This is a genomic window from Streptomyces tagetis (assembly GCF_018069565.1).
GTDB lineage: Bacteria > Actinomycetota > Actinomycetes > Streptomycetales > Streptomycetaceae > Streptomyces > Streptomyces tagetis.
On the sequence record NZ_JAGPNL010000008.1, the window covers coordinates 1 to 113,893 of the forward strand.

Annotated in this window: 97 protein-coding genes, 1 pseudogene and 1 riboswitch (1 of these 99 cut by a window edge); of the genes and pseudogenes, 25 read left to right on the top strand and 73 right to left on the bottom strand. The window is 74.4% G+C overall.

Features of this window, described 5'->3' with window-relative positions:
- The first annotated feature begins 424 nt into the window (after positions 1–424).
- Entirely contained in the window at positions 425–874 is a 450-nt protein-coding gene (locus J5Y05_RS24360; RefSeq protein WP_210875222.1) for a PTS sugar transporter subunit IIA, read from the top strand.
- A gap of 91 nt (positions 875–965) precedes the next feature.
- Positions 966–2,636: a phosphoenolpyruvate--protein phosphotransferase gene (ptsP, locus tag J5Y05_RS24365; protein WP_210875223.1), complete on the top strand. Its 1,671-nt coding sequence runs from the start codon at positions 966–968 to the stop codon at positions 2,634–2,636.
- A 71-nt stretch (positions 2,637–2,707) separates the two neighbouring features.
- On the opposite strand, the gene J5Y05_RS24370 is transcribed toward ptsP, so the two are convergent.
- The 8 genes from J5Y05_RS24370 to J5Y05_RS24405 all read right to left on the bottom strand — a co-directional run bounded on the left by J5Y05_RS24370 (position 2,708) and on the right by J5Y05_RS24405 (position 11,766).
- A complete protein-coding gene (locus J5Y05_RS24370; RefSeq protein ID WP_210875224.1) occupies positions 2,708–3,598 on the bottom strand; it encodes a DUF8829 domain-containing protein in 891 nt (296 codons plus the stop codon).
- 118 nt (positions 3,599–3,716) lie between these two features.
- On the bottom strand, positions 3,717–5,684 hold the full coding sequence (locus J5Y05_RS24375) for an acetoacetate--CoA ligase (RefSeq protein WP_210875225.1): 1,968 nt from the start codon (positions 5,682–5,684) through the stop codon (positions 3,717–3,719).
- 148 nt (positions 5,685–5,832) lie between these two features.
- Positions 5,833–6,369: an NUDIX domain-containing protein gene (locus tag J5Y05_RS24380; RefSeq protein ID WP_210875226.1), complete on the bottom strand. Its 537-nt coding sequence runs from the start codon at positions 6,367–6,369 to the stop codon at positions 5,833–5,835.
- Positions 6,370–6,424: 55 nt separating this feature from the next.
- Positions 6,425–7,237, bottom strand: a complete 813-nt coding sequence (locus tag J5Y05_RS24385; protein ID WP_210875227.1) for a M15 family metallopeptidase — start codon at positions 7,235–7,237, stop codon at positions 6,425–6,427.
- Between the two features lie 71 nt (positions 7,238–7,308).
- Entirely contained in the window at positions 7,309–7,914 is a 606-nt protein-coding gene (locus J5Y05_RS24390; protein WP_210875228.1) for a GTP-binding protein, read from the bottom strand.
- Positions 7,915–7,927: 13 nt separating this feature from the next.
- Positions 7,928–8,323, bottom strand: coding sequence for a DUF742 domain-containing protein (locus J5Y05_RS24395; RefSeq protein ID WP_210875229.1), 396 nt, complete (start codon positions 8,321–8,323; stop codon positions 7,928–7,930).
- Between the two features lie 9 nt (positions 8,324–8,332).
- On the bottom strand, positions 8,333–8,767 hold the full coding sequence (locus J5Y05_RS24400) for a roadblock/LC7 domain-containing protein (RefSeq protein ID WP_210875230.1): 435 nt from the start codon (positions 8,765–8,767) through the stop codon (positions 8,333–8,335).
- The gene (locus tag J5Y05_RS24405; RefSeq protein ID WP_210875231.1) at positions 8,764–11,766 is read right to left on the bottom strand and encodes a nitrate- and nitrite sensing domain-containing protein; all 3,003 of its coding nucleotides are present in this window, start codon (positions 11,764–11,766) and stop codon (positions 8,764–8,766) included. The genes J5Y05_RS24400 and J5Y05_RS24405 overlap by 4 nt, the downstream gene beginning before the upstream one ends.
- A gap of 420 nt (positions 11,767–12,186) precedes the next feature.
- On the opposite strand from J5Y05_RS24405, the gene J5Y05_RS24410 reads away from it, so the two are divergent.
- Positions 12,187–12,786 carry a hypothetical protein gene (locus J5Y05_RS24410; protein WP_372450522.1) on the top strand — a complete coding sequence of 200 codons (600 nt, stop codon included), beginning with the start codon at positions 12,187–12,189 and terminating at the stop codon, positions 12,784–12,786.
- Positions 12,787–12,831: 45 nt separating this feature from the next.
- Here the strand turns inward: J5Y05_RS24410 and J5Y05_RS24415 are convergent, their stop codons facing one another.
- The 3 genes from J5Y05_RS24415 to J5Y05_RS24425 form a co-directional block, all read right to left on the bottom strand.
- Positions 12,832–17,475 carry a hypothetical protein gene (locus J5Y05_RS24415; RefSeq protein ID WP_210875233.1) on the bottom strand — a complete coding sequence of 1,548 codons (4,644 nt, stop codon included), beginning with the start codon at positions 17,473–17,475 and terminating at the stop codon, positions 12,832–12,834.
- Positions 17,476–17,541: 66 nt separating this feature from the next.
- Positions 17,542–18,423, bottom strand: coding sequence for a hypothetical protein (locus J5Y05_RS24420; protein ID WP_210875234.1), 882 nt, complete (start codon positions 18,421–18,423; stop codon positions 17,542–17,544).
- Positions 18,424–18,469: 46 nt separating this feature from the next.
- The gene (locus J5Y05_RS24425) at positions 18,470–19,996 is read right to left on the bottom strand and encodes a hypothetical protein (RefSeq protein WP_210875235.1); all 1,527 of its coding nucleotides are present in this window, start codon (positions 19,994–19,996) and stop codon (positions 18,470–18,472) included.
- A 311-nt stretch (positions 19,997–20,307) separates the two neighbouring features.
- On the opposite strand from J5Y05_RS24425, the gene J5Y05_RS24430 reads away from it, so the two are divergent.
- From J5Y05_RS24430 to J5Y05_RS24440, 3 genes are read left to right on the top strand one after another with little or no spacing between them, the layout of a single operon-like run.
- Entirely contained in the window at positions 20,308–21,066 is a 759-nt protein-coding gene (locus tag J5Y05_RS24430) for a LamB/YcsF family protein (protein WP_210875236.1), read from the top strand.
- Positions 21,063–21,689 carry a 5-oxoprolinase subunit B family protein gene (locus tag J5Y05_RS24435; RefSeq protein ID WP_210875237.1) on the top strand — a complete coding sequence of 209 codons (627 nt, stop codon included), beginning with the start codon at positions 21,063–21,065 and terminating at the stop codon, positions 21,687–21,689. Before J5Y05_RS24430 ends, J5Y05_RS24435 begins: the two co-directional genes overlap by 4 nt.
- A complete protein-coding gene (locus J5Y05_RS24440; RefSeq protein WP_210875238.1) occupies positions 21,686–22,573 on the top strand; it encodes a 5-oxoprolinase subunit C family protein in 888 nt (295 codons plus the stop codon). Before J5Y05_RS24435 ends, J5Y05_RS24440 begins: the two co-directional genes overlap by 4 nt.
- Before the next feature lie 239 nt (positions 22,574–22,812).
- Here the strand turns inward: J5Y05_RS24440 and J5Y05_RS24445 are convergent, their stop codons facing one another.
- The 5 genes from J5Y05_RS24445 to J5Y05_RS24465 form a co-directional block, all read right to left on the bottom strand.
- Entirely contained in the window at positions 22,813–23,721 is a 909-nt protein-coding gene (locus J5Y05_RS24445; protein WP_210875239.1) for an SGNH/GDSL hydrolase family protein, read from the bottom strand.
- Positions 23,718–24,875, bottom strand: a complete 1,158-nt coding sequence (locus J5Y05_RS24450; RefSeq protein ID WP_210875240.1) for a glycosyltransferase — start codon at positions 24,873–24,875, stop codon at positions 23,718–23,720. Before J5Y05_RS24450 ends, J5Y05_RS24445 begins: the two co-directional genes overlap by 4 nt.
- Positions 24,872–26,008: a glycosyltransferase family 4 protein gene (locus tag J5Y05_RS24455; RefSeq protein ID WP_210875241.1), complete on the bottom strand. Its 1,137-nt coding sequence runs from the start codon at positions 26,006–26,008 to the stop codon at positions 24,872–24,874. The genes J5Y05_RS24450 and J5Y05_RS24455 overlap by 4 nt, the downstream gene beginning before the upstream one ends.
- Before the next feature lie 245 nt (positions 26,009–26,253).
- Positions 26,254–27,672 (bottom strand): HEAT repeat domain-containing protein, encoded by a 1,419-nt coding sequence (locus J5Y05_RS24460; protein ID WP_210875242.1) that lies wholly within the window; start codon positions 27,670–27,672, stop codon positions 26,254–26,256.
- A 358-nt stretch (positions 27,673–28,030) separates the two neighbouring features.
- The gene (locus J5Y05_RS24465) at positions 28,031–28,423 is read right to left on the bottom strand and encodes an ankyrin repeat domain-containing protein (RefSeq protein ID WP_210875243.1); all 393 of its coding nucleotides are present in this window, start codon (positions 28,421–28,423) and stop codon (positions 28,031–28,033) included.
- A 312-nt stretch (positions 28,424–28,735) separates the two neighbouring features.
- On the opposite strand from J5Y05_RS24465, the gene J5Y05_RS24470 reads away from it, so the two are divergent.
- Complete coding sequence (locus J5Y05_RS24470; protein WP_030420911.1) at positions 28,736–28,930, top strand: hypothetical protein; 195 nt, start codon at positions 28,736–28,738, stop codon at positions 28,928–28,930.
- A gap of 50 nt (positions 28,931–28,980) precedes the next feature.
- On the top strand, positions 28,981–30,873 hold the full coding sequence (locus tag J5Y05_RS24475; RefSeq protein ID WP_307854076.1) for a hypothetical protein: 1,893 nt from the start codon (positions 28,981–28,983) through the stop codon (positions 30,871–30,873).
- Positions 30,874–31,045: 172 nt separating this feature from the next.
- On the opposite strand, the gene J5Y05_RS24480 is transcribed toward J5Y05_RS24475, so the two are convergent.
- Complete coding sequence (locus J5Y05_RS24480; protein ID WP_210875244.1) at positions 31,046–32,545, bottom strand: SCO1417 family PLP biosynthesis transcription factor; 1,500 nt, start codon at positions 32,543–32,545, stop codon at positions 31,046–31,048.
- Between the two features lie 101 nt (positions 32,546–32,646).
- On the opposite strand from J5Y05_RS24480, the gene yczE reads away from it, so the two are divergent.
- From yczE to J5Y05_RS24500, 4 genes are all read left to right on the top strand, one after another.
- Complete coding sequence (gene yczE / locus J5Y05_RS24485) at positions 32,647–33,300, top strand: membrane protein YczE (protein WP_210875245.1); 654 nt, start codon at positions 32,647–32,649, stop codon at positions 33,298–33,300.
- Complete coding sequence (locus J5Y05_RS24490) at positions 33,297–34,064, top strand: glycerophosphodiester phosphodiesterase family protein (protein WP_210875246.1); 768 nt, start codon at positions 33,297–33,299, stop codon at positions 34,062–34,064. Before yczE ends, J5Y05_RS24490 begins: the two co-directional genes overlap by 4 nt.
- 51 nt (positions 34,065–34,115) lie before the next feature.
- Positions 34,116–35,462 (top strand): MFS transporter, encoded by a 1,347-nt coding sequence (locus tag J5Y05_RS24495; protein ID WP_210875247.1) that lies wholly within the window; start codon positions 34,116–34,118, stop codon positions 35,460–35,462.
- A gap of 278 nt (positions 35,463–35,740) precedes the next feature.
- Positions 35,741–36,115: an RNA polymerase-binding protein RbpA gene (locus J5Y05_RS24500; RefSeq protein ID WP_125496038.1), complete on the top strand. Its 375-nt coding sequence runs from the start codon at positions 35,741–35,743 to the stop codon at positions 36,113–36,115.
- An 88-nt stretch (positions 36,116–36,203) separates the two neighbouring features.
- Here J5Y05_RS24500 and fxsA read toward each other — a convergent pair whose 3' ends face one another.
- From fxsA to J5Y05_RS24520, 4 genes and pseudogenes are all read right to left on the bottom strand, one after another.
- Positions 36,204–36,776: an FxsA family membrane protein gene (gene fxsA / locus J5Y05_RS24505; RefSeq protein ID WP_210875248.1), complete on the bottom strand. Its 573-nt coding sequence runs from the start codon at positions 36,774–36,776 to the stop codon at positions 36,204–36,206.
- A gap of 310 nt (positions 36,777–37,086) precedes the next feature.
- Positions 37,087–37,881, bottom strand: a pseudogene (locus J5Y05_RS24510) (polyprenol monophosphomannose synthase); the annotation flags it as partial.
- A 525-nt stretch (positions 37,882–38,406) separates the two neighbouring features.
- On the bottom strand, positions 38,407–40,011 hold the full coding sequence (locus tag J5Y05_RS24515) for an amidohydrolase (protein ID WP_210875249.1): 1,605 nt from the start codon (positions 40,009–40,011) through the stop codon (positions 38,407–38,409).
- 42 nt (positions 40,012–40,053) lie between these two features.
- Positions 40,054–40,494 (bottom strand): Lrp/AsnC family transcriptional regulator, encoded by a 441-nt coding sequence (locus tag J5Y05_RS24520; RefSeq protein ID WP_210875250.1) that lies wholly within the window; start codon positions 40,492–40,494, stop codon positions 40,054–40,056.
- 288 nt (positions 40,495–40,782) lie between these two features.
- Here J5Y05_RS24520 and J5Y05_RS24525 point away from each other — a divergent pair, with 288 nt between their 5' ends.
- Together J5Y05_RS24525 and J5Y05_RS24530 are read left to right on the top strand one after the other, a co-directional pair.
- Positions 40,783–41,217, top strand: coding sequence for a hypothetical protein (locus J5Y05_RS24525; protein WP_210875251.1), 435 nt, complete (start codon positions 40,783–40,785; stop codon positions 41,215–41,217).
- A 256-nt stretch (positions 41,218–41,473) separates the two neighbouring features.
- Positions 41,474–41,725, top strand: a complete 252-nt coding sequence (locus J5Y05_RS24530) for a hypothetical protein (RefSeq protein WP_210875252.1) — start codon at positions 41,474–41,476, stop codon at positions 41,723–41,725.
- Here the strand turns inward: J5Y05_RS24530 and J5Y05_RS24535 are convergent.
- The gene (locus J5Y05_RS24535; RefSeq protein WP_210875253.1) at positions 41,688–42,860 is read right to left on the bottom strand and encodes an acyl-CoA dehydrogenase family protein; all 1,173 of its coding nucleotides are present in this window, start codon (positions 42,858–42,860) and stop codon (positions 41,688–41,690) included. The genes J5Y05_RS24530 and J5Y05_RS24535 overlap by 38 nt on opposite strands.
- A 375-nt stretch (positions 42,861–43,235) precedes the next feature.
- Here J5Y05_RS24535 and J5Y05_RS24540 point away from each other — a divergent pair, with 375 nt between their 5' ends.
- Positions 43,236–44,513 (top strand): glycoside hydrolase family 18 protein, encoded by a 1,278-nt coding sequence (locus J5Y05_RS24540; RefSeq protein ID WP_210875254.1) that lies wholly within the window; start codon positions 43,236–43,238, stop codon positions 44,511–44,513.
- A gap of 57 nt (positions 44,514–44,570) precedes the next feature.
- On the opposite strand, the gene J5Y05_RS24545 is transcribed toward J5Y05_RS24540, so the two are convergent.
- The 3 genes from J5Y05_RS24545 to J5Y05_RS24555 all read right to left on the bottom strand — a co-directional run bounded on the left by J5Y05_RS24545 (position 44,571) and on the right by J5Y05_RS24555 (position 46,983).
- A complete protein-coding gene (locus J5Y05_RS24545; RefSeq protein ID WP_210875255.1) occupies positions 44,571–45,230 on the bottom strand; it encodes a TetR/AcrR family transcriptional regulator in 660 nt (219 codons plus the stop codon).
- 82 nt (positions 45,231–45,312) lie between these two features.
- On the bottom strand, positions 45,313–45,456 hold the full coding sequence (locus tag J5Y05_RS24550; RefSeq protein WP_107091339.1) for an SCO1431 family membrane protein: 144 nt from the start codon (positions 45,454–45,456) through the stop codon (positions 45,313–45,315).
- A gap of 156 nt (positions 45,457–45,612) precedes the next feature.
- Positions 45,613–46,983: a C39 family peptidase gene (locus tag J5Y05_RS24555; protein ID WP_210875256.1), complete on the bottom strand. Its 1,371-nt coding sequence runs from the start codon at positions 46,981–46,983 to the stop codon at positions 45,613–45,615.
- 371 nt (positions 46,984–47,354) lie between these two features.
- Between J5Y05_RS24555 and J5Y05_RS24560 the strand changes: the two genes are divergently transcribed.
- Both J5Y05_RS24560 and J5Y05_RS24565 read left to right on the top strand, forming a co-directional pair.
- A complete protein-coding gene (locus J5Y05_RS24560; protein WP_210875529.1) occupies positions 47,355–47,975 on the top strand; it encodes a uridine kinase family protein in 621 nt (206 codons plus the stop codon).
- A 423-nt stretch (positions 47,976–48,398) separates the two neighbouring features.
- Positions 48,399–50,255, top strand: a complete 1,857-nt coding sequence (locus tag J5Y05_RS24565) for an AAA family ATPase (protein ID WP_210875257.1) — start codon at positions 48,399–48,401, stop codon at positions 50,253–50,255.
- A gap of 31 nt (positions 50,256–50,286) precedes the next feature.
- On the opposite strand, the gene J5Y05_RS24570 is transcribed toward J5Y05_RS24565, so the two are convergent.
- The 9 genes from J5Y05_RS24570 to J5Y05_RS24610 form a co-directional block, all read right to left on the bottom strand.
- Positions 50,287–51,381: a hemolysin family protein gene (locus tag J5Y05_RS24570; RefSeq protein WP_210875258.1), complete on the bottom strand. Its 1,095-nt coding sequence runs from the start codon at positions 51,379–51,381 to the stop codon at positions 50,287–50,289.
- Positions 51,378–52,715, bottom strand: a complete 1,338-nt coding sequence (locus tag J5Y05_RS24575) for a hemolysin family protein (RefSeq protein ID WP_210875259.1) — start codon at positions 52,713–52,715, stop codon at positions 51,378–51,380. Before J5Y05_RS24575 ends, J5Y05_RS24570 begins: the two co-directional genes overlap by 4 nt.
- A gap of 277 nt (positions 52,716–52,992) precedes the next feature.
- Positions 52,993–53,463: a PH domain-containing protein gene (locus J5Y05_RS24580; RefSeq protein ID WP_210875260.1), complete on the bottom strand. Its 471-nt coding sequence runs from the start codon at positions 53,461–53,463 to the stop codon at positions 52,993–52,995.
- A gap of 23 nt (positions 53,464–53,486) precedes the next feature.
- Positions 53,487–54,344 (bottom strand): ATP phosphoribosyltransferase, encoded by an 858-nt coding sequence (gene hisG, locus J5Y05_RS24585; protein ID WP_210875261.1) that lies wholly within the window; start codon positions 54,342–54,344, stop codon positions 53,487–53,489.
- A 53-nt stretch (positions 54,345–54,397) separates the two neighbouring features.
- The gene (locus tag J5Y05_RS24590; RefSeq protein ID WP_030420890.1) at positions 54,398–54,670 is read right to left on the bottom strand and encodes a phosphoribosyl-ATP diphosphatase; all 273 of its coding nucleotides are present in this window, start codon (positions 54,668–54,670) and stop codon (positions 54,398–54,400) included.
- Positions 54,671–54,683: 13 nt separating this feature from the next.
- Complete coding sequence (gene ribH, locus J5Y05_RS24595) at positions 54,684–55,190, bottom strand: 6,7-dimethyl-8-ribityllumazine synthase (RefSeq protein ID WP_210875262.1); 507 nt, start codon at positions 55,188–55,190, stop codon at positions 54,684–54,686.
- Between the two features lie 135 nt (positions 55,191–55,325).
- Positions 55,326–56,615 (bottom strand): bifunctional 3,4-dihydroxy-2-butanone-4-phosphate synthase/GTP cyclohydrolase II, encoded by a 1,290-nt coding sequence (locus J5Y05_RS24600; protein ID WP_210875263.1) that lies wholly within the window; start codon positions 56,613–56,615, stop codon positions 55,326–55,328.
- Positions 56,612–57,256, bottom strand: coding sequence for a nicotinamide mononucleotide transporter family protein (locus J5Y05_RS24605; RefSeq protein ID WP_210875264.1), 645 nt, complete (start codon positions 57,254–57,256; stop codon positions 56,612–56,614). The genes J5Y05_RS24600 and J5Y05_RS24605 overlap by 4 nt, the downstream gene beginning before the upstream one ends.
- Entirely contained in the window at positions 57,253–57,855 is a 603-nt protein-coding gene (locus tag J5Y05_RS24610; RefSeq protein WP_210875265.1) for a riboflavin synthase, read from the bottom strand. Before J5Y05_RS24610 ends, J5Y05_RS24605 begins: the two co-directional genes overlap by 4 nt.
- Before the next feature lie 146 nt (positions 57,856–58,001).
- A riboswitch (FMN riboswitch) is annotated at positions 58,002–58,132 on the bottom strand.
- Between the two features lie 489 nt (positions 58,133–58,621).
- Between J5Y05_RS24610 and J5Y05_RS24615 the strand changes: the two genes are divergently transcribed.
- Entirely contained in the window at positions 58,622–59,380 is a 759-nt protein-coding gene (locus J5Y05_RS24615; protein ID WP_210875266.1) for an SDR family oxidoreductase, read from the top strand.
- A 186-nt stretch (positions 59,381–59,566) separates the two neighbouring features.
- Here J5Y05_RS24615 and J5Y05_RS24620 read toward each other — a convergent pair whose 3' ends face one another.
- Positions 59,567–61,114 (bottom strand): ROK family transcriptional regulator, encoded by a 1,548-nt coding sequence (locus tag J5Y05_RS24620; protein WP_210875267.1) that lies wholly within the window; start codon positions 61,112–61,114, stop codon positions 59,567–59,569.
- A 148-nt stretch (positions 61,115–61,262) separates the two neighbouring features.
- On the opposite strand from J5Y05_RS24620, the gene J5Y05_RS24625 reads away from it, so the two are divergent.
- Together J5Y05_RS24625 and J5Y05_RS24630 are read left to right on the top strand one after the other, a co-directional pair.
- Entirely contained in the window at positions 61,263–62,486 is a 1,224-nt protein-coding gene (locus J5Y05_RS24625; RefSeq protein ID WP_210875268.1) for an MFS transporter, read from the top strand.
- Between the two features lie 61 nt (positions 62,487–62,547).
- The gene (locus J5Y05_RS24630) at positions 62,548–63,006 is read left to right on the top strand and encodes a DNA-processing protein DprA (protein WP_210875269.1); all 459 of its coding nucleotides are present in this window, start codon (positions 62,548–62,550) and stop codon (positions 63,004–63,006) included.
- A 98-nt stretch (positions 63,007–63,104) separates the two neighbouring features.
- On the opposite strand, the gene J5Y05_RS24635 is transcribed toward J5Y05_RS24630, so the two are convergent.
- Together J5Y05_RS24635 and J5Y05_RS24640 are read right to left on the bottom strand one after the other, a co-directional pair.
- Positions 63,105–63,758 carry an HAD family hydrolase gene (locus tag J5Y05_RS24635; protein WP_210875270.1) on the bottom strand — a complete coding sequence of 218 codons (654 nt, stop codon included), beginning with the start codon at positions 63,756–63,758 and terminating at the stop codon, positions 63,105–63,107.
- A 57-nt stretch (positions 63,759–63,815) separates the two neighbouring features.
- Positions 63,816–64,328, bottom strand: a complete 513-nt coding sequence (locus J5Y05_RS24640; protein ID WP_210875271.1) for an acyl-CoA thioesterase — start codon at positions 64,326–64,328, stop codon at positions 63,816–63,818.
- Positions 64,329–64,583: 255 nt separating this feature from the next.
- Here J5Y05_RS24640 and J5Y05_RS24645 point away from each other — a divergent pair, with 255 nt between their 5' ends.
- A complete protein-coding gene (locus J5Y05_RS24645) occupies positions 64,584–66,029 on the top strand; it encodes a uracil-xanthine permease family protein (RefSeq protein ID WP_210875272.1) in 1,446 nt (481 codons plus the stop codon).
- Here the strand turns inward: J5Y05_RS24645 and J5Y05_RS24650 are convergent.
- A complete protein-coding gene (locus J5Y05_RS24650) occupies positions 66,011–67,144 on the bottom strand; it encodes a glycoside hydrolase family 6 protein (protein ID WP_210875530.1) in 1,134 nt (377 codons plus the stop codon). The two genes, J5Y05_RS24645 and J5Y05_RS24650, sit on opposite strands and share 19 nt — an antisense overlap.
- 172 nt (positions 67,145–67,316) lie before the next feature.
- Here J5Y05_RS24650 and J5Y05_RS24655 point away from each other — a divergent pair, with 172 nt between their 5' ends.
- Complete coding sequence (locus J5Y05_RS24655; protein WP_210875273.1) at positions 67,317–68,036, top strand: DUF5995 family protein; 720 nt, start codon at positions 67,317–67,319, stop codon at positions 68,034–68,036.
- Positions 68,037–68,114: 78 nt separating this feature from the next.
- Here J5Y05_RS24655 and J5Y05_RS24660 read toward each other — a convergent pair whose 3' ends face one another.
- From J5Y05_RS24660 to fmt, 8 genes are all read right to left on the bottom strand, one after another.
- A complete protein-coding gene (locus tag J5Y05_RS24660; protein ID WP_210875274.1) occupies positions 68,115–69,812 on the bottom strand; it encodes a flavin monoamine oxidase family protein in 1,698 nt (565 codons plus the stop codon).
- 146 nt (positions 69,813–69,958) lie between these two features.
- Positions 69,959–70,747, bottom strand: coding sequence for a carbon-nitrogen hydrolase family protein (locus J5Y05_RS24665; RefSeq protein ID WP_210875275.1), 789 nt, complete (start codon positions 70,745–70,747; stop codon positions 69,959–69,961).
- 255 nt (positions 70,748–71,002) lie between these two features.
- The gene (locus tag J5Y05_RS24670) at positions 71,003–71,455 is read right to left on the bottom strand and encodes an Lrp/AsnC family transcriptional regulator (RefSeq protein ID WP_210875276.1); all 453 of its coding nucleotides are present in this window, start codon (positions 71,453–71,455) and stop codon (positions 71,003–71,005) included.
- A 102-nt stretch (positions 71,456–71,557) separates the two neighbouring features.
- Positions 71,558–73,000, bottom strand: a complete 1,443-nt coding sequence (locus J5Y05_RS24675) for a GuaB1 family IMP dehydrogenase-related protein (RefSeq protein WP_210875531.1) — start codon at positions 72,998–73,000, stop codon at positions 71,558–71,560.
- Between the two features lie 261 nt (positions 73,001–73,261).
- A complete protein-coding gene (locus tag J5Y05_RS24680) occupies positions 73,262–74,305 on the bottom strand; it encodes a sugar-binding transcriptional regulator (RefSeq protein ID WP_051821395.1) in 1,044 nt (347 codons plus the stop codon).
- A gap of 78 nt (positions 74,306–74,383) precedes the next feature.
- Positions 74,384–75,070 carry a ribulose-phosphate 3-epimerase gene (gene rpe, locus J5Y05_RS24685; protein ID WP_210875277.1) on the bottom strand — a complete coding sequence of 229 codons (687 nt, stop codon included), beginning with the start codon at positions 75,068–75,070 and terminating at the stop codon, positions 74,384–74,386.
- 124 nt (positions 75,071–75,194) lie between these two features.
- Positions 75,195–76,613 (bottom strand): RsmB/NOP family class I SAM-dependent RNA methyltransferase, encoded by a 1,419-nt coding sequence (locus J5Y05_RS24690; protein ID WP_210875278.1) that lies wholly within the window; start codon positions 76,611–76,613, stop codon positions 75,195–75,197.
- A gap of 73 nt (positions 76,614–76,686) precedes the next feature.
- Entirely contained in the window at positions 76,687–77,619 is a 933-nt protein-coding gene (fmt, locus tag J5Y05_RS24695; protein ID WP_210875279.1) for a methionyl-tRNA formyltransferase, read from the bottom strand.
- 923 nt (positions 77,620–78,542) lie between these two features.
- Here fmt and J5Y05_RS24700 point away from each other — a divergent pair.
- Complete coding sequence (locus tag J5Y05_RS24700) at positions 78,543–79,085, top strand: hypothetical protein (RefSeq protein WP_210875280.1); 543 nt, start codon at positions 78,543–78,545, stop codon at positions 79,083–79,085.
- Positions 79,086–79,953: 868 nt separating this feature from the next.
- On the opposite strand, the gene J5Y05_RS24705 is transcribed toward J5Y05_RS24700, so the two are convergent.
- The 14 genes from J5Y05_RS24705 to pyrR form a co-directional block, all read right to left on the bottom strand.
- Positions 79,954–82,104: a primosomal protein N' gene (locus J5Y05_RS24705; protein WP_210875281.1), complete on the bottom strand. Its 2,151-nt coding sequence runs from the start codon at positions 82,102–82,104 to the stop codon at positions 79,954–79,956.
- Between the two features lie 211 nt (positions 82,105–82,315).
- Positions 82,316–83,536, bottom strand: coding sequence for a methionine adenosyltransferase (gene metK / locus J5Y05_RS24710; RefSeq protein WP_210875282.1), 1,221 nt, complete (start codon positions 83,534–83,536; stop codon positions 82,316–82,318).
- A 242-nt stretch (positions 83,537–83,778) separates the two neighbouring features.
- Positions 83,779–84,981 (bottom strand): bifunctional phosphopantothenoylcysteine decarboxylase/phosphopantothenate--cysteine ligase CoaBC, encoded by a 1,203-nt coding sequence (gene coaBC / locus J5Y05_RS24715; RefSeq protein WP_210875283.1) that lies wholly within the window; start codon positions 84,979–84,981, stop codon positions 83,779–83,781.
- 115 nt (positions 84,982–85,096) lie between these two features.
- Positions 85,097–85,369 (bottom strand): DNA-directed RNA polymerase subunit omega, encoded by a 273-nt coding sequence (gene rpoZ, locus J5Y05_RS24720; RefSeq protein WP_003988945.1) that lies wholly within the window; start codon positions 85,367–85,369, stop codon positions 85,097–85,099.
- 67 nt (positions 85,370–85,436) lie between these two features.
- A complete protein-coding gene (gene gmk, locus J5Y05_RS24725) occupies positions 85,437–86,030 on the bottom strand; it encodes a guanylate kinase (RefSeq protein ID WP_210875284.1) in 594 nt (197 codons plus the stop codon).
- Positions 86,031–86,066: 36 nt separating this feature from the next.
- Positions 86,067–86,390, bottom strand: coding sequence for an integration host factor (locus J5Y05_RS24730; RefSeq protein ID WP_030420865.1), 324 nt, complete (start codon positions 86,388–86,390; stop codon positions 86,067–86,069).
- A gap of 259 nt (positions 86,391–86,649) precedes the next feature.
- Positions 86,650–87,489 carry an orotidine-5'-phosphate decarboxylase gene (gene pyrF, locus J5Y05_RS24735; RefSeq protein ID WP_210875285.1) on the bottom strand — a complete coding sequence of 280 codons (840 nt, stop codon included), beginning with the start codon at positions 87,487–87,489 and terminating at the stop codon, positions 86,650–86,652.
- Positions 87,486–88,592, bottom strand: a complete 1,107-nt coding sequence (locus J5Y05_RS24740; protein ID WP_210875286.1) for a quinone-dependent dihydroorotate dehydrogenase — start codon at positions 88,590–88,592, stop codon at positions 87,486–87,488. The genes pyrF and J5Y05_RS24740 overlap by 4 nt, the downstream gene beginning before the upstream one ends.
- 139 nt (positions 88,593–88,731) lie before the next feature.
- Positions 88,732–92,040 (bottom strand): carbamoyl-phosphate synthase large subunit, encoded by a 3,309-nt coding sequence (gene carB / locus J5Y05_RS24745; RefSeq protein WP_210875287.1) that lies wholly within the window; start codon positions 92,038–92,040, stop codon positions 88,732–88,734.
- Complete coding sequence (gene carA / locus J5Y05_RS24750; protein WP_210875288.1) at positions 92,033–93,175, bottom strand: glutamine-hydrolyzing carbamoyl-phosphate synthase small subunit; 1,143 nt, start codon at positions 93,173–93,175, stop codon at positions 92,033–92,035. Before carA ends, carB begins: the two co-directional genes overlap by 8 nt.
- The gene (locus J5Y05_RS24755) at positions 93,172–93,738 is read right to left on the bottom strand and encodes a PH-like domain-containing protein (RefSeq protein WP_210875289.1); all 567 of its coding nucleotides are present in this window, start codon (positions 93,736–93,738) and stop codon (positions 93,172–93,174) included. The genes carA and J5Y05_RS24755 overlap by 4 nt, the downstream gene beginning before the upstream one ends.
- The gene (locus J5Y05_RS24760; RefSeq protein WP_210875290.1) at positions 93,735–95,021 is read right to left on the bottom strand and encodes a dihydroorotase; all 1,287 of its coding nucleotides are present in this window, start codon (positions 95,019–95,021) and stop codon (positions 93,735–93,737) included. The genes J5Y05_RS24755 and J5Y05_RS24760 overlap by 4 nt, the downstream gene beginning before the upstream one ends.
- A gap of 3 nt (positions 95,022–95,024) precedes the next feature.
- Complete coding sequence (locus tag J5Y05_RS24765) at positions 95,025–96,005, bottom strand: aspartate carbamoyltransferase catalytic subunit (RefSeq protein WP_210875291.1); 981 nt, start codon at positions 96,003–96,005, stop codon at positions 95,025–95,027.
- Positions 96,006–96,149: 144 nt separating this feature from the next.
- Positions 96,150–96,758, bottom strand: a complete 609-nt coding sequence (gene pyrR, locus J5Y05_RS24770; protein ID WP_210875292.1) for a bifunctional pyr operon transcriptional regulator/uracil phosphoribosyltransferase PyrR — start codon at positions 96,756–96,758, stop codon at positions 96,150–96,152.
- A 296-nt stretch (positions 96,759–97,054) separates the two neighbouring features.
- Here pyrR and bldD point away from each other — a divergent pair, with 296 nt between their 5' ends.
- Positions 97,055–97,558, top strand: coding sequence for a transcriptional regulator BldD (gene bldD, locus J5Y05_RS24775; protein WP_210875293.1), 504 nt, complete (start codon positions 97,055–97,057; stop codon positions 97,556–97,558).
- Between the two features lie 138 nt (positions 97,559–97,696).
- Here bldD and nusB read toward each other — a convergent pair whose 3' ends face one another.
- The 12 genes from nusB to J5Y05_RS24835 all read right to left on the bottom strand — a co-directional run bounded on the left by nusB (position 97,697) and on the right by J5Y05_RS24835 (position 110,968).
- Positions 97,697–98,131, bottom strand: coding sequence for a transcription antitermination factor NusB (gene nusB / locus J5Y05_RS24780; RefSeq protein WP_210875294.1), 435 nt, complete (start codon positions 98,129–98,131; stop codon positions 97,697–97,699).
- Positions 98,132–98,133: 2 nt separating this feature from the next.
- Positions 98,134–98,700, bottom strand: a complete 567-nt coding sequence (gene efp / locus J5Y05_RS24785; RefSeq protein ID WP_210875295.1) for an elongation factor P — start codon at positions 98,698–98,700, stop codon at positions 98,134–98,136.
- Positions 98,701–98,758: 58 nt separating this feature from the next.
- Positions 98,759–99,865 carry an aminopeptidase P family protein gene (locus J5Y05_RS24790; protein ID WP_210875296.1) on the bottom strand — a complete coding sequence of 369 codons (1,107 nt, stop codon included), beginning with the start codon at positions 99,863–99,865 and terminating at the stop codon, positions 98,759–98,761.
- A gap of 141 nt (positions 99,866–100,006) precedes the next feature.
- A complete protein-coding gene (locus J5Y05_RS24795; RefSeq protein WP_210875297.1) occupies positions 100,007–101,032 on the bottom strand; it encodes a Pro-rich N-terminal domain-containing protein in 1,026 nt (341 codons plus the stop codon).
- A gap of 162 nt (positions 101,033–101,194) precedes the next feature.
- Positions 101,195–102,844, bottom strand: a complete 1,650-nt coding sequence (aroB, locus tag J5Y05_RS24800) for a 3-dehydroquinate synthase (protein ID WP_210875298.1) — start codon at positions 102,842–102,844, stop codon at positions 101,195–101,197.
- Complete coding sequence (gene aroC, locus J5Y05_RS24805) at positions 102,841–104,025, bottom strand: chorismate synthase (protein ID WP_210875299.1); 1,185 nt, start codon at positions 104,023–104,025, stop codon at positions 102,841–102,843. The genes aroB and aroC overlap by 4 nt, the downstream gene beginning before the upstream one ends.
- 163 nt (positions 104,026–104,188) lie before the next feature.
- On the bottom strand, positions 104,189–105,094 hold the full coding sequence (locus tag J5Y05_RS24810; protein WP_210875300.1) for a shikimate dehydrogenase: 906 nt from the start codon (positions 105,092–105,094) through the stop codon (positions 104,189–104,191).
- Positions 105,075–106,847, bottom strand: coding sequence for an endolytic transglycosylase MltG (mltG, locus tag J5Y05_RS24815; protein ID WP_210875301.1), 1,773 nt, complete (start codon positions 106,845–106,847; stop codon positions 105,075–105,077). The genes J5Y05_RS24810 and mltG overlap by 20 nt, the downstream gene beginning before the upstream one ends.
- Positions 106,848–106,970: 123 nt before the next feature.
- The gene (gene ruvX / locus J5Y05_RS24820) at positions 106,971–107,435 is read right to left on the bottom strand and encodes a Holliday junction resolvase RuvX (protein WP_210875302.1); all 465 of its coding nucleotides are present in this window, start codon (positions 107,433–107,435) and stop codon (positions 106,971–106,973) included.
- Between the two features lie 56 nt (positions 107,436–107,491).
- Positions 107,492–110,164: an alanine--tRNA ligase gene (gene alaS / locus J5Y05_RS24825; protein ID WP_210875303.1), complete on the bottom strand. Its 2,673-nt coding sequence runs from the start codon at positions 110,162–110,164 to the stop codon at positions 107,492–107,494.
- A complete protein-coding gene (locus J5Y05_RS24830) occupies positions 110,164–110,517 on the bottom strand; it encodes a hypothetical protein (protein WP_210875304.1) in 354 nt (117 codons plus the stop codon). The genes alaS and J5Y05_RS24830 overlap by 1 nt, the downstream gene beginning before the upstream one ends.
- Before the next feature lie 7 nt (positions 110,518–110,524).
- The gene (locus J5Y05_RS24835) at positions 110,525–110,968 is read right to left on the bottom strand and encodes a DUF948 domain-containing protein (RefSeq protein WP_210875305.1); all 444 of its coding nucleotides are present in this window, start codon (positions 110,966–110,968) and stop codon (positions 110,525–110,527) included.
- A 152-nt stretch (positions 110,969–111,120) separates the two neighbouring features.
- On the opposite strand from J5Y05_RS24835, the gene J5Y05_RS24840 reads away from it, so the two are divergent.
- Positions 111,121–113,331 (top strand): ATP-binding protein, encoded by a 2,211-nt coding sequence (locus tag J5Y05_RS24840; RefSeq protein WP_210875306.1) that lies wholly within the window; start codon positions 111,121–111,123, stop codon positions 113,329–113,331.
- Positions 113,332–113,374: 43 nt separating this feature from the next.
- Here J5Y05_RS24840 and rpsD read toward each other — a convergent pair whose 3' ends face one another.
- Positions 113,375–113,893: the 3' portion of a 30S ribosomal protein S4 gene (gene rpsD, locus J5Y05_RS24845; protein ID WP_210875307.1), read on the bottom strand. 96 nt of this gene lie beyond the right edge of the window; only the last 519 of its 615 coding nucleotides appear in the window; the start codon falls outside the window, past its right edge — the gene reads right to left on this strand; it ends in the stop codon at positions 113,375–113,377.

Here is a 113,893-nt window from a genome sequence, read left to right on the forward strand (position 1 = left end):
TTGACTTTTGGCACGCTGTTGAGTTCTCAAGGAACGGACGCTTCCTTTGTACTCACCCGAGACACTGTCTCCGGCTTTCCTCCGGGCGCTTTCCCTTCGGTCTTGCGTTTCCGACTCTATCAGGGTTTCCCGGTCTCTCTGACCACCCTCCTGCGGGCATGCGGGAGCGGATCCAGAGATAGGATCTGATGAGTTGGGTGCCCGCCGGGGCCGCGACGCCTTGGCATCGCTCAACCTCAAGCAGGAGTAACGACTGTACACGGGGCCGTGGAACGGGTGCAAATCCATGGGGAGTGTGGTCTAGACCTCTATTGGGACTACTCGTGCGGAACCGGTACTTCCTATGACATACGCTGCTCCACAGTGCGCCGTCCGGGACAGGCAGCGACGGCCCCTATATATCTCCACCCCTGGGAGGCTTCCCATGACCACCGTGTCGTCCCCGCTGGCCGGACGCGCCATCGGACTGGCCGCCGTGCCCGATCCGGTCTTCTCCGGGGCCATGGTCGGCCCGGGTACCGCCATCGATCCCGTGAGAGAGCCGTCCGAGGCCGTCTCCCCCGTGGACGGCGTCATCGTCTCCCTGCACCCGCACGCCTTCGTCGTCGTCGACGAGAGCGGCCACGGGGTGCTCACCCACCTCGGCATCGACACCGTGCAGCTCAACGGCCAGGGCTTCGAGCTGCTGGTGAACAAGGGCGACACCGTCACCCGCGGCCAGGCCGTGGTGCGCTGGAACCCCGCCGACGTCGAGGCCGCGGGCAAGTCCCCGGTCTGCCCCGTCGTGGCCCTGGAGGCGTCGGCCGAGGCCCTCTCCGAACTGCGCGAGGACGGCGACGTCAAGGCCGGCGAGACCCTCTTCCTCTGGCAGTGACGTCCGGTACGTGACGTCGGCGCCGTCGGACGACGGCGGGCAGGACAACCACCGCGGCGGCGGGAACCGCCGCACGATCGGGACGGGTGAGATGGAGACAACGCTGCGAGGCGTCGGTGTGAGTCACGGTGTGGCCATCGGCGAGGTACGGCACATGGGGACGGCGGTGCTGGAACCGCCCGCCAAGCAGATCCCGGCCGAGGAGGCGGAGCGTGAGCAGGGGCGTGCCCGCAAGGCCGTGGAGGCCGTGGCCGCGGACCTGACGGCGCGCGGCAACCTGGCCGGCGGCGAGGCCCAGGCGGTGCTCGAGGCGCAGGCCATGATGGCGCAGGACCCCGAGCTGATGTCCGACGTGGACCGGCGCATCGCCGTCGGCAGCACCGCCGAGCGCGCGGTGTACGACGCCTTCGCCGCCTACCGGGCGCTGCTCGCGGGCGCCGGCGAGTACCTGGCCGGGCGGGTGGCCGACCTGGACGACGTGCGCAACCGCATCGTCGCCCGGCTGCTCGGGGTGCCGATGCCGGGCGTGCCCGACAGCGACGAGCCGTACGTGCTGATCGCGCGGGACCTGGCGCCGGCCGACACGGCGCTGCTGGACCCGACGCTGGTGCTCGGTTTCGTCACCGAGGAGGGCGGGCCGACCAGCCACAGCGCGATCCTGGCGCGGGCCCTGGGCGTGCCGGCCGTGGTGGCGCTGCCGGGGGCCGGCGAACTGCCGGAGGGCACCGTGATCGCGGTGGACGGCAGCACCGGGGAGATCTTCGTGAACCCGAGCGCGGAGAAGAAGGCCGCGATGGAGGCGGACGCCGCCGAGCGCAAGGCGGCGCTGGCCGCCTCGACCGGCCCCGGCGCGACCTCCGACGGTCACAAGGTGCCGCTGCTGGCGAACATCGGCGGCCCCGCCGACGTGCCCGCCGCCGTGGCGGCCGGAGCGGAGGGCGTCGGTCTCTTCCGTACCGAGTTCCTCTTCCTGGACGACAGCGAGAAGGCGCCGTCGAAGGAGAAGCAGGTCGCCGCCTACCGGCAGGTGCTGGAGGCGTTCCCCGAGGGCCGGGTCGTCGTACGGGTGCTGGACGCGGGCGCCGACAAGCCGCTCGCCTTCCTCACCCCGGCCGACGAGCCGAACCCGGCGCTGGGCGTGCGCGGGCTGCGCTCGCTGCTGGACCACCCCGAGGTGCTGCGGACCCAGCTCGCGGCGCTGGCGGAGGCCGCCGCGGGACTGCCGGTCTACCTGGAGGTCATGGCGCCGATGGTCGCGGACCGCGCCGACGCCAAGGCGTTCGCCGAGGCGTGCCGCGAGGCCGGGCTGCACGCGAAGTTCGGTGCCATGGTGGAGATCCCGTCGGCCGCGCTGCGGGCGCGGTCGATCCTCCAGGAGGTCGAGTTCCTGTCCCTGGGCACGAACGACCTCGCGCAGTACACCTTCGCCGCCGACCGTCAGGTGGGCGCGGTCTCCCGGCTCCAGGACCCGTGGCAGCCGGCGCTGCTCGACCTGGTCGCGCTGTCCGCCGAGGCGGCGAAGGCCGAGGGCAAGAGCTGTGGTGTCTGCGGTGAGGCCGCGTCCGACCCGCTGCTGGCGTGTGTGCTGACCGGTCTGGGGGTCACCTCCCTGTCGATGGGCGCGGCGTCGCTCCCCTATGTACGGGCGACGCTGGCGAAGTTCACGCTGGCGCAGTGTGAGCGGGCGGCGGCTGCGGCCCGCGCCGCGGACAGTGCCGAGGAGGCGCGCGAGGCGGCGCAGGCGGTGCTGTCCGGCGAGTAGCCGGCCGGGGCCGACGCGGTCGGTCCGGTGAGGGGCGCTCCACCCGTGCTCGGGTGGGGCGCCCCTTCGTGTCAGTGGTGGTGTCCCGGCCCCGGTCCGTCGTCTCCGAGGCCGGGCGGGGTGCCGTAGTCGACGTCCGGTTCGGGTGGGATGAGGTCGCCGGAGTCGCCGTCGGTGCAGTAGGCGTCGAAGACCTCGGCGGCGGTGAGGGGTTCGAATCCGTATCCGCGCAGGCGCCAGCCGTAGACCTGGTCGCGGCGGCCGGGGGTCCAGGCGCGCAGGACCAGTCCGCCGGGGCTGTGGGTGGCGAGGCCCAGCGCGAGGACACTGGTGAACTCCAGGGCCTCGGCCTCGTCGGGCGGCTCGGGTCCGTCGGGGCCGTGGTCGGCGTTGAGGACGGAGACGAGGGACTCCCCGGGTCCCCAGACGCTGCACACCAGGTGCCGGTTGCCCGGAGGGGCGGTGTCGAGGACGCGTTGGACGAGGTCCGAGGCGCGGCGGAAGGCTGCCAGGCCGAGGTCTTCGCCGCAGGTGGCGCAGGCGCCGAGGCGGGCCAGCAGGCCGGAGGTGTACTCGCGGGTGGCCTGGCGGACGGCCTCGTCGATGAGGGCCGGGACGAGGTCGGCGAGGGGCCCTCCGTCGTAGGGGACGGTGGGTCCGGTGACGGCGAGTTCGGCGGTGTAGCGGCTGCGGCTGGCGCCGGCCTCGGGGTCGAGGCCGGCGCGGGCGCAGAAGTCGGCGTACTCCTCGGGGTCGAAGAGGGCGACGGCGGTGTGGCTGCCCTGGCCGTCGCGGGCCCGGAGCAGGGCCTCCACCTGGTGGAGGTAGGCGGTGTGGTCGTCGAAGGCGAAGCTGCGGTAGCGCCGCATGGCGTGGAAGTCGTGCTCGTCGGCGAGCAGTCCGATGGTGCCGGCGATTTCGCGGCGCAGGACGCGGCGCAGGGTCTGGTCGGTGAGCGTCATGTGTCCCCCGTACACGGTGATCAATGCTCACTCACCGTAACCGGGGGCACTGACAACGGGGCCGGGTCGGGGGCGGGCCTGCCGTCGGGCGGGGACGGCCGGCCCGCTCCGTGGCTGGTCAGGCGCGGGCGCGGCCGAGGTTCTCGTAGAAGCGGAGCAGGTCGACGTGGTCGATGGAGCCGGGGTTGACGGCCTTGTCGAGCGGGGTGCCCTGGAGGAGGCGTTTGACGGGGACCTCGATGCGCTTGCCGGTGAGGGTGTGCGGGATGCCGGGGACTTCGATGATCTCGTCGGGGACGTGGCGGGGGGAGCACTCCTCGCGGATGGTCCGCTTGACGCGGTCGAGGAGGGCCTGGTCGAGGACGGCGCCGGGGGCGAGGTGGACGAAGAGGGGCATCCAGTACCCGCCGTCGGGCTCTTCGACGCCGATGACGAGGGATTCCTTGATCTCGGGGAGGCGTTCGACGGCTTCGTAGATGTCGGCGGAGCCCATGCGGACGCCCTGCCGGTTGAGGGTGGAGTCGGAGCGGCCGTGGATGATCACCGAGCCGCGGGAGGTGAGGGTGATCCAGTCGCCGTGCCGCCAGACGCCGGGGTAGGTGGAGAAGTAGCTGTCGTGGTAGCGGCTGCCGTCGGGGTCGTTCCAGAAGCGGATCGGCATCGAGGGCATGGGGTTGGTGACGACCAGCTCGCCGACCTCGTCGGTCAGCGGCTCGCCGGCGGGGTCCCAGGACTGGAGGTCGGTGCCGAGGCCGGGCGCCTGGAGTTCGCCGATGTGGACCGGGAGGGTGGGGACGGCGCCGGCGAAGCAGGAGCAGACGTCGGTGCCGCCGCTGACGGAGGCGATCCACAGGTCGGGGCGGACCTCGTCGTGCAGCCAGCGGAAGCCGTCGGGGGGCAGCGGTGAGCCGGTGGTGGCGACGCAGCGGACGCGGGAGAGGTCGTGGTCGCGGCCGGGGTGGAGGCCGGCCTTGCGGCAGGCCATGACGTAGGCGGCGGAGGTGCCGTAGAGGGTGGCGCCGGTGCGTTCGGCGATGCGCCACTGGGCGCCGGTGTCCGGGAAGCCGGGGCTGCCGTCGTAGAGGACGATCGTGGTGCCGGTGAGGAGGCCGGAGACGAGGAAGTTCCACATCATCCAGCCGGTCGAGGTGTACCAGAAGAAGCGGTCCTCGGGGCCGAGGTCGCAGTGGAGGCCGAGCTGCTTGAGGTGCTCGACGAGGATGCCGCCCTGGGACTGGACGATGGCCTTGGGCAGGCCGGTGGTGCCGGAGGAGTACAGGACCCACAGGGGGTGGTCGAAGGGGACCTGCTCGAAGACGGGCTCGGTGTCCTTCGCGGTGAGGCTCTCCCAGGTGAGGGCGCCCGCGGGGGCGTCGGTGCCGAGGAGCGGGATGTGGACGACGGCGCGCAGCGTGGGCAGTTCGCGGCGGAGTTCGGCGACGGTCTCGCGGCGGTCGTGTTCCTTGCCGCCGTAGCGGTAGCCGTCGACGGTGAACAGGACGACGGGTTCGACCTGCTGGAAGCGGTCGAGGACGCTGCGGGCGCCGAAGTCGGGGGCGCAGGAGGTCCAGACGGCGCCGACGGCGGCGGTGGCGAGGAGGGCGACCACGGCCTCGGGGATGTTGGGCAGGTAGCCGCTGACGCGGTCGCCGGGGCGGACGCCGAGGGCGCGCAGTTCGGCGGCGAGGGAGCCCACCTGGCGGCGCAGTCCGGCCCAGGTGACGGGGCGCGGGTCGTGACTCTCGTCGACGTGCAGGAGGGCCGGTTCGCCGGGGCGGGTGGCGGCGGCGCGCAGGGCGTGCTCGGCGTAGTTGAGGGTGGCGCCGGGGAACCACTGGGCGCCGGGCATGGAGCGGTCGCCCAGCACGCGCGTGTACGGGGTGGTGAACCGTACGTCGAACCACTCGGTGACGGCTTTCCAGAAGGTGTCGAGTTCCTCGACGGACCAGCGGTGCAGCGCGGCGTATCCGCCGTCGGCGGGGGCGCCGTGGTGTGCGGCGGCCCAGCTCTGGAACCTGGTGACCTGCGCCTTGGCGACGCTCTCCTGATCTGGCTGCCAGAGCGGCTGCGGGTTCACGGTCGACATGGGGCGGCTCCCGGACTGTGCGCGTCGTGTGCGTCCCGCGCGCACGCGCTGGGGTGTGCGCGTGACGCGGCTGACAGGGACGATGCCATGTGATCGACATCCGCACCAGGGGCCGCCCCGCGGGTGCGCGGCGGCGCCGGGCGGGCGGTCAGATGTAGCGGCCCTCGAACCAGGCGCGGACGGCGAGGGTGTGCAGGGGGAAGGCGAGTTCCTCCGGGCGGCGCAGCAGGTCGCGGGCGCCGGTCTCGTCGGTGACGGTGAAGGGCGGCAGGTCGTCGGCGGGGCGCTCGGGGAGGAGTCCGAAGAGCAGGAGGTGTCCGTCGGGGGAGCTCATGGCGTCGGCGAGGCGCACCTCACGGCTCGCCGTCTCGATGCCGGTCTCCTCCTTGAGCTCGCGGACGACGGCGTGTCGCCAGTCCTCGCGGTCGTCGACGAAGCCGCCGGGCAGGGCGACGCCGCCGTACGCGGGCTCCACGGTCCGGGTGATGACGACCAGGCCGGTGCCCTGGGTGTCGTACACGGGCTGGAGGGCGATGGCGACGGGCAGCGGGTTGCGGTAGGCGACGGTGCCGCAGGCCGGGCAGGCGCGGGGCCAGCCGGTGACGTCGTCTCCGTACGGCGTTCCGCAGCACGAGCAGTGGGAGCCGGGCGCGGAGGGGGGAACAGGCGCTTGGGTTTCGGACACGCGGCGGACTGTAGCGGATGCGGTGGGCCCGGGAGGGTGGTTTCGGCGGGGTCGTTCAGGGCCGGCCGGGGGCCAGGGAGCGGCGGGTGACGGGGAAGTCGAAGTAGGTGTCCGGGTGGGGCTCGGCGCGCAGGGTGTAGTGCCACCACTCCTCCGGGAGGTTGCCGAAGCCGGCGCGCTCCAGGGTGTCTTCGAGGAGCAGCCGGTGGGCCCGCCGGCTGCCGCCGACGCGCGGGTCGAGGGTGTGGGCGAGGGGGTCGAAACAGTCGAAGCCGGTGCCCATGTCGACGGAGTTGTCGGGGAAGCGTTCGCCCGCGGGCGCGTGGCAGGGCACGAGGGGCTGTCCGGGGCGGTACGGCGGGGTCGGGCGGGCCGGGAGCCGGACGAGGGTGAGGTCGACGGTGGAGCCGCGGCTGTGGCCGGACCTCTCGGCGATGTAGCCGTCGGCGAAGAGGCGGTCCTTGTCGACGTCGGGGTAGAACTCTGCCTTCATCCGCTGGTCGTCGGGGTCGGCGGCCCAGCGGACGAAGTGGTCGACGGCGCGCTGCGGCCGGTAGCAGTCGTACACCTTGAGGGAGTAGCCCCGGCGCAGCAGGCGTGTCTGGGCGCGGTGGAGGGCCTCGGCGGCGGGGCGGGTGAGGAGGCAGACGGGGCTGAGGTAGCCGTCGATCCGTTCGCCGGTGAAGGTGTGCGCGGTGGCGTAGCGCATCTCCTGGAGGATCGTCGGGTCGATGTCCCGCAGGGCGACGAAGTCCGCGGGTGCCCGGGGGCCGGGGGTGGCCCCGGCCGGGGCCGGGAGGGCGGCCGGGGCGAGCAGGGCGGCGAGGGCGGTGGCCAGGGCGCGGACGGGGGCGGACAGGCGTGTCATGTCCCCTGCGTCTACCAGGTGGGCGGGGTGCGGGAAAGGGGCCGCGCCGGGGCGGCCCGGGGCGGTGCCGGTCAGGGGGCCGCGGCGCGGCGGCGTTCGGCGGCCTGCGTCATGGCGTGCTGGACGACGCCGACGAGGACGTCCTTGACGGACTCCCGGTCGCGGGCGTCGCACATCACGAGCGGCACGTCGGCATCGAGGTCGAGCGCCTTGCGCACGGTCTCCTCCGGGTAGCGGGCGGCTCCCTCGAAGCAGTTGACGCCGATGACGAACGGGATCGAGCGCCGTTCGAAGTAGTCGACGGCGGCGAAGCAGTCCTCCAGGCGGCGGGTGTCGGCGAGGACGACCGCGCCGAGCGCGCCTTCGGAGAGTTCGTCCCACATGAACCAGAACCGCTCCTGGCCGGGCGTGCCGAAGAGGTACAGCACCAGGTCCTCGCGGAGCGTGATCCGGCCGAAGTCCATGGCCACGGTGGTGGTGTGCTTCTCCTCCACCCCGCTGACGTCGTCGACGGGCCGGCCGGCCTCGGTGAGCAGTTCCTCGGTGCGCAGCGGCCGGATCTCGCTGACCGCGCCGACGAGCGTCGTCTTGCCCACGCCGAAGCCGCCCGCCACCAGGATCTTGAGGGTGACGGGCTCGACCGGGGGCTTGCCGCGCTGGGAACGCCCGAAGATCATCGATCTGTTCTCCTCACAGTGCGCGCAGGCCGTTGATCACGTCGCGCAGGATGTTCTCGTCGGGCAGTTCGGCCGGGGGGACGGGCCGGTTCACGTGGACGAGCCCGGCGTCCACGAGGTCGCCGACCAGGACCCGCACGACCCCGACCGGCAGGTCGAGGTCGGCGGCGAGTTCGGCGACCGACTGCGGGGCGTCCTGGCACAGGCCGACGATGTCGACGTGTTCCGGGGCGAGGGAGACGTCCGCCTCCGGATCGTCCGCGTGGGGTTCGGCGACGACCACCGCGATCAGGTCGAGGCGGTGCTGTGCCGCGCTGGTGGTGCGGCCGCGCGTCATGGCGTACGGACGGACGACGGGGCCGGCCTCGTCGTCGAACCAGTGATGTCTTCCCTGACCGTCTGCGCTCATGTCATCCCACTACCCGCCGACGGGCGGTTCGGAGCGCGGGGCGGTGCCCAGGTGCACGCCGACACGCTTGACGAGGAGGGTCATCTCGTACGCGACCTGGCCGACGTCGGAGTCGGCGTCCGAGAGGACGGCGAGGCAGCTTCCGTCGCCCGCGGCGGTGACGAACAGGAAGGCGTCGTCGAGTTCGACGACGGTCTGCCGGACGCTGCCCGCCTCGAAGTGGCGGCCGACGCCCTTGGCGAGGCTGTGGAAGCCGGAGGCGACGGCGGCGAGGTGCTCGCTGTCCTCGCGGGTCAGGTCCTCGGAGGCGCCGGTGGCGAGGCCGTCGCCGGAGAGGATGACGGCCTTGCGGATGCTGGCGACACGGCTCACGAGGTCGTCGAGGAGCCAGTTGAGCTCCCGGGACGTGCTCGTGGTGTGGCCGGTCGTCTTCGGTGCGGTCATCGACCGTCCCCCTTCATTCCTTGCGGTCCCCGCCGCGCCGGTGGTTCCTGTGGTCCTTGCGGCGCCCTGGGTGCTGGTGGTGGCTGTGATGTCGGTGCGGGCTCGTCCGTGGGTGCCGGTGCGGGCGGCTGCGGTGCTCCGGCGCGGTCGTGGGCGTCCCCGGCGGCGGCGTTCTCCCGGCGTCCGCGCTGCCAGCCGCGCTGCAACGAGGCCATGCGGCTGCGCACTTCGTCGGCGTCCCGGTCGGCGGGGCCGGTCGGCGGGTCGGCGGGCCGGCCGGCGCTGCGCTTGAGCTGGGGGGCGAGGCTGGCCTGCCGGACGCGGCGGGGCAGCGGGCCGGTGACGTCGGCGGCGGGGTCCTCGGGCGGGGTGCCGTGGTCCGGGGGGCCGTCGACGGGGGTGCCGTGGCCGGGGGTGCCGTCGTGCGGGGTGTCCGGTGTGCCGTCGTGCGGGGTGCCGTCGCCTGGGCGGGTGGACCGGCGGCGGGACGGGAGGGACGGCAGCGTGTCGGGGTCCGGGCGCCGGGCGGCGTCTGTCCGGCGGCGGGACGGCAACGGGGACGGCCCGCCCGGCTGGTCCGGCGTGTCGCCCGCTCCCCCGGGTCCGGCGGAGGCGGCCTCGGGCGTGTCGCCCGCACGGGTGCCTGCGGCCCGCGTGTCGTCCCCGGCGGAGCGGTCCGGTACGGGCCGTCCGTGCGAGCTGACGAGCTTCGGTGTACGGCGGCGCGGCAGCGGTACGGGGCCGCCGGGCGTGTCCTCGGCCGGGCCGCCGTCCCCACCGTCACCGGCGCGCTCCGGACGGCCCCGGCCGGCGCGGCGCGGCAGGTCGTCGTGTGCGGCGACGAGGGAGCGGCGCGGGCCGAACAGGCCGCCGCGGTCGCCGTCGCCGCGGTCCAGGGCGCGGTCCGGCCGGTCGAGGGCGTCCAGGTCGTCGAGGGCGTCCAGGTCGACAGGGGCCTCCAGTTCGACCGGCCCGGCCGGCGGTCCCGAGAGCCCGGACCGGGGTGCGGGGACCTGGGCGAGGGCGGCGCGGCGGCTGTCCTCGCGCTGCGTCTCCGCGGCGCGCTGGGGCCGGTCGAGGCGGAAGCCGACGCCGTTGGTGTCGGGGACGTCGTCGGTGAGCAGTACGTCGGGGATGAAGACCACGGCGGTGATGCCGCCGTAGGGGGACGGCTGGAGGGAGACGCGGACGTTCTGCCGCTGGGCGAGCCGGCTGACGACGAAGAGGCCGAGCCGGTCGGTGTCGGACAGTTCGAACTCGGGCGTCTCGGCGAGCCGGAGGTTGGCGTCGAGCAGCGCGTCGGCCGCCATGCCGAGGCCCCGGTCGTGGATCTCCAGGGTGAAGCCGTTGGCGACCCGCTCGCCCACGACCTGCACGGCGGTGTGCGGCGGGGAGAACACGGTGGCGTTCTCCAGGAGTTCGGCCACGAGGTGGGTGAGGTCGGCGACGGCCGGGCCGGTGACGGCGATGCGCGGCAGCCTGCGTACCTCGATGCGTTCGTAGTCCTCGACCTCGGCGACGGCCGCGCGGACCACGTCCATGAGCTGGACGGGCTTGCGCCACTGCCGGGAGGGGGCGGCGCCGGAGAGGATGACCAGGCCCTCGGCGTGGCGGCGCATGCGGGTGGTGAGGTGGTCCAGGCGGAAGAGGTCGGCGAGTTCGTCGGTGTCCTCGGTCCGGCGCTCCATGGTGTCGAGCAGGGTGAGCTGCTTGTGGAGGAGGACCTGGCTGCGGCGGGCGAGGTTGACGAAGACCTCGGAGACTCCGGCGCGCAGCCGGGCCTGCTTGACGGCGGCCTCGACTGCGGCGCGCTGGAGGGTGTTGAGGGCCTGGCCGACCTCGCCGATCTCGTTCTTGTCGTACTCCAGGCGCGGCACCTCGGTCTCGACGTCGACCTGTTCGCCCGCGGAGAGGCGGCGCATGACGCTGGGCAGGCGGACGCCGGACGCCTCGTGCGCCTCCAGGCGCAGTTGCTTGAGGTCGCGGATGAGGGCGCGGCCGACGCGGACGGAGAGGAAGACGGAGAAGAGCACGGCGATCAGGCCGAGGGCGCCGGCGACGACCGCCTTGGCGATGACGGACATGGCGACCGGGCGGACGCGGTCCTGGTAGCGCTCGGCGGCCTGGTCGTCGAGGCGGCCGAGTTCGTCGAGGACGCTGCCTGCGGCCCTGTCCCAGCTCTGGGCGGTGATGCCGCGCGGCGTGTCGGCGCCGGAGGAGACGGCGGCCTCCTCGGCCATCCGCAGGGGGGCGGAGGAGGCGTTCTTCCAGAAGCGTTCGTAGCGGGCGCGGTCGGCGGCGGGCAGTTGCGGCAGGTTGGTCTCGTAGAGCACGCCGCGCTGGGCGACCAGGTCGGAGACGTCGCGGGTCTCGCCGCGGGTGAGGTGACCGGTGATCAGGGCGGAGCCGAGGAGGGCGTCCTCGCGGGAGAGCAGCTCGCGGGCGCGGGAGACGTTGACGAGGGCGCGGTACTGCTTGTCCAGGCCGACGTCGTCGACGACGCGCAGGTTGGAGAGCAGGACGTGGCACGGGTCCACGAGGCGGTTGTAGAGGGCGAGGGCCTGGGCCCGGCTGACGGTGCCCTCGTCGACGCTGCGGCGCAGCGAGCCGACGCCGTCGAAGGCGTCGAGGACCGCGGTCAGCCGGTCGGTCTCCGTGCGGCCGAGCGCGTCGCGGACCGTGTCGTCGGCGGCGTTGCGGCGGATCTCGGCGATGGCCTCGTCGGTGGCGGTGCGGCTGCGCTGGAGGGCGGCCAGTCCGTCGGAGGCGCGGGGGTCGGCGAGGTGGACGAGGGTCTGGCGGCGTTCCTGCTGGAGGACGCGGACGGTGTCCTCGACCGGGTAGCCGACCTTCTCGACGAGGGTGGAGACGCTGAACAGGCGGCCCGCCTCGCGGCCGGTGAGGACGGTGGCGAAGGCCCAGATCGCGGTGAGGGACACCAGCGGCACGAGAAGCAGCGCCACGATCTTCCGGCGGATCGACTTCCCGCGAAAGCGCATGGCCTCCCCCAGCTCGTCCCCCGTCCGGCCGGGGGTCACACGTCCGTCAACAAACGGCGCGAGCCTACTACTGACACGCGCGTAACTCGAAGGCCCTTCCGGAGTCCGAACTTCCGCGCCACTGCCGGGAGATGGATGTTTTTCCGGGCATAAAGGGAGATCATCACCCGGGAGAGGGTGTTCCGGGACGGTTCCGGGCGGGCCGGATGTGCCGTGCGGGGCGACGGGGTTGGCCGGAATATTTCGACTCTTCGGCTCCTGCGGGAATCAAGCGGACGTCTCGTTCGTCCTTCTCTATGGGACGTGGAGGCGGAATCGGCCACAGGAGCCGCGTCACGCCTCCGGGCGGCGTAAAGCAAGGCAAGCCGGGCAGCCACTGGGGAGCCGGGTCTTCGGACCTGGGCGTGCGGTCTGCAGGCGGTGGGGAGTGACATGTCGATGGGCACGGCGGAGCGGCGCGAGGCGCCCGGGGGCGCGGGGAAACGGGGGGTGACGGGTCGTTCCGGGTCCGGGGCCCCGGATCGCGCCGTTCCGGCGGGCGGGGGCGGGGACGGGGACGACGGGTGGCCGCGGCAGCGCGAGCACCCGGTCCGGCGCGAGCCCCCGGAGCAGCGGGAGCGTCCGCCGGCGTACCGGCCGCTGTGGACGGAGGAGCCCGCCCGGCGGCGCCGGCTGCCCGATCCGGTGCGGACGGCGGCGGTGCGCGCGGTGCTCGTGGTCGCGGTGACGCTGATCCAGGCGATGGTGGCCTTCCTGTGCACGATGGCCGGTTCGTGGCTGGCCTTCCCGATGGTGCTGAGCAGCGTGGCGAGCACGGTGGCGGCCACCTGGGGCGTGCTGGACGTGTGGGTGACCCGCCAGGTGTGGAACCAGCGGCACGGCGTGGTCTCGGTGCCGAGCAGCACCGCGCGGGCCATGCGCCGCGAGCGGCGCCGGGCGCGGCGGACGGCACGGGCCGCCGAGCGCGCCCAGGAGCGGATACGCCGGCGCGGCGGCACGGGCCGGCTGTCACATCCCTGACAGACCGGGTGGGTGCCGCCGCGCGGAGCGGTGGGTGCGTCCGCGTCAGCCGGCGGCCGGGGCGGGCCGTTTGAAGGTGCGGGTCGCCGTGATCTCGCTGTGCACGGCCTCCGCCTCCCCGTCCGCGGCCTGCTGGGGCAGTCCGGGCCGCAGGTGCTCCTCCACGCTGATGTACTTCAGTCCCGCCCGCAGGTCGGCGTCGTTGCGCAGCCGGATGACGAGGGGGAACTCGGCGAGCGCGGTGGTGTCGAAGAGGCCGGTGGTGTAGAGCAGTTGCACGCCGAGTGCGTCCGACACGGCCCGCTGGAGTTCCAGCAGGTAGGTGGCGTTGGCGCGGCCGATGGGGTTGTCGAGGAAGAGGGTGCCGGCGTGCCGGTGCCGGTCGTGTCCCCGGTCGTTGCTGCGCAGCGCGGCCATCGTGCAGTAGAGGGCGATGGCCGCGGTGAGGAGCTGGCCGCCGGAGAAGACGTCGCCCATCTGCCCGACGGGCACGCGCTCGGCGCGCAGGACGGCGTCCGGCTTGAGGATCTCCACGGCGATGCCCTTGGGCCGCAGGGCCGCGGCGACCCCGCGCAGCAGCAGTGACATGCCGTCGCGGCGCAGGTCGGAGTTCTTCTTCACGGCGGCGCTGGTGGCCTCGTCGACGACCTCGCCGAGCCGTTCGGTGAGGGTGGCCTGGTCCGGTTCCTCGAAGCGGATGCGCAGGAACTCCTGCCCGGACCACTCGCCGAGCCCTTCGGGGAGCCGGGAGAGCCGCTGGGCGGAGCGCAGGGTGGCGAGGGCGGACTCGACGAGTCCGCGCAGCCGGTCGACGATCGAGTCGCGGTTGCGCTCCAGTTGGGCCAGTTCGTCGGTGAGGACGCGCAGCCGGGGCGCGAAGGCGTCCGCCCACTTGTGGGCGTGCTCGGGCAGCGCGCCGGCCGGCAGTTCGCGGATCTGCTGCCGGGCGGGGGTACGGACCTGTTCGTACCGCGTGGAGTTGGCGTGCCGGACGAGGATGTCGCTCGCCTCGCGCACCGCGGCCTCGGCGGCGGAGAGGTCGGCGGCGCAGCCGCGCAGCGACCGGCGGGTCTCGGCGGCGGACTGCCGGGCCTCCTCCGGGCTTCCCGGGTAGGGCTCGGGCTCCTCCTGCTCCTTCTCCGCCGGTTGTTCGCGCAGCAGGTCGCGGAGGGTCGCGGCGATCTCGTCGAAGCCTCCGGCCGCGTCCTCGGCGGCGCGGTGGTCGTCGAGCAGGACGGCGTGCGCCTCGCGGGCCCGCGCCAGGGCCTCGGTGCGGGAGGCGAGTTCGGTGGTGGCGGTGCGCAGCAGGGTCTGGGCGTGCCCGGCGTCGCGCGGGACGAGGTCCTCGGGGAGTTCGGTGTGGGCGCCGCCGTCCTCGGGCGCGTGCCGTTCGGCCTCGCCGCGCAGCCGGCCGAGCTGCTCGCTGGCGGTGGACATACGGGTCTCCAGGAGCTGCACCAGCTCCTCGGCGCGGGCGGCGGCGGCCTGCCGGGAGGGGCCGTCGGAGCCGTCGGGCGACTCCAGGAGCTGTCCGGCCCGGGTGCGGACCTTGTTGCTGAGCCGGTCCAGTTCGGCGCGGGCGGCGCTCTCGTCGCTCTCGGCGCGGGCCTGTTCGGCGCGCAGGTCGGCGCCGACACCGACCTTCTCGTACACCTGGGACGCGGCCCGGTACGCCTCCCGCAGGGCGGGCAGGGACGCCTTCGGGGCGTCGGTGCCGTCCTCGGGCACGTCGTCGGGGGCGCCGGCGATCTCGGAGCGCTCGGCGCGCAGGGCGCGGGCGGTGCGGCGGGCGTCGTCGGCGGCGCGCTGGGCCGCCCGGCGGTCCTCGTCGGCGGCGCGGGCCCGCTCCAGGCACTCCTGGGCGCGGGCCTCCGCCTCGGCGCCGTCCTCGGCGAGTTCGCGCAGGGCGCTCTGCCAGCCGGCCCGTTCGCGCAGCCGGAAGGCGAGGCCGGCGAGGGCGTCGGCGGCCCGCCGGGCCTTCTGCGCGGCGTCCTGCCGCTCGTCGCGGACCGCCACGGCTTCGGCGGCGTTCTCCTCGGCCTCCGCCCGCAGGGTGCGCGCCTCGGCCAGCTCGGCCTCCGTCTCCTCGGCGAAGGCCCGCGCGTCCTCGGCCCGCCGGGCGAGTTCGGCGAGGTGTCCGGCGGGGCAGCCGGTGCGCCAGGAGGCGAGCCGGGCGGCGAGTTCGCGGTCCTTGGCGAGGCGGGCGGCGAGCCGGCGGATCTCCTCGTCCCGTTCCGTCGCCCGCGCGCGCAGCGCCTGCCGCTCCTCGTCGGCGGCGAACTCGTCGTGCATGGCGGGGTTGGGCGGTACGAGGAAGACCTCGTCGTCGTCGGGGCCGGCGGCGGGGGCGGGCGCGAGCAGGGCGGCGGCGGTGCCGACGGCGACGGTGGAGCGGGGCAGCAGGGCGGCGTCGCCGAGGGCCTCGCGCGCGCGGGTGTGCGAGTCGGGGTCGGTGATGATCACGCCGTCGACGAGTTCGGGCCGGGCGGCCAGGACGCGGGCGTGGTCGGCGGGGTCGACGGCCTGGGCGAGGTAGCGCCAGCCGGGCAGGGCGGGGATGCCGTGCTCGCCGAGGAACTCGACGGTGGCCAGCACGTCGGGGCCGGGCGGGAGCAGTCCGCCGTCGCCGAGGGCGCCGAGGATGCGGGAGTCGTCGGCGGCGGCGGTGCGCAGGTCGAACAGGTGCCGTTCGGCGGAGGTGACCGTGTCGTCGAGCAGGTCGCGCAGGTCGTCGGCGAAGCGGTCGAGTTCCTCGGCGGTGAGGCCGCCCGTGCCGGGCCGGGGGGCGTCGGCGGGGGCGCCGGCCGTGCCCTGCCGGGGCTGGGGGATGCCGGCGCGGGCGTCGCCGGCGAGGCCGAGCAGGTCGGCGAGGCGTGCCTCGGCGGCGAGGGCCTCGGCGGTGCGGCGTTCGGCGTCGTGGGCGCGTTCGGCGGCCGTGGCGGCGTCCGCGGCGCGGGCGGCGGTCAGCTCGGCGCGGGACTCGGCGGCGGCGGCCTCGCGGGCGTGTTCGCCGGCCCGGCGGGCAGCCTCACGGGCGGTCTCCCAGGCGGTGACGGTGGTCTTCTCGGCGTCGCTGGCGGCGAGGGCGGCACGGGCCGGGTCGGCGTCGGGGGCGCCGCCGTCGATCCAGCCGGCGCGGACCGCCTCGGCGGTCTCCCGCTCCACCTCGGCCAGCCGCTGCCGCAGGTGGCCGGCGTCGCTGCGGGCGCGCTGCGCCTCGGTGGCGGCGGTGGTGGAGTCGCGGTGGGCGGCGTCGCCGGCCTCCTGGAGGGCGGCGGAGCGCTCCTCCTCCTCGTTGGCGTGGTCCTCGGCGCGGCCGGCCGCGGCGTGCAGGGCGCGGACGAGGTCGACGGCGGCCCGGGAGCGGGCGGCGAGGGCGGGGGCCGCGTCGCGTTCGGCCTCCTGGATGGCGGCGGAGACCCGGGTGACGCGGTCGGCGGCGGCGCGGTGGCGCAGGACGGCCTCGGCGGCCTGCCAGGCGGAGTGCAGGGTACGGGCCTCGGCGAGTTCGCGTTTCTGCGCGGCGGCGGCCTTCTCGGCGGCGGTCAGGGCCAGCGAGGCGTGCCGGTAGGCGAGTTCGGCGGCGATGAGGCCGCTGCGGTCACGGGCGGTCTCGGCGTGGGTGACGGCGTAGGCGGCGGCGGTGACGCGCTGGGCGAGGTCGCCGGCGCGCAGGCGTTCGCGGGCGCCGCGGGCGAGGAGCCGGCGGGCCAGGGTCCGGGTGCGGCGTTCGGCGGCGGTGTGGACCTCGCGGGCGCGGGCGCGGGCGTCGGCGGCGTCCACGATGCGTCCGAGGAGGTCGACGGAGCCGGCGGTGAAGTCGCGTTCGGCGATGAGCTCGGCCCGCCGGCCCAGTTTGTTGCCGAAGCCGCCGACCAGGTCGGCGAGTCCGTCGGTGTCGCGGGTGTCGGTGACGGCGCGCAGCAGCAGGTCGGTGAAGTCGGAGTCCTTCTTGACGGCGAAGAGGCCGGCCGCCTCGCCCTCGTCGGCGTTCATCTCGCGCTGGTAGCGGAAGAGCTCGGGGTCGAGGCCCAGTTCGCCGAGGTGCTCGATCCAGCGGTCGTGGATCTCCTCCCAGTGGATCTCCAGGTGCGGGTAGACCTTCCCCGCCTCGGTGAGCGCGTCCCGGAAGCCCTTCATGGTGCGGCGCCTGCCCTTCGCCCCGGAGGCGCCCTCGGCGGGCGGGCGCATCGCGGTGGCCTCGGCGACGGGGAGGTTGTCCAGGGTGAGTCCGGGGCCGGGGCGGAAGGAGTACCAGGCTTCGGCGAACTTCCGCGGGTCGTTGGAGACCTGGCGTCCGCGCCATTCGCTGACCTTGCCGACGACGACGCATTCGCCGGTCTGGACGTGCTGCCACTCCAGCGCCACGTGGCCGCAGTCGTCGGCGAGCAGGAACTTGCGCAGCACGCCGGAGCTGGCGCCGCCGAGGGTGTTGCGGTGGCCCGGCAGCATCACGGAGAAGATCAGCTTGAGGAGGACGGACTTGCCGCCGCCGTTCTCCAGGAAGAGCACCCCGGCGGGGGCGGGCCGGCGGGGCGGGCCGGCGGGCTCCTCCTCGAAGAACTCCGCCTGGGTGGGGGCGGGGTCGGGCACGAGGTCGCCGACACCGCGCAGGTCGAGCACGGTGTCGGCGTAGCGTGCGCCGGCGGGCCCGATGGAGTAGAGGCGGACCCGGGACAGCTCGTACATGGCGGACTCTCGTATGGCTTCGTGACGTTGGGGGGCGGTCGGCTTCGTGGCGTGGGGGGCGGGCGGTCAGGAGGAGTGGAAGGGCAGTCCGGCGTCGGCGACCAGGTCGAGGTCGTCGGTGTCCTCGGCGGGCAGCAGGGTGGCGGTGCCGTCGGTGACGGGGACGATGCCCAGGTCCAGCAGTTCGGCGAGGGCGGCGCCGCCGGCCATGTCGCGGACCTGGAGCTGGTAGCGGGCGGTGGTGCGGTAGGTGCCGCCGCCGTCGTCGCCGGTGCGCTGGAGGAAGCCGGAGTCGGTGAGGAAGGCGACGGCCTTGCCGACGATGCCGGTGGTGGAGCCGGGGAGCCGGCGGGCGTCCTTGGTGGCGCCGGTGGCGCTGCGCCGGGCCCAGATCCGCCAGGCGGCCTCCAGTCCGGGGGCGTCGGTGGCGGGGTCGGTGTTCTCGCCGTCCCGTTCCGCGCGTTCCTCCAGGCGGCGGCATGCCTGGCGGACGAAGGCGTCGACGCCGTTGACGGTGACGCGGCCGATGTAGCCGTCGTCGGCGAGGTCCTCGGGGCGGGGGAAGGCGAGGGCGGCCACGGCGAGGTGGGCGAGGCCGTGCAGGAACCGGTCGCCGGAGTCGGTGGAGGCGCGGCGGGCGTAGTCGCCCATGCGGACGGCGAAGACCGAGTCCTCGGCGGCGGTCACGGCCATGCCGGCGCGCGGGGACACCTCCAGGACGACGAGGCCGAGTCCGGCGGCGACGGCGTCGGCGAGCCGTGCGAAGGCGGGGTCCTCGCGGTGGCGGCGCAGCAGGTCGGCGTACTCCTGGTCGCGGGCGGGCAGCAGCTTGGGCTGGAGGCCGAAGGCGACCAGCCGCGCGGCGTCGGCGGCGTCGGCGGGCGTGACGGGGGCGGTGGCCGGTGCGGGGGCCGCCTCCGGTTCGCTCCACTCGGCGTGCTCGGTCACGGTCGGTGCTCCTCGTCGTCCCGGGGGTGGCGGTGGGGGTCGGTGCTCATGCCGCCTCCGTCCGGTCGGCGGCCATCCCGGCCGCGTCCAGCAGGGCCGTGCCGACGATGAGGTCGGCGCCGCCGAACTCGGGGTCGTCCAGCTCGGTGCCGTCGTCGACGGCGAACAGGAGCTTCGGTTCGCCCTGGCGGTAGGCGGTGCCGACGGGCGGGCTGGCGGCGTGGACGGCGAGCAGGGCGACGAGGTGGGGCAGGTCGGCGTCGCGGGCGCGGGCGTCGGCCAGCAGCCCGGACAGCCGGCGCGGCGCGTCGTGCGGGAGGTCGAGCAGCTCCATGGCGACGGCCAGTTGCCCTTCGCTGAAGCGGCTGTCGTCGGGGGTGGCGATCAGGTCGGGCTCGGGCATCTCGGCGCCCAGGTGCTCGCGCTCGACGGGCGGGGTGAGCAGGAGGTCGACGAGGTCGACGACCCTCACGGAGGCCGGGGTGCGCAGTCCGGTGCCGCGCGCGAAGAAGGCGTCGGTGACGCGCAGCGCCTGGTCCACGGGGAGCGGCAGGACGGGGGCGACGAGGTGCCCGTACAGGTCGAGGCCGGCGGTGGTGGGCAGGGTGGCGAACGCCTGCCGGTCCTGTTCGGCGCGGAAGAGCGGGCCGGCCTCCAGCAGGCGGGACTGGAGCTGGGTGTGGCGGCGGATGCAGTCCTTGACTATGTCGACCAGTTCGGCCGCGCGGCGCTTCTGCTCCGGCTCCTCGGACTCGTCGCGCGCCTTGCGGATGTTGGTCAGGATCGCGTTCTCGTGCCGGTACCGGTCCGCGACGTGGTCCAGGGCCTCCGCGATCATGTCCGGTACGGCGCTGAGCCAGTCGACCGCGCGGACGTTGCGCCGGGTGGCGTCCAGGGCTCGGCGCAGGGTCTCGGAGTACTGCACGGTGCGGTACCGGGCCTGTTCGGCGGCGAGTTGGGCGTCGGCGAGCCGGCCTCGGCTGATCAGCACCTCCAGTTTGACCTCGGCGGCGATCTGGGCGCTGGTCACGTCGGTGTCGAGGGCCCCGACGAGGACGTTGACCGCCTCGTCGGTGGTGCGCAGGTAGACGGTGCCGCCGGGGCCGGGGACCTCTTCGATCAGTTTGAAGTCGTAGTCGCGGCGCACATAGGTGCCGTCCGCGGCGAAGGTGCCGTAGACGGCGCGGAAACCGCGGTCGGTGCTGCCGACGTTGATCAGGTTCTCCAGGACCCAGCGGGCGACGCGCTCGTGCTCGGCGGCGGGCCGCCGCGGGGCCTGGGCGGCGACGCGCGGGACGAGCCGGGCGACGATCTGGTCGTGGTCCGCGCCCGTGTCGAAATCCATCGTGAGGGTGACGAGGTCGATGGCGGCGAGGGCGACCTCCGCCATCCCGTACACCGAGAACTCACCGGCCAGGTTGGCCTTGCGCGCGTCGAGGTCGTGCAGCGGCGCGGTGCAGGCGAGCGCGCGCAGCCGCCGGGCCAGCCCCTCGTCGGCGGCCGGGCCCGGTGCGGGGCGCGGCCCCGCGCTGAGCTGGGACGGAGCGCTGTCCGGTGGTGCGGGTGAAGTCACGGTGCACAGACTAGATCCTCGATCTGACAACAACCCAAACGACGCAGAAGGCTCCGGGTGGCGGGGTGGGGGCGTGGAGAACGACCGGGGCCGTACGGGCACGGGTGTTGAGGGCGAGCGGGGTCTTACGGGCGTGGCGGCGGCGTCCGGGCGGGCCGCTACGGGCGTGTCCGTCCGGTGCCGTACGGGCGGGATCGTGCGCCCGGGGGAACGGGGGCCGCGGTGTGGCCCGGTGGGCGGGGGCCGCGCGGGACGTCTTCGGACCGGGACCCGCGGCGTAGGCGCGGGAGCGGGGTGGGGAGACTGGGGGCATGACCTCGATCGACCTCAACGCCGATCTCGGCGAGGGTTTCGGCCGCTGGACGCTCACCGACGACGCGGGCCTGCTCTCGGTCGTCACCAGCGCCAACGTGGCCTGCGGCTTCCACGCCGGGGACCCGGCCACCATGCGGCGCGTGTGCGAACTGGCGGCCGGACACGGCGTGACGATCGGCGCGCAGGTCTCCTACCGCGATCTGGCCGGCTTCGGGCGGCGCGCGATGGAGGTGCCGCCCGCCGAACTCGCGGCCGAGGTGGCCTACCAGATCGGCGCCCTGGAGGTGTTCGCGCGGGCGGCGGGCACGCGCGTGGCGTACGTCAAGCCGCACGGCGCGCTCTACAACCGGGTGGTGCGGGACGCCGGGCAGGCCGCCGCGGTCGTCGACGGCGTGCTCCTGGCGGGCGGGGCGCTGCCCGTCCTGGGACTGCCCGGCTCGCGGCTGCTGGAACTGGCCGGGCGGGCCGGACTGCCGGTCGTCGAGGAGGCGTTCGCGGACCGCGCGTACACCGACGAGGGCACGCTCGTGCCGCGCGGGCGGGAGGGCGCCGTGGTCTGGGACCCGGACGCGGTCGTGGAGCGCTCGGTGGAGCTGGCCCGGTCCGGGACCGTCACCGCCCTGTCCGGGGCACGCGTCCCGGTGCGGGCGCGCTCCCTGTGCCTGCACGGCGACACGCCCGGCGCGGTCGAACTGGCCCGCAGGGTCCGGGAGCGGCTCTCCGCCGCCGGGGTGCGGGTGGTGGCCTTCGCGTGAACGTCCTTCCGGTCGGCGACGACGCCCTGCTGGTGGAAGTGGCCTCCGGGCGGGAGGCGGAGGCGCTGCACGCGGAGCTGACGCGGCGCCGGGCCGAGGGCTCGCTCGCGGTGCGGGAGATCGTCCCGGCGGCCCGTACGGTACTGCTGGACGGGGTGGCCGACCCGGACCGGCTGGCGCGCGAACTGACCGCCGCCCAGGTGCCGCCCACTCCCCCGCGCGAGGCGCGGGCGGTCGAGATCCCGGTCCGCTACGACGGCCCCGACCTGGCCGATGTCGCCGCCCGCTGGGGCGTGGCGCGCGAGGAGGTGGCGCGCATCCACGCGGGCACCGAATTCCGGGTGGCCTTCTGCGGGTTCGCGCCCGGCTTCGGGTACCTCACCGGGCTGCCGTCCCGGTACGAGGTGCCGCGCCGGGACACGCCGCGCACGGCCGTTCCCGCCGGCTCCGTGTCGCTGGCGGGCCCGTACACGGGCGTGTACCCGCGTGCGTCGCCGGGCGGCTGGCAGGTGATCGGCACCACGGACGCCGTGCTGTGGGACCCGGAGCGGGTGCCGGCGGCGCTGCTGTCGCCGGGCACGCGCGTGCGGTTCGTTCCGCGGCGGGACGGGGGGCGCCCATGACGGGCCGCGCGCTCGTCGTCGTCCGCGCCGGTGCCCTGACGACCGTCCAGGACCGGGGCCGGCCGGGACACGCCCACCTCGGCGTGCCGCGCTCCGGCGCGCTCGACACGCCCTCGGCCGCGCTGGTCAACCGCCTGGTGGGCAACCCCGTCGAGGCGGCCGTGCTGGAGACCACCCTCGACGGCTGCGCCCTGCGCCCGCGTTGTCCGGTGACGGTGGCCGTGGGCGGTGCCCCGTGCCGGGTACGGGTGGACGGGCGTCCGGCGGCGTGGGGGGCGCCGGTGGACGTGCCGGCCGGGTCGCTCGTGGAGGTGGGCACGGCCGAGCGCGGGGTGCGCGCCTACGTGGCCGTCTCCGGGGGCGTCCGGGTCGAGCCGGTGCTCGGCAGCCGCTCCACCGACCTGCTCTCCGGGCTCGGGCCGCCGCCCCTGGCCGACGGCACGGTGCTGCCTCTGGGCCGGCCCGGGGTGCCCTTCGCGCGCGTGGACGTCGCCCCGCAGCCGGGTCCGCCGGCCGAACTGGTGCTGCGGGTGGTGCCGGGGCCGCGCGCCGACTGGTTCACCCCCGGGGCGCTGCGCACGTTCGTCACCGGCGCGTACCGGGTGTCGGCCGCGAGCAACCGGGTCGGGCTGCGCGTGGAGGGACCCGCGCTCGGCCGGTCCCGTCCGGGGGAGCTGGCCAGCGAGGGCATGGTGCTCGGCGCGGTCCAGGTCCCGCCGGACGGCCTCCCGGTGGTGTTCCTGGCCGACCACCCGACGACGGGCGGCTATCCGGTCATCGGCGTCGTGCGCGCAGCCGACCTCCCCGCGGCGGCCCAGGCGGTGCCGGGAACGCCGGTCCGCTTCGTGACCGTACGGCGGCGGCCGGGAACCACACGGGCCTGAACGAACGGCACACGACACGCCGCGGCCGGTACCGGCACACGACACGCCGCACCCGGTACCGACGTACGACACGACGCGGCCGAGGGGCGCCCGACACGCCGAGGCCCCGACACCGCCCGGCACCGCCCCGCGCGCGACACGCCCGGCACCGTCACCCGCACGACACGCCCGCCATCGCCACGCACACGACACGCCCGGCACGCCGACGGCCCCGCGACCGACGGCCCGGCGGAACGGGATCAGACCGGCTCCGGACAGGCCGTCACCGGTGCCGAAGCCGCCTCCGGCGCCCCGGGTGTCGGGACCCGCCCGTCCGGTGGCGGCGCAGACAGCGCGGCCAGGGCGGTCGTCACGGCCGCCGACGCGCGGTGGTCGAGGCGGGCGGTGGTCCCGCGCGCGTGGTGGCGCAGGTCGTCGGCGGCCAGGGCCAGCAGGTGCGGCAGCAGGTCGGTGCAGCGCCGGGCCACCCAGCCGGTGCCGGCCGTGGCGAGCCGGCGCAGGCGGGCGGACCGGGTGGGCGCGGGGAACTCGGGGTCGGGCGAGGGGGCGGGACCGGTGGCGGCGCCGCGTGCGGCGAGCAGCGTGTGGAAGCACAGGGCGAGCCGGCGGTGCCCCCGTTCGCCGGGGTGGAGCAGGTCGGCGCTCCACAGGGCGCGGTCCTGGGTCCACTCGGCGTCGCAGGCGTGCAGGTGCACGGCGCCGTAGCGGTCGGACAGGGCGTGGACCACGGCGTTGACGGCCCGTTGCCGCCGGGCCAGCGGGCGGGCCAGCGCGCCCGGGAGCCTCAGCAGCGCGCCGGGGTCGGGCAGGCAGGCGGTGAGCAGCAGCGCCCCGCGTCCCGTGCAGGCGGCGTAGGCCGTGTCGAGCCGGGCGGCGACGGCGTCGAGGTCGAAGGTGTGGCGGAGCGTGTCGTTGACGCCGACGACGACGGAGGCGATGTCGGGCCGCAGGGCGAGGGCGGCGGGCAGTTGCCGCTCCAGGACGTCGCGGGTCTGCGCGCCGCTGACGGCGAGGTTGGTGAAGGCCACGGGCTCCGGGGCGAGTGAGGCGGCGAGCAGCGCGGCCCAGCCGCGCCACCCGTCCCCGGTGGGGTCGCCCACGCCCTCGGTCAGCGAGTCGCCGAGGGCCACGAACCGCACGCCGGTCATGCCACGCCCTCCCGGACGGCGGGGCGCGCGGCGGCCGGCGCGTCGTGGGCGGCCAGGAACGCGGCGACGGACCGGTCCCAGCCAAAGCACTCGGCACGCGCGCGTGCGGCCTCTCTCCGCTGGGCCTCGGGCCGGTCGAGGAGCTGTTCCACGGCGTCGGCGAAGGCGTCCCCGTGGCCGGCGGCGACGGCCCCGGACGCGCCGATCACCTCGGGCAGCGCCGACGCGGCGCTCGCCACCACGGGCGTGCCGCAGGCCATCGCCTCCAGCGCGGCGAGCCCGAAGGTCTCGGCCGGTCCCGGTGCCAGGCACACGTCGGCCGACGCCTGGAGCCCGGTCAGCAGGTCCCGGTCGGCCACGTGCCCGAGGAACGTCACCGGCAGCCGTTCGTCCCCGGCCCGCGCTTCGAGGCGTGGGCGCAGCGGGCCGTCGCCCGCGACCACCAGGACGGCCCGCACGCCGCGCCGTCGCAGCACCGTGAGCGCGTCGAGCGCCGTGCTGGGCCGCTTCTCCACGGACAGCCGGGAGCACATCACCAACAGGACCTCGTCCGCGCGCGCGTGGCGGGCGCGCAGGGCCGCGTCGCGCCACGAGGGGTGCCGTGCGGTGAGGTCGACGCCGAGCGGGGCGCGGACGACGTTGCGCGCGCCGGCCCGCCGGAACTCCCGCTCGGCGAACTCCGTGGTGCACACGACACGCGCGTACGCGTGTGCCGTACGCAGGTTGAGGGCGTCGGCGGCACGCCCGGCCGCGCCGCCGGGCAGCCCCCAGGTGCGCAACACGCCGTCGGCGCTCTCGTGGGAGACCATCACGGCGGGGACGCGGGCCCGGCGGGCCCAGGTACCAGTCCAGCGCAGGGTGGTGCGGTCGGACACCTCCAGCCGGTCGGGGGCCAGGTCCTCCAGGAGGCGGGCCAGGGTCCGTCTGCCGGTCAGGACGCGGTAGCCGCCGGTGCCGGGCAGCGGCGGGCCGGGGAGGGTGATCACCCGTCCCTGGTCGGTGTGCCGGTCGTCGGCGTGTGCGCCGGGGACGACGAGGACGGGTTCGTGTCCGGCCTGCCGGTAGCCGCGGCCCAGTTCGCGCAGTGCGGTGCGCAGTCCGCCCGAGGCGGGGGCGACGAAGTTGGCGAGCCGGACGATCCGCAGGGCGCTCATGCGGCCAGCACCGCCTTCCGGGTGGCGAGGACCTCGGTGTAGTGGCCGATCAGCAGGTCGCCGACGGCCGCCCAGGTACGGCCCTCGACGGTGGCCCGCCCGGCCGCGCCGTAGGCGGCCCGCCGTGCGGGGTCGGCGGCCAGCGACGCCACGGCGTCACGGACGGCTCCGGCGTCGCCCGGCGGCACCAGCAGCCCCGTACGGCCGGGGAGGACGAGGTCGAGGGGGCCGCCCGCGGCGGGCGCGACGACCGGGACGCCGCTGGCCATGGCCTCCTGCACGGTCTGGCAGAAGGTCTCGAAGGGGCCGGTGTGCGCGAAGACGTCCAGCGAGGCGAAGAGGCGGGCGAGGTCGTCGCCGGTACGGCGGCCGAGGAAGGCCGCGCCGGGCAGGGCCTGTTCGAGGCCGGGCCGGCTGGGTCCGTCGCCCACGACGACGACGCGCACCCCGTCCAGTGCGCAGACTCCGGCCAGCAGTTCGACCTGCTTCTCGGGGGCGAGCCGGCCGACGTAGCCGACGATCAGCTCGCCGTCGGGGGCGAGTTCGCGGCGCAGGGCCTCGTCGCGCAGGCCGGGCCGGAAGCGGTCGGTGTCCACGCCGCGCGGCCAGAGCCGCAGGCGCGGTACGCCGTGCTCGCGCAGATCGCGCAGGGCGGCGCTGGAAGGGGCGAGGGTGAGGTCGGCGGCGGCGTGCACGGAGCGGATGCGCCGCCAGGCGACGGCCTCGCCCGCTCCCATGTAGGTACGGGCGTATCCGGCGAGGTCGGTCTGGTAGACGGCCACGGCGGGGACGCCGAGCCGGGATGCGGCGGCCATGCCGCGCACGCCGAGGACGAAGGGGCCGGCCAGGTGGACGAGGTCGGGGCGGTGCTCGGCGATGGCCGCGGCGACCTTCCGGCTGGGCAGGGCGACCCGGACCTGGGGGTAGCCGGGGAGCGGAAGGGAGGGGACGGGGACGACGGGGCAGGGCGCACCGGCGTCCTCGGGGCGCGCGGCGGAGGGGGAGGCGGGGGCCGGGGCGATCACGACGCAGTCGTGGCCGCGGTCGACGAGGTGGCGGGCGGTCTGGAGCGCGCAGTGGGCCACGCCGTTCACATCGGGGGGAAAGGACTCGGTCACGATGACGACACGCATACCCGTGTTCTCGCCGGGCGGGACGTGGCCACGTCAACGTGGATCTTTCCGGGCGGGGAACGTCCCATGAGCGTTGCGGGGCCCGCCCGCCCGCGGACACCTCTCCATCGGCCCCGGCGGCGGCGCACCCCACCGGCCTCGGTCCCGCGCGGCAAACTCGTCCCACCGGTCCCTCCCCGCCGCCCGGCGGCCCGTACGGCGTCACCCCGGCGCTCCCGGCGACGGGCCCCCGTCCGGGCGCCCCCTCACACCGCCGGCGCGTCCGGACCGAAGCGGCTGCGGACGGCCGTCTGGACGTCGTCCTCCTCGGCCGGGTCGGCGGCGAGCCGGCGCAGCCGTTCGACGACGCGGCTGTCGCCGGTCTCGGCGAAGCGGGCGGCGATCTCGCGGGTGGTCTCCTCGCAGTCCCACAGGCATTCCACGGCGAACCCGGCGGCGAAGGCGGGATCGGTGGCGGCGAGCGCGCGGGCGGCGCGGCCCCGCAGGTGGGAGGAGGCGGTCTCCCGGTACACGTGCCGCAGGACGGGCGCGGCGCAGGCGATGCCGAGCCGGCCGGTGCCGTCGACGAGGGTCCACAGCGTCGGCGCGTCGGGACCCTCCCGGCGTACCGCGTCGCGCAGGGCGGCGAGGACCGGGGCGCGGTCCTGGACGCCGCCCCGGCAGGCGAGGACGCGGGCCGCGGCGGCACCGAGCGGGCCGGGCCGGTGGGCCCAGCCGCGGGCCCGGTCGACGGCGGCGAGGCCGCGCATGCGCTCGAAGGCGTCGACGGCGGCCTCCACGACCGGGCCGGCGGCGGTGAGCGCGGCGGTCTCGATCAGGTCGAGCGCGTCGGGGTCGTTGGCGTCGGCGAGGTGGCGCAGGGCCGTGCAGCGGGCGCCCTCGGGGCCCGACAGCGCGGCCTCGGCGATCTCGGGGCGGTCCTCGGGGCCGGCCACGGCCGTGAGGCAGCGGGCGGCCGGCACATGGCGCGGGGTGCCGCGCTCGACGCCCTGCTGGGCCCAGTCCAGGACGGCGGTCACGCTCCAGCCGGGCCGGGGTCCGGCGGGGCGCATCTGCCGCTGCCAGCGGTCGAAGGAGGCGGCCTCCTGGGCGGCCCGCACGCGCGTGGCGACCGATTCGCGGGGGTCGTCGGCCCACAGGCGCCAGGGGCGGGGCTCGAAGGCGTCGCGCACCGTGCGGGCGAGTTCGGCCTCGCCCTCGGCGTCGCGCGCGAAGCGGGCCAGCACGGGCGCGGCGAGGGCGCGCAGGCCGGCGTCGTCGTCGCGCAGGGCGAGTTCGTCCAGGGCCCAGGCCCAGTTGGCACCGTGGGCGGCGTAGCGGCGCAGCATCCCGAGGGCGTCCAGCCGGCCGTAGGAGGCGAGGTGGCCGAGGACGGCGAGGGCCAGGCCGGTGCGCGACTCCTCGGGGTCCAGGGCGTCCTCGGGGGCGAACAGGTGGGCCTCGACGGCGTCCAGTTCGCCGTGCAGGTCGAGGTAGAGGCGGGCGTAGTAGAGAGAGCGGTTCTCGACCTGCCAGTCGTGGCGCGGGTCGTGCAGGACGCACTCGTCCAGCGCCGCGAGCGCCTCCGCGCGGGGGGCGGTGAGCGCGTGGAGCGTGCCGTCGCCACGGCCCCGCTGGAGCAGGCCGAGCAGCGTGCCACTGGGGGCTATGACCGGATCGAACATGGGAAACAGCCTCACATCAAGCGTCGACGGAACCGGGGACCACTCGTCACCTGGCCGTGCGACAACACGTCGGGATGCCCGCCGTCTCTTGCTCGTGGTAGACCATCTTCCTCTGCCTCTCGTCGGTGGCCCCGCGCGGGGCCGCATCACGGCCCGCGCGGTGCGGCAACACCTGCCCAGCCATCGCGTCCGTGAATCACGTCGCCATGATGACCCGGCGGTCACTCCCGCCGCGACCGAAATTTCCGGCGCCCCCGCCGCCCGCCTCTTCCGTGCGGACCGCCTGGTCAGGGCGTCCGCTCCGGCTCGCGCCCGGCTCCGGCCTCCGGGGCGCCGGGACTTCGCGGCCGGTGTCCGGCTACTGGACGCCGAAAAGTTCCAGCAGTTCGGTCCGGGCGAACATGCGGGCCGTGTCGACGGCCGACGGGGTGCCGGCGGACGGGTCGGCCCCGGCCTCCAGGAGGGCCTTGGTCACCTCGGTCTCGCCCTTGAAGGCGGCGCCGGCCAGCGGGGTCTGGCCCCTGTCGTTGACCCGGTCGGCGTCGGCGCCGCGGGCCAGCAGGGCGCGTACGGCGTCGGCGTGGCCGTGGTAGGCGGCGAGCATGACGAGGCAGTCGCCGCGGTCGTTGGTCAGGTTGGCGGGGACGCCGGCGTCCACGTAGGCCACGAGTTCCTCGGTCCGCCCCTGCCGGGCCAGATCGAAGATCTTGGTCGCCAGCTCCACGACCTCGGGGTCGGGGGCTTCACTCATCGGCCGGACCGCCTCTCACTGCGAACGTACGAAGGTTGGGGAACCGCGGGTGCGCACGGCCGCGAGCGGTGCGGCCGTGCGAGTGAATCGCCAGGGTACTGGCTCGCCGGGCCCGTCACCCGACACGCCCGGGGTGCTCGTCGCGCGCCCGGGTGCCGACACGGCGGTCGGTCCGGACTCCGTGCGGGGTGCTCGGCCACTCGGACCAAATTCGGGAGATTTCCCTCATTTGCACCTTTTATCGTATGGATACATGCTGTGAACCTGGAAGCACTCATGGTGACTGTCCCCCGTGAACCAGGAGAACTCAACATGATCCTCTCGATCTCCGGCGTGGTCCTGCTCGGCATCGTCGTCTTCATCTTCTTCCGCAAGGACGGCCTGAAGGCGTCGCACGCGCTGGTCGCGGTCCTGTTCGGCTTCTATCTCGCCAGCACCGCCATCGCTCCCAGCATCAAGGCGGGCGGGGAGAGCCTGGCGGGCCTGCTCGGCGGCCTCAATTTCTGACGCCCCGTCCCCGCCCGACATCCGCACGCACGTACTTCCAGGAGGCAGCAGTGGCCCGCCGGCCCCTCCCCCGCATTCTGAGCAACGGTGGCGCGCAGCTCACCCGGAGCCGGGAGCTGGCCAGGACGGCGGCCGGCGGCGCCGCCGACGTCCTCCAGCCGCTGATCACGATCGCCCGCGGTCTGCGCCGGCTGGCCTCGGCCGCGCGGCGCAGATGGGCCGAGACGCCCAAGGACCGGCGCGGGGGGCTGCTGTTCCTGGCCGCCTCGGTGGTCCTGGTCGTGGCGCTGGTGCCGTACGGGCCGCTGCTGGCCGTCGTCACGCTGATGGCGGCGGCGGCCTGGACCGGCCGGGAACGCGCCCGGCCCGCCCCCGAGGGCCCCGACGAGGCCCAGACGCGGCGGCTGCGCTCGCTCTACGAGGCGCTGGTGCCGTACTTCTCGCTCCCCGACGACCCCGACCCGCTGTACGCGCACGGGGGCTCGTGGGAGAAGGCGTTCCCGTCGTACGAGTTCGACGACGACGGGCGCTTCGGCCACCTGGTGATCCGCTACCCGGCCTACTTCACCGACGGGGAGGCGCACTCCCGCACCCGGATCGAGCACCTGCTGACGGCGAAGGCGGGCCGGGGCCGCGAGTACCACTTCGTGTGGGACGAGGAGGCCAACCACCTCTCCGTCGCCGCGCTGGCGCCGCTGCCCACCGACATCGCCGCCCAGCGTTTCGTCACCGCGCCCGGCGAGACGGTGCTCGGCTTCACCGACCCGACCCGGACGCAGCGCACGCTCCCGCTCTCCCCCGGCGCCGACGGCGGGGCGGCGCGGGACGTGCCGCCGGTGGTGTGGCGCACCGGCATCCGGTCCACGGAGCCGCATCTGCTGGTGCTCGGCCGCCCCGGCACCGGCACGTCCACGCTGCTGCGGTCGGTCGCGCTCCAGGCCCTGCACCACGGCGACCTGGTGATCGTCGACGGCGGCGGCACCGGCGAGTACGCCTGCCTGACCGGGCGGGACGGCGTCCTGGCCGTGGAGTGCGGCCTCACCGGGGCGCTGACCAGCCTGGAGTGGGCGGCGCACGAGACGGAGCGCCGGCTGATCGCCCTGAACCGGGCCCGGCAGGAGGGGCAGCCGCCGCCCGAGGACACCCGGCGGCCCCTGTGGGTGCTGGTGGACCGGCCGAGCGCGTTCGCGCACCTGGCCGCCGCCGACGGGCGCCGGGACCCGCAGTCGCTGCTCCAGGTGCCGCTGCGGCACGGCCGGGCCGCCAACGTGACGGTGGTCGTCGCCGACCAGCTCGACGCCGTGGACGTCCTCGGCGACGCCGTACGGCAGCACACGCGCGCGCGGGTCGTCCTCGGTCCGGCCTCGGCGGAGGAACTGACGGCCGCTCTGGGCGCCGTCCCGCACACCACCCCCGTGGAGCAGGTCCCGCCGGGGCGCGGTTACGCCCGGCTGGGCACCGGACCGGTGCACCGCCTCCAGGTCCCGGCGACACCGGACCCGTACGACGACGCGACGAGCGACACCCACCGGCAGGCGGTGCTCGACCTGCTCCCGCAGCGCACCACCCCGGCCGACGGGGATCACGCCCCGGTCCCCGAGGAGGAGGAACCGGCGACGGCCCGCCTGCGCAAGACCGGCGCCGGGGCCTCGGTGCCGACCGGTCCGGGCAGCCCGGCGGCACCGGCGGACGACGAGAGGCGCCAGGGCGCCCCCGAGGACACGCCGGACGACACGCCGGTACGCGAGACCGTCCCGGCGAAGGCGTCGGCGCCGGCGCGCGAAACGGTCCCCTCGGAGACGCCCGTGCGCGAGACCGTCCCCTCGGAGACACCCGTGCGCGAGACCGTTCCCGCCGAATCGCCCGTGCGCGAGACCGTTCCCGCCGAATCGCCCGTGCGCGAGACCGTTCCCGCCGAGGCCGTCGCCGCGGAGCGGGCCTGAGGCCGTCGCACCGCCGCCGCACCGGTCCCGGGCGGGTCGCCACGCCCGGGACCGTCCCCACCCCACCCTCCGGTCCCCGACACGCCCGGGACCGACACGCCCGGGACCCGCGCGCACGACACCGGAGTCGGCCGTCACCACCCCGGCGTGCCGCCGCCCGCCCCCGCCGCCGTCAGGCCACGAAGGTCCGCGGCGACTCGCCGCCCTGGGCGCCGCCGCTGCGCACCAGCCGGGCCGCCGCCGCGAGCCGTACCGCCGCCTCCTCGGCCACCGCCCCGGCGACCGTGAACGGCAGCCGCACGTACCCCTCGAAGGCGCCGTCCACCCCGAAGCGCGGCCCGGAGGGCACCCGTACGCCCACCCGCTCCCCCGCCTCGGCGAGCCGCGAGCCGGACAGCCCCCCGGTACGCACCCACAGGGTGAGCCCGCCCCGCGGCACCTCGAACTCCCAGTCGGGCAGCTCGCGCCGGACGGCGGCGACCAGGGCGTCCCGGTTCTCCCGGGCCTGCGCGCGCCGCATCCCCACCGCCTGCTCCCAGCCGCCCGTGGTGAAGAGCCAGTTCACGGCGAGCTGCTCCAGGACGGGGGTGCCGAGGTCGGCGTAGGCGCGGGCGGCGACCAGGCTGCGGATCACGTCGGGGGCGGCGCGGACCCAGCCGATCCGCAGCCCGGCCCAGAACGCCTTGCTGGCGGAGCCGACGGTGACGACCGTGGACCCGGCCGGGTCGAAGGCGCACACCCGGCGCGGCATGTCGACCTCGTCGTCGAGCCACAGTTCGCTCATCGTCTCGTCGGCGACGAGCACGGTCCCGGCCGAGCGGGCCGCGTCCACCAGCCGCCGCCGCTGGTCGTCGTCGGCGAGCGCGCCGGTGGGGTTGTGGAAGTCGGCGACGACGTACGCGACGCGGGGCGCCGACTCGCGCAGCACCTGGCGCCAGCGGTCCACGTCCCAGCCGGTCAGCCCCTCGGCCATGGCGACGGGCACCAGCCGGGCCCCGGCCTCGCGCATCAACTGGAGGATGTTGGCGTAGGAGGGCGACTCCACGGCGATGCGCTCGCCGCGCCCGCCGAAGAGGTGGCAGATGGCGTCGATGGCGCCCATGGCACCGGTGGTCACCATGATCTGCTCGGGCATGGTCGGGATGCCGCGCGCGCTGTACCGCTCGGCGATCATCGCGCGCAGCGCGGGCAGCCCGGCCGGGTAGTCGCCGTGGGTGTGCGCGTAGGGCGGCAGTTCCTCCAGGGCGCCCTGGACGGCGCGGGTGAGCCAGGGTTCGGGCGCGGGCAGCGCCGCGCAGCCGAGGTCGATCATGGAGCCGAGGGCCTCGGGCGGCAGCGGTTCGAGTCCGCGCGCCGGCAGCGGGTTGCCGGCCGGGACGGCGGTCCAGCTCCCGGCGCCGCGCCGGGACTCCAGGAAGCCCTCGGTGCGCAGCGCCTCGTAGGCGGCGGCGACGGTGGTGCGGCTGACGGTGAGCGCGAGGGCGAGTTCCCGTTCGGCGGGGAGCCGGGCCGCCACCGGGACGCGGCCTTCGAGGACCAGGAGCCGGACGCCGTCGGCGAGCGCGCGGTAGGCGGGCGGTCGGCGGGTGCCGGGGCCGGCCGGGCGGTCCTGCTGGGAGGCGAGCAGCCGGGCGAGCTGCACCGCCCCCACGGCCGAGGTCCACTGCGCCATGGAAATCAGTCCACCTTCCCCGCATTGGCCATGGATGACCCTGCTTCCTGGCCCACAGGGTGTCACGCAGCAGTCCACTACCACCACACAGGGGGCACTCCTTGGCCACACAGCGGCGACTCGCCCGGCGGCTGATCCAGCTCTACGGGGGCCTCGTGCTGTACGGCGCGAGTTCGGCGCTGCTGGTGCGGTCGGGACTCGGCCTGGAACCGTGGAACGTGCTCCACCAGGGGGTCTCCGAGCGCACCGGTCTGCCGATGGGCGTGGTGGTGACGCTGCTGGGCGCGGTGGTGCTGCTGCTGTGGATACCGCTGCGCCAGCGGCCGGGCCTCGGCACGGTCTCCAACGTGCTGGTGATCGGGGCCGCGCTGGACCTCACGCTGGCCCTGATGCCGGACGCCCGCCCGATGGCGGTGCGGATCGCGCTGCTGGTGGCGGGGATCGTCCTCAACGGCGCGGCGACCGGGCTGTACATCGCGGCGCGCTTCGGACCGGGGCCGCGCGACGGCCTGATGACGGGGCTGAACGAGCGCACCGGGCTCTCGGTGCGGCTGGTGCGCACGGCGGTCGAGATCACCGTCGTGGTCACGGGCTTCCTGCTGGGCGGCACCGTCGGCGTCGGCACGCTGCTCTACGCGGTGTCGATCGGCCCGCTCGCCCAGGTCTTCCTGCGCGTGTTCGCCGTCCCCGCGGCACCCGTCGGCGGGACGGACGTTGCCACCGGTCCACCCGACCGCGCGATACTGCCCGGGTGAGCTCCCCGATACGCCACCCCTACCTCGACCACCCCGGCCCCCTCGCCTTCGCCCACCGCGGCGGGGCTGCGGACGGCCTGGAGAACACGCTGCGGCAGTTCCGGCGGGCGGTGGAGGCGGGCTACCGGTACCTGGAGACGGACGTCCACGCCACCCGGGACGGGCGGCTCGTCGCCTTCCACGACGCGACCCTGGACCGGGTGACCGACGGGTCCGGCAGGATCGGCGACCTCACCTGGCAGACCGTGCGCCGGGCGCGGGTCGCGGGCGTGGAGCCGGTGCCCCTCTTCGAGGACCTCCTCGACGCCTTCCCCCGGGCGCGCTGGAACGTGGACGTGAAGGAGGAGGCCGCGCTGACGCCCCTGCTGGAGCTGATCGGGCGGACCGGCGCCTGGGACCGGATCTGCGTCGGCTCCTTCTCCGAGGCCCGCGTGATCCGCGCCCAGCGGCTGGCCGGCCCGCGCCTGGCCACCTCGTACGGCACCCGGGGCGTGCTCAACCTGCGGCTGCGCTCGTGGGGCGTCCCGGCGGCGCTGCGCCGTTCGGCGGTGGCCGCGCAGGTGCCCGAGGTCCAGTCCGGCATCCAGGTGGTGGACCGCCGCTTCGTACGCGCCGCCCACGCGCTCGGGCTCCAGGTGCACGTGTGGACGGTGAACGAGGCCGACCGCATGCACCGCCTCCTGGACCTGGGGGTGGATGGCATCATGACCGATCACATCGACACGTTGCGCGAGGTCATGGAGGACCGCGGCGTCTGGGTCTGAGGCGGCCGGAATCCGGGGCGGGGCGCGCTGACGGGGGAGGCGAGGGCGCGGGTGGGCATCGACACCGTGCGGACGGACGCGGCCGACGAGGCCGCCGGACGGCGGCGCGAACAACGGGGCTGGTACTTCTACGACTGGGCGTGCTCGGTCTACTCGACCAGCGTCCTCACCGTCTTCCTGGGCCCCTACCTGACCGCCGTCGCCAAGGCGGCGGCGGACGCCGACGGGTACGTCCACCCCCTGGGCGTCCCGGTGCGCGCCGGGTCGTTCTTCGCGTACGCGGTGAGCCTGTCGGTGGTCGTCGCGGTCCTCGCCATGCCGCTGGTGGGCGCGGCGGCCGACCGGACGGGGCGCAAGAAGCCGCTGCTGGCCGCCGCCGCGTACACGGGGGCGGCGGCGACGGCCGGGATGTTCTTCCTCGACGGCGACCGGTATCTGCTCGGCGGCCTGCTCCTGGTGGTCGCCAACGCGGCGCAGTCCGTGGCGATGATGCTGTACAACTCCTATCTGCCGCAGATCGCCCGGCCCGAGGAGCGCGACGCGGTCTCCTCGCGGGGCTGGGCCTTCGGCTACGCGGCCGGGTCGCTGGTGCTCGTCGCCAACCTGGTCCTCTACACCGCCCACGACTCCTTCGGCCTGTCCGAGAGCCAGGCGGTCCGGGTCTGCCTGGCCTCGGCGGGGCTGTGGTGGGGGGCGTTCGCGCTGATCCCGCTGCGCCGGCTGCGCGACCGCCGGACCCCCTCGCGGGAGGGGGCGCCGCCGGGGCTGCGGCAGCTCGCCACGACCGTCCGCGAGATGCGGCGCCGCCCGCTCACCCTGTACTTCCTGCTCGCCTACCTCGTCTACAACGACGGCATCCAGACGGTGATCTCCCAGGCATCGGTCTACGGCTCCGAGGAACTGGGCCTCGACCAGTCCACGCTCATCGTGGCGGTGCTGCTCGTGCAGGTGCTGGCGGTGGCGGGCGCGCTGGCGATGGGCCGGCTGGCCCTGCGGTACGGCGCGAAACGGACGATCCTCGGCTCGCTGGTCGCCTGGACGCTCACGCTGGCGGCCGGATACTTCCTGCCGGCCGGTGCGCCGACGTGGTTCTTCGTCCTGGCGGCCGGGATCGGGCTGGTCCTGGGCGGCAGCCAGGCGCTGTCCCGCTCGCTCTTCTCCCACCTGGTCCCGCCGGGCAAGGAGGCCGAGTACTTCGCGGCGTACGAGCTGAGCGACCGGGGCATGAGCTGGCTGGGGCCGCTGCTCTTCGGCCTCACCTACCAGCTCACCGGGAGCTACCGGGACGCGATCCTCTCCCTGGTGGCGTTCTTCGTGCTGGGCTTCGCGCTGCTGGCGCGGGTGCCGGTGCGCCGGGCGATCGCCGACGCGGGCAACCCCGTACCGGAGCGGATTTAGCACTCGGAGCGAAAGGGCGGTAGTGTACGCGTTTGGCCTGCCAGGCGGACCGTTACTGCGCGTCAAAGGTGCCGAGACGCTATGTCACATCTCGCAACAGAGGTGACAAACCGGACGCCGGCGGGTACTGCACTGGTTGACAAGGCTGCGGCTGCGACGGCGACGCAGGGCCCGGATCGGGAGTCGGAACGGGAATCTTTACCGCCGCCCGGACGTTGACCGGATGACGACGACAGCGACACCTGTCCTGTGGGCGACAAGCCCGGGAGGCACGATTCATGAGTGAGCGAGCTCTGCGCGGCACGCGTCTCGTGGTGACCAGCTACGAGACGGACCGCGGCATCGACCTGGCCCCGCGCCAGGCCGTGGAGTACGCATGCGAGAAGGGGCACCGTTTCGAGATGCCCTTCTCGGTCGAGGCGGAGATCCCGCCGGAGTGGGAGTGCAAGGTCTGCGGGGGCCAGGCACTCCTGGTGGACGGCGACGGCCCTGAGGAGAAGAAGGCCAAGCCCGCGCGTACGCACTGGGACATGCTGATGGAGCGGCGCACCCGCGAGGAGCTGGAAGAGGTCCTCGAGGAGCGGCTGGCCGTTCTGCGTTCCGGCGCGATGAACATCGCGGTTCATCCCCGGGACAGCCGCAAGTCCGCCTGACGGACAGGCGAGTTTCGGCACCACGCGAGCGAACCGCGGGTGCCGTACGTGATCCACGTACGGCACCCGCGGTTTCGTCGTGCCCGCGTCAGCGGTCGAGGGGCGGGCGGGGGCCCCGCGGGGTGTCGTCCGGCTCGTCCCGGACGACCTCGCCCTGGACGACCTTGCCGTCGGGGCGGTGCATACGGGCCTGGCGGAAGGCGTCGCCGAAGGTGCCGGGCCCGGCCTCGCGGAGCCGGCGCTCGACGCTGTGCTGGGCGCGGCGGCTCACCGCCTTCTGGACCGGGGGCAGCAGGAGGAGCAGGCCCAGCGCGTCCGAGATCAGTCCGGGCAGGATCAGCAGCAGCCCGCCCAGCATCATCAGCCCGTTGCCCTCGCTGTCGGGGCGGGTCCCGGGCGCCGTGCCGGCCTGTTGCTGTTGCAGCGTCCGCGTCAGATTGGCGAAGGCCCGGCGGCCGGCCCGTTTGATGACCACGGAGCCGAGGAACAGTCCGGCGACCAGCAGCAGGAAGACCACCAGCCCGCTGGAGGCACCGGCGACCACGGTCAGCAGCCAGATCTCCAGCACGAGCCACGCGGCGATGCCCAGCGGCAGGAAGGTGCGCAGCCGGGAGCGCCGGGGCCGGGCGGGGGGCCTGGGGGTCTGAGCGCCTGTCGTCATGTCTCCAGTGTGCCCGGACCCGGCTCAGTGCGGGATAAGGGGGTGATCAGGAGGCGTCCCCGTCGGAGGCCCGCGCGGGCTTGCCGTCCGCCGGGCCGGAGCCGGTGCCGTCCGCCGGGCCGGAGCCGGTGCCGTCCGCCGGACCGGCGGCGTCGGCGGACGTGCTCCCGGCGCTCTCCGGGGCCGCGGCCTCCGGCCGGCCGGAGGCGGGGCTCTCGGCCGGCGTCGCCGCCGCCTCCCCGGCCACGGCGACGTCGGCCACCGGCCGCCGGACGGCGGGCCCGGTCCCGGGCCGGACGGCGTCCTCCGGACCGGCGGCGCGGTCGCGGCCGAGCACCTTGCCGACCCGCTCCCCCACGCCCCACGTGGTGACCCGCCACAGCGCCTCGACGAGGATGTCGCGGCTCATCTTGGAGTCGCCGAGTTCCCGCTCGACGAAGGTGATCGGCACCTCGACGACGTGGTAACCGGCCCGGATCGCCCGGCGGGCCAGGTCGACCTGGAAGCAGTAGCCCTGGGAGGCGACGTCGTCCAGGCCGAGCCCCTCCAGGGTCTCCCGGCGAAAGGCCCGGTAGCCGCCGGTGACGTCGCGCAGCGGCAGGTCGAGCGCGATGCGGGAGTACATGCTGCCGCCGCGGGAGATGATCTCGCGGGAGCGCGGCCAGTTCACCACCCGGCCGCCGGGCACCCAGCGGGAGCCGAGCACCAGGTCGGCGCCCTTGAGCGCGGTGAGCAGGCGGGGCAGTTCCTCGGGCTGGTGGGAGCCGTCGGCGTCCATCTCGACCAGGACGCCGTAGCCGCGCTCCAGGCCCCAGTGGAAGCCCGCGAGGTAGGCGGCGCCCAGCCCCTCCTTGCCCTTGCGGTGCAGGACGTGGACCCGGTCGTCCGCGGCGGCCAGTTCGTCGGCGAGCTTGCCGGTGCCGTCGGGGCTGTTGTCGTCGGCCACGAGGACGTGCGCGTCGGGGACCGCCTCGCGCACGCGCTCGACGATCGCCTTGATGTTCTCCGCCTCGTTGTAGGTCGGGATGATCACCAAGGCCGTGCCCAGGGGGCCGAACCGCCGCTCCCCGCCCGCCGCCGCGGACGTCCCGTCGCCGTCGCTCACTGCTGCCCCTTCATGTCCGTACGCAGGGGACCACCATAGTGGCCGCGGCCTGCGCGGACGTGCCAGGACGTGCGGGTTGGTCGCGTGATGTCCCGGAACCGGGGGCGCGGGGGGTCTTTCCGGCCGTTTCGCGGCGGATGGGGGCCCGTCGCCCTTCGGGCCGGCCTGGGACCCGCTGGCTGCGGATCGACCGAGAGCCGTTGTCTACTGAGCGGCCGGGCCCCACCCGGGTCACACCTCCCGACCGGCCGGAACGTTCCCTCGCGGCGGTGCTGGCGCTGCGCCTGGCTCCCAGTGACGGTACCCCGGTGCGGCACACCGTCCCTGACCCAGCGGCACCGCCGCGCGTACGCGGAGAGTTCCCCGGTCGGACGTCCGGTGGTGGACTGGGCCGAACCTACCCGTCACCTGCCGCCGCCTGTCAACAGGCGTCCTACCTGGGCTTTTCCCATCAAAGCGCAGGTCAGCGCGGTGACGTTCCGGCCCGGCCCGGACCGAAGATCATCGCCCCGTCGGCCGTGGAGATCACTCCCCCGGGCGTACGAAGACCGTCCGGCCGCCCACCACGGTGCGCAGGCAGACGGGCAGTTGGCCGCCCGGGGTGAGGTCGGGGAGGCCGGGCGTGCCGGAGCGCGGGTCGGTGGACCAGCGGGCGACCCGGTCGTCGGGGGCCTGCACCACCAGCTCGCCGGTGCGCCACACCGCGTAGTCGGCGGGGGCGCCCGGGACCAGGACGCCCGCGTCGTCACGCCCGACCGCCCGCCAGCCGCCGCGCGTGTGGGCGGTGAACGCGGCCCGCACGGAGACGCGGTGCTCCGGGGTGCGGTGGAAGGCGGCGGCCCGGACGGTGCCCCAGGGGTCCAGGGGCGTGACCGGGCTGTCCGAGCCGAAGGCGAGCGGCACGCCGGCGCGCAGCAGGGCGGCGAACGGGTTGAGGGTGCGGGCCCGTCCGGCGCCGAGGCGCTGGGCGTACATGCCGTCGTCGCCGCCCCACAGGGCGTCGAAGGCGGGCTGGACGGAGGCGGTGAGGCCGAGTTCGGCGAAGGCGGCGACCGTCTCGCCGGTGAGCATCTCGGCGTGTTCGACGCGGTGGCGGGCGGCGCGCACCCGGGCGAGGCCGACCCGCTCGGCGGCGGCGCGCACGCCCTCGACGACGGTGGTGACGGCGGCGTCGCCGATGGCGTGGAAGCCCGCCTGGAGGCCGGCCTCGGTGCACTCGGCCACGTGGGCGGCGACGGCGCCGGCGTCCAGGTAGGCGGTGCCGGTGTGGGCGGCGTCGGCGTAGGGCGCGTGCAGGCAGGCGGTGTGCGAGCCGAGCGCGCCGTCGACGAAGAGGTCCCCGGCGGCGCCGTACGCGCCCAGTTCCCGGGCCTTGGCGACGTCCTGTTCGGCCCAGTAGCCGACCACGCGGGGGCCGTCGCCCTCGGCGGCGATCCGCAGCAGGCCGGTGAGGTCGTCCTCGGAGGAGATGTCGGGCCCTGCGCATTCGTGAACGGTGCCGATGCCGAGGGAGGCGGCGTGGGCGAGGGCGGCGCGCTGGGCTCCGGCGCGCTGGGCGGGGGTGACGGCGCCGAGGGCGGCGGCCCGTACGGCGTGGTGGTCGGCGGCGGTGAGCGGGGCGTCCGCGCGGCTCACCCCGGCCGGGACGAGGTCGAGGAGCGCGGTGGTGACGACCGCCGAGTGGACGTCGATGCGGCTGAGGTAGAGGGGCCGGCCGCCGGTGGCGGCGTCGAGTTCGGCACGGGTGGGCGGGAGTCCGCCGGGCCAGCGGGAGGCGTCCCAGCCGTGGCCGAGCAGGACCCGGTCGCCGGGCCGGGACGCGGCGAACTCCCGTACGAGGGTGAGGGCTTCCTCGCGGCAGGCGGCGGCGGAGAGGTCGAGTCCGGTGAGCGCGAGGCCGGTGGAGGTGGTGTGCACGTGTGCGTCGGTGAACGCCGGGGTGACGAGCGCGCCGTCCAGGTCGATCACCTCGTCCACGCCGTCCGCGTAGGCGTCGGCGGCGCCCTCGGAGCCGACCCAGGCGATCTGGCCGCGTTCGACGACCATCGCGGTGGCGAAGGGGTCGGCGGGACTGTGGACCTCGCCGCGGCGCAGCAGCACGGTGGTGGACGGGGTGGTGGACTCACTCATGCCCCCAGTCTCGCCCCTCGCCGGGGCCGGGGCGGCCGGGGGTCAGATACGGGGCGGGCGGGCCTCGTAGGGCGTGGAGAGCACCACCGTGGTGCGGGTGGAGACGCCGGCCAGGGAGCGCACCCGGGCGAGGAGTTCCTCCAGTTCGTGCGGGGTGGCGACGCGCACCTTCAGGATGTAGTTCTCGTCACCGGCCACGCTGTGGCACGCCTCGATCTCCGGGACGCCGGCCAGCCGGTCCGCGATGTCGTCGGGCGCGCTGGGGTCGAACGGTTTCACGGAGATGAAGGCGGTCATCGGCAGGCCGACGGCCTCGGGGTCGACGACCGCGGCGTATCCGCGGATGACACCGCGCTGTTCCAGCCGCCGCACCCGCTGGTGCACGGCCGAGGTGGACAGGCCCGTGGCCTTGCCCAGGTCGGTGTAGCTCATCCGCCCGTCCTTGACGAGCAGCCCCACGATCTGTCGGTCCAGCTCCTCCATGGCGGAGAACCTACAGTGCGGTTGACCTCCCGGGACACCGATCGGCGCGGGTCGCGTCGGGTTCGCGGTCCGGTGGGGTCCCGGTGGGGTCCCGGTGGGGGCCGTGGGGGGTCCGGACGGGGGACAAACGCACCGCACCGGGCACCCGGACACCCCGTGTGACCAACGCCACACGTTTGCGACGGCTCCCGTGATGTTCTCGTGATTACCGCCGAGGGCGGACGGGAAGTGCTTGGTGTGGTCGAGGCCGCAGTGCCTTCACGGCCCCAGCCCGAGGGGGAGAATCCCATGCAGAGTCTTAAGCGCCCTGGTCGCACCACGTCCAAGCGGCTCCAGCCCGTCGAGTCCGTGCCGGAGGCCGTCGAACAAGACGCCTACGACGACGAGGAATTCGACGCCTACGACACCTTCGAGATGTACCGGGTGATCTGCCCGGACTGCGCGCAGTCCATCGCCCTGCTCGTGGACGAGGAGACGCTTCCCGAGCACGCGCTGTGCGCCTCTCCGTGGAACCCGTTCGGTCTCACGGTGTGCACCGGCACCGGACGCGAGGCCGCCGACGCCCGGCCCGCGGACGAGTCCGTCCGGCCCCACGAGCAGGACACCGCCCTGCTGTTGACGCTCCCGCTGGGGCTCGACTGGCGGACCCAGCCCTTCTCCCACGTCGGCGGGCCGGGCTCGCGCCCGATGCGGGTGCCGGTGATGCGGGGCCAGGCCGCCTGAGCGCGGCCCGCTCCAGTCCTTCCGCCGGGCCGGACCGCGCCCGCGCGGTCCGGAAGCGTGACGCGGGCGGATTCCCGGCCCCCCGCCGCCCCCGCCCGCCACTTTCCGACAGGCCGTCAACTTCCTTCGGACATCAGGGAGTCCGGCCTTCTCCGAGACGTACGTCCGGACCGCCGGCACCGCGCCGGGCGGTCCGCGAACTCACGCCCGATTCCCGCGAGGGGTGACCTGTCGGCCCGCACCGCGTTGTCCGGGTATGACCCTCAGGCCCACCTTCGCGGCGGCCGGGCGCCGGCACCATCCGTTCGTCCCGGTGCCCGCCGGAGCGCGCCCCCCGGCGCCGCCCCAGCAGGACCCGCCGATCTACCGCGAGCTGATGCGGGTCTGGGCCGAGCACGGCCGCACCCTGCCGGGGTGCCACGACCCGGAGTGGACCCGGCTCGCGGCGCCCCCGTACGGGCTCGGCGACTTCAGCGTCCCTCGGGTCCCGCGACGTGACGGGCGATGACCATCCGCTGGATCTGGTTGGTGCCCTCGACGATCTGCAGGACCTTGGCCTCGCGCAGATAGCGCTCGGCGGGGAAGTCGGCGGTGTAGCCGTAGCCGCCGAGGATCTGCACGGCGTCGACGGTGACCCGCATCGCCGTGTCGGTGCAGTGCAGCTTGGCCATCGCGGCCTGCTTGGCGAAGGGCAGCCCCGCGTCCCGCAGCCGCGCCGCCGCCAGGTACAGGGCACGGCCGGCCTCGATCTGGGTCGCCATGTCGGCCAGCATGAAGCGCAGCCCCTGGAAGTCGGAGACGGGCCTACCGAACTGGCGCCGCCCGGTCGCGTACCCGACCGCCTCGTCCAGCGCGGCCTGGGCCACGCCGATCGCGCAGGCGGCGATGCCGAGCCGCCCGGACTCCAGCGCCGAGAGGGCGATGGCGAAGCCCTGGCCCTCGTCGCCGAGCCGCCGGGCGTCCGGGACCCGCACACCGTCGAGGTGTATCTGCGCGGTGGGCGAGCCCTTCATCCCCATCTTCTTCTCGGGCGCGGCGGCGCTCAGCCCCTCGGCGTCGCCGGGGACCAGGAAGGCGGTGATCCCGCGCGGGCCCTCCTGCCCCGTCCGTGCCATCACCGTGTAGAAGTCGGCGATGCCGCCGTGGGTGATCCACGCCTTGGTGCCGGTGATCACCCAGTCGTCGCCGTCGCGCACCGCCTTGGTGCGCAGCGAGGCGGCGTCGGAGCCGGAGGCGGGCTCGGAGAGGCAGTAGGCGCCGAGCAGGCCGCCGCCGAGCATCGCGGGCAGGTGCTCGGCCCGCTGTTCCTTGGTGCCGTGGGCGGCGAGGGCGTAGGAGGCCAGCGTGTGGACGCTGACGCCGAGGCCGACGGTGAGCCGGGCCGCCGCCAGCTCTTCGAGGACCTGGAGGTAGACCTCGTAGGGCTGGTCGCCGCCGCCGTGCTCGGCGGCGTACGGCAGGCCGAGCAGGCCGGAGGCGGAGAGCAGGGCGAAGACCTCGCGCGGGAAGCGGCCGGCTTCCTCCTCCTCGGCGGCGCGCGGGGCGATCTCGCGGTACGCGATGTCGCGGACGAGGGAGATCAGCTCCCGGGCCTCCTCCGTGGGCAGTTGCCGGTCCACCGGCTGCGGGGCGCGGTCGGTCATGGCGACGCTCTCCTCCCTCTCGGGCACATCGGCGGACGGGTCCTTGGGTGGGGGCGGTTCCGCCGGGTCGTTCGGGCCTGGCCGATGCTCGCACTCCCGGGTCTCGGAAGCGGCTGACCAGCGGCTGTGCGCAGTGAGTATGCCCGATCGGACGCATGCAGTCACCAGTTAACGAGCGCTTACTTTCCGAAAGGCTCCGGGGTGTGATCAGGGGCGCCGGCCCGGCCCGGATCGGTCCGGACCATTGACCCAAGTGGTCTAGTCCTCCTACGGTGGCGCACCGACCGTGGTTTCCGTGTCCATGCCACTGATGTCATGTCCGCGGAGGCCCACCGTCGACGCGCGTTCCCTCTTCCCCCCACGAGGAGACACCCGATGCACGTCCCGTACCTGTCCCGCGTCCTCCCTCGCTCCCGGCGCCGTCCGGGCGGGGCAGGCTCCGTCCGGGCGTTCCTGTCCGTCCTGTGCACCGCCGCGCTCGGAGCCGGTCTGCTCGCCGGCGCCGGCGGCGCCACGGCCGCCCCACCGGCCGGGCCCGACCGGGAGGCGGCCGGCTCCAAGGTGGTCGGCTACTTCACCGAATGGGGCGTCTACGACCGCGGCTACCACGTCAAGGACATCGAGACCTCCGGGTCGGCCGGGAAGCTGACCCACATCAACTACGCCTTCGGCAACGTCGCCGGCGGCAAGTGCGCCATGGGCGACTCCTACGCCGCCACCGAGCGCGCCTACACCGCGCAGGAGTCCGTCGACGGCACCGCCGACACCTGGGACCAGCCGCTGCGCGGCAACTTCAACCAGCTCCGCGCGCTCAAGGCGAAGCACCCGGGCCTGAAGGTGCTGTGGTCCTTCGGCGGCTGGACCTGGTCCGGCGGCTTCGCCGAGGCCGCGAAGGACCCGGCCGGCTTCGCCCGGTCCTGCCACGAACTGGTCGAGAACCCGGCCTGGGCCGACGTCTTCGACGGCATCGACATCGACTGGGAGTACCCGAACGCCTGCGGCCTGAGCTGCGACACCAGCGGGCGCGAGGCGTTCACCACGGTGATGTCGGCGGTGCGTGCCGCCTTCGGCTCCGACGGCCTGGTGACGGCGGCGATCCCGGCCGACGCCGGCGCCGGCGGCAAGATCGACGCGGCCGACTACGCGGGCGCCGCGCAGTACGTCGACTGGTACAACCCGATGACGTACGACTTCTTCGGCGCCTGGGACGCGGCCGGGCCGACCGCCCCGCACTCGCCGCTGACCTCCTACGAGGGCATCCCGCAGGCCGGCTTCCACACCTCGGCCACGGTCGACAAGCTCAGGGGCCTCGGCATCCCGGCCGACAAGCTCCTGCTCGGCCTCGGCTTCTACGGCCGCGGCTGGACCGGCGTGACCCGGGCGGAGCCCGGCGGCACCGCGACCGGACCGGCCAAGGGCACCTACGAGGACGGCATCGAGGACTACAAGGTCCTCCGGCAGAGCTGCCCGGCGACCGGCACGGTGGCAGGCACCGCCTACGCCAAGTGCGGTGACGACTGGTGGAGTTACGACACGCCGGAGACCATCGCGTCGAAGATGACGTACAAGGAGGAGCAGGGCCTGGGCGGCACGTTCCTGTGGGAGCTGAGCGGGGACACCGCGGACGGTGAGCTGATGCGCGCCGTCCGCTGACCCGCGTCCCCCGCCCCGGCGGGGTGGAGGTCCGCCGGCGGCGGCCTCCGCCCCGCCTCAGGCGTCCCGGCGGGCCGGGGCGGGGGCGGGGTAGGCCGGGTCCATCTCCTCGACGGCCCGCAGGGCGCCGCCGAGCGTCTTCACCAGCAGTTCGCACATGGTGGCGCGGGAGAGTTCCGGGCGGCCGATCCAGTGCAGGGTGGCGCCCTCGACGCTGCACACCCAGGCGAGCAGCCCCATCCGGGCCAGCGGTCCGATGTCGGTCCGCCCGTAGGCGCCCTCGGCGATGGTGGCGACGATCGCCTCGCGCACCCCGTCGCGGATCGCGTGCACCTCGGCGTCGAAGCCGACGCCCCCGCTGACGATCGTGCGGTAGGCGGCCTGGTTCTGCTCGGCGTAGCGCAGGTAGCCGTCGATGGTACGGTCGACGCGGTCGCGCTGCGGCAGGTCGGTGCCGCTCGCCGCGTTGGTGACCAGATCGGCGACGGAGTCCTGGACGATCGCCAGGTAATAGCCCCGCTTGGAGTGGAAGTAGTAGTAGATCAGCCCTTTGGCGACATGGGCCTGGCGGGCGATGTCGTCCATCGAGAGCGCGTCGTAGGACGTGTGGGCGAACAGCCTCCGCCCGATGGCGATGAGTTCGGCACGGCGGGCCAGTGAGCGCTCGGTGCCACGCGCCCGGGGGCGGGCGGCGGCCCCCTGTTGACTGATATTCAATTTCGACCCTGGTCTCCTACGGGCGGCGGGACATCCGCAGTATGGCAGGTCGGATCGTGGGACAGGTCACACCCGGGTCACGTCACAGCAGGCCCAACTGGACCACGAGCATCGCGGTCACCACGACGAGCGTCCACCCGAGGACGTGCTCGACGATCCCCGGACCGTCGTCGTCCCGGGGGCCTCCGGTGCGGAGGCGGGCGGCACCGGCGGTGTGTGCGGTCATGGCTTCTCACTGCTCCCGGACGTGGACGGCATCCCCCGGATGACCCTGTCCACCTTGCCACCGTGTGCGGCTTTCACGGCGGAGACCTTGCTCACAGACCCGGCGGCCCCGGGCGGGGTTGGTTTCGAGGGGCCGCCGGTCCGCGTGCGTCGCGGGTCAGCGCACGCCCACCGCGTCGAGCGCCTCGCGCTGGCGGGCGGTCGGACTCGCCGGGAAGTAGAGGTAGCAGACGCCGCCCGTGCCGGAGACGACCTTGCCGTCGGCGTTGTACCGCTTGGTCCGCAGCCAGACGTTCTCGAACTCCCGCCTGCGGTAGACGCGGCGCACCGCGTCGTTGGCCGGCGAGGCGGGGTCGTTGGCGATCACGTCGCCGTCCGCCGTGAAGCCGATCACGGTCATCAGGTGGCCTGCGGTGCCGTACCCCGCCCCGGTCAGCTCCTCGGCCCGGAAGGACTGGGAGGTGATGGCCGGGATGCCGGCCGCGATCAGCCGCTCCAGGTCGGTGAGGGAGCCGAGGCGGGTGACGACGGACTGGAGGTCGTCGAAGGTGGCCGCGTACGCCGCGTTGAAGGGCCAGTTGCCGCACCCCTCGTACTGGTGGTCGTAGGTGTGCCGGGCCGCGTGGCAGACCTGCGGGTCGGCGTAGGACGGGTCGACCCAGGCCAGTTGCTCCGCGGTGAGCCGGCCGCCCCAGTACTCGACGATCATCTGCGAGGAGGTGGGGCTGCACCACGCCTCGCCGCCGTTGTCGTACTCCGGGTACTGGCCCTTGTGGATCTCCTGCGAGTAGCGCGGGACGCGCAGTTCGCCCGCGGCGCCGGGGGTGGAGGCCGGCACGGTGAAGCGGTCGGGGACGTCGGAGCCCATCACGCCGAGCCGCCGGACCGTGGGGGTGGCGCTCGTGCCGGGCCTGCGGTGCAGGGTGATCCGGAGCCGGTGCGCGACCAGTCGCTCCCCGCCGGAGGCGTCGTCGACGGAGAGCGTGTCGGTCCACACCGTGGTGCGGCCGTCGCCCTGGCCGTCGACCGAGGTGCGCCGGATGTCGCCGTCGCCGGAGGCCCAGCGGCCCATCACGTACCAGGGGGTGCGGGTGCCGTCGGTGTACGTGCCCTGCACCTCGGTCTGGAGCCAGGTGCCGTCCGGGGTGTCGGCGTTCCAGGAGGCGATCAGCTCGGTCGCGGGCACGGCGAGGCGGTGGACGGGCGAGGTCCAGGTCGCGTACTCCCAGCGGGCCGACGTGCCGGTGTGCGGGTCGGTGTACGTGGTGGTGCCGGCGGGGGTGGCGATCCGTACGCCGGGCCGGTCACCGGCGACCGTGCTCGTACCGCGCGCGGTCCCGCCGCGCCAGTCCTCGGGCGTGGTCCAGGAGCGGTGGTCGACGGGGCGGGCCGGGGCGCGGCCTCGGCCCCCGCCCCCGCCGCCGCCCGGCGCGGCCTCGGCGGCGGCCGGGAGGGCGGCGCCGGTCGCGGCTGCGGCCACGGCGACGGCCAGGACGGTGCGGCGGGAGGGCTGTCGGGCTCTGCTCATGGGCGGAACTCCCCCAGGTGTCCGATGCGGGTCGGTGTTCGGTGCGTTCGGTTCGTTCGGTTCGTTCGGTTCGACGCTTCGACGCCGGCCGGCGGACGAGCCTGCGCGGGCCGGCGTACGGGCCTGCGTACGGGCCGGTTTTCGGGTCGGTCTTCCGGTCGGTCGGCGAAAAGCGGTGGGCCCACTATGGCGGCCCCCGGCCGCCGCGGCCAGCACGCACACGCCCGCCACGCCACACCGCCCCCCGATGCCGGACCCCCGGCGAGGGAGGCGGGCGGGGCCGGGCCGGCACCACCGGACCCCGCGCCCCGCGGACGGGCGTCGTAGAGTTCCCGGGGTAAGACCGCACCCGCGTACGACCAGGACCCGCCATCCACGATCTCGCCGCCCGGCTGCGCCGGCTTCCCCCCTCCTGCGGACCCGTCCGGCTGATCGGCGTGGACGGACACGCCGGGAGCGGCAAGTCCACCTTCGCCGGGCGGCTCGCCGCCGCGCTGGACGGCTCGCCCGTGCTCCGCCTGGACGACGTCGCCGACCACGACGCCCTCTTCGACTGGACCGGGCGCCTGGAGGAGCAGGTGCTCGAACCGCTCCGGCGCGGCCGGACCGCGCACTACTCCCCCTACGACTGGCGGGCCCGGCGCTTCGGGACGCCCCGGCCGCTGCCACCCGCCCCGGTGGTCCTCGTCGAGGGGGTCGGCGCGGGCCGCCGCGTCCTGCGCCCGTGGCTGGCCGCGCTGTTGTGGATGGAGCTGCCGCGCGAGGAGGCGTGGGCGCGCGGGAGGGCGCGCGACGGGGCGGAGCAACGGGCGTTCTGGGACGGGTGGGTCCCCGCCGAGCGCCGGCACTTCGCCGAGGACCCCTCGCGCCCCTTCGCGCACGGTCTGGTGCGGCAGGGCGAGCGGGGGTACGAGGTGTGTCCGGGGCCCGCCGCGCCGGACGGTCCGGCCTTTTTCCTCACGCAGGGTGACGGGCCGTCCGCTGTGTGTTGAACTTGTGAAGATCCGCCTCCGGATACCCGCCCGAGTGCCTCAACTCCGCTTGACCGGGGGGTCGTACAGGTCTTACGTTCTCCCTGAGCGGCCCCAGGGGGCCGCCCGAAGACACGAAGCCCCCGGTTGTTCCCCCGTGACCGGGGGCTTCGTTCTGCCCGGGGACGCCTCGACGACTCCTCCGCGACGCGGAGCGATCACCCTGGGTGACCGCAGTGCGCGCGCCCCTCGCGCCCCCGCCTCACGAAACGTGCCTCCCCGGCGCCTTCGGCGGGCGGCCCCGCCGCGGGTACCATGCCCTCGGTGCGCCGTCGGCGACCGTCGCGCGCGCAACGGCGGTGCCTGGCACCGAGGTTGGACCGAGGCGCCGGCCGGCGGCGGTCCGGGTACGAACCGACGGGGGCACGCTTGGTGGGGGACGGGATGGACTTCGGCACACAGGGGCCCCAGGCCCCGGCCGACCTCGCCTGGCTGCGTGGCGTGGACGCCTACACCATGGGCGCCTACCCCCAGGCCGAGGAGGAGTTCCGCACCGCGGTGCGCATCGACCCCGGCATGGCCGACGGCTGGCTCGGACTGCACGCACTGCGCGCCGACACCACCACCGCGCTGCTGCGCATGTTCCGGCACCGCGACCGCTTCGGCGAGCAGCGCGCCCGGCACCGGCGCTCCCTCAATTCCTGGTATTGGCTGGGCTGGTGGGTGCAGCCGGTGCTGGAGAGCCCGCGGGACCTGCTGCTCGCGCACGCCTCCCACTGGCTGGACGGCCGCCACGTCCCCGAGCTGGACCGGGCGCTGGCCGGGCTGCCGCCGGTGGACACCGACCCCCAGGTCCGCTTCCTGCACGCCTGCCGCTCCTACCTGGTCAAGGACTGGGAACAGCTCGTCCGGCACACCGACCCGCTCCTCGGCGACCCGCTCCTCGGCATCGAGGCGGGCCTGTTCAGCGGCATGGCACGGGTGCGGCTGGAGATGTTCGGGCAGGCCGAGCCGCTGTTGTCGGCGGCGCTGATGCGGTGCCGCAGCGAGCAGCCGCAGCGCAAGGAGCTGCGGTACTGGCTGGCGCGGGCCCACGAGGGCACCGGCCGCAGCGCCGCCGCCCTGCCGCTGTACCGGGCCGTGCACCGGGTCGACCCGGCCTTCATGGACACCTCCGCGCGTCTCGCGGCCATCGCCGAGGGCGACGGGTTCGAGGACCCGGCCGACCTCGGGTTCGCGCCCGGCGGTCCGGGGGTGGACGGGTACGACGGCTTCGACGGCCTCGACCCGCTCTTCGGCGAGGGCCGCGACCTGAAGCTGTCGGACCCGGAGCCGCCCTTCACCGCCCCGCTGTCGCCGGCCGGTCCGCCGGTGCGGGAGAAGAGCGACGTCCCGGACCCCTCGCTGCCCACCGGGCCGACCGATCCGGCCCTCCTGGAGGAAGCCCTCGCCGAGCTGGAGCGCATGGTCGGGCTGGAGCCGGTGAAGCGGCAGGTGAAGGCGCTCTCGGCGCAGTTGAACATGGCGCGGCTGCGGGCCGGCCAGGGGCTGCCGGTCCAGCCGCCCAAGCGGCACTTCGTCTTCTCCGGCCCCTCCGGCACCGGCAAGACCACGGTGGCGCGCATCCTGGGCCGCGTCTTCTACGCCCTCGGCCTGCTCGGCGGCGACCATCTGGTGGAGGCGCAGCGGGCCGATCTGGTCGGCGAGTACCTGGGCCAGACCGCGGTGAAGGCCAACGAGCTGATCGACTCGGCGCTCGGCGGCGTCCTCTTCGTCGACGAGGCGTACGCGCTCTCCAACTCCGGCTACGGCAAGGGCGACGCGTACGGGGACGAGGCGTTGCAGGTGCTGCTGAAGCGGGCGGAGGACAACCGGGACCACCTGGTGGTGATCCTGGCCGGCTACCCGGAGGGCATGGACCGCCTGCTGACCGCCAACCCCGGGCTGTCCTCGCGGTTCACCACCCGGGTGGACTTCCCGTCGTACCGGCCGCTGGAGCTGACCGCGATCGGCGAGGTGCTCGCCGCGGAGAACGGCGACGCCTGGGACGAGGAGGCCCTGGAGGAGCTGCGCTCGATCGCCGGGCACGTGGTCGACCAGGGGTGGATCGACGAGCTGGGCAACGGACGGTTCCTGCGCACGCTGTACGAGAAGAGCTGCGCCTACCGGGACCTGCGGCTGTCGGTCTGCCCCGGCGCGCTGACCCGGGACGACCTGGCGACGCTGCGGCTGCCGGACCTGATGCAGGCGTACGGGGAGGTCCTGTCCGGGCGGGGGCCGCAGGAGTCGCCGGGTCCGTGACCCGGCGGCCGGTCCCGCGGCCCCCTTCCGCTCAGCCGGCGAGCACCCCCTCGGAGGCGCCGCTGGCGCGCGGCTCGCGCACGGTGACCCGGGTGATGCCGGGTGTCTCGCGGTGGGCCGGGTCGCGGACCTCGCCGACCAGCAGTTCGAGCAGGTCCTCCAGGGCGACCAGCCCGAGCACCGTGCCGGAGGCGTCCGCGACCTGCGCCAGGTGGGTGGCGGCCCGGCGCATCACGGTGAGCGCGTCGTCGACGGGCAGTTCGGGCCGCAGGGTCGTCATCGGGCGCCACAGGTGCCGCGGGACCGGGCGGTCGGAGTCCTCCAGGTCGAGGACGTCCTTGACGTGCAGGTAGCCCGTGAAGGCTCCCTGGCCGTCGGCGACCGGGAAGCGGGAGTACCCGGTGCGGGCGGTCAGCGCGACGATCTCCCCCGGCGTGGCCGAGGAGCTGACCGTGATCAGCGACTCGCGGGGCAGGAGCACGTCGGTGACCGGGTGGGAGCCCAGTTCCAGGGCGTCCCCCAGGCGTTCCCGTTCCTCGGCGTCGAGGAGTCCGGCCTGTCCGGCGTCCTCGACCAGGCGGCCGAGCTGTTCGCTGGTGAAGACGGACCCCACCTCGTCGCGGGGCTCGACGCGGAAGAGCCACAGCACGCCCCGGGCGCAGGCGCCGAGGGCCGCGGTGACCGGCCGGCACAGGCGGGCGAAGGCGACCAGTCCGGGACCGAGCCGGAGCGCGGCCTTGCCGGGGGCCGCCATCGCCAGGTTCTTCGGCACCATCTCGCCGATGACCAGGTGGCAGAAGACCACGGCGGCCAGGGCGATCACGTACCCCAGGGGGTGGACGAGGCCCTGCGGCAGCCGCATCCCCGTGAAGACCGGCTCCAGCAGCCGGGCGACGGTGGGTTCGGCGACGGCGCCGAGGGTCAGCGAGCAGACGGTGATGCCGAACTGGGCGGCGGCCATCATCTGCGGCAGCCGTTCCAGCCCGTAGAGCACCTGGCGGGCGCGGGCGGTGCCGAGGGGTTCGATCTGGCTGCGGCGGACCGAGACGAGGGCGAACTCGGCGCCGACGAAGAAGCCGTTGGCGAGGACCAGCAGGGCGGCGAAGAGGAGTTGCAGGGCGTTCACCGGGCGGCCTCCGGCACCGGGACGGACGCCGTGCGCACCAGGCGTATCCGCTCGGCGCGGTAGTGGCCGACGCGGCGGACGCAGAAGCGCCAGCCGGGCAGCTCCACCCGGTCGCCGACGGCGGGGATGCGGCCGAGCAGGTCGGCGACGAGGCCCGCCACCGTCTCGTAGGGCCCCTCGGGCACGTCCAGGCCGATGCGGCCGAGGGTGTCGACGCGGCAGCTCCCGTCGACGTCCCAGGCCGGACTGCCGTCCTCCGTCGGTGCGGCGGCGAGGTCGGGTGTCTCGCCGAGGGCGTCGTCGTGCTCGTCGCGGACCTCTCCGACGACCTCCTCGACGATGTCCTCCAGGGTGACGACGCCGGCGGTGCCGCCGTACTCGTCGACGACGACCGCGATGGGCTGCTCGCTGCGGAGCCGGGCCAGCAGCGGCCGGACCGGCAGGGTCTGCGGGACCAGCAGGGCCGGGCGGGCGATGCGGCCGGCCGGGGTGCGCAGCCGTTCGCGGGCGGGGACGGCGAGGGCGTCCTTGAGGTGGACCATGCCGGCGATCTCGTCGATCTTCTCCCGGTAGACGGGGAAGCGGGACAGTCCGGTGGCGCGGGTCAGGTTGACCACGTCCTCGGCGGTGGCCGAGGAGTGGAGGGCGCTGACCCGCACGCGCGGGGTCATGACGTGCTGGGCGGTCAGCTCGCCGAGGGACAGGGTCCGTACGAAGAGGTCGGCGGTGTCCTGTTCCAGGGCTCCGGCGCGGGCCGAGTGCCGGGCCAGGGAGACGAGTTCGCCGGGGGTGCGGGCGGAGGCCAGCTCCTCGGTGGGCTCGATGCCGAAGAGGCGGACGAGGCGGTTGGCGACGGTGTTGAGGGCGGCGATCACCGGGCGGAAGAGGCCGGCGAAGGCGTGCTGCGGGCCGGCGACGAAGCGGGCGACCTGGAGCGGCCGGGAGACCGCCCAGTTCTTGGGCACCAGTTCGCCGATGACCATCTGCACGGCGGAGGCCAGCAGCATGCCGACGACCACGGAGACGCCGGAGACGGCGCCGTCGGGGACGCCGAGGGCGGCGAAGGGGCCGTCCAGCAGTCTGGCGAGCGCCGGTTCGGCGAGCATGCCGACGACGAGGGAGGTGAGGGTGATGCCGAGCTGGGTGCCGGAGAGCTGGAAGGACAGCTCCCGCAGGGAGGCGACGACGCGGCGGGCACGCCGGTCGCCGGCGGCGGCGGCCCGTTCGGCGTCCGCCCGCTCGACGGTCACCAGTCCGAACTCGGCCGCCACGAAGAAGCCGTTGGCGAGGATGAGCAGGAACGCGGCTGCCAGGAGCAGCAGGGGGGTGGTCATGATGCCGCCGCCTCCGCCGGGACCCGTACCGCGAGGGCACGGTCCGCGCTGTGTGGGCAGGGGGCGGCGCAGGTACTACAGGACGGTCCGTCCATCGCCGGAGGGAGTCACTCCTCGGGTAGCAGGAACCCCCGCGCACCGGGCGGAACCGCAGGGGCGGAGCCGCGACGACCGCGGCTTCCGTTCCCAGATTAATCACGACAGGGCCGCCCGCGGCAGGGTGGACGGCCCCGAACCGCCCCGGAGTCACCCCCGGCGCGGGCTCGGGGGTGACCGGTCAGGCGTGCGGGGTGTCCGGCGCGGCGGTGGAGCGGGCCTCGGCGAGGTCGCGCAGGGCGCGGGCGTCGGCGATGGCCCGGTGGCGGGCGATGCCGGGCTGGATGCCGAGCGCGGGCAGGCTGGTGCCGTCGCTGAGGTCGAGGAAGACCCAGGGGTCGCCGGGGCGGAGGTTGACCCGGAGGATCTCCGCCCATTCGAGGCGCCGCTTGGCCGTCAGGTTGACGACGGTGACGCCGGTCTCGTCGGCGACGACCTTGGGGCGGGCCAGCAGGAGCAGGACGCCGGACATGAGCAGGGCGGTCAGCGCGAAGCTGAGCCGCTCGCCCGGTCCGAGGCCCTTGAGCAGCAGCCCGATCGCCGTGATGGTCACGAAGGTGACCACGGCCACGACGATCAGGACGGCGCGGGTGCGGCCGGGCCGGAAGGTGACGGGCAGGACGGGGGTGGCGTCCGGCGGGGTGTCCGACATGGTGGGGGCTCCGGGGGTGGCGCTCAGAGGCGGCAGGCGTGGATGGCCGTGGTGAGGATGGCCCGCGCGCCGATGGCGTACAGGTCGTCCATGATCCGCTGGGCGTTCTTGGAGGGCACCATGGCGCGGACGGCGACCCAGCCCTCGTTGTGCAGCGGGGAGACGGTCGGGGACTCCAGGCCGGGGGTGAGCGCGACGGCCTTCTCCAACTGCTCGACCCGGCAGTCGTAGTCCATCATCACGTAGGTGCGGGCGACCAGGACGCCCTGGAGGCGGCGGAGGAACTGCTGCACCTTCGGTTCGGCGTCCTCGTCCGCGGTGCCGCCGGTGCGGCGGACCACGACCGCCTCGGAGGTCATGATCGGCTCGCCGATGATCTCCAGGCCGGCGTTGCGCAGCGAGGTGCCGGTCTCGACGACGTCGGCGATGACCTCGGCGACGCCCAGTTCGATGGCGGTCTCGACGGCGCCGTCGAGGTGGACGACGGAGGCGTCGATGCCGTGGTCGGCGAAGTGCTTGGCGACGATGCCCTCGTAGGAGGTGGCGACCGTCATGCCCGCCAGGTCCTCGATGCCGTTGGCGGTGCCCGGCTTGGTGGCGTAGTGGAAGGTGGAGCGGGCGAAGCCGAGCGGGAGGATCTCCTCGGCCCGCGCCCCGGAGTCGACCAGCAGGTCCCGTCCGGTGATGCCGATGTCGAGGCGGCCGGAGGAGACGTAGATGGCGATGTCGCGGGGGCGGAGGTAGAAGAACTCGACCTCGTTGGTCGGGTCGACGATCCGCAGCTCTTTGGACTCGCGCCGCTGCTGGTAGCCGGCCTCATGCAGCATCTCCGCCGCAGGTCCTGAGAGGGAACCCTTGTTGGGGACGGCGATGCGCAGCATGAGGTCGGCTTCCTTCGCGTGAGTGGGGTGTACGGGGTCCTGCGGGGGTGCGGTCAGAGGTGGGCGTAGACGTCGTCCAGGGAGATGCCGCGGGCGACCATCATCACCTGGACGTGGTAGAGGAGCTGCGAGATCTCCTCCGCCGCCGCCTCCTTGCCCTCGTACTCGGCGGCCATCCAGACCTCGGCGGCCTCCTCGACGACCTTCTTGCCGATGGCGTGGACCCCCTTGTCCACGAGTTCGGCGGTGCGGGAGGTGGCGGGGTCCCCGTGGGCGGCCTTGTGCTGGAGCTCGGCGAACAGCTCCTCGAACGTCTTCTTGGACATGGTGGCGCCCACTTTACGCGGTGTGCCGGCCGGTCTGCCGCCACGGTTCGGATACCGAACGCAGGGTGGCCGCCGTGGCGACGGCCGCGGTCACCGCCTCGTGGCCCTTGTCCTCGCCGGAGCCCTCCAGTCCGGCGCGGTCCAGGGCCTGTTCCTCGGTGTCACAGGTGAGAACGCCGAAGCCGATGGGGACTCCGGTGTCGACGGAGACCTGGGTGAGGCCCTGGGTGACGCCCTGGCACACGTAGTCGAAGTGCGGGGTGCCGCCGCGGATGACGACGCCGAGGGCGACGACGGCGTCGTAGCCGCGCCCGGCGAGGACCTTGGCGACGACGGGGAGTTCGAAGCAGCCGGGGACCCGCAGCAGGGTCGGCTCGTCGATGCCCAGCTCGTGCAGGGCGCGCAGGGCGCCGTCCACGAGCCCGGCCATCACCGTGTCGTGCCACTGGGCCGCGACGACGGCGACCCGCAGGTCCCCCACGTCGCGTACGGACAGTTCGGGTGCGCCCTTGCCGCTCACGTTCTCGTGTCTCCTCGGTGCTGTGCCGCTCGGCGGCCGGTGGTGGTCCGGCGGCCGGTGGTGGTCCGGGTGGTTCGCTGGTCCGGGTGGTCGGTCAGTGGCCGGTGGCCGGGTGTTCCGCGGGCGGGTGGCCGGTCACTGGTCGGTGCAGGTGGCCGCGGGGACCGTGTCCAGCCAGGGCAGGTCGTGGCCCATGCGGTCCCGCTTGGTGCGCAGGTAGCGGAGGTTGTGCTCGCCCGCCTGTATGGGCATCGGTTCGCGGTCGGTGACCTCGATGCCGTACCGGGTGAGGGCCGCCGCCTTGTCCGGGTTGTTGGTCAGCAGGCGGACGGCGCGGACGCCGAGGTCCCGCAGGATCTGCGCGCCGGCCCCGTAGTCCCGGGCGTCGGCGGGCAGGCCGAGTTCGAGGTTGGCGTCGAGGGTGTCCCGGCCGCGCTCCTGGAGTTCGTAGGCGCGCAGCTTGGACATGAGGCCGATGCCGCGGCCCTCGTGTCCGCGCAGGTAGACCACGACGCCGCGGCCCTCGGTCTGGACGCGGTCGAGGGAGGCGTCGAGCTGGGGCCCGCAGTCGCAGCGCTGGGAGCCGAAGACGTCGCCGGTCAGGCACTCGGAGTGGAGCCGGACCAGGACGTCGCGGCCGTCGCCGAGGTCGCCGTGGACGAGGGCGACGTGCTCGACGCCGTCGACGGTGGAGCGGTAGCCGTACGCCGTGAACACGCCGTGCCGGGTGGGGAGGCTGACCTCCGCCTCGCGGCGCACGGTCGGGTCGGCGGCACGGCGGTAGGCGACCAGGTCCTCGATGGAGATGATCGTCAGGCCGTGCTTGCGGGCGAACGGGACGAGTTCGGGCAGCCGCAGCATGCGGCCGTCCTCGCCGGCGATCTCGACGATGGCCCCGGCCGGGCGCAGTCCGGCGAGGCGGGCGAGGTCGACGGCGGCCTCGGTGTGGCCGTTGCGGGCGAGGACGCCGCCGGGGCGGGCGCGCAGCGGGAAGACGTGCCCGGGGCGGACCAGGTCGTCCGGGCGGGCGGTGCCGCCGGCCAGGAGCCGCAGGGTGGTGGCGCGGTCGTCGGCGGAGATGCCGGTGGTCACGCCGTGGGCGGCGGAGGCGTCGACCGAGACGGTGAACGCGGTCCGCATGGACTCGGTGTTGTCCTCGACCATCTGCGGCAGCCGGAGCCGGTCCAGTTCCTCGCCCTCCATGGGGGCGCAGATCAGGCCGCGGCACTCGCTCATCATGAAGGCGACGATCTCCTCGGTCGCCTTCTCGGCGGCGATGACGAGGTCGCCCTCGTTCTCGCGGTCCTCGTCGTCGACGACGACCACCGGGCGTCCGGCGGCGATGTCGGCGATGGCCTGCTCGATCGGGTCGAGCCGCAGGTCGTCGAAGCCGCCGGGGCCGTCGACGGCGGGGATGGTGCTCATGCGGGCACTCCTTCCGGGACGGGCCGCGCGACCTCGCGGGAGCGCAGCCACCAGTCGCGCATGCCCCACAGGACGAGTGCGCCGTACAGGATGTAGACGAAGCCGGAGAAGGCGAAGCCGTTGGCGAAGTTCAGCGGCACGCCGACGAGGTCGACCAGGAGCCAGGCGAACCAGAACTCGACCATGCCGCGGGCCTGCGCGTACATGGCGACGACGGTGCCGACGAAGATGTACGCGTCCGGCCAGGGGTCCCAGGACAGGGCCGGGACGGCGGTGAACAGGCCGCCGACGGCGAGGGTGCCGAGGGCGGCGCCGGCGAGCAGCGCGCCGCGCTCGCGCCAGGTGGCGAAGCGGACGGCGATGGAGCCGTCCTGCGCCTGGCGGCGGCCTCGGGTCCAGGCCCGCCAGCCGAAGGCGGCGACGACCATGACGACGATCTGCTTGCCCGCGCTGCCGGAGAGGTGGGCGGTGGCGAAGGCCGTGAAGAGGATGACGCCGGAGAGGAACTGGGCGGGCCAGGTCCACACCGAGCGCCGCCAGCCGAGGGCGAGGGCGAGCAGGCCGATCACGTTGCCGATCATGTCCGACCACTTGATGTGCTGGTCGAACAGCGTGAACGCCTCGGAGTTGAGCCAGTTCACCGCGGGTCCCCCTGTCCGGCGAGGAGCCGCTCGACGTACTTGGCGATGATGTCGACCTCGAGGTTGACCGGGTCGCCGGGCTGCTTCAGGCCGAGGGTGGTCAGGGCGAGGGTGGTGGGGATGAGGCTGACGGTGAAGAAGTCCGGGCCGGCCTCGACGACGGTGAGGCTGATGCCGTCGACGGTGATGGAGCCCTTGTCGACGACGTAGCGGGCGAGGCCGGCGGGCAGGGAGATCTTCACGACCTCCCAGTGCTCGGAGGGCTCGCGCTCAAGGATCTCGCCGGTGCCGTCGACGTGGCCCTGCACGATGTGGCCGCCGAGGCGGTCGCCGACGGCGGTGGGGCGTTCCAGGTTGACCCGGGAGCCGACGGCGAGGGCGCCGAGGCTGGAGCGGTTCAGGGTCTCGGCCATCACGTCGGCGGTGAACTCGTCGCCCTCGTGGTCGACGACGGTCAGGCACACGCCGTTGACGGCGATGGAGTCGCCGTGGGCGGCGCCCTGGGTGACGACGGGGCCGCGCAGACGGAAGCGACAGGCGTCGTCGAGGGTCTCGACGGCGGTGATCTCGCCCAGCTCTTCGACGATTCCGGTGAACACTTCCCGGGTCCTCCTGCCTCTTCGGGCACGGACTCCGGGGCTGTCGGAACGACAGAAAGAACGAGCAGGACACCCGGGCGACACCGGACGGGACCCCGCGCGCGGCGGACGCCCCAGACTCGGCGGCGCGCACGAAGGCCCGCTCGCCGCGCACTGCCTCCCATCCGGACTTTAACCGTCGGTCCAGGAATTTCACCTGGTCAACCGGCCGCTGGAGGCGACCGGGTCGCGGACTGTAACCGCCGGTTCGGACTTTCACCGACCCCGGAGTGCGCTGCTTCTGGTACAGGGTCAGTGTGCCACGACCACGGCTCGCCCATGCGGGTGATGCGTGTGGAGTGGCTCACAGCGCCCGAGTTGGTCCGTACCTATTGACGCACTGGTCTAGTCCTCTCTAGGTTCAGCGGCACGGAACCCCCACGACGTCCGGAGGCCCGGCCTGCCTCCGCGGCCGTCCCGCCTCCGGGAACGACCGGCCCGGCGGCGGTGACGACGGCCCTTGCCCGCCGCCGGGCCTCCCAGACGCCGGCGCCCTGCCCCGCCGCCCTGCCCCGCCGCACGGCCCCTTCCGGCCGGTGGTCCGGCCGTCCGCGCCGGGCTGCGCCGTCCGGCCGCCGCGGTGAGACTGGGACGCGTACGGCGCCGGTCCGCGCGGTCCCCCGGAACCCGGGGACGCCCCCGCGTGTCACATCCGCACCGGCCGGTCCGTCCCGCGGAGACACGGCGCTCCGTCCGGGAGCGTCCGCGTCCGAAGGGACTGAACAGCATGAGCACGATCCTGGTCACCGGCGGCACCGGCACGCTCGGCCGGCTCGTCACCGAGCGGCTGCGCGAACGGGGCCACGAGGTACGAGTGCTGAGCCGCCGTGCCCAGCCCTACGCCGTCGACCTGCGCGAGGGCGGCACCGCCCTGGACACGGCGCTGGAGGGCGTGGACACGGTCGTGCACTGCGCCAGTTCGCCCCGGGGCGGCGACGAACAGGCGGCGGCGAACCTGATCGCGGCGGCGCGGCGGGCCGGGACGCGGCACCTGGTGTACATCTCGATCGTCGGCGTCGACCGGGTCCCGATGGGTTACTACGGGGCGAAGCTGGCGGTGGAGCGGCTGGTCGAGGAGTCGGGGCTCGGCTGGACGGTACTGCGGGCGACGCAGTTCCACGAACTGGTGACGGAGGTGCTGCGGATGCTGTCCAAGCCGCCGGTGATGCCGCTGCCGGCCGGGGTCTCCGACCAGCCGGTCGAGGTGGCGGAGGTCGCCGACCGGCTCGCCGAACTGGCGGGCGGTGAACCGGCCGGGCGCGTCCCCGACCTGGGCGGCCCCGAGGTGCGCACGCTGGAGTCGCTGGCCCGCGCCTATCTGGCGGCGACGGGGCGGCGGCGGGTCCTGGTCCGGGTGCCGCTGGCGGGGAAGGCGTACCGCGGCTTCCGCACGGGGGGTCATCTGGCACCGGAACGGGCGGTCGGCAAGCGGACGTTCGAGGAGTACCTGGCCGGGCGGTTCGGGGACCGAGGGGGAAGGGCGTAGGACTCCCTACGGCTCTCGCCGCCCAGGGGGGCGGGAGGCGGCGGGGGCGGAGGGCCGGCGCGGGCGGAGGGCCGGCGCGGACGGTGGCGGGGCGGGAGGCGGCGGGCACGGTGGGCCGTCGCGGACGGTGGCGGGGCGGGAGGCGGCGGGGCGGGAGGCCGGTCCCGGGGACCACCGTCAGGGCACTCACGGCGCGAACAACTCGTCCTGGGCACGGTCGCGGGCGGTGAGCAGGGCACCCCGCAGGACGGCACCGCCGCCGAGGGCGGTGGGCCGGACCTCGGTGGCCAGCGGCGACATCCGGTCCAGCCGGTCCTGCACGCGGACGGCGAGGGCCTCGCCCCCGGCCCGGCCGATCTCGCCCGCCAGCACCAGGCATCCGGGGTCCAGCACCGAGACGACGGCGGCGGCGCCGAGGGCGATCCGGTGGGCGAGGTCGTCGAGGAAGCGCCCGGCGGCGGGGTCGGCGCCGAGGTCCCGGACCGCCGCCCGGACCAGCACGGCGGCCCGCGGCTCGGGCTCGACGACGCCCTCCGGTGACAGCGGCGCGGGCGCCTCACGGGGACCGGTACTCACCCCGGGCCGCGCGGGGTCACCGCCGCGGGTCCCGGGCCAGGTGGGGTCACTCACGCGGGTCCCGTGCCTGGCGGGGGCACCGGTGCTCACCCCGGGCCCGGCGGGGTCACCTACGGCGGTCCGGCGTTCACCGGGCCCACCGCCACTCGCCCCTTGCCCGGCAGGGCCACCGCCGCTCACCCCGGGCCAGGTGGGTTCACTTACGCCGCTCCCGGGCCCGGCAAGGCCACCGGCACTCCCCCCGGGCCCGGCAAGGCCACCGGCGCTCCCCCCGGGCCCGGCAGGGCCACCCGCGCTCACCGCGTCCTCTCCGGGACCGGCGTTCACCCCGTGCTCGGCGGCCAGCGCCGTCACCGCCGCCGCGCCGGCCAGCGAGTGGAAGCCGCCGTGGCAGTCGCCGGACGACGGCAGGCCCCCGACGCCCGGCACCGGCAGGAAGCCGATCTCGCCCGCGCCGCCGGAGACGCCCCGCCGCAGCGTGCCGTCGAGGACCACCCCGGCGCCGATGCCGAGGCCGAGCCAGAGCAGGACGAAGGTGTCCCGGTCCCGGGCCGCCCCGTCGCGCTGCTCGGCGAGGGCGGCGAGGTTGGTCTCGTTCTCGACGCCGATCCGCGCCGCCGGGAACCGTTCCTGGAGCGCCGCCACCAGTTGCCGGTGCCACGCGGGCAGGCCCGAGGAGTCCCGGAGTTCGCCGACGGCCGGGTCGATCAGGCCGGGCGCCCCGATGGCGACCGTGTGCAGCCGCTCGGCCCCGGCCTCCTTCACCGCCCGCTCGACCAGCGTCACCGCCCGCTCCACCGCGGGCCCGGTACGGGTGTCGTCGCCGATCGGCACGGACGCCTCGGCGAGCACGCGGCCGAGCAGGTCGGAGACGAGCACGGCGACGCTCCCGGTGCGCACGTCGAGGGCGGCGAGGTGGGCCCGGTCCGCGACGATGCCGTACAGCTTGGCGTTCGGGCCGCGGCGCTGCTCGCGGGACTCCCCCGCCACCTCGATCAGCCCGGCGACGGTGAGGCGTTCGACGAGGTCGGCGACGGTGGGCCGGGACAAGCCGGTGAGCTGCTTCAGCCGCGCCGCCGTCAGCGGGCCCTCCTGCTGGAGCAGGCGCAGGGCGAGCCGGTCGTTGAGGGCCCGTGCGGTGCTCGGGGATGCGGCCATGCCGGGAATCCTCCCAGATCGTCGGCGGGGCGAGGACGTGACCGTCACTATCTATCAGGCAGGGTTCCTGATAGTTTACCGCGCGGCGCGGACCCCGGTACGGAGGGCCCGTGGCGACCGGAGGACACGGGGAGAGGGAGGGCCGGGCATGGGCACAGGGGGCAGCGGGCGGCGCGAGGTGAGGCGGGCCCGGTACGCGGTGGCGGCGGTCTTCGCCGTGCACGGCGCCGTCACCGGCTCGTTCGCGACCCGGGTGCCGTGGATTCAGGAACACGCCGGGGTGAGCGCGGGCCAACTGGGCCTCGCCCTGGCCTTCCCGGCGCTCGGCGCCTCGCTGGCCATGCCGCTGGCCGGCAGCGTCAGCCACCGCTTCGGCGCCCGTACGGCACTGCGCGGACTGCTGGCCCTGTGGACGCTGGCGCTGCTGCTGCCCTCCCTCGCGCCCAACCTGATCACCCTGTGCGCCGCGCTGTTCGCCTTCGGCGCGACGGCGGGCATGTCGGACGTGGCGATGAACGCGCTCGGCGTCGAGGTGGAGAACCGCCTCGACAAGTCGATCATGTCGGGGCTGCACGGCATGTGGAGCCTGGGCGCCCTGCTCGGCTCGGCCGCCGGGACCCTCGCCGCCCACCTCGGCTCGGACGCCCGTACGCACCACGCGCTGGCCGCGGCGACGCTCACCGTGGCGGGCCTGGTCGCCTGCACCTGGGTGCTGGACCTCCAGCCGTCCGAGGACGAGGAGGCGCCGCCCCGGTTCGCGCTGCCGCCCAGGTCGGCGCTGCTGATCGGCGCGGTCGGTTTCTGCGCGGTCTTCGCGGAGGGCGCGAGCCTGGACTGGTCGGCGGTCTACCTGCGGGACCGGATGGACGCCTCGGCCGGTCTGGCGGCGGCGTGCACGACGGGCTTCACGCTCACCATGGCGGTGGCCCGGTTCGCCGGCGACGGGGTGGTGGACCGGTTCGGCGCCGTGCGCACGGTCAGGTTCTGCGGGGTGCTGGCGACGCTGGGCGGGCTGCTCATCGTCCTCGCGGACCGTCCGGCGCTCGCCATGGCGGGCTTCGCGCTGATGGGACTGGGCATCGCCGTGGTGGTGCCGCTCTGCTTCGCGGCGGCGGGCCGCAGCGGCTCCAACCCGAGCCTGGCCATCGCGGGGGTCGCCACCATCACGTACACCTCGGGGCTGGTGGCGCCGAGCGCGATCGGCACGCTGGCCCAGGCGACGAGCCTGATGGTGTCGTTCTGCCTGGTGACCGCGCTGACCTGCGGGCTGACGGCGTTCGCCTCGGTGCTACGAGCCGGCGACCGCGAGCGCACGGTGACCGGCGGACCGGCCACGGAGCGCATCGCGGCCCACCAGAGCGACACGGGCTGACCGGCACCGTCCGCGCGGCGTGTGCTCGCGGGCTCCGACGACCCATGACACGGAGTTGCTCATGTCTCTGGCTGTGGCGATCACCGGGACACGACAGACCGGACACCGGGAACCCGGCGAGATCGGGGACCTGTTCGGCCGCTACCTGGCCCCGTGGGCCACACCCGCCGCGAGGTTCTCCGTGGGCGGAGCGCGCGGCATCGACAGCCTGTCGCTGCTGTGGCTCGCCGGGAACACGTCGTCGCACCTGACCGTGGTGGTGCCCTGCACGGTCGCGCGGCAGCCCCCCGAGGCGCGGCAGGCGATCGAGCGGTGCCGGGACCGGCTCGACGCGGTCGTCGAGTTGGGCGCCGCCGAGCCGCGCACGCCCGCGTTCCACGCCCGCAACCGGTGGATGGTGGACCGGGCCGACCTGGTGATCGGATTCCCGCTCGCCGACACCGAGGACGGCTCGGGCACCTGGCAGACGCTCGACTACGCGGCCGAGCAGGGGAAACCACGGCTGATCGTGCCCCTGTGAGGCGCTCGACGAACAGCCCGAGGACTCTCGCCGAGGGGTCCAGGCACGGGCCGCCACCTGAACACCCGCCCCTCCTCGATGGTGGTGGCGAGAAGGACTCAGGCGGCGCGGGCGAGGTCGACCCGGGGCGGCAGTTCCGTGAGGCTGGTGATTCGCCAGTCCGCCGTCGCGGCGACCTCCGGGGTGTCGGCCCACAGGTTCCCCCACGGGCCGCGCCGCAGGTGAGCGGTACGGAGCCCCGCCGCCGCCGCGGGCAGGGTGTCGTTGGCGGGGTGGTCACCGACGTACAGCGTCTCCCCGGGCGCGGCCTGCCCGGCCTCGACCGCGCGCCGGAAGAACTCCGGGTCGGGCTTGGCCACGCCCCACTCCCCGGAGGTCGCCACCATGTCGGCCGGCAGGGCCAGCTCGCGCAGGAGTTCGCCCGCGCGGACGGTCTGGTTCCCGGCGATGACGACACGCAAGCCCAGGTCGCGCAGTGCCGTCAGGGCGGGGCGGACGTCGTCGTACAGGTCGCTCTCGTCCAGGCGCTCGCCACGGCCGGCGGCCTCGCGGGCGGCGTACTCGGCGGCGATGTCGATACCCGGCTTGATGAGCCGGAGGGCGTCGGCGTTGTCGCGGCCCTGGGCGACGACCGCGCCGACGAGCGCTGACACGGTGTGCCGGGGGACGTCGAGCCAGTCGGCCCACGACGCCCAGTACCGGTCATCGCGGACCAGGGTCTCGCCGACGTCGAAGACCACGGCGCGAATCATGCGGGCAGGTTATCCGGGAATGCGGGTGCGCTGTCGCGGTGGCGGCCGGGGGTGGTTTCAGGGGGTGGCCGTCCGGGCTGGGCTGCCCGGCGTGGCCGTTGTTTCCGGCGCGGTGTCCTGCGGGTGCAGGAGGGCTTGGGCGAGGGTGCGGAAGGTGTCGGTCCATGGGGACGGGCGGAGGGTGTCGGGGTCCAGCCGGACCAGGACCCGGGTGCCGTGGGCGTACGTGGTCGCGCCGTCGGCCGAGCAGAAGCGGAAGCCGTAGGTCAGCCCGGTCCGGCCGAGCCGTTCCAGCCAGAGGTGGACGGCGTGGGCGCCCGGCCGGGTCACCGGTGCCTCGTAGGTGATGCGGAACTCCCGGACGGCGTTGCAGGCGTCGCCGGCCGCCGCCCAGTCGCCCTCGAACCGGAAGCCGTGCTCGGTCCAGAGCGCGACCCAGGCCCGCTCGACCAGCAGGGGATAGCGGGCGTTGTGCAGCAGTCCGAGGGCGTCCAGGTCGTCGAAGTGGACGGTGACGGGGACGAGCCGGCCGCAGGCCGGGACGGGGGCGGCGGGGGCTTCGGCGGTCACGGCGGGCTCCTGGGGTCCGGTGTCGCTGGGGTCCTGGCGGGGCGGGCGCGCTCGCCCTTGCCCGGCGCCCTCCCCGGGCGGCTCCCCGGGCCGGTGAGCACACCCGCGGGCACGGGCTCCGCCCATCCTAAGCGCTCGCTCAGCGACGCCCGCCGGGGAAGCGCACCGATCATCCGGGGGCTCGGATCAGGCCACCACCGGTCACCCCTGACAATGGTCCGGTCAATCTGCGTACAGAGAAAGCGAAACCTCACCATGGACCTCGGCGTGCGCTGGAAGCTGCACGGTGACGGGCGCACGCCCGCACCCGGAGCGGTGGTCCGCCCCGACGAACGGCTCTCGTGGCCCCGCACGGTCGGGCTCGGCGCCCAGCACGTGGTGGCCATGTTCGGGGCGTCCTTCGTGGCCCCGGTCCTGATGGGCCTCGACCCCAACCTCGCGATCATGATGTCGGGCGTGGCGACCGTCATCTTCCTGCTCGCCACCCGCGGCCGGGTCCCCAGCTACCTCGGCTGCTCCCTCTCCTTCGTCGGCGTCGCCGCCGTGATCCGGGCCCAGGGCGGCACCAGCGCCACGGTGACCGGCGCGGTCCTCGTGGTCGGCGCCGTGCTCTTCGTGGTGGGCCTCGCCGTGCAGCGCTTCGGGGCGCGGATCATCCACGCCGCGATGCCGCCCATCGTCACGGGCGCCGTGGTGATGCTGATCGGCTTCAACCTGGCGCCGGTCACCGCCTCCACCTACTGGCCGCAGGACCAGTGGACGGCCCTGCTGGTGATGCTCTTCACCGGGCTCGCCGTGGTCTGCCTGCGGGGTTTCTGGTCCCGCATCGCGATCTTCCTCGGGCTGGTCTTCGGGTACGCCGTCTCCTGGGTCTTCGACCTGGTCTTCGGGAAGATCCACTCGGTGGACGCGAGCGGCAAGCTCACCGACCACTGGCGGCTGGACCTCTCCGCCGTCGGCCAGGCCGACTGGATCGGCCTGCCCGCCTTCCACGGGCCCTCCTTCGAGTGGTCGGCGGTACTGGTCGCGCTGCCGGTCGTGATCGCGCTGGTCGCCGAGAACGCGGGGCACGTCAAGGCGGTCGGCGAGATGACCGGCGACCCGCTCGACGACAAGCTGGGCACGGCGATCTCCGCCGACGGCGTCGGCTCGATGCTCTCCACCGCGGTCGGCGGCCCGCCGAACACCACGTACTCCGAGAACATCGGCGTGATGGCCGCGACCCGGGTCTACTCGACGGCCGCCTACTGGGCCGCCGCCGGCTTCGCCCTGCTCTTCGGCCTCTGCCCGAAGTTCGGCGCGGTCGTCGCCGCGATCCCGGGCGGTGTGCTCGGCGGCATCACCGTGATCCTCTACGGCATGATCGGCCTGCTCGGCGCCCAGATCTGGACCAACGCCAAGGTCGACCTGCGCAACCCGCTGAACCTGGTGCCGGCCGCCGCGGGCATCATCATCGGCGTCGGCAACGTCAGCATGTCGTTCACCGACACCTTCTCCCTGAGCGGCATCGCGCTCGGCACCCTGGTCGTCATCACCGGCTACCACGCGCTGCGCGCCTTCGCCCCCGCCCACCTCAAGACGCAGGAACCGCTGCTCGACGAGGGCACGTCGTCGTACGGCGGGGACGCCGAGGACACCGAGGACGGCGAGGGCGGCCAGGACGGCGACGGTGGTACCGGCCCTCAGCGCGCCAGGTCGTAGGCGTACGACGGGCTGAACGTGCCGGGCGGGCCCTTGCAGCCGTCGGACTCGCCCGGCAGCTTGACCCACAGGTAGGCGTGGATGCGTTCCTCGCCGGTGCCGAGGGTGGGGGCGCGGCCCAGTGCGCGGCCGTCGGGGTCGCACCACTGGCCGTCGGGCGGGGCGCCGTTGCCGTTGCGGCTGGTGTCGATGACGGCGCCCAGGTCCGGCGGTCCGCCGAGGGCGGCGAGCACCGCCCGGTCGTAGGCGATCTCGTCGGCGGTGGCGTGGAAGTTGGAGACGTTGCTGAAGACGCCGTCGGAGGAGGCCGCCGAGCCCGCGCCGGCCTGCCGCAGCCACCCCGCCTGCCGGGCCGGCGAGTGCCAGCCGGAGTGCCCCGCGTCGAAGTAGACCCGGGCCCTCGGCGCCGCCTCCTTCAGCACCCGCCCGGCGCGGGCCAGGGAGGCGAAGCGGGCGGCGCGCTCGCCCTCGGTGAGACAGTCGGCCTGGGCGACGGAGTCGGGTTCCAGGACGACGATGACCTCGCCGGAGCCCAGCCCGGCGGCGAACCGGCCGATCCAGTCGTCGTAGGCGGCGAGGTCCGGCGCCCCGCCCTCGGAGTGGCCGCCGCAGTCCCGCCCGGGTATCGCGTACGGCACGACGACCGGGACCCGGCCCTCGGCGGCGGCGCCCGAGGTGACCGCCCGGACCTCTGCGGTGACCGTCCCCGGCGAGAAGGCGGCGAACCACACGGCGGCCGGGTGGTCGCCTATGCGGGAGGCGATGACCTCCCGGCGCGGGTCACTCGGGTGGGCCCGCACCCAGTCGAGCACCTGGGAGCGGGGATGCCGGTAGAGGCGGGAGACGGCGACCGCCGCCGACCGCGGCTCCGTGCGTTCGGGGGCGGGGCGGGCAATGGCGCTCGGCGTCGGGGACCCGGAGCCGGCCGGGGCGGACGGCGTGGCCGAGGGAGACGGGGACGGCAGGACGGGCAGGGCGTCCGGGCGCGGCGAGGCGGTCACCGCGGGGCGGGCCTCGTCGGCGCGGCCGTCGTCGGCCCGGCCGTCGTCGCGGAGCGCGGAGAACATCCCCGCCACGGCACCGGCGGCGACCACGACGGAGGCCGCCACGACCATCGCGCCGCGACGGGCGGCCCGTCGGCGCTCGGCCCTGCGATCGGCCCGGCGCCGGGCACGGAGCCCTGACACGTGGTGTCCCCCTCCCCCGCGCGGCGGGCGCGTTCCCCCGTTCTGGGGAAGCGTCGGACCGCCGGCACTGCCCACACCCTAAAGCTGCGAACCTGCCGCCATGGCGCACTGCGAGCAAGTCGACGCGGCCGTCGGCACGATGGCCCCGCCCCTGTCCCGGCTGCGCGCGCTCCTGGGGGCGCTGCCCGCGCGGGACGGGGTGGCCGTCTTCACCCGCGTCTACACGGAGGCCGCCGAGGCGGCGGACCGGCGGGCCGGGGAGGGTGTCCTGCCCGCCGTCCGGGCGGCGAGCGCGCTGGACGCGCGGCTGGCGGAGCGCGCCTTGGCCGCCCTCGACGCGCCGGACGAGGGGCGCCGGCCGCCCGCGTGCTGGCGGCCCCTGCTCCAGTTCCGCCGCCATCCCGGCGTACGCCCGGTGCAGTTCGCGCTGGCGGGCGTCCATGCGCAGGCGGGCCACGACCTGGCGCTGGCCCTGGTGGACACCTGCCGTACGCTCGGCTGCGAACCCGTCGACCTGGAGACCGAGTTCGACCGGGTGGGCGATCTCCTCGCCTCGGTGGAGGAGCGGGCCCGCGAGGAGCTGACGCCGGGTCCCGACCGGCTCCGGCTCGCCGATCCGCTGGCCCATCTGCTCGGCGCGTGGAGCCTGGAGCGGGCCCGGGAGGCCGCCTGGAGCGCCGCCCGCGCCCTGTGGGCGCTGCGCCCCCAGCCCGAGATCGCCGGGGAGCTGGCCGACCGCCTGGACACGACGGCCGGCCTCGCGGCCCGCATGCTCCTGATCCCCCTGCCGGGCCCGCACACGAAGGCCCGGCACGCGTAGGCCGGCGGGCCCGCCGGCCCGCTGACACGCCGGCCCGACGCCGGTACGCCGCCGCGCCCGTACGCCGCCCCGGCCTCGTCAGTCCTCCGGGAGCCGCACCGGGGCGAGGGTGTCGTAGAGGTCGCCGGGGCCCGGGTTGGCGGGGTCGGTGGTGCCGCCGAGGTGGTGCATGACGCCCCAGACCGCGTTCAGGGCGGTCTGCACCGCGCCCTCGGCCCAGCCGGCCGTCCAGGAGATGTCGTCCCCGGCGAGGAAGAGGCCGCGCTGTCCGGCGGGCAGCTTGTCCTGCATGAAGTGGGTGAACAGGCGCCGCTGGTAACGGTAGTGGCCGGGCAGGTTGGCCTTGAAGGCGCCCATGAAGTAGGGCTCGTTCTCCCAGGAGACGGTCACCGGGGGGCCGATGACGTGCCCCCGGATGTCGACGTCCGGATAGATCTCGCCGAGGGAGGCCAGCATGACGTCCATCCGCTCCTCGGCCGAGAGCGGCAGCCACTTCAGGCTGTCGTCGCACCAGGTGTAGGAGAGGCACATCACGGCGGGCCCCTCGGGTCCGTCGTCGAGGAGGTAGGTGCCGCGGGTCATGCGGTCGGTGAGCGTCATCGACATCACGTTCCGGCCCGTCTCGGGGTCCCTGTCCCGCCAGAAGGGCCGGTCCACGGGGACGAAGAGCTTGGAGCTCTCCATGTAGTGGGTCCGCTCGATCGCCGTCCAGTGGTCGATGGGGAACAGCGACTCGTCGCACGCGATCTTGGAGAGCAGCATCCAGGACTGGGCGGTGAAGACGACGGCCCGGTAGGTGCGGGTCTCGCCGTCCGCGTCCGTCACGGTGACCCCGCCGTCCGGGGTGCGGCCGAGCCGGGTCACAGCCGGGCGGGGCTCGCCGCCCGGGTGCAGGGCGCGCAGCGAGGTGCCGTACGGCCAGTGGACGATCTTCTCCGGCTCGCGCTCCCACAGGCGCAGCGGGAGTTGCTGGGAGCCGCCGACGATGCCCTCGTGGTGGTCGTCGGCCTCGGTGTAGACGACGCGCAGGATCTCCAGGATGGAGTTGGGGAAGTCGGTGTCCCAGCCGCCGGTGCCGAAGCCGACCTGGCCGAAGATCTCGCGGTGCCGGAAGGACGAGAACGCCTCGGAGCCGCAGAGGAAGCCGTAGAAGGTCTGGTCGTCGAGGCGTTCGACCAGCCGGGACCACAGCTCGCGGATGCGGGGCACGTCCCGTTCGCGCAGCGCGCGGTTCATGGCGGAGAAGTCCGCGCCCTCCTCCAGGCACCGGGCCCAGGCGTCGGCCACGTCCCGGTAGACCTGGGGCAGGTCGGCCGGCGTCTCGGCGTAGTGGCTCTCGCCCTTGAGGTCGACGACGGTCGACTCGGTGGCCTCGGCGAGGGGGTTGGGGAAGGGGCGGGTACGGAGGCCCACGAGGTCGATGTAGTGGCGCAGGGCCGTGGAGGAGGGCGGGAAGCGCATCGCGCCCAGTTCGGCGGTGAGCGAGGGGTCGCAGCCCTCGAAGCCCACGGTGCGCAGCCGGCCGCCGATCCGGTCGGCCTCGTGGACGACCGGCTTCAGGCCCATCTTCATCAGTTCGTACGCGGCCACCATGCCGGAGAGTCCGCCGCCGACGACGGCGACCTCGGTGCCGTGCTCGGTCGCGGGCACCTGGCCGAGGCCGGCCGGGTGGGCGAGGAAGTCGTCGTAGGCGTAGGGGAAGTCCGGGCCGATCATGGTGATCGGCGGCCGGGGCGCGTCGGCGTGCTCGGGCGCGGGGGGCACGGTGGACGTCATGGGCTGCGGACTCCTTGCGCGGCGAGCCGGGCGGGCTCGGTGGGGCGGGTGGTACGGGTGGGACGGGTTCGGGTGGTACGGGTGGTACCGGTGGTACGGGTGGGGCCGGTGAGGGCGAAGCGGCGGGACGGGTTCCCGGTACGGGCTCAGGCCAGGGCGGTGTACAGGCCGGGGCGGCGGTCGCGCAGGTACGGGTTGGCCGCGCGGGAGGCGGCCAGCAGCTCCGGATCGACGTCGCCGACGACCAGTTCCTCGGCGCGTCCGGCGCGGGCGCGGCAGGTGCCGTCGGGCCCGGCCAGGGCGGAGAGCCCGAGGAACTCGAAGTCGCCCTCGTGCCCCGCCCGGTTGGCGTAGGCCACGTACATCTGGTTCTCGAAGGCCCGGGTCGGCACCAGGGACTCGGCGACGAAGGGGAAGGGGTGCATCAGCGCGGTCGGCACCAGCAGCAGGTCGGTGCCGGCCAGGGCGTGGGCGCGGACGTTCTCCGGGAACTCGACGTCGTAGCAGATGAGCAGGCCGACGGTGAGGCCGTTCAGCCCGGCCTGGACGACCGGCCGGTCGCCGGGGGTGAAGTGCTCGTGCTCCAGCGGGCCGAAGAGGTGCGTCTTGCGGTAGTTGGCGAGCCGGGTGCCGTCGGCGGAGATCAACTGGACGGAGTTGAGGACCCGGTCGCCGTCCCGCTCGGGGTAGCCGTAGGCGACGGCGAGGCCGTGCCGGGCGGCGGTGCGCGCGACGGCGTCGGCCGACGGGCCGTCGGCGGGCTCGGCGAGCCGGGTGAGCCCCTCGCCGATGGCGTACCCGGTCAGGAACAGCTCCGAGGTGAGGAGGAGCCCGGCGCCCGCGGCGGCGGCCCGGCCGGCGGCCTCGTCGAGGACCTTGAGGTTCTCGGCGACGGAGCCGGGGCGGCCGGAGCTCTGGAACAGGGCTGTGCGCATGCGGGAACCTCACCGGTGAGCGGGGTGGCGGGGATGCCCTAGACGCTACGGCCGGCGCGCTCGGCCGGACAAGGAGGAGCCGTTGCGCGCCGACGAGGCATTCGTTGCGTGCCTGGTCCGCTTCCCGGTGATTCGTTGCGCGGCGGGCCGGGGGCGCGTACGGAGGCGTGCGTACGGCCGTTTCCGCCGCTCGCGGAGGGGGAGCCGCGCGGGGTTGCCAGGCGACGGTCCGCGTCGGAGAGCCGCCCCGGCGCTCTACGTCGGCGAGCCCGAGGAGAAGCGCCGCAGCAGCGGCGAGAGGACCAGCACCGACTTGGTGCGCTCCACGAAGGGCTCCCCGGCGATCCGCTCCAGCACCCTTTCGAAGTGCCGCATGTCCGAGGCGAAGACCTGGGCGATGGCGTCCGCCTCCCCGGTGACGGTGGAGGCGGACACGACCTCCTGGTAGCGCTCCAGGCCACGCAGGATGGTCTCCGGGGAGGTGTTGCCCCGGCAGTAGATCTCGACGAACCCCTCGGTGCGCCAGCCGAGCGCGGCGGGGTCCACGCGCACCGTGAAGCCGGTGATGGCCCCGGTGGCGCGCAGCCGGTCCACCCTCCGTTTGACGGCGGGCGCGGAGAGGCCGACCAGGTGCCCGATGTCCGCGTAGGAGCGGCGGGCGTCCTCGGCGAGGGCGTGCACGATGCGTTCGTCGAGATCGTTCAGCACTGCGGGTGGTTCACTTCGCTTCCGGGGCGGTACGTCGGGACCGGCGAGAGCCGTACCCGCAGTAGACCACGGGTGCGGCGGCCGGCCCCGGCGGGTTCCGGATCAGACCCAGCTCGCGTGCAGCGGCTTGCCCTCCGCGTAGCCGGCGGCGCTCTGGATGCCGACGATGGCCTTCTCCGCCAACTCCTCCAGCGAGCCGGCACCGGCGTAGGTGCAGGAGGAGCGGACGCCCGCGATGATCGAGTCGATCAGGTCCTCCACGCCGGGACGGGTCGGGTCGAGGAACATCCGCGAGGTGGAGATGCCCTCCTCGAAGAGCGCCTTGCGGGCCCGGTCGTACGACGACTCCTCCGAGGTGCGGTTGCGCACGGCCCGCGCGGAGGCCATGCCGAAGGACTCCTTGTAGAGGCGGCCGTCGGCGTCCTGCTGGAGGTCGCCCGGGGACTCGTAGGTCCCGGCGAACCAGGAGCCGATCATCACGTTGGAGGCGCCGGCCGCGAGGGCCATCGCCACGTCGCGCGGGTGCCGGATGCCGCCGTCGGCCCACACGTGCTTGCCGTGCCTGCGGGCCTCGGCCGCGCACTCCAGCACGGCGGAGAACTGCGGGCGGCCCACGCCGGTCATCATGCGGGTGGTGCACATGGCACCGGGGCCGACCCCGACCTTGACGATGTCCGCGCCGGCCTCGACGAGGTCGCGCACCCCCTCGGCGGAGACGATGTTGCCCGCGACGAGCGGCACCCGCGGGTCGAGGTCGCGCACCAGCTTCACGGCGCTGATCATCGACTCCTGGTGGCCGTGCGCGGTGTCGATGACGAGGGTGTCGACGCCCGCGGCCAGCAGTTGCGCGGCCTTGCCCGCCACGTCGCCGTTGATGCCGACGGCGGCGGCGATCCGCAGCCCGCCGTTCACGTCCGTGGCCGGCGTGTAGAGGGTGGCGCGCAGGGCGCCCTTGCGGGTGAGGATGCCGGCGAGGCGGCCCTCGGCGTCCACGGCGGGCGCGTAGCGGCGGTTGGCGGCGTCGAGGGTGTCGAAGGCCCGGCCGGGGTCCAGGTCCGCGTCGATCAGGAGCAGGTCCTTGGACATGACCTCTTCGAGCTGGGTGAAGCGGTCCACGCCGCTCAGGTCGGCGTCGGTGACCACGCCGACCGGCCGGTGTCCCTCGTCGACGACGACACCGGCGTTGTGCGCCCGCTTGGGCAGCAGGGCGAGCGCGTCGGCGACGGTCTGGTGCGGGGCCAGCACGATCGGGGTGTCCAGCACGTGGTGGCGGCTCTTCACCCAGGAGACGACCTCGGTGACGACCTCGATCGGGATGTCCTGCGGGATGACCACGAGGCCGCCGCGCCGGGCCACCGTCTCGGCCATGCGGCGGCCGGCGATGGCGGTCATGTTGGCGACGACGAGCGGGATGGTGGTGCCGGTGCCGTCCGGGGAGCCGAGGTCCACGTCCTGCCGGGAGCCGACGGCCGACCGGCTCGGCACCATGAAGACGTCGTCGTACGTCAGGTCGTACGAGGGCTGGATGTCGTTGAGGAAACGCACGTGCTGCACATCCCAGTCGTTCAGAGGTGGCCCCCGGGCAGGTCAGCCAGGGGGAAAGAGCACGTACTTCATTCTCCCACGGGGCATGCCGGATCACTCCCGGGCGAAACGTCCAGGAGAACGCACGAACGCCTCGGAGGAATCTCCAGTCCCCCGCGTCCCGGGAGCCCCGCCCGTGACGTGAGCGGGCCCCTGCGGGGCCGTGGCCCGGTCCGGCCCCGGCCCCCTGTCGCGGCGCGCGCCGTGCGCGCCGGTGTCGCCTCAGACCCCGTCGGGGTCGTTCCGCTGGAGCGTCGGCTTGGGCGCCGGGCCCGCCGTCATCAGGTAGTCCGCGGCCGAGGTGTCCGTCACCAGGCTGGTCACCAGCCCGGAGCGGAGCACGGCGTCGATCGCGGCGGCCTTGCGCTGCCCGCCCGCGATCGCCACGACCTCGGGGACGTGGCGGAGCTGGTCGGCCGTGACCGTGATGCACCGCTCCCCCAGGTCCCGCCCGATCCGGCGCCCCTCGGCGTCGAAGAGGAGGGCGGACATCTCGGCGGCCACGCCGAGGGACGCGTAGTGGGCGCGTTCCTCGTCGCTGAGCATGTCGTGCACCGTGGAGATGCCCGGCTCCCAGGAGCCGATGGAGACACAGGCGACCGTCACCTTGTCGAAGTACTCGAAGGCGCGGGCGATCCCGGTCTGATGGCGCAGCGCCGCCGCGGTGGCCGCGTCCGGCAGCAGCATCGGCGCGTAGATGGGGTGGGCGTCGCCGCCCGAGACCTGCGCGGCGCGGCGCACGGCCTCGACCGAACCGCGCTCGGCGGTCCCGGCGTCGTACACGCCGGTGAGCTGGACCACCGTGCAGGGCGGCAGCCGGTCGAGCGCCGCCGCCATGTGGATGGTGGAGCGGCCCCAGGCCAGGCCCAGGACATCGCCCTCGGTGACCAGCTCGCCGAGCAGGTCGGCGGCCACCTCCCCCAGGTTCTCGGGGTCGGGCGTCTCCTCGGCGTCCGCCGGGGACTCCACCACCACGGCGTGCCGGAGCCCGTAACGGGCCCTCAGGGCGTCCGAGCGCTCGGCGTCCAGCTCGGCCGGCACCCGGATCTCGATGCGTACAAGGTCCCGCTCAAGGGCGGTCTCCAGGACCCGGGCCACCTTGAAGCGGCTGACGCCGAACTCCTCGGCGATCTGGATCTTGGATTTCCCCTCAAGGTAGAAGCGGCGGGCCATGGCCGCCGCCTGGACCAGCTCAGCGGGTCCCATCCGCATGGCTGAACGGCCCGCCGACATACCCGACACGGCGTTCTCCTCACTGCTGTTCACACTCTGGATTCACCGTTCATCCTTGCAGATGCGGCGCTTTCGATCAGCCCTGATGGCCGCCGTTCACGTTCCGGTTCCTCAGTGGTCGCACGCCCAGGACGCCTTGGCGGTCGCCGTCTCGGCACGGGCGCGCAGGGAGCGGACCGCCTCGGCCGGGTCGGCGGCCCCGTACACGGCGGAGCCCGCCACGAAGACGTCGGCGCCGGCGTCGGCGCACCGCTCGATGGTGGTGTCCGACACGCCGCCGTCGACCTGGAGCCACAGCTCCAGTCCGTGCTTGTCGATCAGCTCGCGGGTGCGGCGGATCTTGGGAAGCATGATGTCGAGGAACGCCTGCCCGCCGAAGCCCGGCTCGACCGTCATGATCAGCAGCATGTCCAGCTCGGGCAGCAGGTCCTCGTACGGCTCGATCGGCGTCGCGGGCCGCAGCGCCATGGAGGCGCGGGCCCCCTTGGCGCGGATCTCCCGGGCCAGCCGGACCGGCGCGGCGGCGGCCTCGACGTGGAAGGTGACGGAGCCGGCCCCCGCCTCCACGTACTGCGGTGCCCAGCGGTCGGGCGCCTCGATCATCAGGTGGCAGTCCAGCGGGGTGTCCGTCGCACGGGCCAGGGACTCCACGACGGGCACGCCGAGCGTGAGGTTCGGGACGAAGTGGTTGTCCATGACGTCGACATGGAGCCAGTCGGCTCCCTCGACCGCCCGTGCCTCGTCCGCGAGGCGGGCGAAGTCGGCGGACAGGATGCTGGGGTTGATCTGCGCGGCCATGCCCCCAAGCCTGCCATGCCCGGCTCCCGGCGCGGGTGCCCGGTCCAGACCACAGGACGCCCGGCGTGCGCCCGCCCCTCCCGGGGCGCCGGGCGGGGACGGGCTCGGGGCGGGGATGCCGAGGTCAGGCGGTGCGGCGGACCAGCGCGAGGTACATGGCGTCCGTCCCGTGCAGGTGCGGCCAGAGCTGCACGTCGGGCCCTTCCCCCAGGTCCGGTACGCCCGGCAGCAGCGGCCGGGCGTCGACGAGTTCCGCGCCCGGGTGCTGCTTGAGCACGTCGGCGACGACGGCCCGGGTCTCGGCGAGGTGCGGGGAGCAGGTCGCGTAGCCGACGACACCGCCGACGCGGACGGACTCCAGTGCGCCGCGCAGCAGTCCGCGCTGGAGCGGGGCGAAGCCCTCCAGATCCTCGGGGCGGCGCCGCCAGCGCGCCTCCGGACGGCGGCGCAGCGCGCCGAGCCCGGTGCAGGGCACGTCGACCAGGACACGGTCGAAGACGCCGGGCGCCCAGGCCGGACGGGTGCCGTCGGCAGCGATCACCCGGTACGGGCCCGGGTTGCCGTCCAGCGCCCTGGCCACCAGTCCCGCCCGGTGCGGCTGCTTCTCGGAGGCGAGCAGGAAGGCGCCCCGTTCGGCAGCGAGCGCGCCGAGCAGCGCGGCCTTGCCGCCGGGTCCGGCACAGGCGTCCAGCCAGCGCCGGTCCGGTCCCTCCAGCGGGGCCGCGGCCAGGGCCAGGGCGACGAGCTGACTGCCCTCGTCCTGCACACCGGCGCGGCCCTCGCGCACCGCCTCGACGGCGCCGGGCTCGCCGCCCTCGCTCAGCCGCACCGCGTACGGGGACCAGCGGCCCGGTACGGCCGCCTCCTCCTCCAGCAGCTCCGCGGCCGAGGACCGGCCGGGGCGGGCGACGAGGGTGACCTCGGGCCGCTCGTTGTCGGCGGCCAGCAGCGCCTCGATGCCGGACCGGCCGCCGCCGAGCGAGTCCCACAGCGCGGAGACGACCCACCGGGGGTGCGAGTGCACGACGGCGAGGTGGTCCTCGGGGTCCTCCTCGTACGGCGGTGCGACCCGGGCCAGCCAGCCGTCGAGGTCGTCCGCGGCGATCTTGCGCAGCACGGCGTTGACGAACTTGGCCCGTCCGTCGCCGAGCACGACCCGCGCCAGCTCCACGGAGGCGGAGACGGCGGCGTGGCTCGGGATACGGGTGCCGAGCAACTGGTGGGCGCCGAGGCTCAGCACGTCCAGCACCGGCGGGTCCACCTCGCGCAGCGGGCGGTCCACGCAGGCGGCGATGACGGCGTCGTAGGTGCCCTGGCGGCGCAGCGTGCCGTAGACCAGCTCGGTGGCGAGGGCCGCGTCGCGCGCGTCGAAGCCCTCCCGCTGCCGGGCGGCGCGCAGCAGCGGCGGCAGGACGAGGTTGGCGTAGGCGTCCCGTTCGTCCACGGCCCGGAGCGCCTCGAAGGCGAGGATGCGGACGGGGTCCTTGCGCGGCCTGCGGTAGGGCTTGCCGGGCGGGCGGGAACGGCGGGGCTGCTGACTCACGAAAAGGTGCTCCGGATGTGGGATGACAGGCGTTCCCAGCGTACGTCGGCGGCCCCGCCGGCCGTGGCGCGGGTCACGCGCCGAGGACTTCGCCCTCGGCGATGCGGGCGCCGCGCGCCCAGTCCGCGGCCCGCATCGGCTTCTTGCCCTGGGCCTGTACCCAGAGCAGCTCGACGGCGTGGGAACCGGTGCCGACGTGGACGCTGTTCTTGCCGACCGCCGGGCGGCCGGGGGCGAGGTCGGTGCGGCCGGGGGCGGGCGCCGTCTGGACGAGCTTGAGGCGTTCGCCGCGGAAGGTGGTCCAGGCGCCGGGCGCGGGGGTGCAGCCGCGTACCACCCGGTCCACCCGCAGCGCCGGGGCGGACCAGTCGATGCGGGCGTCCTCGACGGTGATCTTCGGGGCGAGGCTGATGCCGTCGGCGGGCTGCGGCACGGGCTTGAGGGCGCCGTCCTCGATGCCGTCCATGGTGGCGGCGAGCAGTCCGGCCCCGGCGAAGGCGAGCCGGGTGAGCAGGTCGCCGCTGGTGTCGGTGGGGCGGACCTCCTCGGTGACGGTGCCGTAGACCGGTCCGGAGTCGAGGCCCTCCTCGATGAGGAAGGTCGACGCGCCGGTGATCTCGTCCCCGGCCATCACCGCGTGCTGCACGGGGGCGGCGCCGCGCCAGGCGGGCAGCAGCGAGAAGTGCAGGTTGACCCAGCCGTGCGCGGGGACGTCCAGGGCCCGGCGGGGCAGCAGCGCGCCGTAGGCGACGACCGGGCAGCAGTCGGGGGCGATGGCCCGCAGCCGCTCCAGGAACTCCGGGTCGCCGGGCCGGGCCGGCTTGAGCACCTCGATCCCGTCCTCCTCGGCCCGCTCGGCCACCGGTGAGGCGATCATCCGGCGCCCGCGTCCGGCCGGCGCGTCGGGGCGCGTGACGACGGCGGCCACCTCGTGGCGCCCGGAGGCGATCAGGGCGTCCAGGGCGGGGACGGCGACCTCGGGGGTGCCGGCGAAGACGAGCTTCATGGGTGGGACGGGCCTCTCGGGCGGGGGCGGATGCGGGCGGCCCACCAGTCTACGAGCCCGGACCGTACGGGGCCCGCCGACCTGACGGGGCCTCTCAGGGGCGCCACGGGGGGTGGCCGGTGCGGCGGTCCGCGGGCGGTGGCTGGCGCGGCGGTGCGCGGGCGGCGGCCAGCCCGGTGGTGCGCGGGCGCTGGCTGGCGCGGCGGTCCGTTGGCGGCAGCCGGGCCGGTGACCCGTAGGCGATGGCCGACGAGGCAGTCCGCAGGCGGCGAACGACACGGCGGCCCGAGGGCGGAGACCGGCCCGGCAGCCCGCAGGCGGCAGCCCGTGGCCGGTGGCCGACACGGCGGCCCGCAGGCGGCAGCCGAGACGGTGGCCCGCAGGCGGCAGCCGACACGGTGGTGCGCGGGCGGTGGCTGGCGCGGCGGTCCGTTGGCGGCGGCCGGCCCGGTGACCCGTAGGCGGCAGCCAACGCGGCGGCCCACAGGCGGCGACCGGCCCGACGGCCCGCAGGCGGTGACCGACACGGCGGCCCGTTGGCGGCGGCCGGCCCGGTGGCCATTAGGCGATGGCCGACGAGGCAGTCCGCGGGCGGCGAACGACACGGCGGCCCGCAGGCGGAGACCGGCCCGGCGGCCCGCAGGCGGCAGCCCGTGGCCGGTGGCCGACGCGGCGCCCCCACAGGCGGCAGCCGGCGCGGTGGTGCGCGGGTGGAAAACGTGCCTCGTCCGGGTGCGCGGGCGGGAGAACACCCCGCGCCCGGACGCGCGGCGCACGACCCGGACGCGAGGGCGCGCACACATGCTCCCACGCCCCCTCACCGTGACCAGCGGAGCGCCCACGCGTTGGTCAAGCAAGAGTTGACCACGCCGGACCGCCCGTGCGGTCCGATCCTTTTCAACGCCGGTTCGAGAGGCTTGTTCATGGCCGACCACGCAACCCACGACGCCCAGGCTCGGGCCAGCCTGCACTTGCTGGTGCGGGACATCGAGCGGGTCCGCCGGCAGGTGGACGCACTGCGCACCCTCACCGCCCAGTTGGGCAACGTCTACCGTCCGCGCCGCTCCGGCCCCGCCACGGGCTTCGTCGTCTACGGACGCGCCCCCGCCCCGACCGTCCGTCTCGCCCAGGAGCTGCGGGACAGTGTCGAGACCCTGGTCACGGCCGCGGTGGACTTCGACCGCTCGCTCGGCTTCTCCTGGGACGCGGTGGGCTCGGCGCTCGGCGTCACCAAGCAGGCGGTGCACCGGCGGTACGGCGCCCGCCGGGCCGCGGCGCAGGCCGCCGCCGCGGAGGCCGCCGAGCACGTCCAGGAGGCGGCCGGCACCGGTCCCCGGGTCAACGTGGGCTCCGTCCCCACGGTCCCGGCGGCCCGCTCCATGCCGACCCAGCCGACGTCGAGCAGCCCGGCCTTCCCCCACGACCCGACCCGGCCGGCCCCCTTCCCCTCCCCACGCAACGGCTGACCCGGCCTCCGGCCACGCGAAGCGCTGATCCCGGCCGCCGGTGCGCCGCCGGCCGCGCAGCGGACCGCCCCCGACCACCCGCCGGCCCGCCCTCAGGTGGCGGCACTCTCCAGGGCGTGCCCGGCCCAGCGGACCGTCTGCCGCGCACGGGCCTACGGTCATCGCCCAGTGGACAACCCCGCCGAGACGACTGCCCCGGCAAGCCGCCCCGCCAGGCACGGCCACGTCCAGCCACCCGGTGGGGCGCGCACAACGTTCCCGTCTCAGGCAGCAGCCGGGCACGCCGCCCCGCCGCGCAACGGCTGCGCCCTGTGGCCCGGCAGACCACCTCGCCGCGACGGGCTGACGCCAGGGCTGCCCGGCACGCCGCCCACCGTGCCACCGCCGCTTCCGGACCTCGCGTGGCTCACCAGGCAACCGGCCCAGCGGGACCCCGCCACACGACGGACCTCAGCTCACCGCCCAGGGGGCCAGCTCGCCACGACGACGGACCCGGCAAGCCGCCCCGCCAGGCATGGCCGCTTCCGACCACCCGGCAGGCCGCCCCGCCGCACCGGGCACCCCGGCACACCGCTCACCTCACCACCACCGTTTCCAGACCTCGCGTGGGCCCCGCCAAGCACAGCCGCTTCCAACCACCCCGCAGGCCACCCCGCCCCGCAACGGCTACGCGCCCCTCCGGCCGCCCCGCCGCCCCGGGCTGACACCGGGCAGCCCGGCGTGCCCCGCACCGCGCCACAGCGGCCCCCGGCAGCCCAGGCGGCCCCGCCGGGTCACCCCGCCGCGCGCCGCCCATCCTGCGCGCCTGCCGTTCCGGCGCCCCGCCCCCTTACCGGCGTCCTCCTGACCGCGCCCGCGTTGTCGCGCGTCAGCCGATGTCGAGGGGGTCGACCCGTACCCACACGGGTGCCGCGCTCCCCCGGGCCATCCGGGACGCCTGCGCCGTCTTCAGGGCCGCTGCCAGGGCCGCGCCCCGGCCCGGCGGCACCCGGACCAGGGCACGCTCCCAGTGCTCGCCGGGAGGCGGAGCGCCCGACCTGCGCGGACTGCCCACGGCCGCGACCGGGAGCGGCACCGGGCCCAGCACCTCGGCCTCCACCGGCAGTTCCACCGCGCGCAGGAAGTCCGCCACCGCCTCCGCCGGCCCCGCCACGGACGCCATCCGCGACACCGGCGGGAAGCCCAGCTCCGCCCGCTCGGCCAGCTCCCGCACCGCGTGACCCACCGGGTCCCAGCGCACCAGCGCCTGCACGGGACGCAGCGTGGGCTCGGCGACCACCACGACCGTGCCGCCCGCGCCCTGCGGACGCACCAGCGCGGCGGCGGCGAGCCAGCGCCGCAAGGCGTCCTCGCCGGCCCGCAGGTCGGGCCGTCCGAGCATCGCCCAGCCGTCGAGCAGCAGGGCCGCCGCGTACCCGCCCTCCGCCACCGGCTCCGCGCCCGGCGTGCTCACCACCAGCGCGGGGGCCGGGGACACCGTGTCGAGGACGTGCTCCCGCCCCGAGGTCCGTACCGGCACGGCCGGGAAGGCCCGCCCCAGCTCCTCGGCGGTGCGCCGGGCCCCCACGATCTGGGCGCGCAGCCGGAAGGACCCGCACTCCGGGCAGTGCCAGCCGTCCTCCTGCCGCCCGCACCATCCGCAGCGCGGCGCGGCCCCGGACTCCTGCCCCTGCAACGGCCCCGCGCAGTGCCCGCACCGCGCGGGCGTCCGGCACGCGGCACACGCCATCCGCGGTACGTAGCCGCGCCGCGGCACCTGCACCAGCACCGGGCCGTGCCGCAGCCCCTCCCGGGCGGCCTGCCAGGCGAGCGTCGGCAGCCGGGCGGCCCGCGCGGCCTCGTCCCGGGCCAGGTCGCCGTCGCCGACCGTGCGCACCAAGGGCGCGGTGGCCCGCACCCGCTCGCGCACGGCGATCAGCGGGCGGGCCCAGCCGGTCTCCACGAGCTGGGCGGCCTCCACCGTGCAGTTCCAGCCGCCCAGCAGGAAGGCGCACCGGTCCTGGGTGGCGCGCAGCACCAGCACCTCGCGGGCGTGCGGCTGCGGGGCGTGCTGTTCGGCGAGGGAGTCGTCGCCGTCGTCCCAGAGGGCGACCAGGCCGAGGTCGCGCACCGGGGCGAACATGGCCGCCCGGGTGCCGACCACGGCCCGTACCGACCCCCGGCGCACGGCGAGCCACCGCGCGTACCGCTTCTCCGGTCCGGCGTCGGCGGTGAGCACGGCGTGCCGGCCCTCGCCGAGGAGCGCGGTCAGCGCCGCGTCGGCCCGTGCGACGGCCCGCCCGTCCGGCAGGACGACGAGCGCGCCCCGGCCGGAGGCCAGCGTCGCGGCGACGGCCCGCGCCAGCTCCTCTGCCCACTCGGGTCCGGGCAGCGCGTTCCACACCGCGCGCGGCGCGGTGCCCGAGGCGAGGGCGGCGAGGAAGGCGGGGCCGCGTTCGTAGCGCTCCCAGGTGCCGGGGCCGGGCGCCTCGGGGGGCGGCAGCGGCTCGGGCGAGGGGCGCCGCTCGGCGCGGGCGCTGCGCGGCGGCACGGCGAGTTGCAGCACGTCGGCGAGGCTGCCCGCGTACCGGTCGGCGACGGCGCGGGCGAGGCCGAGCAGTTGCTCGTCGAGGACCGGCTCGGGCGAGACGACCTGGGCCAGTGCGGCGAGCGGACCGGAGTAGTCGGACTCGGCGAGCCGCTCGACGAGGAAGCCGCCGACGAGTCCGCCGCCCTCGCGCCGCCCGTCCCGCACCCGGTGCCGTCCGGCGCCGAAACGCACCCGCACCCGTACGCCCGGACGGGCGTCGGCGTCGAGTTCCTCGGGGACCGCGTAGTCGAAGTACCGGTCGAGGTGGAGGACGCCCTTGTCGACCAGGACGCGGGCGACGGGCAGCTCCCTGGCGAGGGCGGCGCCGCGCCAGGTACGCGGTTTGGCCCGCGGCGGCCTGGCCGCGCGCACGGTCTCCCGGATGAACGCGAGCTGCTCCGGCGGCGCGTCCTCACCGCCGCCTTCCGGGGGTCCGTTCTCGCTGCTCACGCTTGCATTCTTACCAAACGCCACCGACAACCGCGGGCCCCGCCGGGGGCGGGGCCGGCTCCGCGAGGTCCCGCCCGGCCCACAGCCCGCGCCCCGGGACACACCGAAGCCCACAGCCCCGCCCCCGGAACACGCCGAAGCCCGGCGCCCCTGTCGGGACACCGGGCCTCGCGCCGTACTACCGTCGGCGCACCGCGTGGTCGGGGCCGTGCTACAGCCCCGCCGCCTCCCGCAGCGCGTCCACGCGGTCCGTGCGCTCCCAGGTGAAGTCGGGAAGCTCACGGCCGAAGTGGCCGTACGCCGCGGTCTGGGCGTAGATCGGGCGGAGCAGGTCGAGGTCGCGGATGATGGCGGCCGGCCGGAGGTCGAAGACCTCGTCGATGGCCTTCTCGATCTTCTCCGGCTCGATCTTGGCGGTGCCGAAGGTCTCCACGAAGAGGCCGACCGGCTCGGCCTTGCCGATCGCGTAGGCGACCTGGACCTCGCAGCGGGCGGCGAGCCCGGCGGCGACCACGTTCTTGGCGACCCAGCGCATCGCGTAGGCGGCGGAGCGGTCCACCTTGGACGGGTCCTTGCCGGAGAAGGCGCCGCCGCCGTGGCGGGCCATGCCGCCGTAGGTGTCGATGATGATCTTGCGGCCGGTCAGGCCCGCGTCGCCCATCGGGCCGCCGATCTCGAAGCGGCCGGTGGGGTTGACCAGCAGGCGGTAGTTCTCCGTGTCGAGCTTGATGCCGTCGTCCAGCAGCGCCTTCAGCTCGGGCTCCACGACGAACTCGCGGATGTCCGGCGCGAGCAGCGACTCCAGGTCGATGTCGCTGGCGTGCTGGGAGGAGACGACCACGGTGTCGAGGCGGACGGCCTTGTCGCCGTCGTACTCGATGGTGACCTGGGTCTTCCCGTCGGGGCGTAGGTACGGGATGGTGCCGTTCTTGCGGACGTCCGAGAGGCGCTTGGAGAGGCGGTGCGCCAGGAAGATCGGCAGCGGCATCAGCGTCGGCGTCTCGTCCGAGGCGTAGCCGAACATCAGGCCCTGGTCGCCGGCGCCCTGCCGGTCCAGTTCGTCCAGTGCTCCGCCCGCGGCGCTCTCGACCCGGGACTCGTACGCGGTGTCGACCCCCTGCGCGATGTCCGGGGACTGGGCGCCGATCGACACGGAGACGCCGCAGGAGGCGCCGTCGAAGCCCTTCTTGGAGGAGTCGTAACCGATCTCCAGGATCGTGCCGCGCACCAGCGTGGCGATGTCCGCGTACGCCTTGGTCGTGACCTCTCCGGCGACGTGCACCAGACCGGTCGTGATCAGGGTTTCGACGGCGACCCGGGAGGCCGGGTCCTCACGCAGTAGCGCGTCGAGAATCGTGTCGCTGATCTGGTCAGCGATCTTGTCGGGGTGACCTTCGGTCACGGACTCCGAGGTGAACAGGCGACGGGACACAACGCTCCCTGTGGTTGCAGCGGCTGCTGGCTGATCATTGGCGGACGGCGCGGGGAGCTGCACCCGGCGACGCCCTGGAACAGTTTATCGGTCGCGCTCTGCCGCGGACCCACCCGTCTCAGCTCTCGGGAGGGCTGTGACCTGCGGCACGGGCATTCTGCCCAATCGTGCACGGGCTTGGCCAGGGGCGCCACGCGTGAAGGGGCGCGTTCACCCGCGCGCGGCGCGGCGGAACGGGCGGTTCACTCAAGGCGGGCCACGACCAGGTCCCACACCTTTTCGGCCAGGGCTTCCTTGGGTCCGTACGGGACCGGGGTCTCGGTGCCGTCGGCGCCGAGCACCACGGCCTCGTTCTCCTCGGAGCCGAAGGTCTTGCGCTCGCCCACCTCGTTGACCACGAGGAGGTCGCAGCCCTTGCGCTTCAGCTTGGCCCGGCCGTTGGCGAGGACGTCGTCGGTCTCGGCGGCGAAGCCGACCACGACCTGGCCGGGGCGGGCCCGCCCGGCCGCCACCTCGGCGAGGATGTCGGGGTTGCGGACCAGGGCGATCGGCTCGGGGTCGCGGCCCTCCTGCTTCTTGATCTTCCCCGTGGCGTACTCCGCCGGGCGGAAGTCCGCGACGGCGGCGGCCATGACGACCGCGTCGGCGTCCGCGGCGGCCCGCAGCACCGCCTCCCGCAGCTCCACGGCGGTCCCGGCCCGGACCACGTCGACCCCGGCCGGGTCGGGCAGGGCGGTGTTGGCCGAGACCAGCGTGACGCGGGCGCCCCGGGCGGCGGCGGTGCGGGCGAGGGCGTACCCCTGCTTGCCCGAGGAGCGGTTGCCCAGGAAGCGGACCGGGTCGAGCGGCTCCCGGGTGCCCCCGGCGCTGATCACGACGTGCCGTCCGGCGAGGTCGGGGGCGGCGGCGGTGCGGGCGAGCACCCGGCGGCAGACCTCGAAGATCTCGCCCGGGTCGGGCAGCCGGCCCTTGCCGGTGTCGGCGCCGGTGAGGCGGCCCACGGCGGGCTCGATGACGACGGCGCCGCGGCGGCGCAGCACCGCCACGTTCTCCTGGGTGGCGGGGTGCTCCCACATCTCGGTGTGCATGGCGGGGGCGAAGACGACCGGGCAGCGGGCGGTGAGCAGGGTGTTGGTGAGGAGGTCGTCGGCGAGTCCGTGGGCGGCGCGGGCGAGCAGGTCGGCGGTGGCGGGGGCGACGACGACCAGGTCGGCGCGCTGGCCGATGCGGACGTGCGGGACCTGGTGGACCTCGTCCCAGACCTCGGTCGAGACCGGGTGGCCGGAGAGGGCGGACCAGGTGGCGGCGCCGACGAAGTGCAGCGCGGACGCGGTGGGCACGACCCGGACCGAGTGGCCCGACTCGGTGAGTCTGCGCAGCAGCTCACACGCCTTGTACGCGGCGATCCCGCCGCTGACTCCCAGGACGACCTCGGGCTTGTCCACCGTCTCTCCCCGCAGCTCGGAACAGGACCTCGGAAAACGTACAGCCCCATCACACACCACAGGCCCGGCGGGGGGCCGCCGGGCCTGTGGAAAAGTCAGCGTCGGGCTGACGATACTACTGGGCGGGGCCCTCGACGGCCTCGGACGTCAGCAGTCCCGCGTTGATCTCGCGCAGGGCGATCGAGAGCGGCTTCTCGTGGACGTGCGTGTCGACGAGGGGACCGACGTACTCGAGGAGGCCCTCGCCGAGCTGCGAGTAGTACGCGTTGATCTGGCGGGCCCGCTTGGCCGCGTAGATCACGAGGCTGTACTTCGAGTCGGTTGCCTCGAGGAGCTCGTCGATCGGCGGGTTGATGATGCCCTCGGGCGCGGAGATGGAAGAGGACACGCTCTACCTTCCGATGGATGGGAAAGATGCAGTCGGGGTGACCGGCCGGTACGCAGACCTGTCGCGATCACACGACGTTCGTCAAGGCTAGCAGCTCGCGCGCCACGTCCTCGACGGAGGTGTTGACCAGGGTCCGGTCGAACTCCGGCTCGGCGGCCAGTTCCACCCGGGCCGCGGCGAGCCGGCGCTCGATCACCTCGGGCGATTCCGTGCCCCGGCCGGTGAGCCTGCGCACCAGCTCCTCCCAGGAGGGCGGGGCGAGGAACACCAGTTGGGCGTCGGCCATGGACTCGCGGACCTGCCGCGCGCCCTGGAGGTCGATCTCCAGCAGCACCGGCTCGCCGGCCTCCAGGCGTTCCACCACGGCCGCGCGCGGCGTGCCGTAGCGGTTGCCGGCGAACTCGGCCCACTCCAGCAGCTCACCGTTGGCGATCAGCTTGTCCATCTCGTCGTCGCTGACGAAGAAGTAGTGGACGCCGTGCTGCTCGCCGGGCCGGGGCTTGCGGGTCGTGGCCGACACCGAGAGCCAGACCTCGGGGTGTTCCTTGCGCAGATGGGCGACGACCGTGCTCTTGCCGACCCCGGAGGGGCCGGAGAGCACGGTCAGCCGCGGACGTGCGTCCGGAGGTACGGGGGACGTCCCCCGGGGTGTTGCTGCCATGCGGCGATTATTCCAGTAATCCGGAGTGCTCCGGACTCAGCCGCCGGTGCTGCCGAACTCGCGCTCCAGTGAGGCGATCTGGTTGGAGCCGAGACCGCGCACGCGACGGCTCTCGGAGATGCCGAGCCGCTCCATGATCTGCTTGGCGCGGACTTTGCCCACGCCCGGCAGGGACTCCAGGAGGGCGGAGACCTTCATCTTGCCGATGACGTCGTTCTCCTGGCCCTGCTTGATGACCTCGTGCAGGGAGGCGCCGGAGTGCTTGAGTCGATTCTTGACCTCGGCCCGCTCCCGGCGAGCCGCGGCGGCCTTTTCGAGCGCGGCTGCGCGCTGTTCAGGGGTAAGGGGCGGAAGAGCCACGCCTACGTCACCTCGGATGTCGAACTGTCGGATACGGACCGGTGAGGAACCTAGTCGCCCCACACCCGGGGAGCCACGAGCAACACGCTTGCCCGTTCCTCCCCACTGTCTTGAGGGGCGTGGGAGGCGCCCCCACTCGACGGAGACTAGCGGTCCAGTCCGCCGGAGTCAGCGAGAACAGCGGAAAAGTCCTGGTCAGCCTCCGTCAGGCCAGACATTTAGGACATATTGCCTCGGATTCGAGGATGTATGCCTGACTCTACGCGTCCCCCACGGCCTTCCTGACCTCGGATGCCAGCCGATCGGCGGCGGCGCGCAGCGCCGCCGGGGCGGGACCGTGCCGCAGCACTCCCCGGCTGACGCTGGGCAGCACCCGGCCGAGCGCGGGGCCGAAGACACGCGGCAGATCCGCCGGGGTCGCCCCCTGCGCCCCGATGCCCGGCGCCAGGAGCGGACCGCCCGTGTCCAGGTCGTAGGAGCCGAGGTCGCCCAGGGTCGCGCCGACCACCGCGCCGAAGGAGCCCAGCGGCTCCTGCCCGGCGTTCTCGGCCGCCAGGTGGGCCAGCACGGTCGCGGCGACGCTCCGCCCGTCGGCCCGGACGGCGTGCTGCACCTCGCCGCCCTCCGGGTTGGAGGTCAGGGCCAGCACGAAGAGGCCCGCGCCGCTCTGGCGGGCCAGGTCGACGGCGGGCTTCAGGGAGCCGTAGCCGAGGTAGGGCGAGACGGTGAGCGCGTCCGAGAAGAGCGGGGCGTCCGGGCGCAGGAAGGACTCCGCGTAGGCGGCCATCGTGGAGCCGATGTCGCCGCGCTTGGCGTCCATGAGGACCAGCGCGCCGGCCTCCCGGGCCTCCCGGACGGACGCCTCCAGCACCGCGACGCCGCGCGAGCCGAACCGCTCGTAGAAGGCGCTCTGCGGTTTGAGGACCGCGACGTGGCCGGCGAGCGCCTCGACGACGGTGCGGCTGAACCGCTCCAGACCGGCGACGTCGTCGCCCAGCCCCCAGTCGGCGAGCAGGGAGGCGTGCGGGTCGATGCCCACGCAGAGCGGTCCGCGCTCGTCCATGGCGCGGCGCAGGCGTGCGCCGAAGGGCTCGGTCATGCCGTCTTCCTCACATCGGCGCCGACGGCGTCGGCGAGGGTGGCGTACGGGCTCTGCCGCAGGCGGGCGGCGAGGCCGCGGTGGACGGAGCGGGCCCAGAAGGGGCCCTGGTAGACGAAGGCGCTGTAGCCCTGGACCAGCGTGGCGCCGGCCAGGATGCGCTGCCAGGCGTCCTCGGCGCTCTCCACGCCGCCGACGCCCACGAGGGTGATCCGGTCGCCCACGCGCGCGTACAGGCGGCGCAGCACCTCCAGGGAGCGTTCCTTGAGGGGGGCGCCCGACAGGCCGCCGGTCTCCCGGGTGAGCCGGGCGGCGGAGCGCAGGCCGAGCCCCTCGCGGGCGATGGTGGTGTTGGTGGCGATGATGCCGTCCAGGCCGAGGTCGACGGCGAGGTCGGCGACCGCGTCGACGTCCTCGTCGGCGAGGTCGGGGGCGATCTTGACCAGGAGCGGGACGCGCCGGGCGGGGACCGCGCGGTCGGCGGCCTCGCGGACGGCGCTCAGCAGCGGCCGGAGCGCCTCGGTGGCCTGGAGGTTCCGCAGTCCGGGCGTGTTGGGCGAGGAGACGTTGACGACGAGGTAGTCGGCGTGCGGGGCGAGGCGTTCGGCGGACTTCACGTAGTCGGCGACGGCCTCCTCCTCGGGGACCGCCTTGGTCTTGCCGATGTTGACGCCGACGACGGTCCGGAAGACGGGCTCGCGGGAGGCCAGCCGGGCGGCGACCGCGCGCGAGCCCTCGTTGTTGAAGCCCATGCGGTTGATCAGCGCCCGGTCGGTGACCAGGCGGAAGAGGCGGCGGCGCGGGTTGCCCGGCTGCGGCTCGCCGGTGACCGTGCCGATCTCGACGTGGTCGAAGCCGAGCATCGCCAGGCCGTCGATGCCGACCGCGTTCTTGTCAAAGCCGGCGGCGAGGCCGAAGGGCCCGTGCATCCGCAGCCCCAGGGCCTCGGTGCGCAGCTCCTCGTGGCGCGGGGCGAGCACGGCGGCGGCGAAGGTGCGCAGCACGGGGACGCGGGCGGCCCGGCGAATCCAGCGGAAGGCCAGGTGGTGGGCGTCTTCGGGGTCCATGCGGCTGAAGAACAGGCGGAAGAAGAGCGTGTACATGTGTGTCGGTGTCCCAGGGTCCTCGGGAAGCCGCGCGGGCTTGGGGAAGCGTCGTGAGCGCCGGGGCGGCCGTGCGCCGGGGCCGTCCCCGGTACACGGCCCGAGGGGGACACCGTCTCCGGTGTCCCCCTCGGGAGTGCTAGTCGCGGGCCGCGATCAGGAACTCGGCGTGTTCCTGGAGGGAGCGGACCCCCACCTCGCCCCGGTGCAGGGCGTCGATGCCCTGGACCGCCGCGGCGAGCGCCTGGACCGTCGTCAGGCAGGGCACGGCGCGGGAGACGGCCGCCGTGCGGATGTCGTAGCCGTCGAGCCGGCCGCCGGTGCCGTACGGCGTGTTGACGATGAGGTCGACCTCGCCGTCGTGGATGAGCTGGACGATGGTCCGCTCGCCGTTCGGGCCGGTGCCCTCGGACTGCTTGCGCACGACGGTGGCGTTGATGCCGTTGCGCTTGAGGACCTCGGCGGTGCCGGAGGTGGCGAGCAGTTCGAAGCCGTGGGCGACCAACTCGCGCGCCGGGAAGATCATCGAGCGCTTGTCGCGGTTGGCGACGGAGATGAACGCCCGGCCCTTGGTCGGCAGCGGCCCGTACGCGCCGGCCTGCGACTTGGCGTAGGCGGTGCCGAAGAGCGAGTCGATGCCCATGACCTCGCCGGTGGAGCGCATCTCCGGGCCGAGGACGGTGTCGACGCCGCGGCCGTGGATGTCCCGGAAGCGGGACCAGGGCAGCACGGCCTCCTTGACGGAGATCGGCGCGTCCAGCGGCAGGGTCCCGCCGTCGCCGGCGGCGGGCAGCAGTCCCTCGGCGCGCAGCTCGGCGATGGTGGCGCCGAGCGAGATGCGGGCGGCGGCCTTGGCCAGCGGCACCGCGGTCGCCTTCGAGGTGAAGGGCACGGTCCGCGAGGCGCGCGGGTTGGCCTCCAGGACGTAGAGGATGTCGCCGGAGAGCGCGAACTGGATGTTGATCAGACCGCGTACGCCGACCCCGGCGGCGATGGACTCCGTGGAGGTGCGCAGCCGCTTGATGTCGAAGCCGCCGAGCGTGATCGGGGGCAGGGCGCACGCCGAGTCGCCGGAGTGGATGCCGGCCTCCTCGATGTGCTCCATGACGCCGCCGAGGTACAGCTCGTTCCCGTCGTAGAGCGCGTCGACGTCGATCTCGATGGCGTCGTCGAGGAAGCGGTCGACGAGGACCGGGCGGGAGGGGCCGATCTCGGTGGACTCGGCGATGTACGACTCCAGCCGGGCCTCCTCGTAGACGATCTCCATGCCGCGTCCGCCGAGCACGTACGAGGGCCGCACCAGGACCGGGTAGCCGATCTCGTCCGCGATGGACTTGGCCTCGGCGAAGGTGGTGGCGGTGCCGTGCTTGGGGGCGGGCAGTCCGGCCTCGGCGAGGACGCGGCCGAAGGCGCCCCGGTCCTCGGCGGCGTGGATGGCCTCGGGCGGCGTGCCGACGATGGGGACGCCGTTGTCCTTGAGGGCCTGGGCGAGGCCGAGCGGGGTCTGTCCGCCGAGCTGGACGATGACGCCCGCGACCGGGCCGGCCTGCTGCTCGGCGTGGACGATCTCCAGGACGTCCTCCAGGGTGAGCGGCTCGAAGTAGAGCCGGTCGGAGGTGTCGTAGTCGGTGGAGACGGTCTCCGGGTTGCAGTTGACCATCACGGTCTCGTACCCGGCGTCGCTCAGCGCGAAGGAGGCGTGCACGCAGGAGTAGTCGAACTCGATGCCCTGGCCGATGCGGTTGGGTCCGGAGCCCAGGATGATCACGGCGGGCTTCTCGCGCGGGGCGACCTCGCTCTCCTCGTCGTAGGACGAGTAGAAGTACGGGGTCTTCGCGGCGAACTCGGCGGCGCAGGTGTCGACCGTCTTGTAGACCGGGCGGATGCCGAGGGCGTGCCGGACCTCGCGGACGACGTCCTCGCGCAGGCCGCGGATCTCGCCGATCTGCTGGTCGGAGAAGCCGTGCCGCTTGGCCTCGGCGAGCAGGTCGCGGGTCAGCTCGGGCGCGGCGGCGATCTCGTCGGCGATCTCCTTGACGAGGAAGAGCTGGTCGACGAACCAGGGGTCGATCCGGGTGGCCTCGAAGACCTCCTCGGGCGTGGCGCCCGCGCGGATGGCCTGCATGACCGCGTTGACGCGGCCGTCGGTGGGGCGGACCGCCTCCCGCAGCAGTTCGGCCTTGTCGCCGGGCTCGCCGACGAAGGTGAAGCGGCTGTCCTTCTTCTCCAGCGAGCGCAGGGCCTTCTGGAACGCCTCGGTGAAGTTGCGGCCGATCGCCATGGCCTCGCCGACCGACTTCATGGTGGTGGTCAGCGTGGAGTCGGCGGAGGGGAACTTCTCGAAGGCGAAGCGGGGCGCCTTGACGACCACGTAGTCGATGGTCGGCTCGAAGGAGGCCGGGGTCTCGCGCGTGATGTCGTTGGGGATCTCGTCGAGGGTGTAGCCGACGGCGAGCTTGGCGGCGATCTTGGCGATGGGGAAGCCGGTCGCCTTGGAGGCGAGCGCCGAGGAGCGCGAGACGCGCGGGTTCATCTCGATGACGATGACCCGGCCGTCCTCGGGGTTGACCGCGAACTGGATGTTGCAGCCGCCGGTGTCGACGCCGACCTCGCGGATGACGGCGATGCCGATGTCGCGCAGGACCTGGTACTCGCGGTCGGTCAGGGTCATCGCGGGCGCGACGGTGATCGAGTCGCCGGTGTGCACGCCCATCGGGTCGAAGTTCTCGATGGAGCAGACGACCACGACGTTGTCGTTCCGGTCGCGCATCAGCTCCAACTCGTACTCCTTCCAGCCGAGGATGGACTCCTCCAGGAGCACCTCGGTGGTCGGCGAGAGGGCGAGGCCCTGGCCGGCGATGCGGCGCAGCTCCTCCTCGTCGTGGGCGAAGCCGGAGCCGGCGCCGCCCATGGTGAAGGAGGGGCGGACGACGACGGGGTAGCCGCCCAGCTCGTCGACGCCGGCGAGGATCTCGTCCATGGAGTGGCAGATGACCGAGCGGGCGGACTCGCCGTGGCCGGTCTTCTTGCGGACCTCTTCGACGACGTCCTTGAAGAGGTCGCGGTCCTCGCCCTTGTGGATGGCGGCGACGTTGGCGCCGATCAGCTCCACGCCGTACTTGTCGAGGACGCCGCTGTCGTGCAGGGAGATGGCGGTGTTGAGGGCCGTCTGGCCGCCCAGGGTGGGCAGCAGCGCGTCGGGGCGCTCCTTGGCGATGATCTTCTCGACGAACTCGGGGGTGATCGGCTCGACGTAGGTGGCGTCGGCGATCTCCGGGTCGGTCATGATCGTGGCCGGGTTGGAGTTGACGAGGACGACCCGCAGGCCCTCGGCCCTCAGGACGCGGCACGCCTGGGTGCCGGAGTAGTCGAACTCGGCGGCCTGGCCGATGACGATCGGGCCGGAGCCGATGACCAGGACGGACTGGATATCGGTGCGCTTAGGCACGCTGGCCCTCCATCAGGGAGACGAAACGGTCGAACAGGTAGGCGGCGTCGTGCGGGCCGGAGGCCGCCTCCGGGTGGTACTGGACGCTGAAGGCCGGCTTGTCGAGGAGGCGCAGCCCCTCCACCACGTCGTCGTTGAGGCAGACGTGGGAGACCTCGACACGGCCGTAGGGGGTGTCGGACACCTGGTCGAGCGGGGCGTCGACGGCGAAGCCGTGGTTGTGCGAGGTGATCTCGACCTTGCCGGTCGTACGGTCCTGTACGGGCTGGTTGATGCCGCGGTGGCCGTACTTCAGCTTGTAGGTGCCGAAGCCGAGGGCGCGGCCGAGGATCTGGTTGCCGAAGCAGATGCCGAAGAGCGGGGTGCCGCGGTCCAGGACGCCGCGCATCAGGGAGACGGCGTGGTCGGCGGTGGCGGGGTCGCCGGGGCCGTTGGAGAAGAAGACGCCGTCGGGCCGGACCGCGTAGACGTCCTCGATGGTGGCGGTGGCGGGCAGGACGTGCACCTCGATGCCGCGCTGGGCCATCCGGTACGGGGTGGTGCCCTTGATGCCGAGGTCGACGGCGGCGACGGTGAACCGCTTCTCGCCGGCCGCGGGGACGACGTACGCCTCGGCGGTGGTCACCTCGGCGGTCAGGTCGGCGCCCGCCATGCCGGGGGTCTCGCGGACCCGGGCGAGCAGGGCGGCCTCGTCGGCGATCTCCTCGCCGGAGAAGATGCCGGCGCGCATGGCGCCGCGCTCGCGCAGGTGGCGGGTGAGGGCGCGGGTGTCGATGCCGGAGATGCCGACGACGCCCTGCTCGGCGAGCTCGTCGTCGAGGGAGCGGCGGGAGCGCCAGTTGGAGGGCAGGCGGGCGGGGTCGCGGACGACGAAGCCGGCCACCCACATCGTGCGGGACTCGCGGTCCTCGTCGTTGACGCCGGTGTTCCCGACGTGCGGGGCGGTCATCACGACGACCTGGCGGTGGTACGACGGGTCGGTGAGGGTCTCCTGGTAGCCGGTCATGCCGGTGGAGAACACGGCTTCGCCGAAGGTGGCCCCCACGGCCCCGTAGGCACGGCCGCGGAAGCTCCGGCCGTCCTCCAGGACGAGTACGGCGGGAGTCCTGGCGGCTCCCCTGGTGGAGGTCGTCATCGTGCGCCTTCCGTTTCCGTCTTGTTGATCATGTCGTTCAGGGTGTCGGCCCACTCGGTGTGCTCGGCCGCGCGGTCGGAGCGGAAGCCGGAGTCGATCAGCCGGTCGCCGTGCTCCCAGGTCACCACGAGCAGTCCGCCCTCGGTGAGGACCTTGCCGGCGATGCCCTTGTCGAGGCGGGCCTCGCGCAGCCGGCCGGCCGGGACGAAGAAGTCGTCCGCGCCGGGGCGCACGACCTCCAGTCCCGCGTCGGTCAGGGTCAGCTCGGCGCGGCTGCGGGTGCCCAGTCCGCGGGCGACGATGCGGTCGAGCCACTGCCCGGCGGTGGTGGAGCCGTGGTAGCGCCCGCTCATGGTCAGCCGGGCGGGGCCGGGCGTGTCGGGGGCGGTGGGCAGCTCGGGCAGGTCGCCCTGGAGGGTGCCGCGCCACTTCCAGCCCTCGCGCATCAGCCAGTAGACGAGGGCCACGAACAGGCCGAGGCCGACGACCCAGCCGATGCGCGCGGCCCAGTCGGTCACTTGCGCCGATTCCTTCTCGGCGGCCAGCAGGATTACAGGTGTCACGTGAGCTTCCCGTCGACGAGCGTGGCCTTGCCCCGCAGCCATGTGTGCGTGACACGGCCCGGCAGCTCGCGGCCCTCGTAGGGGGTGTTGCGGCTGCGCGAGGCGAAGCCCGCGGGGTCCACCCGGCCACGGTATGCGGTGTCCACGAGGGTGAGGTTGGCGGGCTCACCAGCCGAGACGGGCCGGCCGTGGCCGGTGGCGCGGCCGATCCGGGCCGGGGTGAAGGACATCCGGTCGGCGACGCCGGCCCAGTCCAGCAGGCCCGTCTCCACCATCGTCTCCTGGACCACCGACAGCGCGGTCTCCAGGCCGACCATGCCCATGGCGGCGGCGGCCCACTCGCAGTCCTTGTCCTCGTGCGGGTGCGGGGCGTGGTCGGTGGCGACGATGTCGATCGTGCCGTCGGCGAGCGCCTCGCGCAGCGCCATGACGTCGCGCTCCGTGCGCAGCGGCGGGTTGACCTTGTAGACCGGGTCGTAGGAGCGCACCAGTTCGTCGGTGAGGAGCAGGTGGTGCGGGGTGACCTCGGCGGTGACGTCGATGCCGCGGGACTTGGCCCAGCGCACGATCTCCACGGAGCCGGCGGTGGAGAGGTGGCAGATGTGGACGCGGGAGCCGACGTGGTCGGCGAGCAGGACGTCCCGCGCGATGACCGACTCCTCGGCGACGGCGGGCCAGCCGCCGAGTCCCAGTTCGGCGGAGACGACGCCCTCGTTCATCTGGGCGCCCTCGGTGAGCCGGGGCTCCTGGGCGTGCTGGGCGATGACGCCGCCGAACGCCTTCACGTACTCCAGGGCGCGGCGCATGATCACGGCGTCGTGGACGCACTTGCCGTCGTCGGAGAAGACGGTGACGCCGGCCGCGGACTCGTGCATGGCGCCGAGTTCGGCGAGCTGGGCTCCCTCCAGGCCGACGGTGACGGCGCCGATGGGCTGCACGTCGCAGTAGCCGTGGTCCCGGCCGAGCCGGTAGACCTGCTCGACCACGCCGGCGGTGTCGGCGACGGGGAAGGTGTTGGCCATGGCGAAGACGCTGGTGTAGCCGCCGCTCGCCGCCGCGCGGGTGCCGGTCAGGACGGTCTCGGAGTCCTCACGGCCTGGTTCGCGCAGGTGGGTGTGGAGGTCGACCAGGCCCGGCAGGAGCACCTTGCCGGCCGCCTCGACGACCTCGGCGCCCTCGGCGCTCAGGCCGGTGCCGACCTCGGCGACGACGCCGCCGTCGACCAGGACGTCCCGGGGGTCGCCGCCGAGCACCTTCGCACCGCGGATCAGGGTCTTGCTCATCTCTTACTTCTCCTCCGTGGTGCGGGCGTGGGTGAGGGCGGTCTCGTTCCCGCCGAGCAGCAGGTACAGGACGGCCATGCGGATGGAGACGCCGTTGGTGACCTGCTCGACGGCGGTGCAGCGGCCGGAGTCGGCGACCTCGGCGGTGATCTCCATGCCGCGGACCATCGGGCCGGGGTGCATGACGATGGCGTGGTCGGGCATGCGCGCCATGCGCTCGCCGTCGAGGCCGTAGCGGCGGGCGTACTCGCGCTCGGTCGGGAAGAACGCGGCGTTCATGCGCTCGCGCTGCACGCGCAGCAGCATCACCGCGTCGGACTTGGGCAGGGTGGCGTCGAGGTCGTAGGAGACCTCGCAGGGCCAGGTCTCGACCCCGACCGGCAGCAGGGTGGGCGGGGCGACGAGGGTGACCTCGGCGCCGAGGGTGTGCAGCAGGTCGACGTTGGAGCGGGCGACCCGGCTGTGCAGGATGTCGCCGACCAGGGTGATGTGCCGGCCGTCCAGGTCCCGGCCGAGGCCGGCGTCGCGGCCGACCAGCCGGCGGCGCATGGTGAACGCGTCCAGCAGGGCCTGGGTGGGGTGCTGGTGGGTGCCGTCGCCCGCGTTGACGACGGCCGCGTCGATCCACCCCGAGGTGGCCAGCCGGTAGGGGGCGCCGGAGGCGCCGTGCCGGATGACGACCGCGTCCACGCCCATGGCCTCCAGCGTCTGGGCGGTGTCCTTGAGGGACTCGCCCTTGGAGAGGCTCGACCCCTTGGCGGTGAAGTTGATGACGTCGGCGGAGAGCCGCTTCTCGGCGGCCTCGAAGGAGATCCGGGTCCGGGTGGAGTCCTCGAAGAAGAGGTTGACCACGGTACGGCCGCGCAGGGTGGGCAGTTTCTTGATCGGCCGGTCGGCGACCCGCGCCATCTCCTCGGCGGTGTCGAGGATCAGGACGGCGTCGTCGCGGGAGAGGTCGGCGGCCGAGATGAGATGGCGCTGCATCTGTCAGGCTCCGTAAGGCGATTCAAGCGGAAGATCAGGAGAATTCGGGCGTGTCCGGGCGTGTCGGGGTGCGTCCCGATGGCCTGGACGGCGCGTCGGCGTGCCGGACGGCGGGTGGTGGCCCGCCGGGGCGTGCGCCGGGAGTTACGGGTGCGCGCCGGGGGTGGCCCGCTTGGCGCCGAGCAGCACGGTGTCGCGGCCGTCCTCCTCGGCGAGCAGGACCTTGACCGTCTCCCGCAGCGAGGTGGGGAGGTTCTTGCCGACGTAGTCGGCGCGGATGGGCAGCTCGCGGTGGCCGCGGTCGACGAGGACGGCGAGCTGCACCGCGCGGGGGCGCCCGATGTCGTTCAGGCCGTCCAGGGCGGCGCGGATGGTACGGCCGGAGAAGAGGACGTCGTCGACGAGGACGACGAGGCGGCCGTCGATGCCGTCACCGGGGATCTCGGTGCGGGCCAGCGCCCGAGGCGGCTGCAGGCGCAGGTCGTCCCGGTACATGGTGATGTCGAGGGAGCCGACCGGGATCGCGCGCTCGGTGATCTCCTCCAGCTTGGCGGCGAGCCGCCGGGCGAGGAAGACGCCCCGGGTGGGGATGCCGAGGAGCACCACGTCGTCGGCGCCCTTGGCGCGTTCGACGATCTCGTGGGCGATGCGGGTGAGCACCCGGGCGATGTCGGGGCCCTCCAGGACGGGCCGCGCCTCGGAGCGCGGGTCCTCGGGCCGGGCCTGATCGCCCTGCCGGTGGTGCGTGTCCATACGAAACGGACCTCCTTCTCCGTCTCACGGGACGGACCTTAAAGGACGTCGGATTTGCGCCACCTACCGTAGCAGGCCCACGGGAGCACCCCCGCACCGCCCGGGACACGCCCCCGTCACCCCGGCGCCGCACCCGGCCCACCCGTACGCAGTAACGGGCCGCGGATATCACGGATCAGCCGGGGCGGACCATTCGGCTTGACGCAGGCAAGTAACTCTGCGTAACCTCACAGTGAGTTACCAGCCGCGCGGCAGACAACAAGGCCGGCCGCGTCGACACCTTGTCCGGGAGCCATATGTCCAGCGAATACGCCAAACAGCTCGGGGCCAAGCTCCGGGCCATCCGCACCCAGCAGGGCCTTTCCCTCCACGGTGTCGAGGAGAAGTCCCAGGGCCGCTGGAAGGCCGTGGTGGTCGGTTCGTACGAACGCGGCGACCGCGCCGTGACCGTGCAGCGCCTCGCCGAGCTGGCGGACTTCTACGGCGTCCCCGTGCAGGAGCTGCTGCCGGGCACGACCCCGGGCGGCGCGGCCGAGCCGCCGCCGAAGCTGGTCCTGGACCTGGAGCGGCTGGCCACGGTGCCGGCCGAGAAGGCGGGCCCGCTCCAGCGGTACGCCGCCACGATCCAGTCGCAGCGCGGTGACTACAACGGCAAGGTGCTCTCGATCCGCCAGGACGACCTGCGCACCCTCGCCGTGATCTACGACCAGTCGCCCTCGGTCCTCACCGAGCAGCTCATCAGTTGGGGCGTGCTGGACGCGGACGCGCGCCGCGCGGTCGCCACCCACGACGAGAGCTGACTGCCTCCCGCCCAGCAGAAACGTGCCGCCGGGGTGGCCGGAACCTTGTGGTTCCGGCCACCCCGGCGGTGTTTTCGGCGGGAGGCCCGAGGGGCCCGCGGCGGGTGGTGCCGCGGGCCCCTCGGGCATCGGATCGGGTCAGGCGTCTTCCCGGCGCAGCGACGGCTTCAGCTCCTTGAGCCGGCCGAGCAGCCCGTTGACGAAGGCCGGCGAGTCCGCCGTCGAGAACTCCTTGGCGAGCTGGACCATCTCGTCGAGGACGACGGCGTCCGGGGTGGTGTCGACCCAGATCAGCTCGTAGGCGCCCAGGCGAAGGATGTTGCGGTCGACGACCGGCATCCGGTCGAGCGTCCAGCCCACCGCGTACTGGGCGATCAGCTCGTCGATGCGCGCGGCGCGCACGGCGTAGCCCTCCACGAGATCCATCGTGTACTCGCTCACCGGCGGCTGCCGTGTGTCGGACCCGGCGTGCCGGACCCAGTCGGCGAGGACCGTCAGGACATCGGCGCCGCGCTGATCGCCTTCGAAGAGGATCTGGAAGGCGCGCTTGCGGGCCGTGTTGCGAGCAGCCACGGTTAGCCGTTCACCCGGCCGAGGTAGTCGCTCGTGCGGGTGTCGACCTTGATCTTCTCACCGGTGGTGATGAAGAGCGGGACCTGGATCTGGTGGCCGGTCTCCAGCGTGGCGGGCTTGGTGCCGCCGGTGGAGCGGTCGCCCTGGACGCCGGGCTCGGTGTCCTGGACCGTCAGCTCGACGGCGGCGGGCAGCTCGACGGAGAGCACCTCGCCCTCGTGCTGGGCGACGGTGGCCTCGAAGCCCTCGACCAGGAAGTGGGCGGTGTCCCCGACGGCCTTGCGGTCGACGTGGAGCTGGTCGTAGGTCTCCATGTCCATGAAGACGAAGTAGTCGCCGTCCATGTAGGAGAACTGCATGTCGCGGCGGTCGACGGTGGCGGTGTCGACCTTGACACCGGCGTTGAAGGTCTTGTCGACGGTCTTGCCGGAGAGCACGTTCTTGAGCTTGGTGCGCACGAAGGCGGGGCCCTTGCCGGGCTTGACGTGCTGGAACTCGACGACGGACCAGAGCTGGCCGCCTTCGAGCTTGAGCACCATGCCGTTCTTGAGGTCGTTCGTGGAAGCCACGGTTGTGGAATCTCCTGGACTGACGTGGACGACTGGGGGGCGGGCGCACAGCGCGGGGCTAGAGCGCGAGCAGCTCCTTGGTCGTGATGGTGAGTAGCTCGGGTCCGCCGTCCGCCTCGGGGCGCACGACGAGCGTGTCATCGATCCGGACCCCGCCCCGGCCCGGGAGGTGGACTCCCGGTTCGACGGTGACCGGCACACAAGCGTCCAGTTTACCCATGGCCGCGGGGGCCAATTGCGGGTCCTCGCCGATTTCCAGCCCGACCCCGTGCCCGGTGAGCGGCGGGAGGTACTCCGCGTACCCCGCGGAGTCCAGCGGCTGGCGGGTGACGCGGTCCACGTCACGGCAGGCCGCGCCGGGCACGAGGGCCTCCCGCCCGGCCCGCTGGGCGGAGAAGACCAGGTCGTACAGGTCGATCTGCCAGTCGGCGGGCGAGGTGCCGATGACGAAGGTGCGGCCGATCTCGCAGCGGTAGCCGCGGTAGTCGGCGCCGAGGCAGACGGAGAGGAAGTCGCCCTCCTCCACCCGCCGGTCGCTGGGGCGGTGGCCGCGGCGGCCGGAGTGGGGTCCGGTGGCGACGGAGGTGGCGAAGGCGGGGCCGTCGGCGCCGTGGTCGACCAGGCGCCGTTCCAGTTCCAGGGCGAGGTGCCGCTCGGTGCGGCCGACCAGGATGGATTCGAGGAGTTCGCCGAGGGCCTGGTCGGCGATCTCCGCGCCGATGCGCAGGCAGGAGATCTCCTCCTCGTCCTTGATCACCCGGAGTTGTTCGACCGCTCCCCCGATGTCGGTCAGGCGCAGTCCGGGCGCGACGGAGCGCAGGGCGCGGTGGCGGGCGACGGTGAGGTGGTGGTCCTCGGTGGCGAGGGAGTCGGCGCCCCGGGAGGCGGCGATGCCGGCGGCGGCGACGGCGGGGTCGCCGCCGGGTCCGGGCAGGACGTGGACCCGCAGGTTCTCGTCGGGACGGCCCTCGGTGGGGCGGGCGTAGGGCGGTCCTCCGTGCACGAGGAGGTCCTCACTCCCGCCGAGCAGCAGCACCGCGCCGTGCGGGGCCGCGCCCGCGAGATAGCGCACGTTGGCGGGCCGGGAGACCAGTACCGCCGCGCCTGCGCCCGCGTTGCAGCGTTCCCGTAGGCGCGTCCGGCGGGCCGCGTACACCTCTGACATGAGCCGAGCCTACGAGGGGTGGCCGGATGTCGCCGGTCGAGCGGGTCCGAGTGGGGCCCCTGGGCCCGCCGTGGTGCCACATCCGTCACGCAGGCCCCACCGGTCCCCCACGTCACACGGCGGCCGGTCCGGCGGGTGCCGCTACCACTGCGGCGGGCTGGCTATGGAGCGGGCCAGGACCTCGTCCAGGACCCTCGCCGTCTCCGCTATCCCGAGCTGGGAGTTGTCGATGATGGGCAGGCCCGACCCGTACCACCCGGCCATCCGGCCGTGGATGCGGGCGACCTCCTCGTCGGTGAGCCGCCGGTTGCCGCTGCGCGCGGCGTTGCGCTCCAGGACGATGTCCAGTCCGGGCAGCAGGACGACCGGGAGCAGGCCGGGGCCGACATGCCGTTTCCAGCCACCGAGGCCGACGACGGGACGGTCGGGGAAGACGGCGTCGTCGAGGATGCACGAGATGCCGTTGGCGAGGAAGTTGCGGGCCGAGAAGCCGCAGGTGCGGCGGGCGAGGCGGTACTGGGCCTCGGAGTGGTCGTTCCAGCCGGACTGGGGGTCGGCGAAACCGGAGCGGACCCACTCGCGGACGTCGTCGAGGCTGATGTGCGCGGTGGGCACGCGGCGGTGGCCGGCCCAGTATTTGGCGACGGTCGTCTTGCCGGCGCCGGCCGGTCCTATGAGCAGGACGGCGAGGGTGGCGGTGGCCGGGTCGGGCGTGGCCGAGGGGGCGCCGGGCATGCCGGGGGCGGCGACGGGGCCGCCCGGGGGCAGCGGCACATGGCCGGTGGCGTCCGTCGCGGGCGCGTTCGGCGCGGGGTGCGGGGCGGGCGGCTGCCGCGGGGCTCCGGCGTGCGGACCGGCGGGGCGGGGCGGGGCGGGGTGCGGGGGGCCGGGGTGAGGCACGCCGGACTGTGGGGGGCCCGGGTGAGGCACGCCGGACTGCGGCGGGCCCGAGTGCGGCACTCCCGACTGCGGCGGACCTGGGTGCGGTCCGCCGGGCTGGGGCGTTCCGGGCTGCGGGGTCCGCATCGGGGGGCCCGGGGGCGGGGGCACAGGGGCGGGGCCCTGGTGGTGCGGCCCCGGGTGGTGTGCGGCCGGGGACCAGCCGGCGGCCGGTCCGTGCCCCGGCTGGTGGGGCGGCGGCAGCGGAGACCCCACTGCGTGCTGCATCCGGTGCCACTCCGTCTCGTACAGGCGATGGGCGCTGACCGGCGGGGGCTCCCGCCTGCCACCGAACGGTACCGTCCCCGGCCGGCGTTTGGTGAGGCGGCCGGGGACGTCGTCGGGTGCCCGGCACCGCGGGCGGGCCGGACGGAAGGGACGCGGGGGTACTTACTCCCCCACCTCGCCGTAGGCGGCGAGCAGGACGGCGGGGTCGGGGCCCTCCAGCACGGCCGGCTTGGCCAGTCCGTCCAGGACGACGAAGCGCAGCAGGTCGCCGCGGGACTTCTTGTCGACCTTCATGTTCTCCAGCAGCCGGGGCCACTGGTCGTGGCGGTAGTGCAGCGGCAGCCCGACCGATTCGAGGACGCTGCGGTGCCGGTCGGCGGTGGCGTCGTCGAGCCGGCCGGCGAGGCGGCCCAGCTCGGCGGCGAAGTGCATGCCGATGGCGACGGCGGCGCCGTGGCGCCACTTGTACCGCTCGTTCTTCTCGATGGCGTGGCCGAGGGTGTGGCCGTAGTTGAGGATCTCGCGCCGGCCCGCCTCCTTCAGGTCCGAGGAGACGACGTCCGCCTTGACCCGGATCGAGCGCACGATCAGCTCGGCGGTGTGCGGCCCGGCCGGGGTCCGCGCGGCGTCGGGGTCGGCCTCGATCAGGTCGAGGATCACCGGGTCGGCGATGAAACCGGCCTTGATGACCTCGGCCAGTCCGGAGACGTAGTCGTTGACCGGCAGGGATTCCAGGGCGGCGAGGTCGCACAGGACGCCGGCCGGCGGGTGGAAGGAGCCGACGAGGTTCTTGCCCTCGGCGGTGTTGATGCCGGTCTTGCCGCCGACGGCCGCGTCGACCATGGCCAGCACGGTGGTGGGGATGGCGATCCAGCGCACCCCGCGCAGCCAGGTGGCGGCCACGAACCCGGCCAGGTCGGTGGTGGCGCCGCCGCCGACGCCGACGAGGACGTCGGTGCGGGTGAAGCCGGACTGGCCGAGCGCCTTCCAGCAGTAGGCGGCGACCTCGGCGGTCTTGGCCTCCTCGGCGTTGGGCACCTGGATGGCGACGGCCTCGTAGCCCTGGCCGGCGAGGTCGGCGCGGAGCGCCTCGCCGGTCTCGGCGAGGGCCTCGGGGTGGATGACGGCGACGCGCTGGGCGGCGGTGCCGATCAGGGTGCCCAGCTCGCCGAGGAGTTGGTGCCCCACCAGGACCTCGTAGGGCTCGGAGCCGGCGCTGCCGCCGACCGCGATACGGGTCACAGGGTCTGCCACGGCGTCCTCCGGCCGGGTCTGCGGGGACGGTTCCCCGGCGGTCGGTGCGATGTGCGGGGCGAGGGCGTCCAGGACGGCCTGGGCGACGTCCTCGGGGGTGCGGCCGTCGGTCGCCACGGTGACGGAGGCCGCCTCCTCGTAGAGGCCGCGGCGGGCCTCCATCAGCTCGCGCCACTGCTTGCGCGGGTTGACGGCGAGCAGGGGGCGCGCGGCGTTGAGCCCGGTGCGCTTGACGGCCTCCTCGACGTCCATGGAGAGGTAGACGACGTGGTGTCCGGCGAGCCGCGCCCGGGTGTCGGCGTCGAGGACCGCGCCGCCGCCGAGGGCGAGCACGCCCCGGTGCCCGGCGAGCGCGGTGCGCACGGCCTCCTTCTCCAGGGCGCGGAAGGCCGCCTCGCCCTCGTCGACGAAGATGTCGGCGACGCTGCGGCCCTGGGCGGTGACGATGTCCTCGTCGGTGTCGCGGTAGCCGGTGCCGAGGCGGTCGGCGAGCAGCCGGCCGACGGTGGACTTGCCGACGCCCATCGGGCCGATGAGAACGACCACCGGTGCGCTCATCGGATGGCCAGGGCGTCGAGGTAGGAGCGGACGTTGCGGCGGGTCTCGGGCACGCTGTCGCCGCCGAACTTCTCCGCGACCGCGTCCGCGAGCACCAGCGCGACCATGGCCTCCGCCACGATCCCGGCGGCCGGCACCGCGCACACGTCCGAGCGCTGGTGGTGCGCCTGGGTCGCCTCGCCGGTCACCACGTCCACCGTCCGCAGCGCCCGCGGCACCGTCGCGATCGGCTTCATCGCCGCCCGCACCCGCAGCACCTCACCCGTCGACAGGCCGCCCTCCGTGCCGCCCGCGCGGCCGGTGGCACGCCGGATGCCGTCGTCGTCCGCCACGATCTCGTCGTGCGCCTGCGATCCGGGCACCCGGGCCAGGCCGAAACCGTCCCCGACCTCGACGCCCTTGATCGCCTGGATGCCCATGAGCGCCGCCGCCAGCCGCGCGTCCAGCCGCCGGTCCCAGTGCACGTGCGAGCCCAGCCCCACGGGCACCCCGTACGCCAGCACCTCGACCACACCGCCCAGGGTGTCGCCGTCCTTGTGGGCCTGGTCGATCTCGGCGACCATCGCCTTCGAGGCGTCCGCGTCCAGGCAGCGCACCGGGTCGGCGTCGAGGCGCTCCACGTCCCCCGGCACCGGGTACACGCCGTACGGGGCCTTCGCCGCCGCCAGCTCCACCACGTGGCTGACGATCTCGACGCCGGCCGTCTCCTTCAGGTACGACCGCGCGACCGCGCCCAGCGCCACGCGGGCCGCCGTCTCCCGCGCCGAGGCCCGCTCCAGCACCGGCCGCGCCTCGTCGAACCCGTACTTCTGCATCCCGGCCAGATCCGCGTGGCCCGGCCGCGGACGGGTCAGCGGGGCGTTGCGCGCCAGACCGGCCAGCACCTCCGGATCGACCGGGTCGGCGGCCATCACCTGCTCCCACTTCGGCCACTCGGTGTTGCCGACCATCACCGCGACCGGGGAGCCCAGGGTCAGACCGTGCCGGACACCGCCGAGGAAGGTCACCTCGTCCCGCTCGAACTTCATCCGGGCACCGCGCCCGTAACCCAGCCGCCGCCGCGCCAGATGATCCGCCACCATCTCCGTCGTGATCGGCACGCCGGCGGGCAGACCCTCCAGCGTCGCGACGAGTGCGGGACCGTGGGACTCCCCCGCGGTCAGCCAGCGCAACCTGCTCAACGGTGCTCCTCAGTGCTCGCGCCCCGGTACTGCCCTGCGCACGCTCCTTCTCCGCGTACGGCGACGGCGTGGCCGGGTGCGCGGGCCCCGGTCCGCCACCCCCGATCCTCCCACGTCCGCCGGGCCGGATTCGTCGCCGGTCCACCTGGCGGACGACCGTGGATCAGGTGCGGTGGGCCGGGCCGGGCTCCCCTCCGCTTCCGGTTCCGTTTCCGGCCGCCGGCGGTGCCTGGCGCTGTGCGAGGGCGCGTTCGCCGGCCGCGCGCATGGCGGCCGACGGGGCCGGGGAGCGGCCGGTCATCTGTTCCACCTGGAGCACGGCCTGGTGCAGGAGGAGGTCGAGGCCGCCGACGACGCCCCCGCCGCCGGCCGCCCAGCGGGCGGCGAGCGCGGTGGGCCAGGGCTCGTAGAGCACGTCGAAGAGGGTCCCCGGGCGCTCCGGCACGGCGCCGGCGAGCACGTCGGTGGTGCCGGCCGGGGTGGTGGCGACGACCAGCGGCGCGTGCAGCGCCTCCGCGGCCCGCTCCCACGCCACGACGCGGACGGCGACGCCGAGCCGTTCGGACCAGCCGCGCATCTCGGCGGCGCGCGCCTCGCCGCGGACGTAGACGGCGACCTCCCCGGTGCAGATCCGGGCGAGCGCGGCCAGCGCGGAGGAGGCGGTGGCGCCGGCGCCGAGCACCGCGGCCGTCTCCACCTTCTCGACGCCGTGCTCGCGCAGGGCGGCCACCATGCCGGGGATGTCGGTGTTGTCGCCGGTGCGGCGGCCGTCGGGGGCGAGGACCACCGTGTTGACCGCGTCCACCGAGGCGGCCGTCTCGCTGACCTCGTCGAGCAGCGGGATGACCGCCCGCTTCAGCGGCATGGTCAGCGAGAGTCCCGCCCATTCGGGGCCGAGCCCCTCGACGAAGCCGGGCAGGGCCGCCTCGTCGACGTCGAAGCTGTCGTACGTCCACTTCTCCAGGCCCAGCGCGGCGTAGGCGGCGCGGTGCAGCACCGGGGAGAGGGAGTGGGCGATGGGCGAGCCGAGCACGGCGGCCCGGCGCGCGTCAACGGACCGTGGTGGCATCGAACTTGTCCTTGAGCTTCTGGAATTCGGCGTAGTTCTTGGCGAACTCGGTCTTGTTCACGCCGTCGGTGGCCACGAAGTAGATCCAGCCGTCGTCCGTCGGCACCAGCGCCGCTTCCAGTGCCTCTTGACCGGGGTTGCCGATGGGGCCGGGGGGCAGGCCCTTGTTCGTGTAGGTGTTGTACGGGTCCTTGTTGCTGTTGATCTCGGACTCGCTGATCCGGATGTTGCTCTCGCCCTTGAGGTAGTTGAAGGTCGAGTCGAACTGGAGGAGCCGGTTGGTCTCGGTGTTGGTGGGCTTGAGCCGGTTGTAGATGACCTCGGACATCATCCGGAAGTCGTCGTGGGTCTTGCCCTCGGCCTGGACGAGGCTCGCCACGGTGAGCAGTTCCCAGGGGCCGTCGAGACCGAGTCCGGCCGCCTTCTTCTCCAGCCCGATCCGCTGGTACTGCTCGTTGGCCCGCGCCACCATCTGCTTGAGCACCTCTTCGGGCTTCTGGCCCTTGGCGACCGAGTAGCTGGAGGGGTAGAGGAAGCCTTCCAGGGGGTCTTTGAGGTTCTCGTGATTCAGCGCCCACTCGGGCAGGCCGAGGCTCTTCCACTCGCTCTCGGCGACCTTCGCGGTGGTGCCTTCCGTGACCTCCAGGCGCTTGTCGATGAGCTTGTAGACGTCGATGTTGCGCTTGCCCTCGGCGATGATCAGGTTGTTGCGGCTCTTGGGGCTGAGCAGGAGTTCGACCGCGCTCTCGGCCGACATCTGCTTCTGGAGCGTGTAGACGCCGTCCTGGATGCTCTGGCCGCCGGGGTTGCTCGCCTGCGCGGAGATGAAGGCGTCCACGCTCTTGACGACGCCCTTGCGTTTCAGCTCCTGGCCGATGACCGAGCCGGTCGCGCCCTTGGGGATGGTGACGGTGACCTGCTCGCCGTTGCCGCTGCCCGCGAAGTCCGGGGCCGATCCGAAACGGTCCTGGTAGAACTGGTAACCGAAGTACACGACGCCCAGGGCGCCGCCGCCCAGGACCAGCGAGACCACGAGGCAGGCGCAGCCGTTGCGGCCCTTCTTCTTCGGTTTGCCGCCGCGGGCCCGGCGCTCGCCGCGTCCGCGGACCGGACCCTCCTCGTCGGCGTCGGCGCCCCTGGTCTTGTCGTCCTCGTCGGCGCCGGTGAAGAAGGCGTGGTCCTCCTCCTCGGTGCCGGGGTCCCAGTCGGTGCGCTCCGGTTCGGGTTCGGTGCGCCGGCGGCCGGGCGGCTCGGGCGGCGGGTACGCCTCGGGGGTGCCGTAGAAGTCGGGCTGCTCGCCGCCGCCGTAGGCCGCGGCCTGCTGGCCGTAGGGGTCGGACGGGTCGCCGGGGTACTGCGCGTGGGGATGCGCGCCGGTGCCCCAGCCCTCGTCCTGGCCCTGCGGGTGCTGCGGGTGCTGCTGGTGGGGCTGTTCAGGCTGCTGGGCCGCGTACTGCTGCTGGTCGTACTGCCCGCCGTACTGCTGCTGGTCCTGCTGCTGTGCGTACTGCTGTCCGCCGGGGGGTGGCTGCCCGTACTGGTCGTACTGCTGCTCGCCGTACCCGGCACCGCCTCCCCACTCGCCGTACTGCTGCTGGTGCTGGTGCTGCGGCTGCTCGGGATACTGCTGGGGCTGGCCGCCGTAGGGGGACTGCCCGCCCGCCTGGGCCTGCTGTCCCTCCCATCCGTCCCCGTACAAGGGGTCCTCCGGACCCCACGGTGCGGAGCCTTGGCCCCGGCCATACTCAGTCATCGATCCCCTAGAGCCGCGAGGCGGCGGAACGCGCGGCTGGAAGGTCCGGCTCCCGTTCCGCCTCTTGCTGTGCGGTGGCTGTTCGAATGCCTCCGCATCGCGCGGAACGTTACCGTATCGCGATCACATGACCACTTCGACGCCCTCACCGGGTGCTTTGCCTGACACCCGTTCGGATTCGAGTGCCTGTTGGAGGATGATGACGGCCGCGGCCTGGTCGATCACCGACCGGCCCTTGCGCGACCGCACCCCGGACGCGCGCAGGCTCTGGCCCGCCGTGACGGTCGTCATCCGCTCGTCGACGAGGCGTACGGGGACCGGGGCGACGCCCCTGGCCAGCTCCTGGGCGAAGCCCCGCACCTTGGCCGCGGCCGGGCCCTCGCCCCCCTTGAGGGAACGCGGGAGCCCGACGACGATCTCGATCGGCTCATACTCCTCGACCAGTTGACGCAGCCGCCGGTGGGCGGCCGGGACGTCCCGGCCGGGGACGGTCTCCACCGGGGTGGCGAGGATGCCGTCCGGGTCGCACGAGGCGACCCCGATCCGGGCGTCGCCGACGTCGACGGCCAGGCGGCGGCCCCGGCGCATGGCCGGGCCCTCCGCCGTTCCGTGCCCCGGGCCCCCGCCGGGGCCCCGACCCGCGCTCACTTCGCGGTGTCCGCCACGAGCCGCTCGACGGCCTCGGCGGCGTCGCCGATGGCGTCCGGGTTCTGGCCGCCGCCCTGGGCGACGTCCGGCTTGCCGCCGCCTCCGCCGCCGAGGGTCTTGGCGGCGGTGCGGACCAGGTCGCCGGCCTTGAGCCCGCGCCCGCGGGCGGCCTCGTTGGTGGCGATGACCGTCAGCGGCTTGCCGTTGACCGCGGTGAACAGGGCCACCACGGCGGCCCGGCCGCCCTGGATGCGCCCGCGCACGTCGAGGACGAGCTTGCGCAGGTCGTCGGCGGTGGTGCCGTCGGGGACCCGGCCGGTCACCAGGGCGACGCCGCGCACGTCCTTGGCGGACTCGGCGAGACCGGCGGCGGCCTGGAGGACCTTCTCCGCGCGGAACTTCTCGATCTCCTTCTCGGCGTCCCGCAACTTGCCGAGCATGGCGGAGATCTTCTCCGGCAGCTCCTCCGGACGGCCCTTGACCAGCTCCTGGAGCTGGGCGACCACCGTGTGCTCGCGGGCGAGGAAGTGGTAGGCGTCCACGCCGACCAGCGCCTCGATGCGGCGCACGCCCGAGCCGATGGAGGACTCGCCGAGCAGCTTGACCAGGCCGAGCTGGGCGGTGTTGTGGACGTGGGTGCCGCCGCACAGCTCCTTGGAGAAGTCGCCGATGGTGACGACCCGGACCCGCTCGCCGTACTTCTCGCCGAACTCGGCGATGGCGCCCTGCTTCTTGGCCTCGTCGATGCCCATGACGTCGGCGCGGACGTCGAGGTCGCGGGCGAGCACCTCGTTGATCTTCTGCTCGACGTCGGTCATCACGGCCGTCGGCACGGCGGACGGCGAGCCGAAGTCGAAGCGGAAGCGGCCGGGCTGGTTCTCCGAGCCGGCCTGGGCGGCCGTCGGGCCGAGCGCGTCGCGCAGCGCCTGGTGGGTGAGGTGGGTGGCCGAGTGGGCGCGGGCGATGGCCTTGCGGCGCAGCGAGTCGATGGTCGCCTGGGCCGTGGCGCCGACGGTGACCTCTCCGACCTGGACGACGCCCTTGTGGACGTAGACGCCCGGGACCGGCTTCTGGCAGTCGCGGATCTCGATGACGGCGCCGGAGTCGGCCCTGATCCGGCCGGTGTCACCGATCTGGCCGCCGCCCTCGGCGTAGAAGGGGGTGCGGTCGAGGACGATCTCGACCTCGTCGCCCTCGGTGGCGGCGGGCGAGGAGACGCCGTCGACGAGGATGCCGACGATGGTGGACTCGCCCTCGGTGTCGCCGTAGCCGATGAAGTCGGTGGCGCCGGCGCGGTCGGCGATCTCCCGGTAGGCCCCGAGGTCGGCGTGGCCGGTCTTCTTGGCGCGGGCGTCGGCCTTGGCGCGCTCCCGCTGCTCCTTCATCAGGCGGCGGAAGCCGTCCTCGTCCACGGAGAGGCCCTGCTCGGCGGCCATCTCCAGGGTGAGGTCGATCGGGAAGCCCCAGGTGTCGTGGAGCAGGAACGCCTGGTCGCCGGAGAGGACGGTGCCGCCGGCGGTCTTGGTCTCGGTGACGGCCGTGTCGAGGATGTTGGTGCCGGCCTTCAGCGTCTTGAGGAAGGCGGCCTCCTCGGCGAGGGCGACCTTCTCGATCCGCTCCCGGTCGGTGACCAGCTCGGGGTACTGCCGGCCCATCATGGCGACGACGACGTCGATGAGGTCCTGGACGACCGGGCCGGTGGCGCCCAGCAGCCGCATGTTGCGGATGGCCCGGCGCATGATGCGGCGCAGCACGTAGCCGCGGCCCTCGTTGCCGGGGGTGACGCCGTCCCCGATGAGCATCACGGAGGTGCGCATGTGGTCGGTGACCACGCGCAGCGAGACGTCGGAGGCGTGGGCCTCGCCGTAGGCCACACCGGTCAGCTCGGTGGCCTTGCGGATGACGGCCATGGAGGTGTCGATCTCGTACATGTTCCGCACGCCCTGCAGAATCATGGCGAGGCGTTCCAGGCCGAGGCCGGTGTCGATGTTCTTGCTCGGCAGCTCGCCGAGGATCTCGAAGTCCTCCTTGCCGATGCCCTCGCCCCGCTCGTACTGCATGAAGACGAGGTTCCAGATCTCCACGTACCGCTCGTCGTTGACGGCGGGGCCGCCCTCGGCGCCGAACTCGGGGCCGCGGTCGTAGTTGATCTCGGAGCAGGGGCCGCAGGGGCCGGGGACGCCCATGGACCAGTAGTTGTCCTTCTTGCCGAGGCGCTGGATGCGCTCGGCCGGGACGCCGACGACGTCGTGCCAGATGCGCTCGGCCTCGTCGTCGTCCTGGTAGACGGTGATCCACAGGCGCTCGGGGTCGAGGCCGTAACCGCCCTTGTCCTGGGGGCTGGTGAGCAGCTCCCAGGCGAGGGTGATGGCGCCTTCCTTGAAGTAGTCGCCGAAGGAGAAGTTCCCGCACATCTGGAAGAACGTGCCGTGCCGGGTGGTCTTGCCGACCTCTTCGATGTCGGGGGTGCGCACGCACTTCTGCACGCTGGTGGCGCGGTCGAAAGGCGGCTTGACCTCACCGAGGAAGTACGGCTTGAACGGCACCATGCCCGCCGGGACCAGCAGCAGAGTCGGGTCGTCCGCGATGAGCGACGCCGAAGGGACGACGGTGTGACCGCGCTCCTCGAAGAAGCTCAACCAGCGGCGACGAATCTCGGCCGACTCCATCAGTGGTCCTCATTCCGGTTGGACGAGTACGTCGCCTTGTCGACGTACGTCGGGTCGTTGCGGTTCTCGATGGCGGCGTACCGCCGGGGCGGCGCGAGCGCCGGGTCGGGCGGCGGCGCGTGCAGTCCGAGCGCGTCGCCCAGCTCGGCCTCGCGGCGTGCCATGTGGTCGCGGACGTCGAGGGCGAAGCCGACCGCGCGGTCCCGCAGCCGGCTGCCCGCGTCGAGCGCCTTGTCGGCCGCGCTCGCGGCCAGGCTCCCGGGGGTCAGTTCCCTCAGCTTGCGGTTGACCTTGGTGGTGGCCCACACTCCGGCGGCCACGCCGCTGGTGAACCAGAACGTACGGCGGAACATCGCTGGGTCAGTCCTTCTTCCGCTTCGTCCGCCGCGCGGTCGGGATCGTCCGGCCGACGATCACGGCGCGGCGCGGCTTCCCGGCCGGCCCGTCCCCGCCCCGGGCGCCGAGCGCCCGGCGCACGCCGTAGCCGAAGGCCGCGACCTTGACCAGGGGGCCGCCGAAGGTGGAGGCGACGGTGGTCGAGAGCGCCGAGGCGTTGGAGGTGACCTCCTGGACGTCGGTGGCGATCGCGTCGACCCGCTCCAACTGGGTCTGCGCGGAGCGCACCGTCGCGGAGGCGTCGGCCAGTAGCGGGACGGCCTGGTCGGTCACGTCCGCCACCAGCTTGGTGGTCGCCCTGAGCGTCTGGGCCAGCCTCGCCAGCGCGACGGCGAGGAAGGAGACCAGGATCGCCCAGAAGACGGCCACCAGGACCCCGGCCACCTCGCCACCGGACACCGCGCGCACCCGCTCCCTGAAAAGACGTGCCTGTACATCGAGAAAGTCGTGCACCGAGCCTATCGCGCCGGGCACCGCGCTCCGTACCGCATTACCGTGCCGGAAGGAGTTGCGCGAACCGATTGTACGGACTGAATACGGGTCAGTACGCTCCGTGTTCCATGGCAGCTCATCGGTGTGGCGGTCCCTCACCGCACGGCAATCTCCCGCTGGAACTCGACGCGTTCGTCGGGCGCACGGCGGAACTCGCCGGGCTGGGCCGGGCCCTGGACGTCTCCCGGCTGGTGACCGTGACCGGGACCGGCGGGGTCGGGAAGTCGCGCCTGGCGGCGCGCGCGGCGGCCGGGCGCGCGCCGCGCGACGGGGTGTGGCGCGTCGAGCTGGCGCCGGTGCGCGACCCGGAGTTCGTCGACTACGCGGTGGTGGAGGCCCTCGGGCTGACCGACCACACCACCCGGCTGCCGCGCGAGACGCTCCTCGCGCACCTGGCCGACCGGGAGACGCTGCTGCTCCTGGACGGCGTCGAGCACCTGGTGGAGCCGTGCGCCGCGCTGGTGGCGGAGCTGCTGGAGCGGGCGCCGGGGCTGCGGGTGCTGGCGGTGGGCCGCCGTCCGCTGGGCGTGGCCGGGGAGCGGCTGGTGCCGCTGGCGCCGCTGGGCCCCGGGGAGGCGGTGGAGCTGCTGCGGGTCCGCGCGGCCCAGCGCGAGGTGGCGTGGCCCGAGGCGGCCGACGGGCCGAAGGCCCCCGGCGCCTCCCCGGCCGGGGGCGGTCCGGCCGGGGAGGCTCTCGAACTGTGCCGGCGGCTGGACGGCATCCCGCTGGCCATCGAGCTGGCCGCGGGGCGGCTGGACGCGCTCTCGCCCGGCCAGGTGCTGCGCCGGCTGGACGACCGGTTCCGGCTGCTGACCGGCGGGGACCGCACCGCGCTCCCCCGCCACCGGACGCTGCGCACGGCGATCGGCTGGAGCCACGAGCTGTGCACCTCCGAGGAGCGGCTGCTGTGGGCGCGGCTGTCGGTCTTCGCCGGCCCCTTCGACCTGGAGGCCGCCGAGTACGTGTGCAGCGGCGGCGGTCTCGCCGCCGACGACGTGCTCGACGTGGTCTCCGCGCTGCTCGCCCAGTCGGTGCTGACCCGCGAGGAGTCCTCGGCCGGGGTCCGCTACCGGATGCTCGACACGGTCCGCGCGTACGGCGCCGGCTGGCTGGAGGCGGCGGGCGACGCGGCCCGGCTGCGGCGCCGGCACCGGGACTGGTACGTGGGCCTGGCGACCTGGTGCGAGCTGGAGTGGTTCTCGCCGCGCCAGCGCGAGGTCGCCGCCCGGGTCGACGCCGAACTGCCCAACCTGCGCAGCGCGCTGGAGCACTGCCTGGCCGATCCGGAGGAGGCCCACCTGGGCCAGTACCTGGCGGGCGCCCTGTGGTTCCACTGGGTCGGCAGCGGCCGGCTGTCGGAGGGGCGGCGCTGGCTGGAGCAGGCGGTGCGGCTGGACGCGGAGCCGACCGCGGGCGAGCAGTCCCGGCTGAAGGCGCTGTGGGTCCTCGCCTACGTGGCGATCCTCCAGGGCGACACGGTGGCGGCGCTGGGCGCCCTCCAGGAGTGCCGGGAGGAGGCCGAGCGGTCGGCGAACGCGACGGCGGTGGCGTACGCGGAGCACCGCACCGGCTGCCTGGCGCTGGTCACCGACGACATGGCGCGCGCGGAGACGCTGCTGCGCTCGGCGCTGCGCCGCTACGGCGAGATCGGCGAGCTGAACAGCAATGTGCTGATGGGCCAGGTGGAACTGGCGATGACGCGGGCCTTCCAGGGCGATCTGCCCGACGCGGTGCGGCTGTGCGAGGACGTGCGCCGGGTCTGCGAGGACCACGGCGAGCGCTGGGCCCGCGCCTACGCGCTGTACGTACTGGCCTACGCGGCCTGGAGCCGGGGTGAGACGGGCGCCGCCCGGGAGCTGCTGACCGAGTGCCTGGACAGTGCCCACGGCTTCCGGGACCAGCTCGGCTCGGTGCTGGCGGTGGAGCTGCTGGCGCTGGTCACGGTGGCGGAGGGCGACGCGGCGGAGGCGGCGGTGCTCCAGGGCGCGGCGAGCCGGATGTGGCCCTCGGTGGGGCTGCCCCTGTTCGGTTCGGCGCACTACAACACCCCGCACGAGCTGTGCGAGGCGGCGGCGCGGGAGCTGCTGGGCGACGCGGGCTACGAGGCGTGTGTGCGCCGGGGCACGCGGCTCGGCCGGGACGAGGCGGTGGCGCGGGCGCTGCGGCGGCCGGGCACCCGGGTGCCTGAGCCGGCGCCCGCGGCGGGGTCGCCGGCGAAGCCGCCGAACGCGAAGCCCGCCGCCTCGCCCACCCGCAGGGGTGGGGAGACGACGGGCTGAGGCACCTGCCGGTGCCGGGTCCGCGAGGCGGAGTCCGGCCGGATCAGCGGGCGTAGTACTCGACGACGAGCTGCTCGTCGCAGATGACCGGGATCTCCTTGCGGTTGGGGTCCCGGTCCAGGCGGAAGGCCAGGGCCTTCAGGTTCACCTGGAGGTAGCGCGGGGTCTCGCCCTCGGGGGCGAAGCCGCCCTCACGGGCGATGGTGAAGAGCGTCTTCTCCTTGCTGCGCTCGCGGACCTGCACGACGTCGTCCGGGCGGACGCGGAAGGACGGCTTGTCGACCTTCTGGCCGTTGACCTGGATGTGGCCGTGGACGACCATCTGGCGGGCCTGGTAGATCGTGCGGGCGATGCCCGACCGCAGGACCAGCGCGTCGAGGCGGCGCTCCAGCTCGATGAGGAGGGCCTCACCGGTCTTCATGGTGGTCTTGGCGGCGCGCTCGTAGGCGCGGACGAGCTGGCGCTCGCTGATGTCGTACTGCGCGCGCAGACGCTGCTTCTCGAGCAGACGAACCTTGTAGTCCGAGTTCTGCTTGCGGCCGCGGCCGTGCTCGCCCGGCGG

Coding starts and splice junctions, on each gene's coding strand:
- J5Y05_RS24360 (WP_210875222.1), top strand. CDS start 425: ATGACCACCGTGTCGTCCCCGCTGGCCGGACGCGCCATCGGACTGGCC.
- ptsP (WP_210875223.1), top strand. CDS start 966: ATGGAGACAACGCTGCGAGGCGTCGGTGTGAGTCACGGTGTGGCCATC.
- J5Y05_RS24370 (WP_210875224.1), bottom strand. CDS start 3,598: ATGACGCTCACCGACCAGACCCTGCGCCGCGTCCTGCGCCGCGAAATC.
- J5Y05_RS24375 (WP_210875225.1), bottom strand. CDS start 5,684: ATGTCGACCGTGAACCCGCAGCCGCTCTGGCAGCCAGATCAGGAGAGC.
- J5Y05_RS24385 (WP_210875227.1), bottom strand. CDS start 7,237: ATGACACGCCTGTCCGCCCCCGTCCGCGCCCTGGCCACCGCCCTCGCC.
- J5Y05_RS24390 (WP_210875228.1), bottom strand. CDS start 7,914: ATGATCTTCGGGCGTTCCCAGCGCGGCAAGCCCCCGGTCGAGCCCGTC.
- J5Y05_RS24395 (WP_210875229.1), bottom strand. CDS start 8,323: ATGAGCGCAGACGGTCAGGGAAGACATCACTGGTTCGACGACGAGGCC.
- J5Y05_RS24400 (WP_210875230.1), bottom strand. CDS start 8,767: ATGACCGCACCGAAGACGACCGGCCACACCACGAGCACGTCCCGGGAG.
- J5Y05_RS24405 (WP_210875231.1), bottom strand. CDS start 11,766: ATGCGCTTTCGCGGGAAGTCGATCCGCCGGAAGATCGTGGCGCTGCTT.
- J5Y05_RS24415 (WP_210875233.1), bottom strand. CDS start 17,475: ATGTACGAGCTGTCCCGGGTCCGCCTCTACTCCATCGGGCCCGCCGGC.
- J5Y05_RS24430 (WP_210875236.1), top strand. CDS start 20,308: ATGACCTCGATCGACCTCAACGCCGATCTCGGCGAGGGTTTCGGCCGC.
- J5Y05_RS24440 (WP_210875238.1), top strand. CDS start 21,686: ATGACGGGCCGCGCGCTCGTCGTCGTCCGCGCCGGTGCCCTGACGACC.
- J5Y05_RS24445 (WP_210875239.1), bottom strand. CDS start 23,721: ATGACCGGCGTGCGGTTCGTGGCCCTCGGCGACTCGCTGACCGAGGGC.
- J5Y05_RS24450 (WP_210875240.1), bottom strand. CDS start 24,875: ATGAGCGCCCTGCGGATCGTCCGGCTCGCCAACTTCGTCGCCCCCGCC.
- J5Y05_RS24455 (WP_210875241.1), bottom strand. CDS start 26,008: ATGCGTGTCGTCATCGTGACCGAGTCCTTTCCCCCCGATGTGAACGGC.
- J5Y05_RS24460 (WP_210875242.1), bottom strand. CDS start 27,672: ATGTTCGATCCGGTCATAGCCCCCAGTGGCACGCTGCTCGGCCTGCTC.
- J5Y05_RS24465 (WP_210875243.1), bottom strand. CDS start 28,423: ATGAGTGAAGCCCCCGACCCCGAGGTCGTGGAGCTGGCGACCAAGATC.
- J5Y05_RS24470 (WP_030420911.1), top strand. CDS start 28,736: ATGATCCTCTCGATCTCCGGCGTGGTCCTGCTCGGCATCGTCGTCTTC.
- J5Y05_RS24480 (WP_210875244.1), bottom strand. CDS start 32,545: ATGGCGCAGTGGACCTCGGCCGTGGGGGCGGTGCAGCTCGCCCGGCTG.
- J5Y05_RS24500 (WP_125496038.1), top strand. CDS start 35,741: ATGAGTGAGCGAGCTCTGCGCGGCACGCGTCTCGTGGTGACCAGCTAC.
- fxsA (WP_210875248.1), bottom strand. CDS start 36,776: ATGACGACAGGCGCTCAGACCCCCAGGCCCCCCGCCCGGCCCCGGCGC.
- J5Y05_RS24515 (WP_210875249.1), bottom strand. CDS start 40,011: ATGAGTGAGTCCACCACCCCGTCCACCACCGTGCTGCTGCGCCGCGGC.
- J5Y05_RS24520 (WP_210875250.1), bottom strand. CDS start 40,494: ATGGAGGAGCTGGACCGACAGATCGTGGGGCTGCTCGTCAAGGACGGG.
- J5Y05_RS24525 (WP_210875251.1), top strand. CDS start 40,783: ATGCAGAGTCTTAAGCGCCCTGGTCGCACCACGTCCAAGCGGCTCCAG.
- J5Y05_RS24530 (WP_210875252.1), top strand. CDS start 41,474: ATGACCCTCAGGCCCACCTTCGCGGCGGCCGGGCGCCGGCACCATCCG.
- J5Y05_RS24535 (WP_210875253.1), bottom strand. CDS start 42,860: ATGACCGACCGCGCCCCGCAGCCGGTGGACCGGCAACTGCCCACGGAG.
- J5Y05_RS24540 (WP_210875254.1), top strand. CDS start 43,236: ATGCACGTCCCGTACCTGTCCCGCGTCCTCCCTCGCTCCCGGCGCCGT.
- J5Y05_RS24550 (WP_107091339.1), bottom strand. CDS start 45,456: ATGACCGCACACACCGCCGGTGCCGCCCGCCTCCGCACCGGAGGCCCC.
- J5Y05_RS24555 (WP_210875256.1), bottom strand. CDS start 46,983: ATGAGCAGAGCCCGACAGCCCTCCCGCCGCACCGTCCTGGCCGTCGCC.
- J5Y05_RS24565 (WP_210875257.1), top strand. CDS start 48,399: ATGGACTTCGGCACACAGGGGCCCCAGGCCCCGGCCGACCTCGCCTGG.
- J5Y05_RS24575 (WP_210875259.1), bottom strand. CDS start 52,715: ATGACCACCCCCCTGCTGCTCCTGGCAGCCGCGTTCCTGCTCATCCTC.
- J5Y05_RS24580 (WP_210875260.1), bottom strand. CDS start 53,463: ATGTCGGACACCCCGCCGGACGCCACCCCCGTCCTGCCCGTCACCTTC.
- hisG (WP_210875261.1), bottom strand. CDS start 54,344: ATGCTGCGCATCGCCGTCCCCAACAAGGGTTCCCTCTCAGGACCTGCG.
- J5Y05_RS24590 (WP_030420890.1), bottom strand. CDS start 54,670: ATGTCCAAGAAGACGTTCGAGGAGCTGTTCGCCGAGCTCCAGCACAAG.
- J5Y05_RS24600 (WP_210875263.1), bottom strand. CDS start 56,615: ATGAGCACCATCCCCGCCGTCGACGGCCCCGGCGGCTTCGACGACCTG.
- J5Y05_RS24615 (WP_210875266.1), top strand. CDS start 58,622: ATGAGCACGATCCTGGTCACCGGCGGCACCGGCACGCTCGGCCGGCTC.
- J5Y05_RS24620 (WP_210875267.1), bottom strand. CDS start 61,114: ATGGCCGCATCCCCGAGCACCGCACGGGCCCTCAACGACCGGCTCGCC.
- J5Y05_RS24625 (WP_210875268.1), top strand. CDS start 61,263: ATGGGCACAGGGGGCAGCGGGCGGCGCGAGGTGAGGCGGGCCCGGTAC.
- J5Y05_RS24630 (WP_210875269.1), top strand. CDS start 62,548: ATGTCTCTGGCTGTGGCGATCACCGGGACACGACAGACCGGACACCGG.
- J5Y05_RS24635 (WP_210875270.1), bottom strand. CDS start 63,758: ATGATTCGCGCCGTGGTCTTCGACGTCGGCGAGACCCTGGTCCGCGAT.
- J5Y05_RS24645 (WP_210875272.1), top strand. CDS start 64,584: ATGGACCTCGGCGTGCGCTGGAAGCTGCACGGTGACGGGCGCACGCCC.
- J5Y05_RS24650 (WP_210875530.1), bottom strand. CDS start 67,144: ATGGTCGTGGCGGCCTCCGTCGTGGTCGCCGCCGGTGCCGTGGCGGGG.
- J5Y05_RS24655 (WP_210875273.1), top strand. CDS start 67,317: ATGGCGCACTGCGAGCAAGTCGACGCGGCCGTCGGCACGATGGCCCCG.
- J5Y05_RS24660 (WP_210875274.1), bottom strand. CDS start 69,812: ATGACGTCCACCGTGCCCCCCGCGCCCGAGCACGCCGACGCGCCCCGG.
- J5Y05_RS24665 (WP_210875275.1), bottom strand. CDS start 70,747: ATGCGCACAGCCCTGTTCCAGAGCTCCGGCCGCCCCGGCTCCGTCGCC.
- rpe (WP_210875277.1), bottom strand. CDS start 75,070: ATGGCCGCGCAGATCAACCCCAGCATCCTGTCCGCCGACTTCGCCCGC.
- fmt (WP_210875279.1), bottom strand. CDS start 77,619: ATGAAGCTCGTCTTCGCCGGCACCCCCGAGGTCGCCGTCCCCGCCCTG.
- J5Y05_RS24700 (WP_210875280.1), top strand. CDS start 78,543: ATGGCCGACCACGCAACCCACGACGCCCAGGCTCGGGCCAGCCTGCAC.
- gmk (WP_210875284.1), bottom strand. CDS start 86,030: ATGGCAGCAACACCCCGGGGGACGTCCCCCGTACCTCCGGACGCACGT.
- pyrF (WP_210875285.1), bottom strand. CDS start 87,489: ATGACCGAGCCCTTCGGCGCACGCCTGCGCCGCGCCATGGACGAGCGC.
- J5Y05_RS24740 (WP_210875286.1), bottom strand. CDS start 88,592: ATGTACACGCTCTTCTTCCGCCTGTTCTTCAGCCGCATGGACCCCGAA.
- carA (WP_210875288.1), bottom strand. CDS start 93,175: ATGACGACCTCCACCAGGGGAGCCGCCAGGACTCCCGCCGTACTCGTC.
- J5Y05_RS24760 (WP_210875290.1), bottom strand. CDS start 95,021: ATGAGCAAGACCCTGATCCGCGGTGCGAAGGTGCTCGGCGGCGACCCC.
- J5Y05_RS24765 (WP_210875291.1), bottom strand. CDS start 96,005: ATGCAGCGCCATCTCATCTCGGCCGCCGACCTCTCCCGCGACGACGCC.
- pyrR (WP_210875292.1), bottom strand. CDS start 96,758: ATGGACACGCACCACCGGCAGGGCGATCAGGCCCGGCCCGAGGACCCG.
- bldD (WP_210875293.1), top strand. CDS start 97,055: ATGTCCAGCGAATACGCCAAACAGCTCGGGGCCAAGCTCCGGGCCATC.
- J5Y05_RS24790 (WP_210875296.1), bottom strand. CDS start 99,865: ATGTCAGAGGTGTACGCGGCCCGCCGGACGCGCCTACGGGAACGCTGC.
- J5Y05_RS24795 (WP_210875297.1), bottom strand. CDS start 101,032: ATGCAGCACGCAGTGGGGTCTCCGCTGCCGCCGCCCCACCAGCCGGGG.
- aroB (WP_210875298.1), bottom strand. CDS start 102,844: ATGAGCGCACCGGTGGTCGTTCTCATCGGCCCGATGGGCGTCGGCAAG.
- J5Y05_RS24810 (WP_210875300.1), bottom strand. CDS start 105,094: ATGCCACCACGGTCCGTTGACGCGCGCCGGGCCGCCGTGCTCGGCTCG.
- mltG (WP_210875301.1), bottom strand. CDS start 106,847: ATGACTGAGTATGGCCGGGGCCAAGGCTCCGCACCGTGGGGTCCGGAG.
- ruvX (WP_210875302.1), bottom strand. CDS start 107,435: ATGCGCCGGGGCCGCCGCCTGGCCGTCGACGTCGGCGACGCCCGGATC.
- alaS (WP_210875303.1), bottom strand. CDS start 110,164: ATGGAGTCGGCCGAGATTCGTCGCCGCTGGTTGAGCTTCTTCGAGGAG.
- J5Y05_RS24830 (WP_210875304.1), bottom strand. CDS start 110,517: ATGTTCCGCCGTACGTTCTGGTTCACCAGCGGCGTGGCCGCCGGAGTG.
- J5Y05_RS24840 (WP_210875306.1), top strand. CDS start 111,121: ATGGCAGCTCATCGGTGTGGCGGTCCCTCACCGCACGGCAATCTCCCG.